This is a genomic window from Shewanella sp. 10N.286.51.B7 (genome assembly GCF_002873615.1).
Taxonomy (GTDB): domain Bacteria; phylum Pseudomonadota; class Gammaproteobacteria; order Enterobacterales; family Shewanellaceae; genus Shewanella; species Shewanella electrodiphila.
In genome coordinates this window covers 1-83,043 of the sequence record NZ_MCUF01000012.1, presented here as the reverse complement: position 1 = coordinate 83,043, position 83,043 = coordinate 1, and the positions used below count along the sequence as shown (strand labels likewise).

At 39.9% G+C, this 83,043-nt stretch carries 68 protein-coding genes; 26 read left to right on the top strand and 42 right to left on the bottom strand.

The genetic code is table 11. The annotated features are described in order from the left end of the window. Positions 1–62 precede the first annotated feature (62 nt). Both dsbB and nhaB read right to left on the bottom strand, forming a co-directional pair. Positions 63–578, bottom strand: coding sequence for a disulfide bond formation protein DsbB (gene dsbB, locus BCU84_RS01035; RefSeq protein ID WP_102526241.1), 516 nt, complete (start codon positions 576–578; stop codon positions 63–65). Between the two features lie 83 nt (positions 579–661). Further along, positions 662–2,248, bottom strand: a complete 1,587-nt coding sequence (gene nhaB / locus BCU84_RS01030) for a sodium/proton antiporter NhaB (RefSeq protein WP_102526240.1) — start codon at positions 2,246–2,248, stop codon at positions 662–664. Positions 2,249–2,694: 446 nt separating this feature from the next. On the opposite strand from nhaB, the gene fadR reads away from it, so the two are divergent. Further along, positions 2,695–3,426 (top strand): fatty acid metabolism transcriptional regulator FadR, encoded by a 732-nt coding sequence (gene fadR, locus BCU84_RS01025; RefSeq protein ID WP_102526276.1) that lies wholly within the window; start codon positions 2,695–2,697, stop codon positions 3,424–3,426. Positions 3,427–3,522: 96 nt separating this feature from the next. Here the strand turns inward: fadR and BCU84_RS01020 are convergent, their stop codons facing one another. The 4 genes from BCU84_RS01020 to sodB all read right to left on the bottom strand — a co-directional run bounded on the left by BCU84_RS01020 (position 3,523) and on the right by sodB (position 9,284). Further along, the gene (locus BCU84_RS01020) at positions 3,523–5,085 is read right to left on the bottom strand and encodes a SpoVR family protein (protein WP_102526239.1); all 1,563 of its coding nucleotides are present in this window, start codon (positions 5,083–5,085) and stop codon (positions 3,523–3,525) included. 10 nt (positions 5,086–5,095) lie between these two features. Beyond that, positions 5,096–6,367 (bottom strand): YeaH/YhbH family protein, encoded by a 1,272-nt coding sequence (locus BCU84_RS01015; protein ID WP_102526238.1) that lies wholly within the window; start codon positions 6,365–6,367, stop codon positions 5,096–5,098. Between the two features lie 65 nt (positions 6,368–6,432). Continuing rightward, positions 6,433–8,367: a PrkA family serine protein kinase gene (locus BCU84_RS01010; protein WP_102526237.1), complete on the bottom strand. Its 1,935-nt coding sequence runs from the start codon at positions 8,365–8,367 to the stop codon at positions 6,433–6,435. A gap of 332 nt (positions 8,368–8,699) precedes the next feature. After that, positions 8,700–9,284 (bottom strand): superoxide dismutase [Fe], encoded by a 585-nt coding sequence (gene sodB / locus BCU84_RS01005; protein ID WP_102526236.1) that lies wholly within the window; start codon positions 9,282–9,284, stop codon positions 8,700–8,702. A 235-nt stretch (positions 9,285–9,519) separates the two neighbouring features. On the opposite strand from sodB, the gene BCU84_RS01000 reads away from it, so the two are divergent. Next, on the top strand, positions 9,520–9,861 hold the full coding sequence (locus BCU84_RS01000; RefSeq protein ID WP_102526235.1) for a Grx4 family monothiol glutaredoxin: 342 nt from the start codon (positions 9,520–9,522) through the stop codon (positions 9,859–9,861). 127 nt (positions 9,862–9,988) lie between these two features. Here the strand turns inward: BCU84_RS01000 and BCU84_RS00995 are convergent, their stop codons facing one another. Then, positions 9,989–11,224, bottom strand: coding sequence for a uracil-xanthine permease family protein (locus BCU84_RS00995; protein ID WP_102526234.1), 1,236 nt, complete (start codon positions 11,222–11,224; stop codon positions 9,989–9,991). 207 nt (positions 11,225–11,431) lie between these two features. On the opposite strand from BCU84_RS00995, the gene BCU84_RS00990 reads away from it, so the two are divergent. Further along, a complete protein-coding gene (locus BCU84_RS00990) occupies positions 11,432–12,526 on the top strand; it encodes a DUF2066 domain-containing protein (RefSeq protein ID WP_102526233.1) in 1,095 nt (364 codons plus the stop codon). 143 nt (positions 12,527–12,669) lie between these two features. Beyond that, positions 12,670–13,380 carry a DnaA inactivator Hda gene (hda, locus tag BCU84_RS00985; protein WP_102526232.1) on the top strand — a complete coding sequence of 237 codons (711 nt, stop codon included), beginning with the start codon at positions 12,670–12,672 and terminating at the stop codon, positions 13,378–13,380. Positions 13,381–13,466: 86 nt separating this feature from the next. Here the strand turns inward: hda and BCU84_RS00980 are convergent, their stop codons facing one another. The 4 genes from BCU84_RS00980 to BCU84_RS00965 form a co-directional block, all read right to left on the bottom strand. After that, the gene (locus tag BCU84_RS00980; protein WP_241906322.1) at positions 13,467–15,467 is read right to left on the bottom strand and encodes a hypothetical protein; all 2,001 of its coding nucleotides are present in this window, start codon (positions 15,465–15,467) and stop codon (positions 13,467–13,469) included. A 180-nt stretch (positions 15,468–15,647) separates the two neighbouring features. Continuing rightward, on the bottom strand, positions 15,648–16,025 hold the full coding sequence (locus BCU84_RS00975; protein ID WP_102526274.1) for a DUF2069 domain-containing protein: 378 nt from the start codon (positions 16,023–16,025) through the stop codon (positions 15,648–15,650). Between the two features lie 8 nt (positions 16,026–16,033). Further along, complete coding sequence (gene arsC / locus BCU84_RS00970) at positions 16,034–16,384, bottom strand: arsenate reductase (glutaredoxin) (RefSeq protein WP_102526231.1); 351 nt, start codon at positions 16,382–16,384, stop codon at positions 16,034–16,036. A 107-nt stretch (positions 16,385–16,491) separates the two neighbouring features. Next, positions 16,492–17,961, bottom strand: a complete 1,470-nt coding sequence (locus tag BCU84_RS00965; RefSeq protein WP_102526230.1) for a M48 family metalloprotease — start codon at positions 17,959–17,961, stop codon at positions 16,492–16,494. 128 nt (positions 17,962–18,089) lie between these two features. Here BCU84_RS00965 and BCU84_RS00960 point away from each other — a divergent pair, with 128 nt between their 5' ends. From BCU84_RS00960 to BCU84_RS00950, 3 genes are all read left to right on the top strand, one after another. Further along, positions 18,090–18,317: a sulfurtransferase TusA family protein gene (locus tag BCU84_RS00960; RefSeq protein WP_102526229.1), complete on the top strand. Its 228-nt coding sequence runs from the start codon at positions 18,090–18,092 to the stop codon at positions 18,315–18,317. A 75-nt stretch (positions 18,318–18,392) separates the two neighbouring features. After that, the gene (locus BCU84_RS00955; protein WP_102526228.1) at positions 18,393–19,463 is read left to right on the top strand and encodes an AI-2E family transporter; all 1,071 of its coding nucleotides are present in this window, start codon (positions 18,393–18,395) and stop codon (positions 19,461–19,463) included. A gap of 54 nt (positions 19,464–19,517) precedes the next feature. Beyond that, positions 19,518–20,543: a glycerophosphodiester phosphodiesterase family protein gene (locus BCU84_RS00950; protein WP_102526227.1), complete on the top strand. Its 1,026-nt coding sequence runs from the start codon at positions 19,518–19,520 to the stop codon at positions 20,541–20,543. A gap of 91 nt (positions 20,544–20,634) precedes the next feature. Here the strand turns inward: BCU84_RS00950 and BCU84_RS00945 are convergent, their stop codons facing one another. From BCU84_RS00945 to BCU84_RS00885, 13 genes are all read right to left on the bottom strand, one after another. Then, entirely contained in the window at positions 20,635–20,841 is a 207-nt protein-coding gene (locus tag BCU84_RS00945) for a DUF2897 family protein (RefSeq protein ID WP_102526226.1), read from the bottom strand. 27 nt (positions 20,842–20,868) lie between these two features. After that, positions 20,869–21,606, bottom strand: a complete 738-nt coding sequence (kdsB, locus tag BCU84_RS00940; protein ID WP_102526225.1) for an 8-amino-3,8-dideoxy-manno-octulosonate cytidylyltransferase KdsB — start codon at positions 21,604–21,606, stop codon at positions 20,869–20,871. 75 nt (positions 21,607–21,681) lie between these two features. Continuing rightward, positions 21,682–22,752, bottom strand: a complete 1,071-nt coding sequence (kdnB, locus tag BCU84_RS00935; RefSeq protein WP_102526224.1) for a 3-deoxy-alpha-D-manno-octulosonate 8-oxidase KdnB — start codon at positions 22,750–22,752, stop codon at positions 21,682–21,684. 84 nt (positions 22,753–22,836) lie between these two features. Next, positions 22,837–24,021, bottom strand: coding sequence for an 8-amino-3,8-dideoxy-alpha-D-manno-octulosonate transaminase KdnA (gene kdnA / locus BCU84_RS00930; RefSeq protein ID WP_102526223.1), 1,185 nt, complete (start codon positions 24,019–24,021; stop codon positions 22,837–22,839). Between the two features lie 289 nt (positions 24,022–24,310). After that, a complete protein-coding gene (gene can / locus BCU84_RS00925) occupies positions 24,311–24,940 on the bottom strand; it encodes a carbonate dehydratase (protein ID WP_102526222.1) in 630 nt (209 codons plus the stop codon). Positions 24,941–25,089: 149 nt separating this feature from the next. Further along, a complete protein-coding gene (locus tag BCU84_RS00920; protein WP_102526221.1) occupies positions 25,090–25,899 on the bottom strand; it encodes an alpha/beta hydrolase in 810 nt (269 codons plus the stop codon). A gap of 142 nt (positions 25,900–26,041) precedes the next feature. Next, the gene (locus BCU84_RS00915) at positions 26,042–26,776 is read right to left on the bottom strand and encodes a M15 family metallopeptidase (protein ID WP_241906321.1); all 735 of its coding nucleotides are present in this window, start codon (positions 26,774–26,776) and stop codon (positions 26,042–26,044) included. Beyond that, entirely contained in the window at positions 26,767–27,900 is a 1,134-nt protein-coding gene (dapE, locus tag BCU84_RS00910) for a succinyl-diaminopimelate desuccinylase (RefSeq protein WP_102526220.1), read from the bottom strand. The genes BCU84_RS00915 and dapE overlap by 10 nt, the downstream gene beginning before the upstream one ends. Then, positions 27,900–28,250, bottom strand: coding sequence for an arsenate reductase (locus tag BCU84_RS00905; protein ID WP_102526219.1), 351 nt, complete (start codon positions 28,248–28,250; stop codon positions 27,900–27,902). Before BCU84_RS00905 ends, dapE begins: the two co-directional genes overlap by 1 nt. 170 nt (positions 28,251–28,420) lie before the next feature. Continuing rightward, the gene (gene crr, locus BCU84_RS00900; protein ID WP_102526218.1) at positions 28,421–28,930 is read right to left on the bottom strand and encodes a PTS glucose transporter subunit IIA; all 510 of its coding nucleotides are present in this window, start codon (positions 28,928–28,930) and stop codon (positions 28,421–28,423) included. 100 nt (positions 28,931–29,030) lie between these two features. After that, positions 29,031–30,725, bottom strand: coding sequence for a phosphoenolpyruvate--protein phosphotransferase (ptsP, locus tag BCU84_RS00895; RefSeq protein ID WP_102526217.1), 1,695 nt, complete (start codon positions 30,723–30,725; stop codon positions 29,031–29,033). A gap of 11 nt (positions 30,726–30,736) precedes the next feature. Continuing rightward, complete coding sequence (locus BCU84_RS00890; protein ID WP_102526216.1) at positions 30,737–30,994, bottom strand: HPr family phosphocarrier protein; 258 nt, start codon at positions 30,992–30,994, stop codon at positions 30,737–30,739. A gap of 175 nt (positions 30,995–31,169) precedes the next feature. Continuing rightward, the gene (locus tag BCU84_RS00885) at positions 31,170–32,807 is read right to left on the bottom strand and encodes a methyl-accepting chemotaxis protein (RefSeq protein ID WP_102526215.1); all 1,638 of its coding nucleotides are present in this window, start codon (positions 32,805–32,807) and stop codon (positions 31,170–31,172) included. 293 nt (positions 32,808–33,100) lie between these two features. On the opposite strand from BCU84_RS00885, the gene BCU84_RS00880 reads away from it, so the two are divergent. The 4 genes from BCU84_RS00880 (at position 33,101) to BCU84_RS00865 (ending at position 37,079) form a co-directional block, all read left to right on the top strand. Beyond that, positions 33,101–33,793, top strand: a complete 693-nt coding sequence (locus BCU84_RS00880; RefSeq protein WP_102526214.1) for a DUF3334 family protein — start codon at positions 33,101–33,103, stop codon at positions 33,791–33,793. 84 nt (positions 33,794–33,877) lie between these two features. Continuing rightward, positions 33,878–34,918, top strand: a complete 1,041-nt coding sequence (locus tag BCU84_RS00875) for a LacI family DNA-binding transcriptional regulator (protein WP_102526213.1) — start codon at positions 33,878–33,880, stop codon at positions 34,916–34,918. 189 nt (positions 34,919–35,107) lie between these two features. Then, positions 35,108–36,088, top strand: a complete 981-nt coding sequence (locus tag BCU84_RS00870) for a transporter (RefSeq protein ID WP_241906320.1) — start codon at positions 35,108–35,110, stop codon at positions 36,086–36,088. Between the two features lie 58 nt (positions 36,089–36,146). Continuing rightward, positions 36,147–37,079: a DUF808 domain-containing protein gene (locus BCU84_RS00865; protein ID WP_102526211.1), complete on the top strand. Its 933-nt coding sequence runs from the start codon at positions 36,147–36,149 to the stop codon at positions 37,077–37,079. A 27-nt stretch (positions 37,080–37,106) separates the two neighbouring features. Here BCU84_RS00865 and BCU84_RS00860 read toward each other — a convergent pair whose 3' ends face one another. The 5 genes from BCU84_RS00860 to BCU84_RS00840 form a co-directional block, all read right to left on the bottom strand. Beyond that, complete coding sequence (locus tag BCU84_RS00860; protein WP_102526210.1) at positions 37,107–38,441, bottom strand: GGDEF domain-containing protein; 1,335 nt, start codon at positions 38,439–38,441, stop codon at positions 37,107–37,109. Beyond that, positions 38,435–39,538, bottom strand: coding sequence for an ABC transporter substrate-binding protein (locus BCU84_RS00855; protein ID WP_198589504.1), 1,104 nt, complete (start codon positions 39,536–39,538; stop codon positions 38,435–38,437). Before BCU84_RS00855 ends, BCU84_RS00860 begins: the two co-directional genes overlap by 7 nt. A 234-nt stretch (positions 39,539–39,772) precedes the next feature. After that, positions 39,773–42,265: a glycoside hydrolase family 15 protein gene (locus tag BCU84_RS00850; RefSeq protein ID WP_102526209.1), complete on the bottom strand. Its 2,493-nt coding sequence runs from the start codon at positions 42,263–42,265 to the stop codon at positions 39,773–39,775. A 131-nt stretch (positions 42,266–42,396) separates the two neighbouring features. Then, the gene (locus BCU84_RS00845; RefSeq protein WP_102526208.1) at positions 42,397–43,980 is read right to left on the bottom strand and encodes an MFS transporter; all 1,584 of its coding nucleotides are present in this window, start codon (positions 43,978–43,980) and stop codon (positions 42,397–42,399) included. Positions 43,981–44,608: 628 nt separating this feature from the next. Then, positions 44,609–46,702, bottom strand: a complete 2,094-nt coding sequence (locus BCU84_RS00840; protein WP_102526207.1) for a glycoside hydrolase family 97 protein — start codon at positions 46,700–46,702, stop codon at positions 44,609–44,611. Between the two features lie 452 nt (positions 46,703–47,154). Here BCU84_RS00840 and BCU84_RS00835 point away from each other — a divergent pair, with 452 nt between their 5' ends. Both BCU84_RS00835 and BCU84_RS00830 read left to right on the top strand, forming a co-directional pair. After that, on the top strand, positions 47,155–49,410 hold the full coding sequence (locus BCU84_RS00835) for a molybdopterin-dependent oxidoreductase (RefSeq protein ID WP_102526206.1): 2,256 nt from the start codon (positions 47,155–47,157) through the stop codon (positions 49,408–49,410). A 24-nt stretch (positions 49,411–49,434) separates the two neighbouring features. Continuing rightward, the gene (locus BCU84_RS00830; protein ID WP_102526205.1) at positions 49,435–49,977 is read left to right on the top strand and encodes a 4Fe-4S dicluster domain-containing protein; all 543 of its coding nucleotides are present in this window, start codon (positions 49,435–49,437) and stop codon (positions 49,975–49,977) included. Positions 49,978–50,171: 194 nt separating this feature from the next. Here BCU84_RS00830 and BCU84_RS00825 read toward each other — a convergent pair whose 3' ends face one another. Next, positions 50,172–50,615 carry a hypothetical protein gene (locus BCU84_RS00825; protein WP_102526204.1) on the bottom strand — a complete coding sequence of 148 codons (444 nt, stop codon included), beginning with the start codon at positions 50,613–50,615 and terminating at the stop codon, positions 50,172–50,174. A gap of 182 nt (positions 50,616–50,797) precedes the next feature. On the opposite strand from BCU84_RS00825, the gene BCU84_RS00820 reads away from it, so the two are divergent. After that, positions 50,798–51,478, top strand: a complete 681-nt coding sequence (locus tag BCU84_RS00820; RefSeq protein WP_102526203.1) for a molecular chaperone TorD family protein — start codon at positions 50,798–50,800, stop codon at positions 51,476–51,478. 123 nt (positions 51,479–51,601) lie between these two features. On the opposite strand, the gene BCU84_RS00815 is transcribed toward BCU84_RS00820, so the two are convergent. The 4 genes from BCU84_RS00815 to BCU84_RS00800 form a co-directional block, all read right to left on the bottom strand. Further along, positions 51,602–53,695 carry an alpha-amylase family protein gene (locus BCU84_RS00815; protein WP_102526202.1) on the bottom strand — a complete coding sequence of 698 codons (2,094 nt, stop codon included), beginning with the start codon at positions 53,693–53,695 and terminating at the stop codon, positions 51,602–51,604. A 62-nt stretch (positions 53,696–53,757) separates the two neighbouring features. Next, complete coding sequence (locus tag BCU84_RS00810) at positions 53,758–55,656, bottom strand: glycoside hydrolase family 13 protein (protein ID WP_102526201.1); 1,899 nt, start codon at positions 55,654–55,656, stop codon at positions 53,758–53,760. A 71-nt stretch (positions 55,657–55,727) separates the two neighbouring features. Beyond that, positions 55,728–57,239 (bottom strand): tryptophan halogenase family protein, encoded by a 1,512-nt coding sequence (locus BCU84_RS00805; protein ID WP_102526200.1) that lies wholly within the window; start codon positions 57,237–57,239, stop codon positions 55,728–55,730. Positions 57,240–57,355: 116 nt separating this feature from the next. Next, a complete protein-coding gene (locus BCU84_RS00800; RefSeq protein WP_102526199.1) occupies positions 57,356–60,076 on the bottom strand; it encodes a TonB-dependent receptor in 2,721 nt (906 codons plus the stop codon). A gap of 500 nt (positions 60,077–60,576) precedes the next feature. On the opposite strand from BCU84_RS00800, the gene BCU84_RS00795 reads away from it, so the two are divergent. The 4 genes from BCU84_RS00795 (at position 60,577) to BCU84_RS00780 (ending at position 67,582) form a co-directional block, all read left to right on the top strand. Then, a complete protein-coding gene (locus BCU84_RS00795; protein ID WP_102526198.1) occupies positions 60,577–62,205 on the top strand; it encodes an alpha-glucosidase family protein in 1,629 nt (542 codons plus the stop codon). Between the two features lie 112 nt (positions 62,206–62,317). Then, complete coding sequence (locus tag BCU84_RS00790; protein ID WP_102526197.1) at positions 62,318–63,583, top strand: sugar MFS transporter; 1,266 nt, start codon at positions 62,318–62,320, stop codon at positions 63,581–63,583. A 183-nt stretch (positions 63,584–63,766) separates the two neighbouring features. Continuing rightward, positions 63,767–64,984: an RsmB/NOP family class I SAM-dependent RNA methyltransferase gene (locus BCU84_RS00785; RefSeq protein ID WP_102526196.1), complete on the top strand. Its 1,218-nt coding sequence runs from the start codon at positions 63,767–63,769 to the stop codon at positions 64,982–64,984. 345 nt (positions 64,985–65,329) lie between these two features. Beyond that, complete coding sequence (locus tag BCU84_RS00780; RefSeq protein ID WP_102526195.1) at positions 65,330–67,582, top strand: EAL domain-containing protein; 2,253 nt, start codon at positions 65,330–65,332, stop codon at positions 67,580–67,582. 8 nt (positions 67,583–67,590) lie between these two features. Here BCU84_RS00780 and BCU84_RS00775 read toward each other — a convergent pair whose 3' ends face one another. Continuing rightward, positions 67,591–68,010: a secondary thiamine-phosphate synthase enzyme YjbQ gene (locus BCU84_RS00775; RefSeq protein WP_102526194.1), complete on the bottom strand. Its 420-nt coding sequence runs from the start codon at positions 68,008–68,010 to the stop codon at positions 67,591–67,593. Positions 68,011–68,461: 451 nt separating this feature from the next. Then, a complete protein-coding gene (gene ald / locus BCU84_RS00770; RefSeq protein ID WP_102526193.1) occupies positions 68,462–69,577 on the bottom strand; it encodes an alanine dehydrogenase in 1,116 nt (371 codons plus the stop codon). Between the two features lie 179 nt (positions 69,578–69,756). On the opposite strand from ald, the gene lrp reads away from it, so the two are divergent. From lrp to BCU84_RS00735, 7 genes are all read left to right on the top strand, one after another. Further along, positions 69,757–70,263, top strand: a complete 507-nt coding sequence (gene lrp / locus BCU84_RS00765) for a leucine-responsive transcriptional regulator Lrp (RefSeq protein WP_055026025.1) — start codon at positions 69,757–69,759, stop codon at positions 70,261–70,263. A 253-nt stretch (positions 70,264–70,516) separates the two neighbouring features. Next, the gene (locus BCU84_RS00760; RefSeq protein WP_102526192.1) at positions 70,517–73,375 is read left to right on the top strand and encodes a DNA translocase FtsK 4TM domain-containing protein; all 2,859 of its coding nucleotides are present in this window, start codon (positions 70,517–70,519) and stop codon (positions 73,373–73,375) included. Between the two features lie 104 nt (positions 73,376–73,479). Beyond that, positions 73,480–74,118 (top strand): outer membrane lipoprotein chaperone LolA, encoded by a 639-nt coding sequence (gene lolA, locus BCU84_RS00755; RefSeq protein ID WP_102526191.1) that lies wholly within the window; start codon positions 73,480–73,482, stop codon positions 74,116–74,118. An 8-nt stretch (positions 74,119–74,126) separates the two neighbouring features. Then, on the top strand, positions 74,127–75,458 hold the full coding sequence (locus BCU84_RS00750) for a replication-associated recombination protein A (RefSeq protein WP_102526190.1): 1,332 nt from the start codon (positions 74,127–74,129) through the stop codon (positions 75,456–75,458). Position 75,459: 1 nt separating this feature from the next. Next, the gene (gene crcB / locus BCU84_RS00745; RefSeq protein WP_102526271.1) at positions 75,460–75,837 is read left to right on the top strand and encodes a fluoride efflux transporter CrcB; all 378 of its coding nucleotides are present in this window, start codon (positions 75,460–75,462) and stop codon (positions 75,835–75,837) included. A gap of 18 nt (positions 75,838–75,855) precedes the next feature. Beyond that, positions 75,856–77,142 carry a serine--tRNA ligase gene (gene serS, locus BCU84_RS00740; protein ID WP_102526189.1) on the top strand — a complete coding sequence of 429 codons (1,287 nt, stop codon included), beginning with the start codon at positions 75,856–75,858 and terminating at the stop codon, positions 77,140–77,142. Positions 77,143–77,289: 147 nt separating this feature from the next. Beyond that, positions 77,290–77,970, top strand: coding sequence for a hypothetical protein (locus BCU84_RS00735; RefSeq protein WP_102526188.1), 681 nt, complete (start codon positions 77,290–77,292; stop codon positions 77,968–77,970). Positions 77,971–78,136: 166 nt separating this feature from the next. Here BCU84_RS00735 and BCU84_RS00730 read toward each other — a convergent pair whose 3' ends face one another. From BCU84_RS00730 to punR, 6 genes are all read right to left on the bottom strand, one after another. Beyond that, positions 78,137–78,475, bottom strand: coding sequence for a TusE/DsrC/DsvC family sulfur relay protein (locus tag BCU84_RS00730; RefSeq protein WP_102526187.1), 339 nt, complete (start codon positions 78,473–78,475; stop codon positions 78,137–78,139). Further along, entirely contained in the window at positions 78,469–78,759 is a 291-nt protein-coding gene (gene tusB / locus BCU84_RS00725) for a sulfurtransferase complex subunit TusB (protein WP_102526186.1), read from the bottom strand. The genes BCU84_RS00730 and tusB overlap by 7 nt, the downstream gene beginning before the upstream one ends. A 2-nt stretch (positions 78,760–78,761) precedes the next feature. Beyond that, the gene (gene tusC / locus BCU84_RS00720) at positions 78,762–79,118 is read right to left on the bottom strand and encodes a sulfurtransferase complex subunit TusC (protein ID WP_102526185.1); all 357 of its coding nucleotides are present in this window, start codon (positions 79,116–79,118) and stop codon (positions 78,762–78,764) included. Positions 79,119–79,155: 37 nt separating this feature from the next. Continuing rightward, on the bottom strand, positions 79,156–79,545 hold the full coding sequence (tusD, locus tag BCU84_RS00715; protein WP_102526184.1) for a sulfurtransferase complex subunit TusD: 390 nt from the start codon (positions 79,543–79,545) through the stop codon (positions 79,156–79,158). Positions 79,546–79,642: 97 nt separating this feature from the next. Next, positions 79,643–80,305, bottom strand: coding sequence for a Bax inhibitor-1 family protein (locus BCU84_RS00710; RefSeq protein ID WP_102526183.1), 663 nt, complete (start codon positions 80,303–80,305; stop codon positions 79,643–79,645). Positions 80,306–80,660: 355 nt separating this feature from the next. After that, positions 80,661–81,563, bottom strand: coding sequence for a DNA-binding transcriptional activator PunR (punR, locus tag BCU84_RS00705; RefSeq protein WP_102526182.1), 903 nt, complete (start codon positions 81,561–81,563; stop codon positions 80,661–80,663). A gap of 126 nt (positions 81,564–81,689) precedes the next feature. Here punR and punC point away from each other — a divergent pair, with 126 nt between their 5' ends. Continuing rightward, a complete protein-coding gene (punC, locus tag BCU84_RS00700; RefSeq protein WP_102526181.1) occupies positions 81,690–82,967 on the top strand; it encodes a purine nucleoside transporter PunC in 1,278 nt (425 codons plus the stop codon). The last annotated feature ends 76 nt before the right edge of the window (positions 82,968–83,043 follow it).

Genomic DNA, 83,043 nt, shown 5'->3' with positions numbered 1-83,043 from the left:
AGTGCTTTTTTGTTGGGTATATAGTGTGCGAGCTCAGTAAGTACATTAACAAATACTATTCACTATTTAGTCTTAAGCGGTTTGATTGCAGGGATAAGCATCACTGCTAGTACAATGAGATAAATAACAAACGTCACCACCATCCACTGCGCCATACTGACTGACAAAAATGTCCACGGATCATCACTACACATCCCCGTAGGTGAGAAAACCGAAGGAAGCCATTCATCAAGAGGCATCCAAGCTGGAAATTCAGGAAAGAATGAGCAGGTAGAAAAAGGCGAAGGATCAACTTGTAACTCATTTAATTCAAGGGATAACTTAAGTCCCCATGCAGCGCTTACGCCCCAGCCAATTAATCCTATAAAACGCGTTAACCATAACTTAGGTGCTAATGCGCCAAACACGCCAGCAATAATTAACCCAAGTACAGCGACTCGAACATAAATACACATCACACAAGGATCGAGTTCCATGATGTATTGAAAGAATAGGGCAGCAGCTTCAAGCCCAATGGCTGAAAGCAATAAAATAATCCATGCAGCGCGCGAACGCGTAAAATGTTGTAAACCAGTCAAATCAATCTCCTGTCGATTTATGACGATAAAAAAACACCCTCGAATGAGGGTGTTTTCTAAAGCAACGTTAAATCATATCAGTATTAATGTCCAACAGAGCTGCCAAGAACTTCTTTTGCAGAGTGATGGATAATAATTTGATTATCGTAGAAGTACTGGGTTGATTCCGTTAAGAACCCAGATTCAATCATAACAATACCAACGATAGACAATACGATTGTGTATGGTAACGCCATCCATACCATACGACCGTATGACAGTCTCACTAACGGTGCTAGAGCAGATGTTAATAAGAACAAGAATGCAGCCTGGCCGTTTGGCGTTGCAACAGATGGTAGGTTAGTACCTGTGTTAATGGCAACCGCAAGTAAATCAAACTGATCACGAGTAATTTGGCCATTAATCAGCGCAGCTTTTACTTCGTTAATATAGACCGTGCCAACGAATACGTTATCACTCACCATAGACAGTAAGCCGTTTGCGATATAGAAGATCACTAACTGTGCATTACCTTCAAAGCTCAGTGCCCACTGAATCACAGGCGCAAACAAATGTTGGTCAATAATGACGCCGACAACAGCAAAGAATACAGCTAGTAAGGCGGTAAACGGTAGAGCTTCTTCGAAGGCTTTACCTAGCTGATGTTCATCAGTAACCCCATTAAAAGCAGTGGTTAGAATGATGACAGATAAACCAATTAAACCAACTGATGCTAAATGGAATGCAAGACCGATAACTAACCAAACGCCGACAAGTGCTTGAACCAGCAGTTTCATCTTGTCTGCTTTGGTACGGTTTTTATCTTCGTAATCGGAGTAATCGCTTAAAATTTTATGCACGGCATCAGGTAGCTGGGCACCGTAACTGAACCATTTAAACTTTTCGACGATAAAACATGTGGTGATACCGGCAAAAAGCACAGGGATTGTCACAGGCGACATACGAATAAAGAATTCACTAAACTGCCAGTGCGCTTGCGCTGCAATGATCAAGTTTTGTGGCTCACCGACCATCGTACACACACCGCCTAATGCAGTACCAACACCGGCATGCATTAATAGGTTACGTAAGAAACCACGAAAAGCTTCTAGCTCTTCGTCATTCAATTGTTCGCGAGTTTCAGAGGTATGGTCATGATCGCTGCTAAAGTCTTTACCTGAAGCGACTTTGTGGTATATCGAGTAAAAGCCAATAGCGACAGCGATAATAACTGCAATAACCGTTAGTGCATCTAAGAAAGCGGATAAAAATGCAGACGAGATACAAAACATCAACGAAACAACAATTTTAGAGCGCACCTTTGTGATCATTTTAGTGAACACAAACAGGAGCAATTGCTTCATGAAGTAAATACCGGCGACCATAAAGATCAGTAGTAGTAATACTTCTAGGTTTGCTTCAATTTCATGTAAGACTTGTGCTGGCGAAGTCATGCCGATAATGACAGCTTGTATCGCTAACAGGCCACCAGGTTGAAGTGGGTAGCACTTTAACGCCATTGCGAGCGTAAAAATAAATTCAATGACAAGTACCCATCCTGCGATGAATGGACTGACAAAGAAAAATAAAAGTGGATTGATTACAAGAAACGATAATATTGCATATTTGTACCATCTTGGGGAATTGCCCAAGAAGTTACTAAATAATGCAGCACCAGGGGTTGACGGCATAATAGCCTCTCCAGTTGTGAATTTGATAAGTGAACTTTTGAGGAAGGAATCTGACAAACAAATCGTAGCCGAAATGAGAGTTTGTAAGATAAAACCGGTTCGATAGTGCTTAAACTATGTTGTTTATTAGCTACTTATCATCAGTTTAATCAAGTTGATACAATTATTTCTTAGCGCTTATTATTTGTATTTTCAAAATTCGTTAGTTGTGCCACTAACTTACATCCATTTTGTTTGGCGCGTAGTTTAGCGCAAATTTTTTATATTGTAATGCGATAAAACTTATCCTTCGACAAAAAGGTAACCAATATAACTATTGGCTCACAAAGTTTTTGCGACTTGTATAATTAATCGCCGTTGGCGCATCTAAATCGATTGTTTAACGACTCACAATGGTGTGAAATGACATGACCTCTGGTATGATCAGTTCATTGGGTAACCACGGGATGTTCAAGTTGACAATTATCAATGCAAAAGGTCCTGCAAGTTTTGCAGAGAAGTATATCGTTCGTTCGATATGGGAAAATAAGTTTCCACCAGGTTCAATTTTGCCTGCAGAACGCGAACTTTCAGAATTAATTGGTGTAACAAGAACCACGTTACGCGAAGTACTACAGCGTTTAGCTCGTGACGGTTGGTTGAAAATACAACATGGTAAACCAACTCAAGTAAATAACTTTTGGGAAACCTCAGGACTTAATATTCTTGAGACAATAGCGGATTTAAATCCAGATGGATTTCCGTTACTTGTTGATCAGCTATTATCAGCAAGAGCCAATGTTAGCGCGATATATTTTCGCGGTGCGGTGCGCAATAACCCTGAAAAAGCACAAGAAGTATTAGCAAAAATACACCAACTAGAAGACAGTGCTGAAGCTTATGCTGAATATGATTATGAGCTGCATCATGCTTTGGCATTTTCGTCGGGAAATCCACTGTACGTCTTAATTCTTAATGGATTTAAAGGTTTATACAGCCGAGTAGGACGTTATTACTTCTCGAGTCAAGAAGCCCGTTCTATCGCATTAGATTTTTATAAAGCATTAGAGAAATTGGCGATTGATGGTAAGTACACTGATGTTCCTGCGTTAATGAAGACGAATGGTATTAATAGCGGTATTATGTGGCAAAAACTGCGTGATGATATGCCTGCTGAAATCGCACAAAATGATAAATAAATGCGATTAATATAGCCGTTTCATCTTTGATATTGATACAAAAAACCAACCTAACGGTTGGTTTTTTTATGCTACAAACTTACGTAAGTAAAACAACTACAGAGTGGTCATTTTTCCTTCTTCGTTAGGAGCAGGGCATTGGGCTAGTTTTACGATTTTTCCATTCGCATCAAGCTGCTCAAGGCTAACATCAAATCCCCAAAGACGATGTAGATGCTTCAAAACTTGCTCATTACTTTCCCCTAAAGGGATCCGTTTATTAGGCACATAGCGTAATGTTAATGAACGGTCACCATTAATATCTACCCGTTGAACTTGGATGTTGGGCTCAAGATTAGAGAGATTATACTGTTGTGATAGTTTCTCACGGATCAAATGATAACCGCGGTCGTCATGAATAGCAGATACCGACAATCTGTTACAGCTGTCGTCATCGAGAATACTGAATAATTTAAAGTCCCGAATAACTTTTGGTGACAGGTATTGGCTAATGAAACTTTCGTCTTTAAAGTTTTCCATGGCAAAGGTCACCGTGGTAAGCCAATCACTGCCTGCAATATCAGGAAACCACTTTTTATCCTCATCAGTTGGGTTTTCACAAATGCGTCTAATATCGATAAACATATTAAAACCTAATGCATAGGGATTAATGCCACTGTAATAGGGACTGTTATAGGCAGGCTGCGCGACAACGCCGGTGTGGCTTTGTAAAAACTCTAACATAAACCTATCTGTCACCGTTCCTTCATCGAACATATGATTGAGTATGGTGTAATGCCAGAATGTGGCCCACCCCTCATTCATCACTTGGGTTTGTTTCTGAGGGTAAAAATATTGCGCCATTTTTCTCACTATGCGGACGATTTCTCGCTGCCATGGCTCTAATAATGGCGCGTTTTTTTCGATGAAATATAAAATATTTTCTTGTGGCTCATCGGGGAAATTAATGCCTTCGTCTTGCTTGTGTTCATCAGGATTCTTAGGAATCGTACGCCATAAATCATTCACTTGGCTTTGTAAGTAACTTTCACGATCTTTTTGGCGCATCTTTTCTTCTTTAAATGACACTTCAGCAGGGCGCTTGTATCTATCAACGCCGTAGTTCATTAATGCATGACAAGAATCGAGTGTTAGTTCAACTTGCTCAACACCAAACCTTAACTCACATTCATGAATATAATTCTTGGCGAAAACTAAATAGTCGATGATTGAACTGGCGTCAGTCCAAGTTTTAAAGAGGTAATTATTTTTAAAGAAGCTATTATGCCCAAAACTTGCGTGGGCCATCACTAACGCTTGCATCGTGATGGTGTTTTCTTCCATTAAATAGGCGATACATGGATCGGAGTTAATTACGATTTCATAGGCTAAACCCATTTGACCGCGACGATATCCTTGCTCGGTTTCAATAAAACGTTTACCAAAAGACCAATGTGTATAGCCGATAGGCATTCCGATCCCCGCATAAGCATCCATCATCTGCTCAGCTGTAATCACTTCGATTTGATTGGGGTAACTGTCTAGCTTATAAAAAGCTGCGACTTTTTCAATTTCTTCCATGTAGGTTTCAAGTAATGGAAAACCCCAATCAGGACCGTCATCTAGTGGCATTTTTTTATTATCGTCAGCTTCGGTTGAATCAATATTTTCTGCTGTCATTGTGTTCTCCTTAGCTTGGCTGCTTTTTGAATAATTCACGGAACACGGGGTAGATATCATTAACCTCTTTAATATGTTGTACAGCGATATTGCCAAACTGCTCTTGTAAGGCTTCGTATTCTCGCCAAAGCGTTTGATGCGCGCGTCGGGTGATTTCGATATAACTGAAATAACGCGATACTGGTAAGATTTTATCCGCTAATAACTGTCTACACGCTGGGGAGTCATCAGCCCAATTATCGCCATCAGATGCCTGTGCAGCGTAGATATTCCACTCTTCGGCAGGGTAGCGTTCCTGTTGAATTTCATGCATTAAATTTAGTGCACTTGAAACAATGGTACCGCCTGTTTCTTGGGAGTAGAAAAATTCATGTTCGTCGACTTCTTTAGCTTGAGTATGATGACGAATATAAACCACTTCTAAATTCTTATAGGTTTGAGTTAAAAACAAATACAACAGAATGTAGAAACGTTTTGCCATATCTTTAGTGGCTTGATCCATCGAACCTGACACATCCATTAAACAAAACATCACGGCTTGGCTTGATGGCTTTTCACGTTTGGCAAAATTATTAAAACGTAAGTCAAAGCTATCTATAAAAGGCACACTGTCGATTTTTTTCTGTAAATCTTCTATTTGTTGTTTCAAATCCATGATGATTTCAGCTTGCGTACCTGGGGTATTTTCAAGCTCATTTAATGTGGATTTAAGCGCTTTCAGTTGCTTCTTTTTTCCAGCCGTCATGGCGATACGGCGGGCGTGAGACGAGCGAAGCGAACGAACAATATTAATATTGGCGGGCACACCGACATTAGTAAAACCAGCACGATAGGTTTCAAATTCAACCATTTGCTTCGCATTGGTTTGCTGAAGATCTGGTAGGGCTAAGTCTTCAAATAATAATTCTAAGTATTCATCATTTGAAATTTCAAATAGAAATTCATCTTTGCCTTCACCAGAATTTGAAGCTTCACCTTCACCACTGCCATCACCAGCGCCGCCACCTTTAGGACGTTCAATTTGATCGCCTTGATTAAATTGGTCGTTGCCAGGGTGAACACGCTCACGGATCCCACCTTGTCCTTGGTGAAAAATAGGCTCGCTGATATCCCGAGTGGGGATACTAATTTTTTCGCCTTTGTCGATGTCAGTAACACTTCGGCGGGTAACAGCGTCGCTTACTGACTTTTTAATTTGTTTTTTATAACGTTCAATAAAACGTTGTCTGTTAACCGTGCTTTTGCCCTTTGCATTGAGGCGTCTATCTATAAAATTTGCCATACACAACTCCTAATGGACTTTGACCTATACCGATTTATCGTAATACAGGTCAAAGTGAGCAAGATTTATGACGATTTACGCACTCTCAAGTACCATTCAGACAGTAACCTAACTTGCTTTTGGGTATAGCCTTTTTCCATCATTCGATTGATAAAGTCATCGTGTTTTCGCTGATCATCAGCAGATGTTTTAGCGTTAAATGAAATTACGGGTAGCAAGTCTTCGGTGTTGGAGAACATCTTCTTCTCGATCACAACGCGTAGTTTTTCGTAACTGGTCCATAATGGGTTGTTACCTTCATTATTGGCCCTAGCACGTAATACGAAGTTAACGATTTCATTACGGAAATCCTTGGGATTACTGATCCCCGCAGGTTTTTCAATTTTTTCAAGTTCTGCATTAAGTGCTGATCTATCAAATAATTGTCCTGTTTCAGGGTCACGGAATTCTTGATCTTGGATCCAGAAGTCTGCGTAGGTGACATATCTATCAAAGATATTTTGTCCGTATTCAGAGTAGGACTCTAAGTAAGCTGTTTGAATTTCTTTCCCGATAAATTCAACATATTTAGGGATGAGGTATCCTTTCAGGAATTCTAAATAGCGTTCACTCATTTCACTTGGAAATTGTTCTTGTTCAATTTGTTTTTCTAAGACATAGAATAAATGGACGGGGTTAGCAGCAATCTCTGTGTCATCAAAATTAAATACCCGCGATAAAATCTTAAATGCAAAACGAGTGGATAACCCTTGCATGCCTTCATCTACCCCAGCGTAATCACGGTACTCTTGGAATGACTTAGCTTTGGGATCAGTATCTTTCAGTGTTTCACCGTTATAAACACGCATTTTTGAATATATTGATGAATTTTCAGGTGCTTTTAAACGTGACAAGATACTAAACTGAGCAAGGGTTTCAAGGGTACCTGGTGCACAAGGCGCCGAAGACAGTTCAGAATTACTTAATAGCTTTTGATATATTTCAATTTCTTCTGATACACGTAAACAATAAGGCACTTTGACGATATACACTCGGTCTAAGAAAGCTTCATTGTTCTTATTATTTCTAAAGGTCGTCCACTCAGACTCATTCGAGTGAGCGAGGATCATGCCATTGTAAGGCAGTGCAGATAACCCTTCTGTGCCGTTGTAGTTACCTTCTTGAGTTGCAGTTAATAGTGGATGAAGCACTTTAATCGGCGCTTTAAACATTTCCACAAACTCCATCACGCCCTGGTTTGCACGACATAACGCGCCAGAGTATGCATAAGCATCTGCGTCATCTTGTGAAAAATGCTCAAGTTGTCGTATATCGACTTTACCTACTAAAGCAGAAATATCTTGGTTATTTTCATCACCAGGCTCAGTTTTCGCAATAGCTGTTTGATCTAAAATTGAGGGGTAGACTTTAACCACTTTGAATTTGCTTATATCACCACCAAATTCATGCAAACGCTTCACGGCCCATGGAGACATGATAGTTTTAATGTAACGAGTTGGAATATTATATTCATTTGTTAATAGCTCACCGTCTTCATCTGCATCGAATAGGCACAGAGGACTATCATTTACAGGGCTACGGACGCCATTAGCAGTTAAGATGAAGATCGGTACTTTTTGCATCAGTGATTTGAGTTTTTCAGCAAGCGAAGACTTACCACCACCTACAGGCCCAAGTAGATACAAGATCTGTTTCGATTCCTCTAAGCCTTGTGCTGAATGTTTGAGATAAGACACAATTTGCTCAATTGATTCTTCCATACCGTAAAAGTCTTTAAAGCTAGGGTAGTGGGTAATAAGACGATTTGAGAAAATACGACTCAACACCGGATCTTTCGAAGTGTCGATGGTTTCAGATTCACCGATGGCCAGTAGCATTCTTTCTGCTGCAGACACATATGCACTTCTATCTTCTTTACAGATTTCGAGAAATTGCTGTAATGAATATTCTTCATCTAGCTTTTGTTCATAACGTTGTTGGTAATGTTCGAATATGCCCATAAGAAACCCCTTGAAACTTAGCTGAAAGAAAGTGATTGATAGCGCATTTTTAATGACTAAAACTGAAAATAATTTCCATCATTTCTTGTGTGTAAAAACCATTTGCTAGGTTAAGTCTAGGTCAGAGGTTTGATATTTGCGAGGTGAGACAAATAAAAACTTCAATAAAAACAAAGATAAACAGTTGCATTTGCAACTGTTGCAAAAGTGGAGTTATAAATAAACGGATATTGCGAACAATTTTGAGAGTTAGAAGCTATCCCAATTTGAGTAATAAAAAAGGAGCCATAAGGCTCCTTTTGTCTCATCTCTTTTGTACCTAAATAGGTAGATTAACCAGCGAAGTTCGCGTTAACGAAATCCCAGTTAACTAATTCCCAGAACGCTGCCATGTAGTTAGGACGAACGTTACGGTAATCAATGTAATAAGCGTGTTCCCAAACATCAACAGTTAACAATGAAGTCACTGATTCGTCAGTTAAAGGAGTTGCTGCATTGCTTGTGTTCACGATTGAAACTGAACCGTCAGCATTTTTTACTAACCAAGTCCAAGCGCTACCAAAGTTGTTAACTGCAGAATCAGTGAACTTAGCTTTGAATTCTTCAAAAGAGCCGAATGCTGCATTGATTGCATCAGCAATGGCACCAGTAGGCGCGCCGCCAGCGTTTGGTGCTAGGCAGTTCCAGTAAAAAGTGTGGTTCCAGATTTGAGCTGCGTTGTTGAACATGCCACCAGTTGATGTTTTAACAACTTCTTCTAATGTTTTGTTCGCAAATTCAGTACCTTCAACAAGACCATTAAGCTTAACAACGTAAGTGTTGTGATGCTTACCGTAGTGATATTCGATAGTCTCTTCAGAAATGTGTGGTGCTAGTGCGTTCTTAGCATATGGTAATGCTGGTAATTCGAAAGCCATTATTATCTCTCCATGGACATAGGTTATCGTTTTTATGAGTACCACTTAGGCATCATTGCTCTGCCGACATTGTACTTAAAATTTTTGTGATGTGAATCATTGTTTGATGAATAATGTCGATAGACGCAATCTAAAAAAGCTATTTTTATTATAACCCTACAAACTGTGGGATTTTGTTATTGCCCTAGCTCTTGTACAATGGGTGTAGATTATTAAGTTGCACTTAGGAATTACAATGGAAACAGTAGACAAGATCAAACAGCAAATCAGTGAAAACCCAATCATCGTATACATGAAAGGGTCACCAAAGTTACCAAGCTGTGGTTTTTCATCGCAAGTTGCACAAGTCATGATTAACTGTGGTGAGCAGTTTGCATTTGTTGATATTTTACAGCATCCAGATATTCGTGCTGAATTACCAAAATTTGCTAATTGGCCAACTTTCCCACAATTGTGGGTTGAAGGTGAGCTAATTGGTGGTTGTGACATCATCACTGAAATGTACCAAAAAGGTGAGTTACAACCAATTATCAAAGAAACTGCTGATAAGTTTCGTACAGAAGAAGACGCTGAATAAGCCCTTTTTTATCGCCAATGATGATTAGCAACAGAGCCTGATGCTAATACGATTAAAGCGTATTAAAAAGCCCTAACAATTCGTTAGGGCTTTTTATTGTGTAGAATATTTTTAATTGGATAAATAATTAATGAGCACTTTCCTCAGTGTCTTTAATTGTCTTTGGCAGAATAAGATTCATTAAAATAGCCACTAAACCACATAAACTGATACCAGTTAAACTAAACTCACCAATACCGAACGCCATCCCGCCAATACCAAAGACTAATGTAACCCCAACAATACTTAAATTTCTTGGTTCATTTAAATCGACTTGATTACGGATAAGAGCATTAAGACCTACGGCTGCTATAGAGCCAAACAGTAAGCACATAATTCCACCCATTACAGGTAGGGGAATGGTTTGCATTAACGCGCCTAACTTGCCAATGAAGGCTAGCGTAATGGCTGTTATTGCAGTCCATGTCATTATCCGAGGATCGAAGCTTTTAGTAAGCGTGACAGCGCCAGTAACTTCAGAATATGTCGTATTAGGTGGGCCGCCAAAAGCTGATGCGGCCATTGTGGCTATACCATCGCCTGTTAAGGTGCGGTGTAATCCTGGCTTTTTAAGATAATCTTTACCGGTAACATTGGAAATGGCGAGAAGGTCGCCGATGTGCTCAACTGCTGGCGCAATCGCGACAGGGATCATAAATAGTATGGCTTGCCAATGAAATTCAGGTGCAACAAAGTTTGGCACTGCTAACCATGGTGCTTGGTTAACTGCTGTAAAATCAACAATACCGAACGCCATACTGAGGCCATAGCCAACGAGTATCCCAGCCAGAATCGGCATGACTTTTAAAATACCTTTTGCAAAAACAGCAATTGCTACAGTGGTCGATAAAGACATAAGTGCAATAAAGAGCGCGATATTTTGATCGACTAAAACGGCGCTGCCGTCCCCGGTTTTACCCAGTGCCATATTAACTGCCATGGGAGCGAGTCCTAGACCAATAATGATGATGACAGGGCCAACGACTACTGGCGGCAGTAATTTATGGATAAAACCACTGCCGTTAATTTTAACTAACGCACCCAAAATGACATAAACAAAGCCCGCGACCATTAATCCGCCCATCGTAGCGGGTATTCCCCAAGTTTGAACCCCGTACATAATGGGGGCAATGAAAGCAAAGGATGAAGCCAAAAAAATGGGCACTTGTCTTTTAGTGATAACTTGAAATAACAGTGTGCCAATACCTGCGGTAAACAATGCCACGCTGGTATCTAAACCACTCAGTAAAGGCATCAATACTAATGCACCAAATGCGACAAATAACATTTGCGCACCTTGCAATGGGATGAATAAACGTTTCATGTGTAGATAATTTTCCATTCAGGTATAAATTAAGCTGTAAGATAGGCCAATAATCGTTAAATGTCTGTAATGTAAATCAAGTTTAAGTCTAGATTTAGCATTATTAGTGGCAAATCTTGCTTGAAAATTGGTTAGGCAATGTAATTTTAGAAGCAAAATTAATATGCTACACTTCGATCACTTTCATCTATTGCTGCTTATTTTCTTATGCTAAAAATATTTTTACAAATCATTGTTATGAGTGCGCTATTCACTTTTTATAGCCCTAAAGCGATTTCTGCAGAAATCGGCCTTTTAGATGAGGCTGATATTGTTGTCACGTCTCGAGCTCGAGCTGAGCGACAAGCTGCGTTGAAGACTGCTTTGTCTGCGGTATTTGTAAAAAACTCGGGTCTGCCATCTGTATTAGAACACCCGTTGGTTAAAGCACAAATCAATAAGCCTGAAGTACTGCTTACTCAATACGGTTATAGTGAAGTTGATAATGAACTGATATTGAAAGCGAACTTCGACCATAAACGAATTATTTCTACGCTACGTCAAGCTGAGCTCCCAGTTTGGGGGCGTCAACGTCCTCTAACTTTATTGTGGCTATCAATTGAAGATGAAGGTGAGCGCAATATTTTATCTGATGCCTCAGAGCTCGATACGCGTTCACAGATTCATTTAGATTCAAGTAACAAAGGTATTCCTGTTATTTTGCCAATAATGGATTTAGATGATGTGATGAAAATAAGCGTATCTGATGTACGAGGGATGTTTACTGACGTGGTTGCTGAAGCATCTACCCGTTACCGCGCCGATTACTTTGCTGTTGCTGACATGGATAAAGTGGGCGGTTTTGTACGTTTTCAAGTGTCACTATTTGATAAAAGTAATAAAGGTGGATTAATGCAACCTTTGATTCATCAACAAGCTGAAGTGTTGGATTACCAACAAGCTACCGATCAGATTTTAAGCACCTTGGCTGAATACTTTGTGAGCCAATATGCTTTTGCGGACAGCGGCAATAGTGCAGAAACCCTGCTGTCTCTATCAGGTGTACAGAGCATGGCTCAATTAGTTGAAATTGAAGCTTACTTAAATCAGTTGAGTGCGATTAAAACAGTCAGTTTAAGTCAGTTTAAAGCTAATACGGTAACCTATAAACTTGAGTTATTTGGTGATGCTGACGATTTACAAAAACTTTTGAACATCAACAAGAGTTTAACTGAAAATACTTTTGTCGAACCAGTTATTGAACAAGAATCAACGGAAGTTTCACCAGAACAGGTTACCACGCTCTACTACCAGTGGAATTAGTCGCTAGTTTTCTAGCCAATAGATACGTGATCACGATCTAACTGATCACAGTTGAATGAGTTAGGCTAGTTAAACAACAGCAGACACTAAAACGATTGTGTTATACTAACTGTCGCTTGTTTACATTATTAGAGAATTTTTGAGTGACCCAAAACTCACCAAAACAATTATCATTACCCGTATACTTACCTGACGATGAGACTTTTCAAAGTTATTACCCAGCCATGGGTAACGATGAGTTGATTCAAAAGCTTCAAGCTGCTGCAGAAGGTAGCTTAGCGTCAAGTTTATACTTATTTGGCCCTGAAAAATCTGGCCGAACGCATTTAATGCATGCTGCTTGTGCTCATGCCAATGATCTCGATCGTCGTACCTTATATATTCCCCTAGGGATCCATGCCAGCATTTCTCCTGCTCTTTTTGAAGGTGTTGAGTCACTACAATTAATTTGTATTGATGATATTGATGCTATTGCTGGTCATCCTATTTGGGAAGAAGCACTGTTTCATCTATATAACAGAGTGACTGAACAAGAAGATTGTCGTCTTATTGTCAGTGGTAGTTCGTCGCCAACGGAAGCGGGTTTTGCCTTACCTGATTTAATCTCTCGTATGCAGTGGGGGTTAATTTATCAGCTACAACCTATGGCGGATGAAGAAAAGTTAGTGGCTCTGCAGCGAAGAGCTGCAATGCGTGGCTTACAATTATCTGATGAAGTAGGGCGCTTTTTATTAACTCGAATGGCACGTGATTTACGCACATTGTTTGATGTGCTTGATAAACTGGATAAAGCATCAATGGTGCACCAAAGAAAGTTAACGATTCCTTTTATTAAAGAGATGTTGAGATTGTAAATCGTTCTTTTTGAATTTTGTCAGTTAAATAAAAAGCCACCTTATCGGTGGCTTTTATGATCTCATGTACCTGACGAGTATCTCGCTTATCGTTTAGGGATTGGCATATCTCTGTGTTCACGACCTATTAGAAGAGGGCGTCTTTCAACGCTTGTCTCTGAGCTACTTAAACTACTGACTTTAGACAGTGATTGAGCAATGCTAGGACTAATGTCAATATTTTCAAACCAATCTCGTCCAGGCGTCATATTAATAGGTTCAGGTAAACCATTTAATAAAGTCTTACCGTCTATTTCTGGCATGATTTCATCAATGACGAATGCAGCTCTATCGAGTAACTCAGCAGAGCCCACACGACCTCGCTGCCCCCAGTCAACTATAAGATTAGTTGGATCGGTAACAGCTACGTCGCGTTGTATTTGATAACGATGACTCATAAATGACTCTTCAAATAACATGGCAGCATCTTCACGAGTAGAAGAGTAGGCATAAAAATCATTCGCATGATCAGATAAGAAAAAGCTGGTGACATCATCCGGCATATAGGCTTTTTGTGTCTCATTCGCTGTTTCACCTAAAAAGCTAACACCAGCTAAACCAAACATTTCACTACTGGTTAGCGGATCTACATTTTGAAGTTGATCAGAAATAAGGCCATTGCTGTCTGTACGACGGTAAAAGTCGTCTATTAATGTTGGCCCAGTTAACGTGCTATGAATCGAGCGCGGGAAAAAGTCATTTGCATGGGCTAATTCATGATAAAGCAAGCTGGCTAAACTAGGAGTGATATCTGCCAAGGTTCTTGTTGTTCTTTCTGTTTTTGCAATACGGCCATAGGCATAATCATTATCTTTTACATAGCGCCATGGCATGATGAACTGTAAATCATTACCGAAGTCACTGCGATAATCTGGCGCTTCATTGATACTGTCTCGCTGCTCTGGCGTGAACCACAAGTATTCAGGATCGAGATAAATAGCACCCGTCGCGACCCAGTAAAAAGAAGGTCTCACATCGTAGCTGATGACAACTGCCGTGACAGATTGCAGTAGCTTAATAAAGTCGCTATTGGGATCAGATTGCTTTAGGAAGGTTTCAAAATTCTCTCCCATCCAGTCATGAGATACCACAACACGCTCCATCACAGATTCAATATTCTCTGAATTGGAGACTTGGCCAATTAATGGTAAATCAGCAATATCACAAGTTTGGTTAAGTTGGTTTGAATATACGCAATCTGAAGCATTAGCAGAATAAATAGAAGCAGAATTATAGGAATAGGTTCGTGCGACGGGTTGATCAAAGTAAGGTGATGTGATTGCAGATTCATTGGTGACTAACACAAACACTTCATCGGAAAGTGTTTCACCAGCAAACTGGCCAGTGGCCTTTAAACCGATGACACTGTCTGAACTCACTGACGGGGCGGTAAATAAGGGGCGTTCAGGATCGGTTAAATCTAATTCAACGGCTTGGTTAGAAAAGTAACACCACTCTATCTCATCAACAATTTGCTCATTGATACGAGCTACCCTGAGGCTGACCCCATTACCTTGGACAACTTGGTGGTCACTGTTGATATTTAATTGGTTAATTGCACTGCCTGCTGTAATTGAGACAGTTTCGCTGAGGTCTATTTGTGGGCCTGACACATCAGCAGTAAAACTGTAGTTGCCAGAACTCGGAATAATAAATGATAAAACAGGACTATTTTCTGAACTAAGCGAGACGTCAGGGCCTGATGTTTGTTGCCATTGATAGGTAAGACCAGCTGAATCGTGATTGTTAATATTTGCAATGACTGTGGCAGATTGCCCCGCAGAATAACTTTGCTCAATATTGAAGTTTAAATCAGACGTTGTGTCGACTATTGTCAGGCCAGAACTTGTGTCACAGGTATTAATTGGTAAAGCATTATCTGGTGTAGTTTGACCATCACTGGACGAGTCACTTGAGCTGCCGCCACAGGCACTTAACATTACAGTTGCAATCACTAAACTGCTCATTGCAAATTTTTTTGTGGCCCCTTGATAAGGTTTTTGAATCGCGGCCTCAGCTGAAATACGCTTGTTAAACAAAGTCTTCATACACAATCTCCGTTGCTTAGCACTATACTCAATCAAATGACTGACATTTCACTATAACATGTGAATACTTGTACAAAAAGAATGAATTAACGACCCGTTAACAGCAATGTGGTAATGATTTTACACCAGATAAAATGAAAAAAGCGCCATCAGGCGCTTTTTAGTGCTGTATTAATGAGACTAATCTGTTTTAGATTTCTTTTTTAAACCTAAGCCCAGTTCTCTACCGCGCATACGTGCGTAATATGGAAATCCTATTAACAAGGCACTGATTAACACTGATTCTATTAATGCAAAATAAAGGGCGTCCTCAGTGATATACACTAAGGTTAAGCCATGTAATAAATATAAACACAGAATAAAACTGGCCCAAGCATAGGTGTAAGGATTACCCGTTAATATGCCTTTGATAGGTAATAATAATGGGACGATCCACAGTAGACTAAATGCCATTGAGTATTCGCCGGTAAAGCCTTGTTGGATAAACCATCCAGAAAGCAACATGAGTAATGCAACATAACCTACTCGGCATAACTGAAACAAAGTGTGTGTTGTCATTTTAGGGCTCATAAAATCGCTAAGACGTTTTCTGGAGGACGACCGATAGCCGCTTTGTTGTTAGCTAGCGCAATGGGTCTTTCAATTAGCTTTGGCGTAGTAATCATCGCTTGGACTAACTGAGCATCTGTTAATGACTCGTCTGCTAAGTTCTGTTCTTTGTATTCTGTTTCTTTAGTGCGCATTAGCTCTCGTGGCGAGATAGCTAATAAGCTTAAAATCTGGTTAATGTCTTCAGCAGTAGGCACCGTCTTCAAGTATTCAACAATGGTAACCTTGGCATGGTTTTCTTCGAGTAATGCCAGTGTTTGACGGCTTTTTGAGCAGCGAGGGTTATGGTAAAGCGTTACGTTTGTCATAGGATCACTTCTTGTCTTTATTTTGGCGACAGTTTATCAAACTTTGAATCAGATGGTTAGCCACATCAAGGTGATGTGGCTAATTTGAGATTGAATAAGCTGAGCTGTTATTTTAATGCGTCTAAAGACCGCTTAGCTTGTCTAAATTGACGTATACGCGCTTCAATTCTAGCAATTTGTAACGTTTGGCCTTCAGAGTGACGGTAAGCATAATTGAGTTGATCAATTGCACCATCATAATTTGCTGCAAGTGCCATAGCTTCTGCATTACTGTAATGCTCAAGCGCCTTATTACCCAGTTTACGGTAAGCTTGAGTCATAATTTGATAAGGTAATACGTTCTGTTTATCTAAGAAAATTAAATCTTCTAATAACGGAATGGCATTGCGCGGCTGGTCTGCTTCAACATAGATATTGGCTAAGTTAGCCGCAATCACTAATGACGTTGGTTTTAATCGATGATGATGTTTTAACAGCTCGATAGCCGCATCGTAATCGTCTTTTTGCGCCAGTAAATCTGTTTTAGTATCGATAAAAAACAGATTGTTTGGGTCGCCTGCTAATAACTCATCAATAATCTTTTCAGATTCTTCAAACTTCTTGGTTCTGAATAAAGCTAAAGCTTTGCCGTACAATGCAGCACTTTTAAAGGTATAGCTTTTTTTGTTTAGTTGTTTGTCAAACAAAGAAATCGCAGCCTGATCGCTATAACTTGAAAATCTAACCTGGATACGGGCTTTAGCTAACTGGTAATTAAGTTGATCAGGTATATAACGATTAGGATATTGTGTGGCGCGGTTTCTTGCATCAGTAATACGCGACTCAGGTAATGGGTGAGTCAGTAGCATTTGTGGCGGTGTAGTAGTAAAACGGTATCGAATGGCTAATTTTTGGAAAAAGTCAGATGCACCATTTGGATCAAACCCTGCATCAGCTAGGATTTGCATACCAATTCTATCTGCTTCACGTTCATGTAAACGGGTGAAGTTGATTCTCGCTTGGGTTGATAAAGCTTGAGTCGTTGCAAGCGCAGCCATACCGGCTTGTGGCGCGGCAATGGTCAACAAAATAGCACCTAGCATACCAACGATAGTTGCTGTTGAACTCTTATCTTGTGCTTCTAGTGAGCGCGCTAAATGTCGTTGAGTAACGTGAGTAATTTCGTGGGCAAGCACTGATGCGAGTTCACTTTCAGTGTCAGCGTGCAGAAATAACCCTGTATGAACGCCGACATGGCCACCGAAGAAGGCAAATGCGTTAATTTCATCATTTCTTAATAGAAAGAAATAGAAGGGGGTTTTAACCCCTGTGGCATGAGCTACCAATTTGTTACCTAATTCAGATAAGTATTGATTCAATACAGGGTCGCTTATAACCGGCGCAGATGAACGAATGACCCGCATGTAAGCATCGCCGTACACCATTTCTTTTTCAAGACTAAAAGTGTTAACAGCAGCCGTACCGAGGTCTGGAAGGTCATTATTCGCGAAGCTTTTAGCAACACCAGCCGTGAGTAATAAACTAACCGCTGTGGTTACGACGCCTTTAGAAAACTGAGAAAACGATAATTTGCGCAAATGAAACCTTTATTATAATTATTTCAATAGGGTGGCGAGCAAAGTTAAAGCAACACTATAACGGTATCGCTTGTGGTTTATTGTCCTTGCTAGGATAATAGCCATAGAATGTGTAAAGCAAGTTCATAATGAAATTTATTGATTTAACTGCTCATCAATGTCCCTATCCCTTGGTGCAAACTAAATTAGCATTAAAAAAGATGCAACCAGGTGAAACGTTGGCAATTAGTATCTCTGACTCCGGTTCACGTCGAGATGTTCCGCTATTTTTAAAAAAATTTGGTTATCAAGTTCAAATAACTGAGGATAATGACAATTCAATGTCATTGGCCATCACAAAGCTTAACAATATATAAGTATAATTATATCTATCTACTGAGGTAGAATCCGATAATAACAACCACAACTGTGATTTCTTTTTAGGTAACACAATGCTCTCATTTTTAAGCGATTGGTATAAAGCCAGATTCAGTGATCCCCACGCGATTACATTATTGTTTATTTTACTTGGGATTGGATTATTACTGTATTTTGCTGGCGGTTTGTTAGCGCCTTTATTAGTGGCGTTAGTTTTAGCGTTTTTACTAGAATGGCCTGTAGCGCAAATCGCGCGTTTTGGTATTAACCGCACTTTAGGTGCATCGTTAATATTAGTCTTGTTTATTGGTCTGATGGTCTTAGTTGCTTTTGGACTCGTTCCCAGCCTTTGGCGACAGGGGATTGCTTTAGCGACAGATTTACCGCAAATGATTGATACAGGTATGCAATCGCTAGTATCTTTTAGTGAAAACTATCCGCAATACATTAGTATCGAACAAATTGATGCAATGGTTGTTGAACTTAAAAAACTGGTCGACACTCAGCATCTTTTAGATATCGGTAAGCAATTATTAGGCTTTTCTGCATCATTACTCGTGTTAATGGTTTACGTGATTTTAGTGCCTTTATTGGTGTTCTTTTTCTTAAAGGATAAAGAGCAATTGATTAAGAGCAGTAAACGTTTCTTTCCTAACAACCGCGACTTAGCAAGAAAAGTTTGGTTTGAAATGGACCAGCAAATCTTCAATTATATTCGTGGTAAAGTCATTGAAATTGTCATTGTAGGTACAGTCAGCTACATCTTTTTTGCGTTAATGGGATTAAGGTATTCTGCGCTACTTGGCGTGCTAACAGGGCTTTCAGTACTTATTCCTTATGTAGGTGCAACATTGGCGACTTTACCTATTGCCCTGGTGGCCTTTGTGCAATGGGGAGTCAGCCCTGAGTTTGGCTATGTGATGATTGGTTATGGTGTCATTCAGGCATTAGACGGCAACGTGTTGGTGCCAATTCTATTTTCTGATGCTGTAGATTTACATCCAGTGTTAATCATTGCCGCAGTACTAGTATTTGGTGGCCTGTGGGGCGTATGGGGAGTCTTTTTTGCAATCCCACTGGCGTCATTAGTCAAAGCTGTTATTAACGCCTGGCCTGATAGTCAGCAAGTTTCAATCGATAAATAGAATGAATGTATCACCTTTTGCATAGTATAAACTTTGTTTTACAAAGAGGTTAATATGAGAGCTTTTATATTTTTTTCACTAGTTGTTTTATTCCTTTCTTCTGCCCAAGCTAATACAGGGCACCGATTAGGAGGGGATATCTATTTCCCTGAAAACACTCTTTATAGTTTTGAATACGCAATTAAATATTTACAAGCTAGTGATAAGTTCCACTATGCAGAATTTGATGTTCAAGAATCTAAAGATGGCTATCCAGTTGTTTTTCATGATGTTAAGAATATTGCGAGAATTGTTCCTGATAATGATTATAATTGGACCATTCTTAGTCGATTTAAAGACGGTGAGACATTAAAAAATCTAAGGATTTCAGATTTGTACCTTGATGAAATAGTTAGGTTAAAATTAGAAAATAATGCAAGGATTCCTGAGCTAATTGATGTTTTAAATGCAGCTGTTGATTTAGGCCTAAATAAACCCATTCTTGTCGAAATTAAGTCGCTGAAAACGGATGATTGTAGGCAAAAAACCATAGATACAGTTGCCAACTATAAAAATAAGTTAGATATCAACTTCTTGGCCTTTAAAAGTTCATTTAACAAATCATTCCCAGATAAAATCCGTTGGGGTGCTGAATTTCAAAAGCACAATCTAAAGGTTTTTACTGCTAAAAAAGCAAAAAAATCAAAGAATGACTTAACTAAAACAGTGCCAATAGCGTCTTTAAACTGGAATTTTTTAACTTTGGTTAATGAAACTGTATTTATAAAAAATAAATCTACGAGGGTAATTCAATTCCCATTTGCTTTCGAAAGTCGAGATGATAAAAACTATGCACTTAATATTGGTATAAAGCATGGCTTAGACGACTATGGTGATAAAGGTTTGTATGTACATATATTAGATAAAAACAAAAACTTGCTGTCTTCATTTTTCTCTAAAGAAAAAACTTGGAAATGGAAAACACTGAATAATTTAAATACAGATGAATATATTGTTTCCATTGAAGATAAGGATACAAGTTTCATTAACAAGTCCCCTGGTAACAAAGCTCAGATAAAAGTTAACCTAGTGGAGATGTAATTAAATTCTATGTAAATATATTTTATTAGCTAAGTTGTTTAGCTAAAAAAGAGACTCAATTGAGTCTCTTTTTTATTGCAAATATTATGAATTACTTGTCTTTTAAATCACTGTTATCTGATGTTTTCTCTGCGGTATGTTTATCGCTGGTAGCGTTATTTTTATCGTCAGGTTTTTTAGGATCGCCAAATTGAGGCATTTTAAATTTAGCGCTATATTTTAATACCGCTAAATTACTGGCAATGATGCCAACAACTAAGATAATAATAATCCATACTTCTATACCTGATAAATCCATGTCTACCTCAATAAATTACCAACAAGTTTAATCAACAGCTAAACGTTGCTCACATTTTCGAATATCTTCAGGTGTATCAACTTCTGGTGAATCAAAAGCACTGATAGCAACTTTAATTTTATGACCGTATTCTAGTGCACGCAGCTGTTCTAACTTTTCTAAATCTTCTAAACGACCCAAAGGTAACTTAGCAAAAGCATTGACGAAACGACGAGTATAAGCATAAACGCCAAGGTGCTTATAAACTGGGAAGTCATCCGTATCACGACCGAATGGAATACACGAGCGTGAAAAATACAATGCATTAAACTCATTATCGAAAACCATCTTAACGTGCAGAGGATCGTCACGTTCTTGCTTATCAATGATTTCAAAGCCTAAAGTTGCCATTTCAAACTCACCTGGGTGACGCTCAAAAAGACTGATAATTTGTTCAATTGAAATAGGGTCAATAAGTGGCTGATCACCTTGAAGGTTTATCACCAAATCATCATCTGCTAAACCAAGTTGGCTAATCGCATCGTTTATTCGATCGGTACCAGAGGCCGCGTCAGGGCTCGTCATGACAACTTGACCACCAAATGACTCTACCGCTTCTTTAATTCGCTCATCATCTGTAGCAACATAAATATTATCTAATCCTTTAGCTAATGAAGCACGTTCGAAAACGTGTTGGATCATTGGCTTACCATTAATAGGTGCTAGGGGTTTGCCTGGAAAGCGGCTAGAACCATATCTAGCAGGGATTAAAAGAGTAACTTTCATCAATAAACCTACTTATCTTAAAACGATAAACAAAAGGGCTCTAAAGAGCCCTTAAAGATAGCTTTTAGGGCTAAATTATATGCGACGGAATAACTTAGTTAGCATTTCATCGGTAACTTTTTCTTCCCAGCCCGCGCCGTAAACATTGTCCCATAATGGGCCCATGCTCTTGGTCACAGCAACCATCTTAGCAATAGTTTCATCTGGTAAATCTTTACAGATGTTTTTTGGCAACGTGATGTTATGAACTCCCATCATTTTACGGAATTCTTTAACGCCTTCAGGGTAAAACTCTTCAAGTACGTCAAATGCCAAACAGTTGCCGATACCGTGATGGTAACCCAACACGTAACCTAAACCATATGATACAGCGTGACAGGCACCTACTTGGCTGTAAGCGATACTCATGCCGCCCATGTATGATGCCATCATTAGCTTGTCATCTTTTTCTTCGTGATTATCAACGAAGACTTCACGACATAAATCCATAGACTTTTCAGCAAATGCTTTAGCAAATTCGTTTAGGTATGTACCTTCTAATGACTCAACACAGTGGATGTAACAATCCATACCTGTGTAGAACCACTGATCAGTCGGTACGCCAGCAATGAGCTCTGAATCCATGATAATTTGGTCAAATACAGTGTAATCTGAATTCAAACCAAGCTTACGAACAGGACCACAAAGTACAGCGGTGCGAGACGCTTCAGCACCTGTACCTGAAACTGTAGGGATACCAATATGGTGTACAGCAGGGTTCTTAATCAGATCCCAACCTTGGTATTCAGCACTGCCACCTTCATTAGTCAGCATTAGCGATACCGCTTTAGCTAAATCAAGGGTAGAACCACCACCAAGACCGATTACACTTACAGGAAGTTTAGTATTAAATGCTTGAACTTGTTCAGTTAGGGCATCAACTTGCTTCGTTGTAGGTTCATCATCAACATTGACGTAGATTAATAAATCATGGGCTTTAGCAGGTACACGACCAGCTAAAGGCTTATCTTGGTGTACGTCATCAACTAGAAATACGACGAAGTCATTTTCAACTTTGCGTTCTTCAGCTAGTACGTCATCTAATTGTGCAAATGATCCGCGACCAAAAATCATTTTTGGTACACATTTGAAATTTTTGAAACTCATTACAACTTCTCCGTTGAGATTAGTACTGTAAAAAGTACTATCGCGCCAATGTGATAAATGGCGCGATAGAAATAATCGGGTTAATTAAGCAAAAGCACGCTTGATGTTTTCAATACGCTGCGCTATTTCTTCTTCTGTCCAAGACAGTTTGATTAACATTGAAATAGTCCGGCTCATGATGGCATCAGACTTAGGTGTTTCAACCTTAGTGTAATCTGGACGATCTTGAATTAATGTGATCGGCAATGCAGCAGGAGACTTAAGCTCTTGGATATGCTTCCAATTATTCAGGTAATGCCAGTTGTTAACATACCAGTAAAAACAACCATCTACGCCGTTTTCAGCTAATTTTTTGTTTATTTCTACTGTGCGTTCTTCAGTCGGCATTAAGAACGTTAAGAAACCAGCTGAATCACCCTCTGGATCAGGGATTTCACGGAAAGTTACTTCTGGAATATCTGCCATAGCATCTTTGATCAGCTTTTTATTGGTACGCTGAATATCAATGATTTTGTCTAGCTTACGTAATTGAGCAAGACCCATTGCTGAGTTCATTTCAGAAATACGGAAGTTTAGCCCCATAATAGGGTGGCCTTCAGCGCCGCGGTCATTACCTACATGGTCATGGCCGTGATCTGAGAACATATGCGCGTGGTTATAAATGGTTTCGTTGTTAGTCATGATCGCGCCGCCTTCACCACAAGTGATGGTTTTAACAGAATCAAATGAGTAACAACCAACGTCACCAATGGTACCTAGTGCTTGACCTTTATAGCTGCCACCAATAGCTTGGCAAGCATCTTCTAAGATCACTAAGTTGTGCTTTTTACATACCGCTAAAATTTCATCCATTTTAGCCATAGAACCACACATGTGAACAAGATTAATTGCTTTAGTACGTGGAGTAATTGCAGCTTCAATGCCTTCTGGAGATAGACAAAGTGTTTCATCAATCTCAGCAAAAATTGGCACAGCGCCGGCCATAAATACGGCTTCTACAGACGCAACAAAGGTAAACGGAGGAACGATAACTTCATCACCAGCACCGATACCAGCTGCAGCCATAGCCGTTTGTAATGCGGCGGTGCCACTAGAAACAAGATGTGCATGCTTAGCATTCATCTTTTCGCAAAGAAGGGCTTCCATCTCACGAGTCTTCCAACGATCATTACGCATGTGATCGAAGTTATAACGAAAGGTAAAACCATTTTCCATCACATCAGCGACTTCTTGCTTTTCCTCTGGACCAAATAATTCAAAACCTGGCATGGAAATTATCTCCTAAAAAATGCAGTGCGCGAGGTCGCGCTAAATAAACCCGAAGATTATAACTGGGTTAGGGCGTTAATTGCATTAACTATATGACCTTTCGTTGTGATTGTATGGTCGTTACAGTGCTTTATATTCATTAATCGCTAATTTTTATGTAAAGCAGACTAAACAAAGCGCTATAACTGTTTCTATATATGAGATAAAAACAACAAAACCCACATATAAGGTGGGCTTTGTTATTTGCTTATTTCAGCATGAATGGCTTATTAATTTTAGTTAATAAGCATTATTCATCTGTATTTTTGTCATTATTATTTGCATGTTCGCTGAAGACTGTTACGTCTAGATCGGTTAATAAGCCGTTGTTGATACCGTAAATCCAACCGTGGATTGCGACTTCTTGACCACGATCCCATGCATCTTGCACGATAGAGGTGCTAGTAACATTAGCCACTTGCTCCATGACATTCAGCTCACATAAGCGATCAAACCGCTGTTGTTCATCAAGTTGCTCTAAATCTGAACGGTGGATGCGGTAAATATCTTTTAAATGGCCAAGCCAGTTATCAATAAGACCGAATCGCTCTTTAGTCATTGACGCTTTGACACCACCGCAACCATAGTGACCAACTACCATAATGTGTTTTACTTTTAATACTTCAACAGCATATTGGATGACCGACAAACAATTTAAATCAGTATGGATAACCATATTGGCAATGTTGCGATGAACAAACACTTCACCTGGCATTAAATCAATAATTTGATTTGATGGTACGCGGCTGTCAGAGCAACCAATCCACAAATATTCTGGATTCTGTTGTTCTGCCAGTTGCTTGAAGAAATCAGGGTCTTCTTCGTTTATACGCTCAGCCCAGCGGCGATTGTTATCAAATAGAGGCTTAAGTAATTTCATTTATTGTTATAGACCCAAATAAAAGTGAAAGATGTAGAGTGTATTTTGATCAGCTATTTAGCTGATGTTCATCATTTTCAAGAGTATATCAGCAAATTCGATTATGCTGGTCTATCCATTTAATTTATTAAATTGAAATCATTTCACCCTTAACGGAGAAATGATTCCAAGGTTTGATTCACTTTTTCTGCTTGTTCAATATTTGAAAAGTGACCGCTATTAGCAATTTGAAGCAAACGGCTTCCTGTAATGCAGTCTTGCATTAAATAAGCTTCTAGCATTGTGCGTAATTGGTTTTGCTCTCCAATCATAATCAAACAAGGCAGTGAGAATTGCTCTACTAATTCAAGGGTGTCACGCTTATAGAAAGCCAGCGGACTGAATAAGGCGAGTTGCTCTATTTGTGTGGGCGACAAATGAATTAACTTGCTAATGAAAGCTGATTTAGCCGTTGATGTTTGTGAATTAACAAAGAACATATCAGCAATGGTGTTTGCTAGTTGCTCATGACATTGCTTCTGTTCACTGATTTGATCGACCCATGCTTGGTATTTTGCGCAATTCACTTGCGGTTCAAAGCCAATAAAACTATTCGCCATGACTAGTTTTGATATCTGAGCAGGCTTTGCAAGTACCATTTCAGCAGCAATCGCGCTACCCGTACCATTACCGATCACACAACATTGATGCACATTTAAATAATCAAGTAATGATAAACAATGTTCAGCGATCGTAATAAGAGATGTTGTACCCGTTGGCATTGAATCTGACTGTCCATGGCTCCACAAATCAACACTAATACAGCGATAGTTTTCAGAAAGTTGAGCGATCTGTGGTTGCCACATCGTGTTGTCAGCTAAAAAACCATGTACAAAAAATAGAACAGGTCCTTGTCCTACATCAGTGAAATGAAGACGTTGATTGTCGATGCTAAAGCTGTTTGATTTTGGTTGAGTCATGGAGGTCTCTAAAACATTAAAATTAAAAAATCGTAAAACTGATTGAGTCAAAGTGCTTATGATAAATAACCGTTATTACTTTGAATACGAGTCTACTATCTATTACAGATTAGGTTTCTCTAGAAGGTTATTTGAGCACTTGTTACTTGTTACTTGATTTGGGCACGCTTGCGACATAAAAAACATAATGCTCGACTAATTTGTCGAGTTGTTTAAGTAGGGCTGATTGTAAAGTGATTTCAGCCTGTGACAAGAGAAGTCTTAATGATTCGGCTCGATATTGTGATAAAAACAACGAAGACTCAGGATAGTAACTGATATGCCAAGCCTCAGGGCTAACACCACTTTGGTCAGGCTGATAAGGTAAGTAGAAACCGAAGCGGGCAGCGTTATCAACTAACCACTGGGCTAATAAGGCGCATGGACCATTGTCTATGTACTCTGCAGTGACTAACTGTAGCTCTGCTTTACTGATGTTATTGGCATCAAATACATCGATATCAGTTCCCCAATGATGCCGTGATGCACCTGGAAGAGCAGACCAACATAATATTGCATCCACTAATTGCTCATCGGTTAAATTGGCAGAATCTACAGGGATATTATTGATATCAAGTAACGGCCGCTTTCCTTGTGCCTTACCATCCCAAATGGCCATTTGACGTTCAAAGTTACGATAAGCAGAACAAATTTGAATATTAATACCGTCACTTTGCGCTTGTTGCTGCATTTTTTTAAACGCAGTAGCAGTCGCTGAGGTCAGTAAAAACTGTTCAAATTGAACAAGGTGTGTCTCATCCAACCCATAAAGGGCTGGATGAGCTATTTCAGTCAGTTGAGCCTTAGATAATTGCTCTATTTGACGAGTTACTCGCAAAGTAGCTTTTCCAATATAGATTCATAGCATAAGGCTAGAATTTCTAAATCAGAGATTTTCACACACTCATTTATTTTATGAATAGTGGCATTGACTGGGCCAAGCTCAATCACTTGTGCACCGGTTGGCGCGATAAAACGCCCATCAGATGTACCACCTGAAGTTTGCGGGTCAGTTTCATATCCGGTGACATCTAAAATAGCGGCTTTTGTCGCCTCTAATAAAGGCCCATCTCCAGTTAGAAATGGCAAGCCATTAAATACCCAATCAATATCATAATCTAAACCATGGGCATCAAGAATATTAAGGACGCGTTTTATTAGCTCATCTGCAGTCACTTCAGTTGAATATCTGAAGTTAAACATCACCTGTAAATCACCAGGGATCACATTTGATGCGCCAGTGCCGCCATTGATATTAGCAATTTGAAAGCTGGTTGGTGGAAAAAACTCGTTACCATTATCCCAATGCATTTGAGCAAGCTCTGCTAAAGCAGGAGAGGCTTTGTGGATAGGGTTATCAGCTAGGTGTGGATAGGCAACATGGCCTTGGATCCCTTTAACCGTTAAATTCCCCGTTAAACTACCACGTCGGCCATTTTTAACCACATCACCCAGTTTATGAGTTGATGAAGGCTCACCGACTAATGACCAAGTGATTTTTTCATTACGGGCCTCGAGCGTGTCAATGACTCGCGTTGTACCATTAATAAATGGTCCTTCTTCATCACTGGTGATAAGAAATGCAATTGAGCCTTTATGGTCTGGATGCTTAGCTACAAAGCGTTCAGTGGCAACGACCATCGCCGCTAAAGAACCTTTCATATCAGCGGCACCGCGACCATGAATATAATCATCTATGACGGTAGGTTCAAATGGCGGAGTATGCCACTTGCTTAAATCGCCCGTTGGCACAACATCGGTGTGGCCAGCAAAACAAAATACTGGGCTTTCAGTGCCGCGTCTTGCCCACATATTAGTGGTGTCATCAAACACCATTGATTCAATGTTAAACCCTGCGGTTGCCAGTCTGTCAGCCATCAGCTTTTGACAGCCCTCATCAAGTGGAGTGACAGATGGACGAGAGAGTAAATCTTTTGTGAGCGCTAATACTTCTTGTGTCATTACTTAAACCACGCTTGGTAATCGGCAGCTTTAAAGCCAATAAGAATTTGATTGTCTTGAACAAGCACAGGACGTTTGATTAATGTTGGAAACTCCACCATTAATTGTAATGCTTTTTCTTTGGTAATATCAGCTTTTTGATCATCGGTTAGATTTCTAAAACTGGTGCTGCGTTTGTTAAATAGCAATTCCCAGTCTGCAAGTTCAAACCATTGATTAATGATGTCAGCGTTGATCCCTTGTTCACGAAAATCATGAAATGTGAAAGCTTGCTCATCAGCTTCTAACCATTTACGTGCTTTTCGAACGGTATCGCAGTTTTTAATGCCATAAATAACGCTATTACTCATTGTGGTCTTATTTCCTTGGATCTTGTTATTGTGATTTAACCAACTCTGTTTTAATCATTACTTGTTTACAGTTGACTTAAATCCCATTGAAAATTGTAAGGTTTTGCTAAATTTTTTACGCTTATTTTATAAAGCTTTTTACTTATATTGGTTACTTAACTCTTTGTTAGTTAAAGCTCTACAGTAAAGATGACATCTTTACCTGCAGTGACTTGTCCTTGTGCTTTTACTAGGTATTGCACATCTTCCATATTGGCCAGTACTACAGGGGTCAACAAACTCTCAACTTGATCGGTTAAGTAGTCTAAGTCAAATTGCAAAATTGGATCGCCCACTTTCACTTGCTGTCCTTCTTCGGCCAAACGTTTAAAACCGTTACCACGAAGTTCAACCGTACCCACACCAAAATGAACAAACAGCTCTAGCCCTTGATGAGACTCAATACTGAATGCGTGATTGGTTTCAAATATTTTTCCTATGGTGCCATCAATTGGTGCTAAAATCAGCTTGCCTGTTGGGTTGATAGCTAATCCATCACCGACAATCTTTTCTGCGAAAACAACGTCGGGGACTTGTTCAATTTCTACTAGGTCGCCAGAAACAGGAGCATAAATTTCGATACCGCCAGTTAAAGCGGGTTGTCCTGAAATAAGTCGGCGTATACGGCTTAAAAATCCCATGAGATATAGCCTCTTTTTATAATGTTTTTATGGTTTTATTCTAGTGTTGTCTGATTTTTTTATAAACAATAAATATTGAAAAATACTAAATAAAGTCAAATTAACTGAATAACTGGTTTAATTGTTCTATGTGACTAAAGCCTAAAGCTTGCTGTGCTTGTCGGTAAAATTGCTGATATTGGCCATTACAGATAGTGGCCTTAACGTCTAATAAGCTTGCGGTGTTAACACTTAGCTCATCAATTCCTAGACCGACCAATAAGCTAATTAGTTTCGTATCACTGGCTAATTCCCCACACAAACACACTTTGATTTGATGAATTTTACAGGTATCAACGGCCATCTTTATCAAGCGGATCATTGCAGGAGAGACGGGAGGGTAATCTTTTACAAGTTCAGGATTCCCCCTGTCAGCGGCTAAGGTATATTGAGTTAAGTCATTGCTACCAATACTAATAAAGTCTAACTTAGGTAAAAGGTGAGGTAAGTTAAGTACCGCTGCAGGTGTTTCAACCATGATACCAACATTGAGCTCTCCAAAGCCTTTTTCTTCTTCTACAAGTTGTTGCTTACACCAATCAATGAGTTCAAAAGCTTGTTCTAGCTCTTCTATTTGGTTCACCATTGGAAATAATAAACGGATTCGACCATGGTTTGCGGCGCGCAGTACAGCTTTAATTTGTGTAGTAAATAACGTTTGATGTTGAAGGCTGTAGCGGATCCCACGAACGCCCAATGCTGGGTTATCTTCGTATTGTTGACTCAAGCAAGGAATTTCTTTATCTGCGCCGATATCAAACGTACGAATAGTGAGGACTTTTCCATTGAGGCTATGTAATGCATCACAATATTGTTGATATTGTTGTTTTTCATTGGGAACAGAATCAACTTGCATCAATAGAAACTCAGTTCTGAACAGTCCAATACCCGCAGCGCCGCTGTGCTCAATTTGGGTAATGTCATTCATGCTACTGACATTGGCAAGTAAACAAACAGGGTGTCCATCACGGGTAACACTGGGCTTATCGACGTATTGTAATAATGCATCACGTCGTTTTGATTCCTGCTCTGATTTCTGCTGTAGAAGCTGCTGAGTATCAGGCGCTGGATTGATATGAAGCTCACCACTAATCGCATCGAGAATTAACGGGCTACCATCTAGAATATCATGAGTATTGAACTGGCAACTGAGTAAAGCTGGTATGCCTGCCGCTTTGGCTAAAATGGCAGTGTGACTGGTTAACCCACCCGTTTGAAGCACGATACCTTTAATTTTATTTAACGGAATGGTAGCAAATTCAGCAGGTGTAATGTCTTCAGCCAGTAAAATACTGTTGTCGGTAAGCTTTGAAACATCCCATTGCAAGGTGCCGTTAACGGCTGACATTAGTCGCTTGCCTAAACAAAGCACGTCATTGCTTCGATTAGCCATGTAAGGATCGTCGAGTTGGGCTAACTCTTCAGCATGCTGTGCAAAAATTCGTTCAACTGAAACGACCGCAGAAAATCTAAAACGGGTAATATAATTTTTGAGCTGCTCAGCTAAATCATCATCTTCGAGCAGCATGATATCAGCATCAATTAAATGAAAATGCTCACTATCGGGTTCTATCTGTGTTTGGCAATGGCTCAAATGACTGGTTAGAAAGCGAATGGCTTTCGTGGCTTTTTTACACTCTTTAGCAATGTCGGCAACAGGAAGTAAACGGTAATCTACCGTTTGATTATGCAGGTTAATATGAACTGCTTGACCGAATGCAATTCCGGGGGAAACAACAATACCTGTTACTGCCATAAGCCTTCCTGTTAGCTAAGTGTGATGAGTAATTCAGAGACAGTTTCTACTGCTTTTTCAGCCTGTTCTCCGTCAGCAAATACCTTAACAGATTGACCTTGATATAACCCTAATGTTTGTAATTTAAACAAACTTTTGGCACTTGCTTGTTTACCATTACATTCGACAATGACGTCGCAGTCAAAGTTTTTTGCGGCTTTGACTAATAAAGCTGCTGGGCGGGTGTGGATTCCGTGGGGTGCAATAATGGTAACGGTTTTTTCGTACATCTAAGCTAACTCGTTCATAAATAATAGTCAGAATAATACCGTAAACCATGGATTGCTAACAGTGAGTTTATGTTATTACTGAGCTTTGGAAGTTAAATATGATTCATCTAGCGAAGCAGTATGCGTGAGCAAAATCACTCACGCATAAAAACTGAACAAAATTAGAGAGGTAAGATTAGTTAGTTTTGAATTGACTTAAATTTTCAGTAACGCTCTGGCTAATGGTTTGCAGTGATTGCGCTGCTTCAGAGTTCGTTTCGTTGGTTCTGACTGCAATTTCAGTTAACTCAGAAATAGTGGTGATATTGCGGTTGATTTCTTCGGTAACTTGAGACTGTTCTTCTGTTGCACTCGCCAGCTGGGTATTCATGTCACTGATATTAGCAATGACGGCTAAAATTTCAGTCATCGCTTCTTGTGACCGAATCGCTTTAGTTTGTAACTGAATAGATTGTTCTTGGGTTTCAGTGTTGCTCTTAATCACGAGTTCGACGCCATCGTGAATATTAGTAATGATTTTATTGATCTCATTGGTTGAAGCCTGTGTGCGAGTGGCAAGGGCCCTAACTTCATCAGCAACAACTGCGAACCCGCGGCCATATTCTCCAGCACGTGCCGCTTCAATTGCTGCGTTCAACGCCAGTAAGTTGGTTTGATCAGCAATTCCGCCAATAGTGTCTAAGATTGAACTGATTTCAACTGATGATTTGCCTAAGTCATGGGTGACATTTTCTGCATTTTTTAGCTCAGTGACTAATAAATCCGTTTCGTGTACGGTTTCTTGCATAAAGGCATGTGACTGCTGAGCTTGCTGTTTCACATTGTTGGCGCCATCAGCAGCTTGATAAGTGTTTTGCGCCATATCATGGGTTGTTGCAAGCATTTGATTGACTGCTGTGGCAACACTTTGGGTTTCACTGTGGATTAATTCTGCGCTTTGATTTGACTCTTCAACGGCTACTAAAAGCTGCTGCGCATCAGTATCAAGTTCTTTTCCCAGTGGTTTTAATTCTGAGACTACAGACGCAATTTTTATGACGAAATCATTGAATGCATCAGCCATTTTAGCTACTTCATCTTTACCGCTATTATCTAAACGCTTTGACAAATCGCCTTCGCCTTTTGCGATGTCTTCCATTGCTGCAATAGCAGCGTTAATCGGCGATGTGATAGAAATATTCAGTAGTACAAAAAAGCCAAAGATAGGAATAGAAATCAGCATCATGATGATCAGGTAATTAATCACCACACTGCCCATGCTGTCTATGACATCACTGGAATTGCCATGCGCAATAATAGTCCAACCCCATTCAGGGTAGTATTCCGAACCCGCTAAAATCGTTTCTACACTATTCGTTGATGATAAATTGCCTTGGTATTCAGATTGGCCTTTGGTCATTCTTCTAGCATTACTGACAAGCTCTATCAAAGGCTTCGTTCCGTCAGCAGCAATATAACTGTCAGATGAACGTCCTTCTAACATGGTATTTTCAGGGAAACTGATAATGACGTTATTTTGGTCAACAACAATGTAAGATTCATTCGTGCCATAACGTAAATCTGCTATTACTGATAAGGCTTGTTGTTTTATTTCTTCTGCATCAGTTTGTTGATTACTTTGGCGGGCTAATGCATTGAGAAGGGAAGTCGCGGTGGACACTTGCGCTTCAATTTGAACCTTCTTTTGATTGATGAGGTTGTTGTACTGTTCATTAATAGAAAAACTGGCAAAACATACGGTTCCTATTGCCGCGAGCGCTAACATTATGATGAGACGTTTCAAGATAGTTAATTGTCTGAGGAAGGCGATCATAGGTACTCTTTAAAATTTTTCAGCGATGTATTTTGCAAATATAGACAGTTTTAGTTCTAGAAAGAACATCTTATTAGTAGAAGTGTGATCAGCTGATATAAATTTACAAAATGATACATATAGTGAGTGTTTTCAAGCACTATGACCAACTTTAGAAAAGCTTAACTATCAAACTGTTAACACGAAGTATGTTATGTGTGTTTTTTATTTTTGCTAATGAGTTGTTTTGGCTTTGATTTATTATTCGATAAGCCTCAGAATGAAGGAAAAGTAAAACTAGGTAATATATTGTTATGAATTCAGTCCAAATTGTTACAACAGATGACATCCTACTCAAGTTATGTCATTCCGTTTCCCACGTTCTTTCAAGCACCAGTGACAGCCAAGTGACCCATGCTGGTATGGTGCAGAATATTACTCGTACTTGTTTAAAGCCAGACTTAGGTTGCTTTTCGATATTTGACGGTGGTTTTTCTGGCTTAGTAGTTATCAATTTTTCAAAAGAAGCCGCCATAGAGATTTATCGCAGATACATGATTAACATGGGAATGCCTGAATCTGAGCTCGCTTTTTCACACACATCTGATGATGTTGGAAACGTGATGGGTGAGTTGATGAATCAAATACTGGGTGATTTCATCAAAACAATTTCAAAAGAATTACAAACATCAATCAGCCAAAGTCAGCCAAAAATGTTAACCATCAATAAAGAGTTAACGATATCGATTGATACTAATTTAGATGAAGCAGTATCAAGAAGAGTGTCATTTAAAACAGCTGATAATCATATATTTTATCTAGAGTTTGCCATGGATAAAACAGAGTTCATTATGCTGAAAGAGTTTGAATTAGATGAAGAATTTGATCCTGATTCATTGATTGAAGCACATGGCAGTAACAATCAATCTAAAACGGCGACTAAAAAAGATGCGCCAGTCATAGTTGCAGACGATGCTGATGATTTATTGAATGAGTTAGGTTTATAAATTAAAACGGTGAAAACTGTCGTTATTTTAGGTATAAACAAGGTGTGAGTACCTAAAATAACTATAAAAAGGCCTGATGCTAATATGACATCTAAAGCTACTTCCATCGACATCGCTTACCGAGCCGGTGTTTCGCAATCGACGGTTTCTCGCGCATTGAGAAATAGTCCCTTAGTTAACCTCGAAACAAGGCAACGAATTCAAGCCATTGCCAAAGAGCTTAATTACAAAGTCGATAAAAACGCCAGCAATTTACGGACTCAAAATAGCCACACTTTGGCGTTGTTGATCTGTGAAGATCCCACTAATGATGAATCATTAATTAACCCATTTTTCCTGTCTATGCTTGGCTCGATAACCAGAGCAACCGCTCAGCAGGGTTATGACTTATTGGTTTCTTTTCAGCAACTATCCAGTGATTGGCATGCTGACTATGAGGATAGTAATAAGGCCGATGGCATCATATTACTGGGCTACGGTGACTATGTAGATTATGAACATAAGTTACAAAAATTATTAGAGCAAAATACCCATTTCATCATTTGGGGCGCTGAGCATAACAATAAAGAAGTGCTCTCCATTGGTTGTGACAACCATCAAGGCGGCGTGATAGCCACTGAACATATTATATCGCTTGGATTGAATAAAATTGCTTTTTTAGGCGATGCATCTGAACACAGCCCTGAATTTCGAGACCGCTATTTAGGTCATGCAGAGGTGTTGAAAAAAGTGGGTATTAAACTGAATAAAAAATGTCAGTTTGATGCTATCAGTACCGAAAGTTCAGGCTTTGATGCTGCAATGAAATTATTGGATAGTGGCCATGAGTTTGACTCTATCTTCGCTGCCAGTGACTTGATTGCTATTGGAGCAATTCGTGCACTTAAAAAACGCGGTGTTAGAGTGCCAGAAGATATTGCTGTCGTAGGTTATGATGACATCCCAGTCGCAAGCTTTGCTAATCCATCTCTCACCACGGTTAAGCAAAATACTAAACTTGCTGGTGAAATTTTAGTTGAAAGTTTATTAAAGCTCATACGCGGAAAAGAAGTGGGGCCACAGCTGATACCTACCAATATGGTTGTAAGACATTCTTGCGGCAGCAACCCAGAGGCAGACAATTAGATTTTTGTTGTAATAAATTGATATCTATTAATTGGATTTACATGGTCATGCCAATATATAAAGCCGATTACCTTTAAAAGTGACGGCTTTGTTTGCATCGATATGAAGTGATGGTTTATCCAGTTAAATAACCTTAACTTCATGACTACTTTGTAATGAGAGTTAACCTTAGTCATTATGGATAATGCTTTGAATCAAGATACTATACGCCCAAATAGAGTTAACACTTTACACCTTCATTTATCGATATATCTTGGTTTAAACCGTCTCGTATACAAAACTAAATTATTGATAGCGTTTATCCTATTAAGCCTCATTTCCTTTCAAGTTAAATCGCAAGATTTAGAGCCTCGCAGTTATACCAATATCCCGATCGACATGCATTTTATGGCAGCAGGCTATCTGCACTCTGAAGGCGCATTGTCTCCATCTCCATCTGTTCCTTTAAAAGATGCTCATCTAACATTGGATGCAGCAGTGTTAGGTTATGCCCATTCATTTGGCTTAGCAGGCAATTCTTCAAAATTTGATATGTCATTATCGCGTATCTGCATGAAAGGGTCTGCTGATTATCAAAATGAAATTGTGACAGCTGATCGTTGTGGCTATGGCGATCCTAAAGTGAGGTTAACATGGAACTTTTACGGTGCTCCAGCGGTTGAAGCAAAAGATTTTGCAAAGTATCAGCAAGGCTTAGTCATCGGTAGCAGTTTACAGGTTAGCCTTCCCATTGGTACTTATGACGAAACTAAGTTAATCAATGCTGGAGCCAACCAATGGGTCTTTAGACCAGGCATAGGAATGTCCTATCGCATTGGTGATTGGTATTACAGTGCAATGACATCGATTCGTTTATACAGTGATAATGATGAATTTTATAATCAAGTGCAGCTAAGCAAGCAAGCCCAATATACTTTTCAGGGGCATATTATTTACAGTATTGCACGTGGACAATGGCTGTCGTTAAGTGGCAACTACTTCATCGGTGGTGAAACCAGTAAAAATGGTATTGATGCTGATGATGACCAAAAAAATTCACGATTTGGATTAACATATTCATTAGCATTTAATCGTCATCACAGTATGAAATTGTATGCGAGCACAGGTGTAATAACCCGCATCGGCAATGATTTTGATACCTTAGGCTTAGTATGGCAGTACGCCTTTTAACACGCGTACAAAGCAATGAAGCAAAATGATAATAATTAACCGTTAACAAGGAAAGCATATGGCTGGTGCAAGTTTACTAATGTTGTTGGATGATATCGCTGCAATATTAGATGATGTTGCTGCTATGAGTAAAATTGCTGCAAGAAAGACTGCAGGGGTGTTAGGTGATGATTTAGCCCTCAATGCTCAGCAAGTCTCAGGTGTTGCATCAGAACGTGAATTACCGGTTGTTTGGGCTGTAGCGAAAGGCTCATTCATGAATAAATTAATCCTTGTACCAGCAGCCTTATTAATTAGTGCATTTATGCCGTGGGCGATTACGCCTTTGTTGATGTTTGGCGGGCTTTTTTTATGTTTTGAAGGATTCGAGAAAATTCATCACTCCTATATTCACCGAAAAGATAAAAAGTCCGAAATATCAGAAAAAGAAATTATCCAGAAGTCTGAGCAAGACATTAAGGCGTTTGAGAAGAAAAAGGTCAAAGGCGCAATCAGAACTGATTTTGTTTTATCTGCTGAGATTATTGCGATTAGTTTAGGTGTAGTCGCACAAAGCAGTTTGTTAAGCCAGTTTCTTACCTTAAGCGTGATTGCGATCATTATGACTGTTGGGGTATATGGTTTGGTGGCGGGTATCGTCAAAATTGATGACTTGGGACTTTATCTAACTCAACGAAAAGGTGAAGGGCCGCTGGTTGCCGTTTGGCATAAAATAGGTTTTGGTTTGCTAACTTCAGCGCCTTATTTAATGAAAGGGTTAACGATTGTGGGCACGATTGCCATGTTTATGGTGGGGGGCGGTATTCTCACTCATGGCATTCATGCCATAAGTGCTCAGATTACCAATATTGCCCTCATGGTGAGTGACATAGCTTATTTAGGTGGATTACTAGCAGCGCTCACGCCGAGTCTGTTAAATGCGATATTTGGCGTAATAGCAGGGGCAATTGCAGTCATGACGATGACTGCAATAACAAAACTCAGAAATTAATAAAAAGCTTGGCTTGAGTTTACAGGCTCAGCCGTGAGCCTTTATATTGGATTGAGCAAGAACTTCTTGGCCGTCATAACAACAGCTGCCTTTGAACTGCTTTGCTTTGTACATGTATTGGTCTGCTCGCTTAATTAAACTGTCTCTTGATCTGGCTTGAAAAGGAAAATAACTGACTCCCATACTTGTCGTAATTGACAATTTATTACCATTAAAATCAATCGGTTGGCTTACTGAGTCAAGAATTGATTGCGCTTTGTGACCGATTTGATCAAAATCTTCAATAGTCCCTAAACAGACTAAAAACTCATCGCCGCCAAGGCGGCCAACAATATCAGCTTTACGGGTACATTCTTGTAAACGCTGAGCCACTTGCTGTAATACCGTATCACCCGCATCGTGACCTATTGAATCGTTAATAATTTTAAAGTTATCGATATCGAGAAAAAATAAAGCCACTTTACTACCTGATATATGGGCATCATTAATCACGTTATCTAAGTCTCTTTCTAGTGCTCTGCGATTCATTAAGCCTGTTAAATGATCTTTTTCAGATAACACTAACAGTTGTTGTTTTTGCTTTTCCAGTTCACTGGTTTGTCTGTTCACTTCTTGTTCTAATTCTTGTTTTGAAACCATAGTGGTTTCAAGCTTTTTGGTCATCTGATTAAAAAATGAAGCGAGCAAGCGAAACTCTTCATCTAAGTTTTTAGCATCTATTTTATGATTTATTTCTCCTTTTGAGAGTGCATGAATCCCTAATTTCATTCTATTGAAACCAATTTTAAAGCGTTGGTATATCGAGAAGTTCATCGCCAACACTATAATTGCAGCTAAGATCAACCCAAGGGAGGAGTACAACATGACAGATGTAATTGCGATTTGATTACTGTCTAAAGTTGTTTGATTTAAATAAGCGACTTCTTCTGACATGTTCTCAATCAATATATTATATCGGTAGCGTAATAATTGCTGAGCTTGAGTGACATGGCTATTTCCTGAGGTGCTAGATTGTGATGAAAGGGCTTGCTCTTGTGTTAGCAAAGATCCCATATCGCCAGTTAACTTTTGAAGGTTAAACAAACTCTGTGTGTAGATGTTTTGTGTTATTAACAACTGAGATAAAGATTCATGAGATAAAACGACTTGTTGTAAACTGGCTTGATCTTGCCGTTGCGAAAACAACCACAACTGGCTACGTAAGGCATCAATATTCTCCTGTAAATCTGAAAAATAGCGCAGCGTCTCAGTGGTTTTATGTTGAGCAGAGTGGATTTTTAAAAATGAAAAACTGAGCAACAAGGTAAAAATAAAACTAATGCAGAGCAGAATAATCAGTTTTCCATTAATGGACTTTACCATGATACTTCCTTGGAACTTTTTGCTTGTTCAAATGGCTGTTTGTAAATGACATCACGAAACTCTGGCTCTTTACCTTTGACTAAGCCCTGTTGCTTAGCCCAGTGGGATTGGGTTTGTAAACTCGACAAAAGTGAGTTGCCAATAGACAACCTAAAAATATAATCATTCCATGACCATTTTATCTGATTTAGCGGAACATCTAAGTGTTTGGCCACTATCACCATAGCTGTCTCAGGGTGTTGATTAATCCATTGAATTGCTTGTTCCAGTACATCAATGATGACAGCAGTTTGAGCTGTTTTCGTTGATGACGATGGGCTAAAATACGATTTTTTGGATATTAGGTTAAAACTGAGCTGATAAATCCCCTGAATGCCTAGATTGGTTATCGTATTATTGGTCAGCATTTTTACTTGATATCCGTATGGCTCCCATATTGAAATAGCATCGACTTGACGGGTGATTAAAGCATCGACCAACGCTTTTGGTGAAAGGTAGACTTTTTCGATATCGCGCTTATTACCTCCTTGAGCAACCAATAAAGTATCGAAATAATATTCACTGGCACTGCCTTTGACGATGCCGACTTTTCTAAGGTTATTGTTGCTATTGCTATTGCTATTGCTATTGCTATTGCTATTGCTATTGCTCTCTGCACTGATTGATGAGCTTTCTTTAATCGTTAAATTTTCATTAAGAGTTAATAACTTTAAATCGTTTGAAGACTGCACAAAACTGGTTAGTAAGGCGATGTCATGGGTTTGATAGCTTTTAAACATCACTACAGATTCTGAAGCCGTTGCAAAATCAACCTGATCGTTAATTAACGCTTCACTGCACTCAACGCCGCCAAAACACGCTATAAGTTCAACATCAAGGTTTGCTTTTTCGAATAATGATAAGTGTTCAGCAATAATAAATGGCGCACTGAGTGGGGTTTGTGAAACGCCAATTTTGAAGGGGTTTTCTTCAGTTTGAGTTGCCACTTTTGTGGGTGATAGCAGGAGTATTAGTGAAAGGGTGACACAGCTAATGAAAAGGATGGCCAACTTGATAGAACCTTTATTTTTTCTAACGTTATTGAGCAGGCTGTTCAAAGTCCGATCCTTAGACAAATTATTCACTTAAGGTTAATTCTAGATTAAGTATTAATTTTTGTAGGGTTATTTAGTTAATATTTTTAGTATTGATATCAATAGCGTTAAAAACAACTGTCTAAGTGCTTAATACAATGTCATTTGAAAAGCATAAAAAAGGCCACTTAAAGTGGCCTTTACTGACGTCTTAACAAGACTAGTTACATCGTATTACAGCAAGAGTAATACTCAAGATTACTGGTTTAGTTTTTCTGCAACTACAGGGTAGAAGTCCCAAACTGCTTTATCAGTCATAGAACGTACGAGTTTAACGTACTCAGCATGCGTCCAAGCAAGTGGTGTCGCCGAGTTAGTGCCTTGGCCCATTTCATAGTTGTATCGTGTTGAGTTACCCACACCATCCCAAGCTTGCTCTGGTAGCATTAATCCTTCATTAGCAAAGGTTTCCATACCTTGAACGTATGTATTGATCAACTGCTGATGCACTTCAGGTGTCAAGGTGTCGGTAGATTTTGCTAATGCGAGTTCATAATGTCCGCGTTCACCAGTAAAGAAAGGCCATACACGACCACGTTGATCTTCGGTATTGCCTTTCTCTGCATAACTTAGACCCGTGGTGATATCTTCACCGTAACCATCATTACCATAGCGTCTATAACCAGGTATTTTGCTGCCATCTTTAGCGGTAAACTCATACTTAACTCGCAAGTTATGCTCAAGTTCAGTGTCATCAATTAGCATCACACTATTTTGAATGACGCTGTCGTTAGCATTCTTAACGCCATATCGGACTAACTCTAAGAAACCACCATCCAAAATAGTACGCTGATCTAACCCTGGCTTACCATTGTTATCCAGTAGCTTGTCATCATTATTCGGATTACCATTTGGACTAATACGCACATAATAAGGCTTATTGTCTTTCGCTAATTCACCGTTATTAGTGACCATGGTGCTTTCAAGACTGGCTTCAAGTTTCTTAGCAATAGCTAAGTATTCTTCGGCTTCGCCATCTTTAGCAAGTTTGCCTAAATCACTCGCAGCAACGAGCCCGGCAATGACTGCCGCTGTGGTTGAAGGTGAGAATCCAGCTTGTTCTTCCCAGCGTTCTTGTTGAGTACTTGGCGGGATAATTTCGGTGTTATTCCAGTCGAGTTTCACTTTGCCGCCTGTGACTAAAAACTCTGCCGCAGGTTTTAACATTTCTTGATACCACTGAGTAATTTCGGTATCGGTTAACACGCCAGCTTGCCATAATTTCCAACCCAACATGATTGGCATGGCGGTTTGGTCTAGTTGTACTCCGACCCATTCAATCTCGCCATCCACATGGGTTTTTTGTAAGAACCAACCAGGGGTACCGACGTATTCAGGTGTTTGTTGACTGACCTGAACCTTTTTCAAGTATTCAAAGGCTACTTTTGGTGTTTCAGTATCGCCCATCGCAAGAAATGCCATTGCGCATTGATAGAAATCACGCGGCCATACAGCTTTATAACCAGTACTACCAACTTTTGCCGAAACTGAGTCGCCCCAAGGGTTTGATAGCGAAGCGATTAAAGCTCCTGCATGGGTTTTATCTTCCTGGGCTTTTAGTACAAGTGCGCTGGTATAGAGAAGTTGTCCATCATCTGTTGTGTTTGCGCTCATTGCATTAATTGCAGGTAGTGAGGCTAAATAATCTTTCCAACCTGTGTGTTTGTCGTCGCCCAAATAGGCGCTTAAGACTTTGTCATAACCCGTCGCTAATGTTGCATCTGTATTGGCTAAACTGCTTTGCTTACCAGCGCCAAAACCGATGGCTACATTCATCTCAAGGGTATTACTGCCTTGAGCTTTATTGAGGGTTGGATATTGCGCTGTAAGGGCAACGTTACCCGCTGAAGCTTTATCGGCGCTAGTACTGCTATACAGACTATCTAACTTTCCATTGTCTTTTAAATCACTTAAACCATCAGATGTGCCGACAAAACCAGCACTCGCTTGGGTGAAAGCAACATCAGATTTAATCGTCATCACTGATGATTCAGCCTTATCGGTGAATGCAACTAATGCTTGTTCTTCAATGACTGCAATGTCATTTGCGCCGCTGTTATCAATATGAGGGTTAGCGTAAAGGTGGGGGGTAATGCCATCTGCATAGGCAGTAAAAATAACTTTCATCATCATACTGTCGCGGTTTGGATCAGTAAAAAAGTGCTTTTCTATTTGATATTGGCCATTTTTAGCTTTGTTAGTCACTTTGTAAGCTAATGAAAGTGGACGTCCTTGCTCATCTTGATGAAGATATTCAATGGTACTGATTGTGTCTTCTTTTTCTGTATCAACAAAACCTTCACCCGTTACGATGAATTGCATTTCTTTAAGCTGCGCATTATGGATCATGCCATACATGGTTTCAGTTAAAATACCTTGTGCTAACGAGAACCATACTTTACTGACAGGGTTTTCTGCACTGCTTTGATATTGGCCATCGACATAAGGTTCATAAGAAGTACCAATACCCGTCTTACCTGAGAATGCCCAAGTAGGATCGATACCAGGTGCACCAGGTGCAATGCTGTTTGTTGTCGTTGTTATTTCTTTAGCCTTGCTAGTACCTGTGTCGGTAGTACTGGTATCAGAGCATGCGGTTAACGCAAAGATTGAAGCACCTATGACCGCAGCATTGACTGCATGAGCGATGACTGACTTTTTATGTGTAGTCTTGTGTAATACGGTTTTCATTTATGACTATCCCCAAATTAAATTTTTATTTTTATCAAACTGTTATTAACTTATTTGTAATTAGCGAACGTTATTACTAGCAAGTTCAGCTATTTAACTTCTGATTTTTTGAATTTGTATCGTTAGTTTTATTAAACATCGCTGCTAGGTTGGTCAACAAATAGCACTGCAACACCGGCAATAATCATAAATACACCACCCGTTATTAATGCGAAAATTGGCTGACCGTCAAACAAGGTTTTTAAAATCACGCCTAATACACTGGCAGCAAGTAGCTGGGGAATAACGATAAAGAAGTTAAAAATCCCCATGAATACGCCCATTTTTTTCGGTGGTAAAATCCCCGATAACATTGCATAAGGAACTGAAAGAATTGATGCCCACGCGATACCAACCCCAATCATTGGGATCCATAACAAAGCCGGATCTGTAATAAAGAAGAAGCTGATTAAACCAAGCCCACCTAAGGTAAGGTTAATGGTGTGAGCAAAACGAATACCGACGGCTTTAGCTAAGAAGGGAATGGCAATCGCGGCTAATGCAGCAAAGCCATTATAAGAGGCAAATAACATCCCAACCCAATCAGCACCATCATTGTATGCTTTGGTTAATACATCTGATGTGCCGTAATGGTATGAGGTCACGGCTGAGGTGGTATAAATCCACATTGCAAATAGGGCAAACCAAGAGAAAAATTGCACAATCGCCAGTTGATGCATGGCTTTGGGCATATGAAATAAATCATCTACCACATTAAAAACCATTCCGAGTGACTCTCGTTCTGCAATGTTGGTGCTCGTCACTTTTTTGAGTGCCATTGAGCAGTAAAGCTGAAGTGGACCAAAAGTGAAAATACCTATGGTGAGAATATACAGTTGTTTGTCCAAGTCAAAACCCATGACCAGGCCGGTTGCGATAGCGCCAACAGCCATCCATAAAAGCGCCGCAAATTGATACTGGCCAGCAGTGCGCGAGCGTTGTTCGTCTGAGGTTTCTTTTCCGCTTTGGGCTTCATCTTGAGCTTGAAAAGCACTGATTTCTTCTGGTGAGTATTCTTTTGAAGAGATTACAGTCCAGCCAACAGCAAGAAATAGCACCGCGCCACCAAAGTAAAATGCATAGCGAACTGAGTCGGCTATTTGTCCTTCAGGTGCAGTATTCGCGACGTCAAAAAAATTGGTTAAAATATAAGGTAGGGCAGAAGCAACAACGGCACCAATACCGATAAAGAAACTCTGCATTGCATAGCCTTGTGTGCGTTGGCTTTTTGGCAGGTTATCGCCTACAAATGCTCGAAAGGGCTCCATAGCAATATTAATTGATGCATCCATAATCCATAGCATGCCAGCAGCAACCCAAAGTACGGGTGAGTGCGGCATGATGAATAAGGCTAGTGTGGTACAGATTGCACCGATGAGAAAGTAAGGACGACGTCGCCCAAGACCATTCCATGTATTATCACTTAAGTACCCAATAATAGGTTGTACAATAAGGCCCGTAAGGGGAGCTGCAATCCATAGAATTGGTATTTCGTCTATTTCTGCGCCTAAGGTTTGAAATATGCGACTGACGTTGGCGTTTTGTAACGCAAAACCAAATTGGATCCCCAAAAATCCGAAGCACATGTTAAAAATTTGCCAGAAGCTTAATTCCGGTTGTTGACGACGCTGGATCTGTGTAGAAGCCTGAGGCTGGTTATTATTATCGACAGACATGATTATTCCTTTATCTTCCATTTTAAATGGCTCGTTCAGCATCAAGGCTGAATTCTTATTTTACTAGTGGCTATCGCTAGGTGCTTAATACGTCTGATAAAACGATAGTTAAAAAAATGGCGAATACTCATCTCCCTTAGACGGGTATTCGCCAAAGACCTCGTATTGATATCTTCGGTTGATAATGAAGTTATCAAAGGTACTCAAAACCTGACACAATCCGATGAAGGTGATGTGTCAGTAACGACCTAGCCCAATCCATCCCCACAAGCAGAGGAAGAAATTTAGCAGGTTTTATATTAGCCTTGAGGCGGAATTTGGCACAACTCATTACATACGTATTCATCATTTATGCACAACGAAAAGTGATCATACTTGTAACAGGTAGGCAGCAGTATTGGTGCTGGCATTGTATTTAAGAATGAAATATAAGGCACTGTAAATGAAGAAAAACCTGAAGGCAATGAAGACATTGCACAACAGGCTTTTGGGGGAGATTGTTAAATTAATTGGTTGGTTAGACAATATAACGAGTAAAGCATTGATAACGGGTTTAACTAACTATGCAACCTAGCCAGCGATGTAAACTAGCAAGCGATGTAAACGTAAGTCATGAGCCTAATCCAAATCACAAAGCTTTGAAGCGAATCGCTGTGCCGCCACTGCTAGCAAGTGATAAGCTCAATTCACCTTTTGCGGTGACAGTCTTGGTTTCAATCACATAATCATAGGGATTGGTTTCCCAATTCGCTTTATCACCATCACGATAAATTTGCGCTTGATATTGTTTATCTGCTCCTAAGAAATCGAGTTTAATGACGACTTTACGTGGACTTTCGTCTGTCAGTGCACCGAGATACCAATCTTCTGATGCACGGTCTTTGCGGGCAAAGGCGACATAATCACCGATTTCACCCGCTACAGCGATACTCTCACTCCAATCCGTGGGTACATCCTGAATAAACTGAAATGCATCTAATCTTTCTACATAATTTCTTGGTAAATCAGCGGCCATTTGAATCGGGCTGTATAACACCACATACAAGGCTAATTGTTTTGTAAGGGTGGTTTGTACGCGGTTCACTGCATCTAAGCCTTTAGGAGCTAAGTCGAAAATACCAGGAGTGAAATCCATTGGGCCTGACAACATACGGGTATATGGCAAAATAGCGGTATGTTCTGGATTGTTAGGCGGTGTGCCCCAAGCATTAAACTCTTGTCCACGGGCACCTTCTCTGGCAATCCAGTTTGGATAAGTACGACGAAGACCAGTATCTTTTACTGGTTCATGAGTATTGATACTGATCCCGCGTTTAGCGGCCTCAGTGACGCTATGGAGGTATTCGTTCACCATAAACTGACCATCGTGCCATTCGTGGCGAGTTATACCATTTTCGTCGATACGCTTAATATCGCCGCCATCAGCAACGTAACCTGTTTTAATTTGAGTCACATCGTGCTTTTTATACAGGTCGTAAGCGTCGCTCATCTGGTTACGGTAGTTGGTAACTGAACCAGAGGTTTCATGGTGACCAATTAATCGCACATTTTTGCTCGCACCATATTCATTTACTGCGTCGATATCAAAATCATCATAGGGCTTAGTAAAGCTGAAAACATCGCCATTATGAAACCAGCTACCATCCCAACCGATATTCCAGCCCTCGACCAACACGCCATCAAAGCCATATTTGGCGGCAAAGTCCATATAGCGTTTAGTCTCGCTGGTGGTAGCGCCATGTTTGTCACCCGATCCCCAAGTGTTCTCATTTAAATGCATGCCCCACCAAATACCAACATATTTTCCTGGTTGTACCCAAGAGACATCACCGAGTTTATTGGGCTCGTTAAGGTTGAGGATTAAATCTGAATTGAGCAAGCCTGTCGCTTTATCGGCTATTTGAATCGTACGCCATGGGGTGGTAAATCCGGGTGCTGTTTTAACTAATATACCGTCAGACCATGGGGTTAAATCAGCTTTTAATGTGCCGTCTCTGCGTTGATCTAGCACCATAGCTGCGTAATCGGTTAAGGCGGCTTCATGAATACTTAAATGGGTGCCACTCTTTAATTTGTATGTGAATGGTGTATGTGCGCGGTCGACCTTATTAACACTTGTGGTGTTATATAAATATTCGTAACGGTTCCAACCACGCCCAGGGATCCACCAAGCTGTTGCATTATGGGCATCAGGTACTGAAAATTCAGTGAGCTCGTTAATTATATTAAGCGATGTAACATCGGCGAGAGAGGCTTGTTTAGGGACGGTATATCTAAAGCCAATACCGTCATCAAAGGTTTTAAATTCAAGCGTAAACTCATAGGTGCCATTTGAAAATGTTGTGGTGAGTTTATTGTGCTGATCAAGTACCCATTCTCGTTCGCCCCAGGGCTGCTGCCAACGGGTAGAGGATGACTCAATATCAGATGACTTAATTTCAAAACCGCTGCCGAATTCCCCCAAAGACTGAAATACCAAACCTAAACGTGAATTTAATACAGCATCTTGGCCATTAAAGCTGACTTTATACTCTGGTCTATCACCATCATCAGTAAGGCTGACAAGAATTTTTTTATCAGGCGAGCTGACGGTTACAGTTTGGGCATGTACATGAGTATGGATTGTAAAGAGTGTTAGGGCGCTCAATGTCGTTAGTAGAGCTCGCTTACAGTTGATGTTTGATGTAATTGAATGCTGCTTGTTATTTGAAGCGAATAACATTGTGACTCCATTTTATTATTTGTATTTCCTTAACCCATAGTAGAGCTGTTAATTATTCAGCTGCAATTTGTTACATACGTATTCAATTCAATTGTCATAAATTGGTTGAATTTATTTTTACGTTTATAAAATATATTTGAAATGAGAAGTATTTGTAATTAGGTGTTTAATTGAAAATTGAGAAATAAATTACTAGTTGTATCGTTGTTTATTTGGTACTGAAAATGCCTCTTAGATACAGGTGTTAATGTGTTTGATTGCGCTCGCTGTAATTGTTTCAAAAAGTGGCTGTTAAATTTAGATTTTGCAAGTGCGCCTTGCAGTAATAGCAATTGTGATAGTGTTAAAAGTGCAGCTAAATCTATGACTTACCTATGTTTTATAATTTAAACTTCTATTTGCTGAAAGTATGATTTGGTATTGTTCCTTTACATAAAAAAAAAGGAAATACCATGGTGATGAACAGACGTAGCTTTTTAAAAGGCAGTAGCGCATTTGCATTTTCCGCAAGTATTATGGGGTGTTCTAGTAGTGATGATGACACGACTGAACCGCCAGTAATTGAGCCTCCAACACCTGAACCAGATGGTGTATTTCATACAACTTGTCCGCGAAACTGTGGTGATAGATGTAGCTTAATGATATCGACAAAAGATGGCGTTGCTGTTGCAGTAAATGGCGATCCAACTCACCCAGTTACAGCAGGTACTCCTTGCGTTAAAGGCCATGCTTATCTGCAATCAATTTATAGTCCTGATAGAATTCAACAGCCAATGAAGCGAGTAGGTCCAAGAGGACCAGGTGCAACATTTGAACCGATTACGTGGGAAGAAGCGAATACGCAAATTGCCGCCAAGTTAAATGAAATTATTGCAGCTCATACTGGTAATGCGATCCTACCTTATACCTATTCTGGATATAGCGGGATCGGCGCGACATCAGGTGCTAACCGATTTTTTAACCGTATCGCTAGCCGAAAATTAGAAAGAAACATTTGTGCTAGTGCCGGTTATTCTGGCATGAGTTCAATCTTAGGTGAGTTTTCTGGTCCAAGCCCTGAAGATTACGTCAACACTAAGTGTTTTGTCTCTTGGGGTACCAATGAGCAAGCAACCAATATCCATCATCTTAAATTCATTAACCAAGCGCGTGATAATGGCGCTAAAATTTTAGTGGTTAACCCTGCAAGAACACCTCTTGCATCTCAAGCAGATGTTTGGTTACAACCTACCGCAGGTACTGATGCAACCTTAGTTATTGGCATTTCGAAAGTATTGGTTGAAGAAGGCCTGCACGATACTGGCTTTATCGAATCTTACACTCAAGATTACGAAGCGTTATTAGCTCGTCTTGAAGAGTTTACGCATGAAGACATTGAGTTAGAAACCGGTGTAAGTAAAGCTGAATACCAAGAGTTTGCACGCGCTTATGCAGGTGCATCATGTGCGATGATCCGCATTGGTTATGGCTTACAGCGTACTTTAAACGGTGGTCGTATGGTGAAAGCTATCCCTACTATTGCAGCATTAACCGGTAATATTGGTAAAGTGGGTGCGGGCGTTGTTTACTTAAATACCCAAGCTGGTGGCATGTATGATTGGGGCTATGCTGGTGGCGGTTCATTAACACCTGAAGGCGCAGTAAGGGATACGGTCAGTATCAATGAAATCGGTAAATCATTATTACCAGAAGATTATCAACATGAAGACGGACAATATGGGCCATTAGCTTACGATGAGCCTTGTGACCCAATTAAAGCCATGATTGTTTATTCAAGTAATCCAATGGCGATTGCACCCGATGTTGATTTAATTGAAACAGGCTTAATGCGAGATGACTTGTTTTTAGTTGGTATCGATTTATTCCAAACGGACACCATGGATTATGTTGATTATCTTCTGCCAACATCAAGCTACATTGAGCAAGTGAACATGATCGATAGCTATCAATGTTACTACGCTAAGCACAGTACCAAAGCGATTATGCCTCTGTATGAGTCAAAACCCGATACCATCATTTTCCAAGAACTTGCTAAGGCAATGGGTTACAGCGACCCTGAGTTTAGTGAAAGCATGGATGACATTATGCGCGGGACTTGGAAAGGCAATATTAGCTACGATGAGCTATGCGAACAAAATTGGGATAGCCCAATTGTGCCATATCCATTCAGAAAAGATTACGACTTCCCAACACCAAGTGGCAAAATTGAATTTAAAGATACCAGTGGTACTTATTTTGACCCAGAAAAATTCAATCCTGTCATTGATACTGGCACCCCTGAATCGAATGATTTTGCTACAAAAGGGATGACGGATGAAGAAAAAGCGCGTGAATTCCGCTTATTAACCCCAGCTCACCCTAAAATGAGTAACTCTCAATGGGCTAACATCAAATTCATTGCGGGTACATTCCCTCAGCACACTGTGTATATCAATCCGAGTGACGCAGCAGCAAAAGGCATTAATGATGGCGATCAAGTCATATTGACGGCTACGCGTTATGAAAACCGTACCGCATCAATTCAGTTTGTAGCCAGAGTAGAGCCAATGACGGCAGTGGGTACTGTGTTTGCTTGGAAAAACAGTTGGAAAAAACTGAATGAGAATGGAAGCGGGAGTGCAGTTAACCAACTAACAAACAGTGAGTTAACTGACATGAATAATGGTTCATCTTTCCATGCTACTCGTGTTGATATTGCACCAGCGTAATCCAATTCATTAAGGAATAAATCAATGACTGAACAAAAATGTTTTGTATTTCGTCAAGAAAACTGTGTAGGTTGTGACGCATGTACAGTTGCCTGCCAAGCAGGTAAAGATATGAATGAATTCATTACGCTACGTGATGTAAGCCAAGGTGAGAAACCGAATAATCAAGGACGAGATGTCGCTGTGTTCTTAAGCCAATCTTGTCACCATTGCGAAGAGCCAGTATGTGTCGCAAAATGTCCTGCTGGCGCTATGTTTAAACGTGATGATGGGATTGTTTATATCGATGATGCAACATGTATTGGTTGTGGCATGTGTAAAATGTCATGTCCATATGATGCCCCTAAAGTAGACCCTGGGCGGGGGATTCTATCTAAGTGTGATATGTGTAAAGACAAACTTGATGCTGGTGAAAAGCCTTTTTGTGTATCGGGTTGTCCAGTACAAGTACTTGATGTTATGGATCTCAGTGAGGCGATGGCGTTACCAGGTGCAAGTTTATCAGGTGATGGACATTCAGACTTAGGGACTGGGCCAACCACAGTATTTATTAAATTAAGAGAATAAGAACATCAAATTTATATAAGCCTAAAGTATAATTTCTTTAGGCCTATATTTAATAAGTGATAATAAAAAGCCAGCTGATGCTGGCTTTTTATTTAGGTAAGTGTAATTAAGATAACTCTTATAAAGTCGTAGTTATATGATTAATATTTTTATAAAATTTAATGCATTATAACAAGTCATTAATTAGTATTACGCTATACAGTGAAGCGAGTATTACGACGTTGATTGACATTTCTTATATGTTTATCCCAGTTATTAGCTACTTGAATAACAGAACTTGCATGGTCTAATAACGCTTGGTTGTGTGATAAATCAATATTTAAAGCATACCCTCTTGCTAAGGCAATGATAGAGTAATCTGTTTTAGTCATGGTTTGCTGGTTAACGCTATTATTGATTAGCATACTGAAACCAGAAAAAAATGCGCCTAATAACTCTGCTTCAGTTAACGTTTTAGGTAAGGGCTCGATTCGTCTAAAGTCAGTGATAACAAGGCTTGCTAGTTTTCTGCTAATGTCATCGATAGACTTTGCTGGGTTAGATGATGATTTCCAAATAGGGTCATTCATCAAGCTTTTTTCTATTGCGCTAGCTAACTCTGCTGCGCGCCATCTTTCTTTAAAACTCATCACTAACATAAATCTACCTAACATGTTTAATAGCAATCATATAATCATACGAGTTATTGATAAATAGAATGATGATCTAAGTCACTGTATTAAATAAATCGTACTAATTGTTTTATATAAATTGGAACGTATCACAGATATAAATAATAACCTGAAATACTATGAAGGTAAGTAAATAATAAGGAAATAACATGACTAATGCTGATAACGTTAAATCTAAGGCGTTAATGTTTAATCTTTTAGCTGAAATATTTTATAGAAACCCTGATGAAGATTTAAAGGAAACGATATCCGAACTGGATACCTCATTATTCATAACAAATAGAACTAACTCGCAAGGTCCGGTTTTAATTTTATTGAATGAGATTAAAAAGCTGGCAACTGAGCAGCCTTTAGTAGAATTAAAACAAGATTTTAATGGGTTATTTATTCGACCCAAAGGCAAGTTTGCATACCCGTGGGGCTCTGTGTATCTCAATAAGCAAAATCGTTTATTTGACTTAACGACGTTGGCATTTATGGAGTTTTGTAAGAAGTACCAGTTGAATTTTACTTTAGAACAAAATGAACCAGTGGATCATTTTAGTCTGATGCTGGTGGCTTTGATCCATTGTATGGAACTTGATGACGCTGAGGAGCATACCAGCTTAAATGACTTTAATGAGTCGTTATGTGAGCACCCAGAAGCTAATCGAACGGCAACACTGTTAAAAATGCACTTATTACCTTGGAGTGGACGTTTTCTTGAGTTAGTTAATGAACACAGTACGTCTGGCTTGTATCGCGCAGCAGCAACCTTGAGCAAGCTTTTGCTTGACGAATTGAAACAAGATTACAAGATAACCGTAGAACCTGTTCAGCTATATAAATAAGTTTGTTTGTTGATGGGGTGATAAAAAGCCAGAAGGTCATTTAGGATGACGTTCTGGCTTTTTAGTTTAATTTTTACCCTGTCTTTAAAACCAAGCATCTACTATAAAGCTTGAGGTTAAGGTTTATAAATCAACGGCTAAAACTTGCGATTCAAGTGGATTCAGTTTGATGCTGATTGTGCCAGCCGCTGCTTGATTGATACTAAGTTGTTGTGATTGCTTTTTATCGTCAAGTAAATCGACTAATTGATATTGAGCAGCAGTTAATTTGGCAGCGCTGATTAATTCAGTCGGTAGCGATAAAGTAAACGATGCTTTATCTGAAGAGCTAAAGTTTGTAACCACAATGATGAATTGTTCCTCGTTATAACGACTAAAAGCGAATGTGCTGTCATTGTATTGATTATTGGCATTGATATTGATATTGATATTGGCATTGAGACTAAGACTATCAGTTGAGCTATTAGCTTCATTTTCAGCTTGTTCACGCAAACGGTTTATACTATCTAGCTCATAATACTCGCCTGTAAGTGCTGGGGCGTTATGGCTAAGATTTAATAGGGTTTGGTAATACTGACGAAGTGACTTTTCACTTGCTGACGATTGACCGCCATCAAAGGCGCCATTGTTCATCCAGCGCTGGTGTGCTGGCACGCCCACATAATCAAAAATACTGGTTCTTGTAGCTTGTCCAAAGCCTGCATTTTCAGCGCCTTGTTCACCAACATCTTGACCAAAATATATAAGGGTTGGAGAGCGACTTATGGTTGTAGACACAACCATAGCTGGCAACGCTGCCTCTGGTGTACCAGCAAAGTCATCAGTATGAATACGTTGCTCGTCATGGTTTTCTAAAAAGTGCAGCATATGTTGTTCAATATCCATCACTTTTGCTTGATCAACCGCGATTTGTGCGGTTGATGTTTTGCCATGAATAATGTCTTTTAATGTGTCGTATAAATCGACTTTATCGTACAGATAATCCATTTTTCCTAAATGAATAAAATCGCGATAAAGGCTAGGGTTATAGACTTCAGCCAGTAAAAATGCATTAGGATTGATATGTTTAATATTACTGTTTAAGTAACTCCAAAACTCGACGGGCACCATTTCGGCCATATCATAACGAAAGCCATCAACGCCTTTAGCTAACCAATATTGTGTGATGTCTTTAAATTTGATCCAAGAATCTGGTATCTCAGCGGCATTTTGTGATTGCCAAAATGCATAGTGCTCAGTAACACTTTTGTCTGCAAAATGTTCTGGTAGAGCTGGGAAGTCGTAGCTGCCGTCTGGCTTAACACCGTAGTTTACCTTAACAGTTTCATACCAATCATTTGCATGAGGTTTAGCCAGACGGGAACCGTTACCTGTCCATTTAGCTGGTTTTTCTTCAAACATTCCATCGGCCAGAGGGTGCTGTTCACCTCCTAGCGGCTGATAGCCATTAATGGCGTCGGGTACGGCAAACTCTGAATCAACCACATAATAGAAGTTATTGTTTTTGTCGTATTCAACTTGAGTATTATCATTTTGGCCAAACTGACGATTTTTAGGTAACAGGGCTGCTTGAGTCGGATCATTTGCGTCTAATGATTGGTAATCTCTTGCTACATGATTCGGCACAATATCAATAATAACTTGCATGCCATTATCATGAGTTCGTTTGATTAATGCTTCAAATTCGGCTAAACGTTGCTGTGGGTTATCTGCTAAGTCGGGATTAACATTGTAGTAATCCTTTACTGCATAAGGTGACCCTGCACGACCTTTTACGACATCAGGGTCGTCATTACTAATACCAAATTCAGTGTAGTCATTGATTAATGCATGGTGCGGAATACCCGTATACCAAAGGTGAGTAGTGCCTAAAGATTTGATGTCTTGTAGGGCTATGTCGGTAAAGTCGCTGAATTTACCCACACCATTTTCTGCGATGGTTCCCCAAGGCTTATTTGTGGTGTTGGTATTACCGTATAAACGGGTGAAGACTTGGTACACCACGGGTTTTCCTGTCAAAGGCTCAGACATCAATTCCTTTTCAGTTTTAGCTGACGATGAAGATTCCATTAATGAATTTTCTACTGGAGTCTGCTTAGTGCAGCCGACCATGAATAATGCGGCAGCGCACATGCTTAATCTTATAATAGAAGATTTCTTGTTTGTTAATGCATTCGTGTTTTGTAATAAACTTATGCTTGGTAATAAAGTCGACATAGTTATCTCTTATGACAGCGTTATAATTTTAGTTGTTTCTGCGTTATCTCAAAGGAAAGAGATTATTTTGATAGCGTTAAGATAATGACACCTTTCTCTTTTAATGTTAGCGACTTATCTAATGAATACGAATGTTGTGAGAAGATATTTTCGCCGTTTTTATTGTCACCAATAACATCTTTAAAACGAGATAGATCCAGTTGCTGTGGCTGGTCGTTTTTATTGTAAATTATCAATACGGTTTCATCTCTATTAGCAGCTTTGTAACGTCTTGCTTGTATATAAACCCCGTCTTTAGGCACGTAGTGAGATAACGCACCTTGCTGCAGCGCTAATGAACTTTTTCGAAAATTAAGTAAGGTTTTATTAAATGCTAATGCATCTGCTTGGAGTTCAGATAAGTTTTGCTGTGTTAATACATTAACTTCATCATCTGCCCAACCGCCTGGGAAATCACCACGCACGAGACCGTCATTACGATCTTTTGTCGGGCTGGTCATCAATACTTCAGAGCCATAAAACATTTGAGGGATTCGGTTGCTGGTCATTACATATGTCATCGCCATTTTATACAATGCAATATCATCATTCATTAAACTGAAAAGGCGATTAGTGTCATGATTACCTTCAAATAACACTAGGTCGGTTGGCTTTGCATAAACCACATCATTAGCGAGCATTTCATATAAGTTTATAAAGCCGCTGCCCCAGTCTTCATTTTCTGTCAGGCTTGAAATAAGAACTTCATACAATGGAAAGTCCATCATGCTAGGTGTGTGTGATACATAGCCGTCGGCATTTTGTTTTCCTGCTTGCCAGTAGCTGACTGTAATTGGGTTATCAGTCCATTCCTCACCGACAATATTGAAGTTTGGGTATTCATCCATGATAGCTTTGGACCAACGAGTCAAAAATGCCTTGTCTGCATATGAGTAGGTGTCTTCGCGAATGCCACTTAAGCCAGCATATTCCACCCACCAAATACTGTTCTGGATAAGGTAAGTTGCCATAAATGGATCAGTTTGATTCATGTCAGGCATAGTGTCAGTGAACCAGCCATTTTCAAACTCAGCTCTATCATCGGCCATGGCGTATGGGCCTTGAACTGTGGTTCTGCGATGGCTGGTGTAGATGATGTCTTGTGGATTTTGTTGCCATTGCTTTTGGTCATTAATCCAGGTTGACGTTGGGAAGTCAGCCATCCACCGATGCCCTGAACCCATATGGTTTACAATGACATCCTTGATGATCCCAATACCAAACTGCTGTGCTTCTTCCACTAATGATTTGTATTCTTCATTACTGCCAAAGCGAGGATCTATGTTGTAAAAATCAGTGGTTGAATAACCATGGTAGGAATATTGAGCTTGGTTATTTTCTAGTAGCGGGTTTATCCATAATTGGGTGACACCTAAGTCTTGTAAATAAGGTAGCGATTTACGTATTCCCATAATATCACCGCCATGACGACCATCTTTATCGCTGCGATTGACGTTTTCAAGCATGCTAGGGTGATTATCGTTATCAGGGTTGCCATTAACGAAACGATCGGGGGTGATGAGATAAATGACATCTTTGTTGCTAAAGCCTTGTCTATCACGTGAGCCAACTTCACGAGCTTGTATTGAGTAATCAAAGCTTTGAATAAATGTGTCGTTATCATAAAGACCGAACTGCAAGGTTTGAGGTTGAGCATTTTTCAAATCAAGGTCGATGAAAAGGTGATTTGGGCTAGTTGATTGATGAGTTTGCTTTAGTTTTACACCCTGAGATTGATCTAACTTAACCTGCATTTGACTAATGCTCTCGCCATATACCAGTATTTGTAAGCTGCTATTTTCCATATCAGCCCACCATGATTCAGGTTCAACAGAAAAATTGGTAATTTCGGCAAATGAAGGAGCTGAAAACATCAAAGTAGCCAGTAGAGAATAGGTAAATTTGTTGGGTTGATAAGTCATGTTGAAACCTTTTATTCTTTTTTAATAATTACTGTTTGCTAGAGAATATCTGTTAGAAATTGCGAGTAAATTTATAAACGCTTGATGAAATCATCATGGCTTGGCATTTGATTAACAGCTGTTGCAATGATTTGCTTCACGTTAGCTAAAAACTCCTTAAGATCACTATCGGTAATATTGTTAGCAAGAGGATTATAATCATCTGGTTCAATACCTTGGCCTAGCAGCACTTGGACCCAAGCTGCCTCAGTAAAAAGCTCATCTTGGTAACGAGTAACCGTTCCAGTTGCACGAAACAATTCAATTTTTTGCTCTAATGAATCAGGTATTTGCATGTCACGACATTGTTGCCACAAATCTGGATTATTTGAAGAATTGGCTCTGTTATTGACGTGATAATGCAGGATGATGAAGTCGCGTATTTGTTCAAATTCGAGCTTTGACTGGCGGTTATATTCATCAACATTGGCTTGCTGTATGCCATTGTGGGGGAAAAATTTAGTGAGGCGGATTATTGCAGATTGAACTAGATGCAAACTTGTTGATTCAAGTGGTTCTAAAAAACCACTTGATAGGCCTATCGCGATACAGTTTTTGTGCCACTGCATTTCACGACGACCGGTTTTGAAGTTGATTTTTTTAGGTTCTGCTAATGCTTTACCATCAAGATTATCAAGTAATAATGCTTTTGCAGCCTCGTCAGATATATGTTTACTGGAATAAACCAGACCATTTCCTGTGCGATGCTGTAATGGAATACGCCATTGCCAGCCAGCATTATGAGCAATTGAGCGAGTATAAGGCACTAATGGTTCAGATCGTTCACAAGGTACGGCATAAGCACTGTCACAAGGCAGCCAATGTTGCCAATTTTCATAACCAACGTTCAATTGTTTCTCTATTAATAATGCTGCAAAACCTGAGCAATCAATAAATAAATCACCATTAATTACCTGATTATCCTTTAAGGTGACAGACTCTATGTTGCCTTGGGAATTGAGCTCAGCTGAGGTAATTAAGCCCTCAATTCGTTGTACTGATAAGTTTTCACTGTATTGTCTTAGCATCTTGGCATAAAGAGATGCATCGAAATGATAAGCGTGAGTAATCCCTGCTAATGGCGAACCTTGGATTCTATCCATAAGGTTAAATTTATTGGCTTTTGCTGTCTGATAATTTAACGAATAATCCCAAAACGATGATGGCTCTTGGGAGTGTGATGCTTGAGATTGTGACTTTTTCCAATAATGATGAAATTGGGTGTAACCAATATCTTTCCCCACATCGCCAAAGGCATGCATATAGCTGTCTTGCTCTTTACCCCAGTTCTCAAACTGTATACCGAGTTTATAACTGGCTTGAGTTTGCTTGATAAAATCGGCTTCTTTGATGCCTAAAACACTATTGAATATTTGCAGAGGAGGTATGGTCGCTTCACCAACCCCAATAGTGCCTATATCTTTAGATTCAATAAGGGTAATACTTAATTGATTTTTGAATAATTTACTGAGCATGGCAGCAGTCATCCAGCCAGAAGTCCCGCCACCTACAATTACAATGTTTTTTATTTTGTTATTTTCCATAGTAATCGCCTTAGATTAGTTATTTTAAAATATGAGTTTTCTATTTGGATTATGGATAGTCATAAAGTAAAAAAGCCCCTGTAACAGGTTACAGAGGCTTTATTGTCGTCGTTAGATTAGAACTTGTAGTTCGCACCTAACATGTAGTTACGACCATAGTTTTGGTAGTCACGTACATGACGAGCATCATCACCTGTGTAAGATGTGAAAGGCTCATTAGTTAAGTTATTCACCTGGAATAATACTGATAAGCCGTAAAGGGCATCAATACCACTTTCAGAGAAGTCATAACCCACTTGTGCATCGACTACAGTTTCAGCTTTCACGTTAACATTTTGACGAGTCAAACTGATTGCGGTGACTTCACCTAGGAAATCACTACGGTAACGAGAACTCACTCGTGCTTCAAAGCCTGAGTTTTCATAATAAACAGTCGCGTTGAATGTTTTCTCAGATAAACCTGGTAACGTTGTTGGGTCGCTATCTGGGGTTTCTTTCACTTCACTATCGTTATAAGAACCACTCATTACAGTACCAAAGCCACCTAGTACATCAGCAAATTGACCGAAATCTAATGAGAATGATGCTTCAATACCTTGAACATAACCGCCATCACCATTTTGTGGTTGCGTGACTAATCCAATTGGGTTATCACCCGGATTTTGCGGTAAAATAGTACTGAAATCAAAAGCAGATTGTTGATCATAAACGTAGTTTTCTAAGTCTTTATAGAAAACGGCAACAGCAAAGTAACCTTGATCACTGAAGTAGTTTTCGTAACTGATGTCATATTGACGTGCCATCCAAGGACGTAGTTCAACATTACCTGCGCTACCTGACCAGTTAACGCCGTCGTTAGGGTTTTCATTGTAGCTAAAGTTAACGTTTGCATTCATCTTATCCATACGAGCACGGGTAAGAGTACGTGCAGCAGCAAAGCGAAGCATTTGGCCATCTGCGATGCTTAAACCTAAGTTGATACTTGGTAACCATTCAACGTAGTCGTCACCTGCAGTGCGTGGAGTGAGAACCACTTCACCATTTTCTACAGTTGCAACAGTACCATCTGAACTTTGATCACTGTGAACCGCCTGTAGGCCGACGTTACCAGTTAATGGTAGGTCAAATATTTCAGTATCAAGGTTTGCCATGACGTATGCTGTTGAAATTTCTTCGTATACGCCCCAAGAGTTGGTCGCACGAGATAAGTCTACGTTTGCTACGTCAGTTTCTGTGTAATTTCCGTCATTATAAAAAGCTAATGAATCGTAACTTAACACATCACCCATACCGAAGAACTCAAGCGAAGTAGGGCTAAGTAAGTATTGATCCGGTACAGTCATTACATAATTAGGATCAGTGCCGTCATAACCTTTAAGCGTTAAATAGTAACCTTTATCTAGCTTGGTTTTATCACGGTCTGTACGGTTAACACCAAATTCGATACTACGTACAACACCTTCGTCAAAGATGTATTCAGCACTTAAACGGAAAGATTTTAGTTCATCTTCAATTTCAGGTTTGTTGATGAAACCATCTTGAGTGTTAGCACCTAATGGACTACCCCAACCAAGTGGATCGCCTAATTTAATCACGTTTGGATCTGAATAATCTAAACCGTGAGTAAAGTTGTAGCCACCATTGCCGTTGTAAGCAAAGCCTAAATCATCGACCGCGCCAACACCTGTACCACGACCTGTGCCGCTGTAGCTTTCCATACCGATATCAGTACGTTCAGCTTTTGAAAGGGCAATATCAGCTTCAACAGACCAATTTTCACTAATGGTAAATTTGTTATTCCAGCCTACTGATAGTGATTCAGCATCACGTTTATTGACATCGTTACGAACGACAACTTCAGCACCACGGATAACACCTTCAGTGACTAAACCATCTTCAGTAGTAATAGCTTCAACACCACCGTTTGCGCCCCATGCAGCAGGGATTTCAATACCACGTAAACGCTGATCATCAGTAAATTTAGAGTAATAAAGATCAACAGTTGAATGGAAAAAATCATTCGGTGCATATTCAAATACTGCTAATACGCCATCACGTTCAAGCTCAGAAGAACGAACAAATGGTTTAGCACCACCTAAAACACTGTCACCAGCATCATTTTCAGGGTAACCCCATGCTTGCCAGCGCTCTTCTTGGTTTGGAGACTGCATACGAGCATAACCAAGTGCAATACCAATTGTATCATCAGCGAATTGGTCGATATATGAAATGCTGCCACGGTAACCCGTGTCTTCAGAACCACTGTTTAACGCGCCAAGGTCATTCATTTCGCCACGTAAACCAATAGCGAATGTTTGCTCGCCGTGTGCTAAAGGACTAATGGTTTGCATATCAACGGTACCACCAATGGCTTGAGCCATCACTGATGCATCCGGAGTCTTATATACCACGACACGGTTTAATAATTCAGAAGGGTATTGGTCAAATTCAACACCACGGTTGTCGTTAACTGAAGCCTGTTCACGACCATTTAATGTCGCAGTTGTAAAGTCAGGCCCCATGCCTCGAATAGAGATGACGTTTGCACGACCATCTAGACGTTGAGCTGATACACCAGGTAGACGCGCTAGTGATTCTGCAATACTAACATCGGGTAACTTACCGATATCTTCTGCTGAGATAGCTTCGACAATTGATGATGATGACATCTTCAAAGATTGAGACTCTTGCAAGCTACGGCGAATACCGGTGACTTTTAGTACTTCAATTGATTCATCTGCAGTAACAGTATCTTCTGCTTCAGCTGCGTAGCCGTACATGCTTGTACTGGCAGCAACCATTGCTAACGTCAGTAAGCTTGGTTTAAATAGCGACATCCATCTTTCCCCTTCTGAATGGCCAACAGCTCTTATAAGTAAGGTAGAGCTGTTAGATTTCTATTATTTATAATTACAGTCTTTATAGTATTTTTCTTCAGCTTGCTTAATTGACTGCATAAGCGCTGAGGTATATTTCCGTTTTGTTGCGGAACAGTGAAGATACTACTCCTAGCATTCTTTGCTCGACAACGTTATGCATACGTATTCAAAGATTGGATAGGCAAAAAAAGACCTTTTTTTTACTTTTAATTAACATTCGAAAGTCATGTTACCGGCTATTTAAGTATCTGAATTATAGCACTAAACTCTCTAGTGTGTATTTTTGAAAAATGTATTAATTCTTTGCATACGTATGCAGCTCTATTGAACCTCATTTCCATATTCACGTATCCTCGAGTCAATTAAATAATAACGACGACCTGTTACTGGGTCGCAACAAAGAGTTAACTGTAGCAAGGTTGTTTTGTAGTTAATTCGCTTATTACAGAGGGTGTGCGATGAGTCAGTTATCATGGTGGCGTGGCGGAGTGATATATCAGGTATATCCACGAAGCTTAATGGATTCCAATGGAGATGGAGTAGGGGATCTACAAGGGATCATTACTAAACTTGATTACATTGCTAGTTTGAACGTCGATGCTATTTGGATTTCGCCATTCTTTAAATCACCAATGAAAGACTTTGGCTATGACATCAGTGATTACCTCGTCGTTGATCCTATGTTTGGCACAATGCAAGACTTTGATGAACTTATTGCTAAAGCACATAAGCTGAATATTAAAGTTGTCATCGATCAGGTGTTAAGCCATACCTCTGACGAGCACGCTTGGTTTAAGCAAAGCAAATTAAGTCGTGATAACGATAAAGCAGATTGGTATGTATGGGCTGATCCACAAGAAGATGGTACAGCACCAAATAATTGGTTAGCCATATTTGGTGGCTGCGCTTGGGAGTGGGAGCCACGTCGTCAACAATACTATTTACACAACTTCTTAAAAAGCCAACCAGATTTAAATTTTCACAATCCTGAAGTAAGGGCTGCGGTTTTAGATAACGTTGAGTTCTGGCTGAAAAAGGGCGTCGATGGTTTTAGGTTAGATGCGATTACGTTCTGTTACCACGACGAACAGTTACGTGATAACCCAGCGAAACCAAAAGATCAGCGTCAAGGTCGTGGTTTTAGTGAAGATAATCCGTACGCTTACCAATATCACTATTTCAATAATACTCGACCACAAACCGTCGGTTTTATTGAAGATTTACGTGCCTTAATCAATAAATATCCTGGTGCAGTGACGTTAGGTGAAGTGTCATCTGAAGATTCTTTGGCGACGATGGCTGAATATACTCAAGGTGATGAACGCTTACATATGGCATATAGCTTTGAATTATTAACTAACGATTTTAGCGCTGCTTATATACGTCAAACTGTAGAAGAGCTAGAAGCCAGTATTGGCGACGGCTGGCCATGTTGGGCTATTGGGAACCACGATGTACAGCGGGTTGCAACTCGTTGGGGCAAAGGTGAAACCAATTCAGATCTTGTTAAGATGCTAAATGGCTTACTGTGTTCATTACGTGGCAGTGTTTGTAGCTATCAAGGGGAAGAGCTGGGATTAACAGAAGCCCCGATTGAGTTTGAACAACTACAAGATCCATTCGGTATCGCCTTTTGGCCGATGTTCAAAGGACGTGATGGCTGTAGAACGCCTATTCCTTGGGTAAAAGATCATCTTCAAGCAGGCTTTAGCGAAGCTAACAAACCTTGGCTACCGATACCTGACGAACATAAAGCTTTATCGGTTGATGCTCAGGAAAATGATACTGATTCTACATTGAATGCCTATCGTCACTTTTTGGCATGGCGCAAACAATACCCAGCATTAGTGGCAGGCGACATTAAATTTATCGATACTGATGAGCCTGTTTTAGCTTTTACACGTCATTTTGAAACTCAAACTTTGTTAGTGGTGTTTAACCTGGCAAATACCACTAACCAGTTTGATGTTTCAAACCTTAATATTAAACAAGTTATTGATAATCATGGCTTAGCAAGCGCTGAACTCGTTAATGACAGTGTGCTAAATTTTGATGGGTTTAATAGCTTTTTTGCCATCATCGACTAAGTTGATATTACAGCAACCTTCGGGTTGCTGTTTTAGTTTATAAGCTTGACTTATTATTCAAGCCGATAACTCAGTATAAGTTTCTTAATACAATAACAAGAGTACCTAAATTATGGCCTCAACAATTTCAAGCGGAACCGCAACCGTCAGCCATTCAGGCGATGGGAAATATCGTTTTGCACTCGTATCGCTCACATCATTATTTTTTATGTGGGGTTTTATTACTTGCTTAAATGACATCCTTATTCCGCATTTAAAAGCAGTATTTTCATTAAGTTATACCGAAGCAATGTTGATTCAATTTTGTTTCTTTGGTGCTTACTTTTTAGTGTCTCTCCCTGCTGGAAAACTCGTTAAAAAATTGGGTTATCAGCGCGGGATTGTCACAGGGCTTGTTATTGCTAGTTTTGGTTGCGCGTTGTTTTATCCTGCTGCTGATTTTGCTGTTTACGGATTGTTTTTAGGGGCACTATTTGTGTTGGCGTCGGGTATTACTATTTTACAAGTCGCTGCCAATCCATACGTTAATGCGCTGGGTAGTGAAGAAACGGCATCAAGCCGCCTTAATTTAACCCAGGCTTTTAATGCTTTAGGTACAACAGTTGCGCCATACTTTGGCGCAATCTTAATTCTGTCAGTTGCCACTGGCGCAGTGGGTGAATTAAGCCATGCACAAGCAGAAGCCGAAGTCGTTAAAATGCCGTACTTGTTTCTTGCTGCTACTTTAGCGGTGTTAGCCGTGATATTCGCGAAACTTAAACTGCCGGTGATTGAAGCACATGTTGAACCAGATTCAACAGGTGAAGTGACTTATAAAGGCAAAAGCAGTGCACTACAAAGCACTCATTTAGTCTTGGGAGCTATCGGTATTTTTGTTTATGTTGGCGCAGAAGTATCAATTGGTAGTTTTTTAGTTAACTTTTTAGGCGAAGAGCATATTGTAGGACTTAAAGAAGCCGATGCTGCTAAATATATTACTTATTACTGGGGCGGAGCTATGGTTGGACGCTTTATTGGCTCCGCTGTGATGCAAAAGATTTCTGCTGGTAAAGTGCTGGCTTTTAATGGCCTGATGGCGGCTGCATTAGTGTTAGTTGCAATGTACACCAGTGGTCAAGTAGCGATGTATGCGATTTTGGCAGTAGGTTTATTTAACTCGATTATGTTCCCAACGATTTTCAGTTTAGCATTAAGAGATCTTGGGCCTCATACTTCACAGGGCAGCGGTGTGCTTTGCCTTGCTATTGTTGGTGGTGCAATCATTCCTTTATTGCAAGGTGTGATGGCCGACAGTATGGGAATACAACCTGCATTTATTTTGCCAGTGGTTTGTTATGCATTCATTATATTTTATGGTGCTAAAGGCTCAAGAATCTAATCTTTAGGGCCTGTAATCATCTGTACTTATACGAAAGCAGCCAGTTGGCTGCTTTTTGTTTTTAGTTTATTGGATTTTAGCGCTGATTTATAAGAATCTACACTTGCGCTAGCGTCCGTTAGCTCCTATGATCCAATCGCTTTTCTGTATTAACTTCTTTTTCTTTACTCTGTGAGATCCCCAATGCTGACTTTCCCACTTTCTGGCAGTTCATCTGAACTGGTAATTGATGTGCTAACCATGGTGTTAACTGATGGTAAGCCATTAGATAGAGCATATTCTCACAACTTTTCTGGTATGCAATTTCCGCCTGCAGAACTTGCCCGTATCACAACAGTAACGGGTGATATTCTTCGTCGTTTGAATTTATATTGCTACCTAGTTGATATGAAAGCAGATGATATCGAAAGAATGGGGTCAAAGTTACTCAATGGATGGCATTTATTCCATGAACTTGAATTACCTAAGATGGAATATGCATTACAAGTTGATGCAGACGATTTTGCCGCGCGTATCGCAGAAGCTAAAACGCAGCCAGCATTATGGGACGGTTGTCCTGAGTGGTTAGATACTCTAGGTGCTGAGCAATTAGGTGATAAATGGCCAGCAGAAAGAGCTGCGTTAGCAGCAGTACCTAAACGTTATATCCGAGCTAATTCTTTAAAAGGGACTAGAGAAGAATTAAAGCAACGTTTAACCAAAGAATTAGTCGCAACAGCTGAAGTTGACGGGGTAGAAAGTGCCCTTGAAGTTCGCTCTGATTCTGCTTTATTTAAAACAAAAGCATTTAAAGAAGGTTACTTTGAGCAGCAAGACGCTGGCTCACAACTTGTCGCAGCCGCTGTTGATGCAAAACCGGGTATGCGAGTTGTAGATGCATGTGCTGGGGCTGGTGGTAAGACATTACATATTGCAGCGCAAATGAAAGGTAAAGGCCGTTTGTTAGCGATGGATGTTGAGCAGTGGAAACTCGACAATTTAAAGACTCGTGCTCGTAGAGCCGGTGCGCATAATGTTGAGACACGCATTATTGCCAGCAGTAAAACCATTAAACGCTTAAAACTTACCGCAGATAGAGTGCTACTTGATGTGCCTTGTTCTGGTCTTGGAGTGCTTAAACGTAATCCAGATTCAAAATGGCGTGACACGCCAGAACGCCTGCCGGTATTAATTGAGCTACAAAAAGATATTTTACAAAGCTACAGCCGTATGGTGAAAGTCGGTGGGATGCTTGTGTACGCAACTTGCTCGATTATGCCGGATGAAAACCGTAACCAAGTTGATGCATTTATTGCTGCAAATCCTCATTTTAAATTAATCGATGATGAAGAAATTTTGGTTTCAGAACATGGTTTTGATGGTTTTTATTTAGCCCGTATGGAACGTGTAAGCGAAGTCTAACTTTTGAGTTAGTTGTTGTTTGAATATTTTCAGTTATTTTGGAGTAAGTACTCAGTAAAATTCTAAAGAATTATTTCAAATAAAATCTAACGATAAACACATCATTAAAAGCAGTATTGTCAGCAGACAATACTGCTTTTTTTATTTTTAGAGCATAAAAATAGCTAATTCTCATTCAAACTAGATTAATCAAATGTTTGTCCTTTTTGCAAAGAGTACACTTGTTGGGCACTTGTAATGCTTTTGTTGATTTTATCTTTAAATATGCATAATCTTCATAATATATATGATGCAGTCAAACTGTCATAAACAGTTCGCACTAGGTTTTTAAATCGTAGGAGCTCTATGGATAGCGCGCAGTATAAAGTGAATGATTTTGTGAGTAGCGATGTTTTAACACATCGCTCTTCAAGCATTGAGCGTTATAGCACGATTTTATCTATGGTACTGGAAGGCTCACCACTTCGCGAAATACTCCATTCTTTAGTTTTATCCATTGAAGCACAAAAAATAGGTACCAAAGCCTCGGTTTTATTAATCAGTAATGATAAAAAGCGTTTACTTAATGGCGCAGCACCTAGTTTGCCAGAAGAGTACAACCAAGCAATTCATGGGGTTGAAATTGGCCCTGAGATTGGTTCATGTGGCGCAGCAGCTGCCACAGGTAAGCGGGTTATCGTTGAGGATATTGAAACCTCTCCTAATTGGGCAGCCTTTAAAGAATTACCCCTCAAAGCGGGACTAAAGGCCTGTTGGTCAGAGCCTATTATTGATTCAAATGGTGACGTTTTAGGAACGTTTGCCATGTATTATGATACCAAGAAATCACCCTCAGCATTAGATCTCGAATTAATTCAAGAAGCGGCAAAGTTAGGCAGTTTATCAATAGAGCGAAGCCAGGCTTTACACTTACAACAACTAACCAGTCGAATATTTAGTAAGTTACCTATGGGCTTAGTGATCACAACAGATTCCCATTCCTTATTACTTGTAAACCCAATGTTCAAAACCATTACTCGAGATTTTACTGCGGACAAATCTGTATTTGAGCCAGAAGTCTTTTTTGAAAGATCTGATGAAAAAGCATTAAGCTCGATGCTTAAAAATTTAACAAGAGGCAATACGTGGCAAGGGGAGTTGGTTGGTTATAAAAGAAATGGCCAAACATTTGATGCTGAAGTCACGGTGACTACGTTCAGAGATTATCATGGTGAGCAAAATTGTTTTTCTTGGTTAATAACAGATATTAGCGAACATAAAAGTGCGAATAAGCTGATTCACTTTCAAGCTAATAATGATGCATTAACCAGCCTTGCTAACCGAAGATGTTTTTTAGATAAAATATATGATTATGTCTGGCAGCATGAACGCACAAAACAAAATAATATTGCTTGTAGTGTGCTGCTAATGGACATAGATAACTTTAAGTTAATTAACGACAGCTTGGGTCATGAAAATGGTGACTTTTTGCTTAAAGAAGTGTCTGACCGTTTAAGTTTAATTTCGCCATCAAATAGTATGCTAGCAAGAATCGCCGGTGATGAATTTGGTTTATTTATCCCAGGTCTAATCACCGATAATGAACTTATCGCACTCGCGAAACAGATTAACCAATCAGTTACGGAAGTTGTGGTTATTGAGCAGCAGCAAATACATCCATCGATGAGTATTGGTATTGCGCGTTACCCTGAAGACTCAACCATTGTTGAATCACTGATTAATTTTGCTAGCCAAGCAATGTATGACGTTAAATTGAAAGGTCGTAACAGCTATCAATTCTTTAATAAAGAAATGCAAAAAAACGCTGAACGTACCGCTTACCTGCAAATGGAACTCAATAAAGCGTTAAACGAAGAAGCATTTGAACTGTATTTTCAGCCTATTGTTTCAGCCAAAACCTCGAAAATAGAAAAGGCTGAAATTCTATTACGCTGGCAATTAAATGGTGAGTTTATATCTCCTGAAGAGTTTATCCCAATCGCAGAGCAGTCAGGGCTGATTGTTCCTATTGGTAAATGGGTAAGACAACAGGCATTAAAGATCATTGCAGAGTGCTGGCGACAGGGTGAACCGATTGCATTATCGGTAAATGTCTCTACTTGTGAATTTTTAACAGACGATTTGCAAAAACAATTTCTTCAGTGTTTTGAAGAGTTCATGGACCAACAAACAGAATCTGACTTCCCATTATCATTGCTGACGCTTGAAATTACCGAGTCATTGATGATGGATCAGCACCAGAATATTGAGAGTCTATTGAATCAACTAAGAAGTTGCGGGATAAAAATTTCGGTAGATGATTTTGGTACTGGTTACTCATCGTTATCCTACCTTGCCAATTTTCCTGTGGATCAAATTAAGATTGATAAGGCTTTTATTCAGAAAATTGAACAAGGACCCCGTCATAGGGCACTTGTTGAAGCGATTGCAAGCATGAGTAATGCATTAGAACTTGCGGTAACGGCGGAAGGGGTAGAGACCCAAGCACAATTGGATTTCGTAAAAAATAATAAAGTTGATGCTATACAAGGTTACTTTTTTTACAAACCTATGCCTCAGCAAGCATTCTTCGACTTGATTAGCCAGAATAATTCATGACTTAAGCACTACTCACCTTGAATTGTAATCACCATATGTCGCTGACCGCCATGATTACGATGCTCGCCAAGATAGATCCCTTGCCACATTCCTACCGCTAATTGACCATCACTAATTGGAATCGACAGCTCACAACCTAATAGGCTCGATTTTAAATGTGCAGGCATGTCATCACTACCTTCATAGGTGTGCACATAGTAAGGCTCATTTTCAGCCGCAGTTTTATTAAAGTAAGACTCAAAATCTTGCCTAACACTGGGATCGGCATTTTCATTAATTGTGATAGACGCAGAGGTGTGTTGTAAGAATACGTGCATTAGCCCGATTGAAAAGTTCGATAATTCAGGGATCTGCTTTAATATTTCATCAGTCACTAAATGAAACCCACGTGGTTTAGCCGTTAAGGTTATTTGTTTTTGAAACCACATTTTCTTCTCTTTATTTCGTTAATTTAGGTTCAAATTGTAGAGATTTTTGGTGAAAACGCCAACAGTCAAAAACACTGCTATAAAAAATTTCAGCAGGATAAAACGCTATTGGCTGTTAAAATCTATTTTTCAGTCCCTTTTATTGACTTGCATTAGCTGAAAGCCTTGTTATATGTGGGTTGTGAGCGGTGTTGTGGATTTCGTGTCATTTTACGAAGATTTTTTTCGAGGTATTAAAAAAGTCCAAATTGACTGTCTGATTGTAGTAAAAAACTCAGCACACAGGTGTAAGCTGTGTGTAAAACGAACGATTGATACAAAGTGTTGCAATTGTTTGTGGTTGATTAATCTCAACTTTAGTTTAAAAGAAAAGAGGGTAGGCACAAAAAAACCGCTCTAAGAGCGGTTCTTAAACTAAAAATGGCGACGTTAATTAACGGCCTATTTAGTATTAACCAAGCATAATTTTTGGTTCAGTAAACTCAAGCTCTAATGCTTCAGCCACTTCTTTACAGACTAGTTTACCGTGAATAACGTTAAGGCCATTCAGTAAGTGCTGGTCAGCAAGTAGTGCTTTTTTATAGCCTAAATTAGCAAGTTTAAGAATGTATGGCAGGGTTGCATTGTTCAGTGCAAACGTTGATGTACGGGCTACAGCGCCCGGCATGTTAGCCACACAATAGTGAACAACATCATCAACAATGTACGTCGGCTCTTGGTGTGTTGTAGCGTAAGATGTTTCAACACAACCACCTTGGTCGATAGCCACATCAACAATAGCACTGCCAGGTTTCATGCGTGAAATCATGTCACGCGTCACCAATTTAGGCGCAGCTGCGCCAGGGACTAATACACCGCCAATGACTAAGTCAGCATCAATGACATGACGTTCAATCGCATCTGCAGTTGAGTAAATTGCTTTAACTGACGAGCCAAATTGAACGTTTAAACGACGTAATGCATCAATGCTACGGTCAAGTACAACTACGTCTGCGCCCATGCCCACAGCCATTTGTGCAGCATTTGTACCTACCATGCCGCCGCCAATAATAACCACTTTGGCAGGTTCAACACCTGGCACACCGCCAAGCAACATACCACGGCCGCCTAATGACTTTTCAAGGGCGCGAGCACCAGCTTGAATTGACATACGACCAGCCACTTCAGACATTGGTGCAAGTAGTGGTAAACCACCACGATCATCAGTCACTGTTTCATAAGCGATACATACTGATTTACTTTTTATTAAGTCTTCAGTTTGTGGCATATCAGGTGCTAAATGCAGATATGTAAATAGGATCTGATCTTCACGCAACATAGCGCGTTCAATGGCTTGAGGCTCTTTAACTTTTACAATCATGTCTGACTGAGCAAACACTTCTGCGGCAGTTTCTAGAATAGAAGCACCAGCGTCAATAAAATCTTGATTGGTAAAACCAATGCCAATACCAGCATCGGATTGTACGAATACATCATGACCTTTAATCGTTAGTTCTCTAACGCTTGAAGGAACCATACCTACGCGGTATTCGTGGTTTTTGATTTCAGTAGGGATACCAATAATCATTTTGTGCCTCTATTTAATCAGTTGTCGTTGTTGACAGTTCAATTGTTATTATAATCGTTCGCCTGAACGTGCTTATTTCAGGGAAGTCTAGTATAGTGCCCAAGACGCAGTTTATGCTGCTAAACTTTACACATTAAAAGATGAATATGTTGTTTTTGTGCTAAAGCAAGGTTAATAATATGGCAAATAATAAAAAAAATTCTGTAAAAGATTTAGATCGGATTGACCGTAATATCCTCAATGAACTTCAAGTTGATGGTCGCATATCAAACGTGGAGTTATCGAAACGAGTAGGGCTTAGTCCTACTCCTTGTTTAGAGCGAGTTAAGCGTCTTGAGAAACAAGGTTACATTAATGGCTACACTGCATTAGTTAACCCACATTATCTTGGTGCATCTTTACTTGTATTTGTGGAAATCACGTTAACACGCGATACGCCTGATATTTTTGAACGCTTCAACAAAGCGGTTCAATTACTCGATGATATTCAAGAATGTCATTTAGTATCTGGAGACTTTGATTATTTATTGAAGACTCGAGTATCTGATATGTCGGCATATCGTCGTTTATTAGGTGAGACACTACTTAAGTTGCCATCAGTTTCTGATACTCGTACTTATGTGGTCATGGAAGAAGTCAAACAAACTAATAAAGTCGCATTAAATTTATTAGCGGATAGCTACTAAACTTTCTGACCAATAAAAATAAAGGGCATTGCCCTTTATTTTTTTGTCCAAAATTTGTTCACACTTAAAAAATGTCACTTATCGGTGTAAAAGTAACCAAATGATTCATGGATAATTAAATTTTGGTTAAGCATCCATCTATCTGAAAACATTAGGTTGAGCTTGGCTTATTGCCATTGCATAATCACTGCAACATCAATGATATTCTGTTATTGTTATCATTCTTCTTAAATTCTTATTCGGGTGTTTTCGTTTGTCTCAGGGAAAAAGTCTTCAAACACTTAGTGGCCTTCAACGCCTTCTCGAAGGTGGATTGATTATATGTTGCATGACAGCAACCTACATTCTTCTTGCGCTCAGCAGTTTTGATCCTAGTGATCCTGGCTGGAGTCAGTCTCATTTCCAAGGTGATATCAATAATCTTACAGGCGCAGTAGGGGCTTGGACTGCCGATGTGCTGTTTTACTTCTTTGGTTTTATTGCCTATTTAATTCCGGTCATCATTGCGGCCACTGGTTGGTTTATTTTTAATCGCACTCACAAATTATTTGAAATAGATTACTTTTCTGTGGGATTAAGGATCATTGGCTTTATGTTGATGGTGTTGGCATTAGCAGCGCTTGCGAGTATGAATGCCGATGATATGTACGTTTTTTCTGCCGGTGGTGTTGCTGGTGACGTTATTGGCCAAGCCATGTTGCCGTACTTTAACAACCTGGGTACCACATTACTGTTACTGTGCTTTATTGGTGCAGGTTTTACATTAACCACAGGGATCAGTTGGTTAACTGTGATTGAAGCGACAGGCTATGGCACCATATGGTGCGTGAAAAAACTGATCAGTCTTCCAAGTTATTTCAATGGTTCAAATGAAACTGAAGACACGCGTGGCTTTATGTCTGTGGTTGATAAGTTTAAGCAAGGCCGTGACAAAAATAGTGAAGAAGAGGATGTGATTGATGGTGAAGTGCAACCCTCAAATGAACAGCCTTCAATTAAACAGCCTTCAAATATAGAAAAAGCACCGGAACGTCATTATGGCGGCAAGTTAGAACCGCAGTTTGATGTTGTGTCTGACAACACTGACAATCACATAGCAGACGATGAGTACGAAGAAGAGCCTGCCAAACAATCTGTTTTCGCACGAATGAAGTCTAAAATCATTCCGCGCCGTGAAGAATCACAAGATGATGATCAAGATGCTGAAATTAATAGCGAAACTCAAACTCAAACTCAAACTAGGGTAGAGCCTCAGGTTAGCATTAACAACACCGCAGATGAATCAAGCCAACCATGGGTTGCATCAGGTGATGCGCCAGCAGTTGATTTAACAAATGCTAATCAATTAGATCCGCAGCAAACTAATGACGAAAGTATCGAGTTTGGCGATGAGTTTGAACGCACGACATCTATTGGTGCAACCGTGATGGCTGCGGCAGTTAAAAATCAGCAAAGTGATGACCAACAAAGTGAAAAGCAATTAACTGAGCAGCAGCAAACGAATGCGGCGCAGTCTACAGCGCCAGTAGCCTCAGACAAACCGTATATAGCGGAAGGTATCGTGGTAATTCCAGGACAAGAGCCACAGGTTGTTATGAGTCAGCCACGTGTTGCCATGCCGCCTTTACCGAGTATTACCTTACTTGATGTCCCTGATCGAAAAGAAAACCCAATCACAAAAGATGAGTTAGATATCGTAGCTCGCTTAGTGGAAACCAAGTTAGCTGACTTTAACATCGTAGCCAATGTTGTTGGCGTATTCCCAGGTCCTGTTGTTACCCGGTTTGAGTTAGAGCTTGCTCCAGGTGTTAAAGCGTCAAAAATTTCTAATTTGTCTAAAGATTTAGCGCGTTCTTTGCTAGCTGAAAGTGTCCGTGTCGTAGAGGTCATTCCAGGTAAAGCTTATGTGGGTCTTGAGTTACCTAATAAGTTCCGCGAAACCGTGTTTATGCGCGATGTACTTGACAGCAAAACCTTTGAAGAAAGCCAGTCAAATCTATCAATGGTGTTAGGTGAAGATATTGCAGGCGACCCAGTGGTCGTTGATTTAGGCAAAATGCCGCATTTACTGGTTGCGGGTACGACAGGCTCTGGTAAGTCAGTTGGTGTTAATGTGATGATCACCAGTATTTTGTATAAGTCTGGACCAGAAGACGTACGCTTCATCATGATTGACCCGAAAATGCTTGAGCTGTCTGTTTACGAAGGCATTCCACATTTATTATGTGAAGTTGTGACAGACATGAAAGAAGCGGCCAATGCACTACGTTGGTGTGTCGGTGAAATGGAACGCCGATATAAGTTAATGTCGGCATTAGGTGTGCGTAATCTTAAGGGCTACAACACCAAGATTAAACTTGCAAAAGAAGCGGGAACACCGATTGTAGACCCGTTATGGAAATCATCTGAAAGCATGGATGAACAAGCGCCTGAGTTAGATAAATTACCTTCGATAGTTGTAGTGGTCGATGAATTTGCTGACATGATTATGATTGTCGGCAAAAAAGTAGAAGAATTAATTGCCCGTATTGCCCAAAAAGCACGTGCAGCTGGTATTCATTTAATCTTAGCGACTCAGCGTCCTTCGGTCGATGTTATTACTGGTTTGATTAAAGCGAACGTACCAACTCGTATAGCATTCCAGGTATCTTCACGTATCGATTCACGTACCATTTTAGATCAACAAGGCGCTGAAACCTTGCTAGGCATGGGTGATATGCTTTACTTGCCACCAGGTACCAGTGTGCCTATTCGTGTGCATGGTGCATTTATTGATGATCATGAAGTACATAAAGTGGTTGCCGATTGGCATGCCCGTGGTAAACCGCAGTATGTCGAAGAAATTCTTAATGGTGTTAGTGATGGTGAGCAAGTGCTGTTACCTGGTGAAACCGCAGAAACCGATGATGATACTGATCAGTTATATGATGAGGCTGTCGCTTTTGTTACTGAAACCCGCAGAGGCTCTATTTCCAGTGTTCAGCGTAAATTCAAAATCGGTTACAACCGCGCAGCCAGAATTATCGAAATGATGGAGACACAAGGTATTGTCAGCACGCAAGGCCATAATGGTAACCGTGAAGTGTTAGCACCGCCACCACCACGTGGTTAATCAGACAATGCCAGCAAACGTTAAACGAAGTTTAATCTTAGTTTGTTAGGCCTAAATGCTACATTGAAATAACGATTACGCTCTTAGAAGTAGTAGGAAAGAATATGAAAAAATGTGTTGGTTTATTATCAATTATCACGGCGCTGTTTATTACGCCGGTTCACGCTGATGATTCAGCAGAACTACGTGAAAAACTGAAAACATTGGCATCTTTAAAAGCTGACTTTAGCCAAGTCGTTACCGACATTAATGATAAAGTCATACAGTCAGGTCAAGGCGTTTTTGCCCTTGCTTATCCTAATAAATTCTACTGGCATTTAACTCAGCCGGATGAATCTTTAATTGTTGCTGATGGTCAAGACTTGTGGATATTTAACCCATTTGCTGAAGAAGTCACCGTGATGGACTTTGCTGATGCTGTCGAAGCTTCGCCGATTGCTTTACTTGTTCATAGAGATGAAGAAACTTGGGCGCAATACCATGTTGGTCAAGTAGAGCCTGAGTCAGGAAAAGCTTGTTATATGATTAAACCTAAATCACTCGAAAGTAGTGTAGTTACGGTAAAAGTCTGTTTTGATCACTCTCAACTAACCGATTTTAATCTATTGGATGAGCAAGGTAATCACAGTCAGTTCATGTTAACCAATCAAGCCAGTGTGACAGAAGATGAGCAATCATTGTTTGAATTTGTCGTACCGGCAAACGTTGATATAGACGATCAACGTAATAGCCCTGTGCAATAAGGTTTACCGTGTCTAACTTAGGCTTTGATTTCTCCCCCGACTTTCGTCCTTTAGCTGCAAGAATGCGCCCGAGGGAAATCAGTGAATACGTTGGTCAAAGCCATTTGCTTGGTGAAGGCCAACCGTTAAGACAAGCCCTTGAAGCCAATCGTGCTCATTCAATGCTCTTATGGGGGCCGCCTGGCACAGGCAAAACCACTCTAGCTGAACTCGTTGCTCATTATGCCAATGCTCACGTTGAGCGGATTTCTGCGGTGACCTCAGGGGTTAAAGAAATTCGCGCTGCGATTGAGCAAGCAAAAGCAGTTGCGCAAAGTCGTGGTCAACGCACATTATTATTTGTTGATGAAGTACATCGATTTAACAAAAGTCAACAAGATGCATTTTTGCCGTTTATTGAAGATGGCACGGTCATTTTTGTTGGTGCAACGACTGAAAACCCATCGTTTGAGCTCAATAACGCATTATTGTCACGAGCAAGGGTGTATCTCATTAATCGCCTAGATGGTGATGATATTGCTCAAATTATAAATCAAGCATTAACTGACACTGAACGTGGTTTTGGCAAGCGACATTTCACCATGCCAGATGATGTTATGCAGCAATTAGCTGCCACATCAGATGGTGATGCTCGCAAAGCACTTAACTTATTAGAGTTAATGAGCGACCTAGTCAGTGACAATGGCAGCTTTACCCAAGAGATGCTTACTCAAGTTGCTGGCCATCAGATGGCCACATACGATAAAAATGGCGATCAATTTTACGATTTAATTTCAGCAGTGCACAAGTCAGTGCGTGGTTCATCGCCAGATGCTGCGCTGTATTGGTATTGCCGCATTTTAGAAGGCGGCGGCGATCCTTTGTATGTTGCAAGGCGACTGCTTGCGATCGCTTCTGAAGACATTGGTAATGCCGATCCAACGGCAATGAATATTGCCCTCAATGCTTGGGATTGTTTCCACCGAGTTGGGCCCGCAGAAGGTGAACGAGCCATTGCGCAAGCGATTGTTTATTTAGCCAGCGCGCCCAAAAGTAATGCTGTTTATACCGCATTTAAAGCGGCTCGAACACTTGCTAGAGAAACTGGCCATGAGTCAGTACCTGATCATTTACGAAACGCACCGACTCAGCTTATGAAAAACATGGGGCTTGGCGCGGAATACCGCTATGCTCATGATGAACCTGGTGCATTTGCACCCGGTGAAAATTATTTTCCTGAGTCACTGCAGCAAAGCCAGTTTTATTATCCAACTGAACGTGGTTTTGAAAAAAGAATTAAGGATAAGTTGGCCCACTTAGCTGAACTTGACAGAACAAGTGAGGTAAAACGCTATGATTAGCTTGACCAATATCATGTTTGTGGCACTTGGCGGCTCAATTGGTGCAGTTTTTCGCTATGTTATTTCAATTTTAATGCTTCAGCTATTTGGAAGCAGTTTCCCTTTTGGTACACTGTTAGTCAATATATTGGGATCATTCTTGATGGGCATCGTTTATGCCATCGGTCTTGAAACAAGTCATCTAAGCCCAGAAATGAAAGCCATGGTTGGTGTTGGGCTATTAGGCGCGTTAACGACTTTTTCAACGTTTTCCAATGAAACATTATTGCTCATGCAAGAAGGACTCTTCTTAAAAGCAATTCTCAACGTGTTGTTGAATGTCACGCTATGTATTTTCATGGTATATGTCGGCCAGCAGCTAGTAATTTCTCGCATTTAACTATTAAGAATATAAAACATGTTAGATCCAAAATTTTTGCGTAACGAACTTGAAGTCACAGCTGAGCTTTTAGCTAAACGTGGCTTTATCCTTGATGTTAGCCGCCTTACTGCCTTAGAAGAAAAACGTAAGTCGCTACAAGTGGAAACAGAAGAATTACAAGCGTCCCGTAATGCAATCTCTAAATCCATCGGTCAAGCTAAGTCTCGTGGCGAAGATGTCAGTGAAATCATGGCAAAAGTAGGGGATTTAGGTTCTCAACTGGATGCGAAGAAAACTGAACTAGCTGAGTTATTAGCTGAGTTAAATGGTATTGCGATGAGCATGCCTAACTTGCCTGATGATGCAGTACCTGCTGGCGCAGATGAAAATGACAATGTTGAAGTGCGCACATGGGGCGAGCCAACTAAATTTGATTTTGAAGTCAAAGATCATTTAGATCTTGGAGAAGGCTTAGATGGCTTAGATTTTAAAAGCGCAGTTAAAATTACCGGCTCACGCTTTATCGTAATGAAAGGTCAAATTGCGCGTTTAACCCGTGCAGTTGGTCAGTATATGTTAGATCTTCATACTGAAAATCACGGCTATACAGAAATGTATGTGCCGTTATTAGTGAACGAAGAAAGCTTACTGGGTACGGGTCAATTACCAAAATTTGGTGAAGACTTATTCCACACCAAACCAGCGACTGAAGAAGGACAAGGCTTAAGCCTTATCCCTACTGCTGAAGTGCCATTAACCAATATGGTTCGTGACACGATTGTTGAAGAAGCAAATTTGCCTCTTAAAATGACAGCATTAACTTCTTGTTTCCGAAGTGAAGCTGGCTCTTACGGTCGTGATACTCGTGGTTTAATTCGTCAACATCAGTTTGATAAAGTAGAACTTGTTCAAATCGTTAAGCCAGAAGATTCAATGGCAGCACTTGAAGAATTAACTGGTCATGCTGAAAAAGTACTACAAGGTTTAGGTCTTCCATACCGTACTATGATCTTATGTACTGGTGACATGGGCTTTGGCGCTGCTAAAACTTATGATTTAGAAGTATGGTTACCTGCGCAAAACACTTACCGTGAAATTTCTTCTTGTTCAAACATGAAAGATTTCCAAGCACGTCGTATGCAAGCGCGCTACCGTGGTGTTAATGATAAAAAGCCAACGCTTTTACATACACTGAATGGTTCTGGTTTGGCAGTAGGGCGCACAGTGGTAGCGATTCTTGAAAACTACCAAAATGCTGATGGCTCAATTACTATTCCTGAAGCGTTACGTCCGTATATGCGTGGACTTGAAAAGATTGCTTAGTAGATAACGCTAATAGCCATCTACATTGCCAAAGGTTAACAGTCCCTTTGGTAATGGGATAAACAATAAAAACCAAACATTATGTTTGGTTTTTTTATGGCAACAGATCATTTGCTGTTGTCCACCACTTAAAAAGTAAAGATGAAGATGTTAGAAATCGAATATGTCATAGATGGGATGTCGACAAAGATGTATGTCGACAAAACGCATTTCTTTAAGTTATCTGATAACCAATGGGTTTTAGCTGGTGACTTGGCGGTTAGTGCAAGTATCATCGCTAGAAGTGGCACTGCTGCATCTATAGTAACAGTGATGGAAATTGACCCTAGGTACCATTATTGTGATGTTAAATTGAGTCATAATCATCATTTCTTTGTCACCAAAAATCCAACTTCAGCACTAGATAAAAACTGTGAAATAGCGCCAACCGACCCCCTTGAATTAATCCCCTATGAGTTAGCCAATAAACCTTCTTACCACCCCAATGGTGAACCAACAGGGCACCATAGCGGCCCGTGGGTTGCGGCGAGACATATTAATAATAAGGGTGAACATATCTTTGGTTGGGGCAGAGCAGATGACGTAATGTGTGCTGAAGATGCAGCGGTCAATGATTTAAAAGCTAAAGTTGGCGGCGATACATTATTGAACCGTAAAAATGTCACCATATCCCATGCATATATTCGTAAATACACTAAAAAAGGCAGGTTAATCAATAAAATGAGCCCTTGTACATATTGCCGTGAAAACTATGGCTCGGCTTTAAATGATAAAACGGTGGGAGAGAGTGACTTAATTAAACCTGGGCGAGATTACCTGCCAGAGTAAAAGTTAGCTTATAGGTAATTGTTTAATTTTAAAACTAATTGTTGTTAGTTTAACTTGCTCTTATCTCAATTTATACAAACCTAAAATCACTAAGCGGTATTAAGCTAATTTATAACCAAATTGAGTAAAGTAAGATAAGAGCAGTGTTTCATTTTCTACTGTAAAATCAGATGCATTTAGCAGGTTTTGGTAACCCAGCTATCTTAGTTGCCTGTTTAGCCGGTCCGACAGGAAAAAGGGTATACAAGTATTTAGAGTTACCTTTATCAGCCCCTAATGACTGACCTATAGCCTTAACCAATACACGTATTGCAGGACTGGTTTTAAACTCTAAGTAAAAATTTCGAACAAAATTAATCACTTCCCAATGTTGTTCGGTGAGTTCAATCTCTTCTGTTGCTGCCAATGTTGGCGCCATTTCTGGCGACCAGTCTGTGTAATTTTTTAAATAACCTTTAGCGTCAACTTCAATGTGTTGACCGTTAAATTCAAATGATTCTACCAAGTGATCACCTTAGTGTGTTGCAATGTAGCCAGTACAAACTGGTCATAATCAATGATTGAGATATTGGCTGATTGAGGTAAACGCTCGCTTAAGCCTCTGGCTTCAATGTCTTCAATTAACACATACAGTTTGAAGTCAGCCAAACGTTGTTGCCATTGAGTATTGAGTAAACAATTTAGCGCATCGTCAGCGAGTAAAATGCTGTCTTGAGCATCAATGTAACGTAAACAAGTGTTAAGGGCGTTATCAGCCGTTACTGAGCTTTGAATATGGTGCAATATCATAGTTAGTAGACCACCACTTCATTTGCCTGCTGAATTAATAGCTGTATCTGTTTAACACTCGCCATTTCAGCTTCAAAATTAAATTCACTTTCTTTTAAACCAAATTGTTTAGCTGATTCTTGGCAAACCAAAACAGTGTCAATATCATATAAACTAAGCGCTTTAAAAGTGGCTAAATAGTCCTTACTGCCGACGAGTTCAGGCTGCTGTTCAGGCAATAAATGTAAAACCGCTTCATCAGTAAATACCACACTGACTTCTTGTTCAAAGCTTGCACTTAACATGGCAAAATCGAGTCCTTCGCGACTTGAAGTATTGCCTATTGGGCTATGTCTAAAGATGACACATACTTTTTTCATTAACTGAGTACCTTTGTCTTACCGCTGTATTTAATCATTAGAAACAAATCAATCTATCTGATTGTTCAATACCGGTAACGAGTTCACCGAGTCCGCCCATTGTGAATTTGTCACTGGCGTTGAAAGCATCTTTACGGTTTTCGTTTGCATCCTGTGCCGACAAAACCCCACGCCTTAAGGCTGCAGAAACACAATTAACAAGATGTAGATTATGTTCAGTGGCGAGTTTAGTCCAAGCTCGATGTAAATCATGCTCGTCAGAGGCGGGACAAATTAAAGCGCTACTGTTCATCACACCATCTTGATAAAAGAAAACATGACTGACTTGATGACCCAAAGACAAAACGCTTTCAGTAAAACGAAGGGCGCGGAAACTGGCGGTAGAGCCATAAACTGTGCCATTAACTTGGATAATAAATTTATTCATAACAATAAAAAATGGCTCCTGTAAGGGAGCCATTTTAGCGTAGTTAGCTGATTAATCACAAGGTCATAAATAAGTGATTAATACCGATACTCACTGATTAATCATCGTTACCCATGCCTAACAAGTGTAGTAGAGCCATGAATAAGTTAATGAAGTTTAAGAATAATGAGATTGTTGCGCGAATATAGTTTGTTTCGCCACCATTTACGATACGGCTTGTATCATAAAGGATTAAACCAACCATAATCATCGCTACAGCTGCTTGCAGTGCCATAAACATCGCGCCGCTGTTTACAAAGAACATGTTGATTAAAGAAAGACCAATAACCACAAGTAAACCAGCAAATAAGAAACCACCCATAAAGTTAAAGTCTTTCTTAGTGGTGATTGCGTATGCTGATAATGAGATAAAGATGACTGAGGTTAAACCAAAGGCTTGCATAATAAGCTCTGGGCCATTCGCCATACCAACATAATGGTTAAGAATGTAACCTAGTGATGCACCTTGCATACCTGTAAATGCGAAAACCCAAGCTAAACCCGAAGCATTATCGGCTTTTTTCAAGGTAACCATCATGACTACGATACTGCCTAGTGATAGACCGATAGACATGAAAGGACCGATGTTCATCGCCATTGCAACACCAGCCATTACAGCTGCAAATGCTAATGTCATGGACAATAACATGTAAGTGTTTTTAATGAGTTTGTTGGTTTCCATCGTCGTAGCTTGTTGGCCCGACAAAGTTTGTTGATTCATAACAGTCTCCAAGACGTTAAAAAAATGATGTTCCTATATAAGAAAGCTTTGGAACATACTGATAAATTACTAATGACTTAAGTTGATGATACCTGAGCTTTACTACAGCTTAAAGTAATCTTCGTAAACGAATTGCATCAGGAACAATAAATATTGTGTAAATCAGAGAGCTAACTCACCTGATTACCTAAAAAAGGCTTATTAAAAGGCAAATTGGATCACGCTAAATCCAATGATCATAATGCCATTGTTAAAAAATTAGCTTAACTGAACATTAAATCTGACATTTGGCTCATTACAATTGAATAACTGGCTTAATTAATTGATAAAAATGAGACATAAGCAATTTCGTCGTTTACGCTAACCACTCTCGATGCAGTTTATCTGTATCACCTAGATAATCTAATACCCATTCCAATGCCGGAGACATCTTTTCTTGGTTCCATGCTAAACAGCAAGGGCTGGCATTCTTTGGGTTCTCAAGTGTTTTAGAAATTAACGAACCTGATTGAATAAACGGTTTAGCAAGGTTCAGCGGCATATAGCCAATGCCTGAACCATCCCTGAAACAGTTAATTGCGCGGATCCAGTCTGGCACGACCAAACGTCGCTGATTATCGAGTAACCATGTCGTGCGTTTTGGGATTTCTCGCGACGTATCTTCAAGACAAATAGAAGGGTACTGACGTAGTTCATCATCTGAAAGCGGTGTTTCAATATCGGCCAGAGGATGATTTTTACTGACCAAGAACGCCCATTCAATGTCGCGCATGTCTTTATATTGAAAAACGCCACCGACAGGAATAGCTGTGGTTGCGCCAATGGCAATGTCACTTCGACCTGTTGCCAATGCTTCCCAAACCCCATTGAAGACTTCAATGCGGATGATAAGTTCTACATCGCTAAAGTGGCGGTAGAAGTCGGCGATTAATACGCTGATCCTATCTGCACGGACAATATTATCTAGTGCAATGGACAAAGTCGGCTGCCAGCCATTTGCGACACGCTGAGTACTGCGCTTTAAGTCGTTCATTTCAGCTAGTAGTTCTCTTGCATGTTGCACGAAGTGTTTACCCGGTTCAGTTAAGCTTACACTTCGATGATGCCTTTCAAACAAAATGACACCAAGTTCGTCTTCGATTTGTTTAACGGCATAACTGACGGCTGATGGAACTTTGTGTAATTGATTGGCTGCAGCGGTGAAACTACCGACACGCGCGACTATATCTATCATTTCCAATGCTTGTTCTGAAAGCATGAAGGGCTATCCTTTGCTATGAAAAATTATGAATGCAGTCATCAAAAGTAAACGTTTCACAAAGTTTTTGCAAGTCATTAGACTGCACGCAGTTTTTAATAGTCTCAATTTGGAATACCTTTTTACATGAACAATGCATCATCCATTACCACTAATTCAAAGTCTGCAAATTTGCAGTACTTTATTTTGTTAGGTTACCTCGCTTTACTGAGTATGCTGGGCTTTATTGCTACAGATATGTATTTACCTGCATTTCAGAATATTGCAGATTCATTTTCTACTAGCTTAAATAATGTGGCCTTTTCATTAACCACCTTTTTGGCAGGCTTAGCGCTAGGACAATTATTATATGGTCCACTAGTTGAAAAAGTAGGTAAGCAAAAAGCATTAATCATCGGTCTTGCATTGTTTGCAGCGGCCAGCGGCGCGATCGTTGCTAGTGAATCAATTGTGATGCTTAATATTGCGCGATTTTTTCAAGCGCTGGGTGCATGTAGTGCAGGCGTGATTTGGCAAGCGATTGTGGTTGAAAAATATGATGCTGAAAAAGCACAGAAAATATTTTCAAACATTATGCCGCTTGTTGCACTTTCACCAGCAGTTGCGCCACTGATAGGTGCATCAATTGTCAGTAATTTTGGCTGGCGTGCTGTCTTTATCACATTGGTGATTATTGCATTGTTATTAATTGTATTAACTAAGTGGTTAGTCGCGGCTGAGACCAAGCAAGCGGAAGTACAAGAGAGCATTAGCTACAAGTCGATTTTAAAAAATACGCATTATCTAGGTAATGTGGTCATTTTTGGCGCTTGTTCCGCTGCTTTCTTCAGTTATTTAACGGTTTGGCCAAGTGTAATGATCAAGTACGGTTATGAAGCGCAGGCCATTGGCTTAAGCTTTATTCCTCAAACCATTATGTTCATTGTAGGTGGCTACATGAGCAAGGTGTTGGTGAAAAAGCTTGGCGCACCGACAGCACTTAAGTATGTATTAGCGCTGTTCTTTGTGTGTGTTGCTGCAATTGCTATCGTGACATTAGTTATGAAAATTGAAAGCATTTACCCATTACTGATCGCTTTTTCAATTTTAGCTGCTGGTAACGGTGCAATTTATCCTATCGTAGTGAACAATGCGCTGCAGCAATTCAGTAAAAATGCGACTAAGGCGGCTGGTTTACAGAACTTTATTCAAATTGGTATGGCATTTGGTGCATCGAGTATTGTGGCTCTGTTAGCCCAATATGCTGAAATGACCATTGGTTTAGGGGTGTCATTAAGTGCTGTAGGCGTGTATTTGGGCTACTTATTATCAAAGCATGATAACTGGACTTCAGTTAAACAATGTTTTGTAAAGCCAGATCCTGCTCGAATTAGCGCCTATGCTGATAAAAATTCAGCAGAGTGATGCCATCTTAAGCAAACGGTAAGTTTTATGTAAAGTTATGCTTTACAGAAAACGTTGAGGACATTATTATTCTCGG

Excerpts from the sequence above, each read along its gene's own strand:
- kdsB (WP_102526225.1), bottom strand. The coding sequence starts at position 21,606 with ATGAAAGTTACTCTTTTAATCCCTGCTAGATATGGTTCTAGCCGCTTT.
- crr (WP_102526218.1), bottom strand. The coding sequence starts at position 28,930 with ATGGGATTTTTAAGCCGTATACGCCGACTTATTTCAGGACAACCCGCT.
- BCU84_RS00975 (WP_102526274.1), bottom strand. The coding sequence starts at position 16,025 with ATGACAACACACACTTTGTTTCAGTTATGCCGAGTAGGTTATGTTGCA.
- BCU84_RS00905 (WP_102526219.1), bottom strand. The coding sequence starts at position 28,250 with ATGAGTAATAGCGTTATTTATGGCATTAAAAACTGCGATACCGTTCGA.
- arsC (WP_102526231.1), bottom strand. The coding sequence starts at position 16,384 with ATGACAAACGTAACGCTTTACCATAACCCTCGCTGCTCAAAAAGCCGT.
- BCU84_RS00880 (WP_102526214.1), top strand. The coding sequence starts at position 33,101 with ATGAATTCAGTCCAAATTGTTACAACAGATGACATCCTACTCAAGTTA.
- BCU84_RS00805 (WP_102526200.1), bottom strand. The coding sequence starts at position 57,239 with ATGGAAAATAACAAAATAAAAAACATTGTAATTGTAGGTGGCGGGACT.
- kdnA (WP_102526223.1), bottom strand. The coding sequence starts at position 24,021 with ATGCCAGGTTTTGAATTATTTGGTCCAGAGGAAAAGCAAGAAGTCGCT.
- BCU84_RS00830 (WP_102526205.1), top strand. The coding sequence starts at position 49,435 with ATGACTGAACAAAAATGTTTTGTATTTCGTCAAGAAAACTGTGTAGGT.
- sodB (WP_102526236.1), bottom strand. The coding sequence starts at position 9,284 with ATGGCTTTCGAATTACCAGCATTACCATATGCTAAGAACGCACTAGCA.
- BCU84_RS00785 (WP_102526196.1), top strand. The coding sequence starts at position 63,767 with ATGCTGACTTTCCCACTTTCTGGCAGTTCATCTGAACTGGTAATTGAT.
- BCU84_RS00885 (WP_102526215.1), bottom strand. The coding sequence starts at position 32,807 with ATGATCGCCTTCCTCAGACAATTAACTATCTTGAAACGTCTCATCATA.
- BCU84_RS00815 (WP_102526202.1), bottom strand. The coding sequence starts at position 53,695 with ATGTCGACTTTATTACCAAGCATAAGTTTATTACAAAACACGAATGCA.
- BCU84_RS00710 (WP_102526183.1), bottom strand. The coding sequence starts at position 80,305 with ATGAATCAACAAACTTTGTCGGGCCAACAAGCTACGACGATGGAAACC.
- fadR (WP_102526276.1), top strand. The coding sequence starts at position 2,695 with ATGTTCAAGTTGACAATTATCAATGCAAAAGGTCCTGCAAGTTTTGCA.
- BCU84_RS00780 (WP_102526195.1), top strand. The coding sequence starts at position 65,330 with ATGGATAGCGCGCAGTATAAAGTGAATGATTTTGTGAGTAGCGATGTT.
- BCU84_RS00810 (WP_102526201.1), bottom strand. The coding sequence starts at position 55,656 with ATGACTTATCAACCCAACAAATTTACCTATTCTCTACTGGCTACTTTG.
- can (WP_102526222.1), bottom strand. The coding sequence starts at position 24,940 with ATGAAATTACTTAAGCCTCTATTTGATAACAATCGCCGCTGGGCTGAG.
- BCU84_RS00865 (WP_102526211.1), top strand. The coding sequence starts at position 36,147 with ATGGCTGGTGCAAGTTTACTAATGTTGTTGGATGATATCGCTGCAATA.
- BCU84_RS00825 (WP_102526204.1), bottom strand. The coding sequence starts at position 50,615 with ATGTTAGTGATGAGTTTTAAAGAAAGATGGCGCGCAGCAGAGTTAGCT.
- nhaB (WP_102526240.1), bottom strand. The coding sequence starts at position 2,248 with ATGCCGTCAACCCCTGGTGCTGCATTATTTAGTAACTTCTTGGGCAAT.
- tusD (WP_102526184.1), bottom strand. The coding sequence starts at position 79,545 with ATGAATAAATTTATTATCCAAGTTAATGGCACAGTTTATGGCTCTACC.
- BCU84_RS00875 (WP_102526213.1), top strand. The coding sequence starts at position 33,878 with ATGACATCTAAAGCTACTTCCATCGACATCGCTTACCGAGCCGGTGTT.
- BCU84_RS01015 (WP_102526238.1), bottom strand. The coding sequence starts at position 6,367 with ATGGCAAATTTTATAGATAGACGCCTCAATGCAAAGGGCAAAAGCACG.
- BCU84_RS00835 (WP_102526206.1), top strand. The coding sequence starts at position 47,155 with ATGGTGATGAACAGACGTAGCTTTTTAAAAGGCAGTAGCGCATTTGCA.
- lolA (WP_102526191.1), top strand. The coding sequence starts at position 73,480 with ATGAAAAAATGTGTTGGTTTATTATCAATTATCACGGCGCTGTTTATT.
- punR (WP_102526182.1), bottom strand. The coding sequence starts at position 81,563 with ATGCTTTCAGAACAAGCATTGGAAATGATAGATATAGTCGCGCGTGTC.
- BCU84_RS00845 (WP_102526208.1), bottom strand. The coding sequence starts at position 43,980 with ATGTCTGTCGATAATAATAACCAGCCTCAGGCTTCTACACAGATCCAG.
- BCU84_RS01020 (WP_102526239.1), bottom strand. The coding sequence starts at position 5,085 with ATGACAGCAGAAAATATTGATTCAACCGAAGCTGACGATAATAAAAAA.
- BCU84_RS00960 (WP_102526229.1), top strand. The coding sequence starts at position 18,090 with ATGAAATTTATTGATTTAACTGCTCATCAATGTCCCTATCCCTTGGTG.
- BCU84_RS00775 (WP_102526194.1), bottom strand. The coding sequence starts at position 68,010 with ATGTGGTTTCAAAAACAAATAACCTTAACGGCTAAACCACGTGGGTTT.
- ald (WP_102526193.1), bottom strand. The coding sequence starts at position 69,577 with ATGATTATTGGTATCCCTACTGAAATCAAAAACCACGAATACCGCGTA.
- BCU84_RS00990 (WP_102526233.1), top strand. The coding sequence starts at position 11,432 with ATGCTAAAAATATTTTTACAAATCATTGTTATGAGTGCGCTATTCACT.
- BCU84_RS00995 (WP_102526234.1), bottom strand. The coding sequence starts at position 11,224 with ATGAAACGTTTATTCATCCCATTGCAAGGTGCGCAAATGTTATTTGTC.
- tusC (WP_102526185.1), bottom strand. The coding sequence starts at position 79,118 with ATGAAAAAAGTATGTGTCATCTTTAGACATAGCCCAATAGGCAATACT.
- BCU84_RS00735 (WP_102526188.1), top strand. The coding sequence starts at position 77,290 with ATGTTAGAAATCGAATATGTCATAGATGGGATGTCGACAAAGATGTAT.
- BCU84_RS00860 (WP_102526210.1), bottom strand. The coding sequence starts at position 38,441 with ATGGTAAAGTCCATTAATGGAAAACTGATTATTCTGCTCTGCATTAGT.
- BCU84_RS00800 (WP_102526199.1), bottom strand. The coding sequence starts at position 60,076 with ATGTCGCTATTTAAACCAAGCTTACTGACGTTAGCAATGGTTGCTGCC.
- punC (WP_102526181.1), top strand. The coding sequence starts at position 81,690 with ATGAACAATGCATCATCCATTACCACTAATTCAAAGTCTGCAAATTTG.
- BCU84_RS00945 (WP_102526226.1), bottom strand. The coding sequence starts at position 20,841 with ATGGATTTATCAGGTATAGAAGTATGGATTATTATTATCTTAGTTGTT.
- BCU84_RS00790 (WP_102526197.1), top strand. The coding sequence starts at position 62,318 with ATGGCCTCAACAATTTCAAGCGGAACCGCAACCGTCAGCCATTCAGGC.
- dapE (WP_102526220.1), bottom strand. The coding sequence starts at position 27,900 with ATGACACAAGAAGTATTAGCGCTCACAAAAGATTTACTCTCTCGTCCA.
- BCU84_RS00840 (WP_102526207.1), bottom strand. The coding sequence starts at position 46,702 with ATGTTATTCGCTTCAAATAACAAGCAGCATTCAATTACATCAAACATC.
- lrp (WP_055026025.1), top strand. The coding sequence starts at position 69,757 with ATGGCAAATAATAAAAAAAATTCTGTAAAAGATTTAGATCGGATTGAC.
- BCU84_RS00955 (WP_102526228.1), top strand. The coding sequence starts at position 18,393 with ATGCTCTCATTTTTAAGCGATTGGTATAAAGCCAGATTCAGTGATCCC.
- BCU84_RS01010 (WP_102526237.1), bottom strand. The coding sequence starts at position 8,367 with ATGGGCATATTCGAACATTACCAACAACGTTATGAACAAAAGCTAGAT.
- BCU84_RS00850 (WP_102526209.1), bottom strand. The coding sequence starts at position 42,265 with ATGAAAACCGTATTACACAAGACTACACATAAAAAGTCAGTCATCGCT.
- BCU84_RS00950 (WP_102526227.1), top strand. The coding sequence starts at position 19,518 with ATGAGAGCTTTTATATTTTTTTCACTAGTTGTTTTATTCCTTTCTTCT.
- kdnB (WP_102526224.1), bottom strand. The coding sequence starts at position 22,752 with ATGAGTTTCAAAAATTTCAAATGTGTACCAAAAATGATTTTTGGTCGC.
- BCU84_RS00820 (WP_102526203.1), top strand. The coding sequence starts at position 50,798 with ATGACTAATGCTGATAACGTTAAATCTAAGGCGTTAATGTTTAATCTT.
- BCU84_RS00920 (WP_102526221.1), bottom strand. The coding sequence starts at position 25,899 with ATGACTCAACCAAAATCAAACAGCTTTAGCATCGACAATCAACGTCTT.
- BCU84_RS00890 (WP_102526216.1), bottom strand. The coding sequence starts at position 30,994 with ATGTACGAAAAAACCGTTACCATTATTGCACCCCACGGAATCCACACC.
- BCU84_RS01000 (WP_102526235.1), top strand. The coding sequence starts at position 9,520 with ATGGAAACAGTAGACAAGATCAAACAGCAAATCAGTGAAAACCCAATC.
- tusB (WP_102526186.1), bottom strand. The coding sequence starts at position 78,759 with ATGATATTGCACCATATTCAAAGCTCAGTAACGGCTGATAACGCCCTT.
- serS (WP_102526189.1), top strand. The coding sequence starts at position 75,856 with ATGTTAGATCCAAAATTTTTGCGTAACGAACTTGAAGTCACAGCTGAG.
- ptsP (WP_102526217.1), bottom strand. The coding sequence starts at position 30,725 with ATGGCAGTAACAGGTATTGTTGTTTCCCCCGGAATTGCATTCGGTCAA.
- BCU84_RS00795 (WP_102526198.1), top strand. The coding sequence starts at position 60,577 with ATGAGTCAGTTATCATGGTGGCGTGGCGGAGTGATATATCAGGTATAT.
- BCU84_RS00980 (WP_241906322.1), bottom strand. The coding sequence starts at position 15,467 with ATGAAGACTTTGTTTAACAAGCGTATTTCAGCTGAGGCCGCGATTCAA.